The following is a 115343-nucleotide window of genomic DNA, read 5'->3' as shown; positions in this document are numbered from 1 at the left end:
GCGGAGGAGCACGCTACGCCCGGCACCCCGTGCGATGGCGCCCGGTGGTGCGGAATGGTCGTACGCTCGAAGCGCGACGAGATCGCGGACGGCTGCCGAGGGCCGTCGAGGAGGAGGCGGCATGCACCTGGTCGAGGACAGCACCGAGACGGACATCACGCGGGTCTTCCAGGACCGGATCACCTCCGGCGTCGCCCCGGGATCGTACGTCGCCGTGTTCGACCGCGAGCGGGTCCGGTTCGAGCACGGGTTCGGCGGAGTCACCGTGGGCGGTCCGGTGCCCGACGCCGACACGCTGTTCCGCATCGCCTCCTGCACGAAGAGCTTCACCGCGGCCGTGCTCCTCATCCTCCGCGATGCCGGCCGCCTCGAACTGGACGCGCCAGTGGACGGGTTCGTGCCGGAGTTCGCGCCTGTGCTCCCTGACGGGATCGCCGTCCGGCCGACCGTGCGGATGCTCCTGACGATGTCGGGTGGGCTCGGAACGGACGATCCGTGGGGTGACCGCCAGGAGTCGATCAGCGTGGACGAGTTCCGGCGGCTGCTCGTGCGCGGCGTCCGATGCGTCACGACACCCGGGACGGCGTTCTCCTACTCGAACCTCGGCTACGCGTTGCTCGGGCAGGTCATCGAGCGTGTGACCGGTGGCTCCTACATCGATGCGGTGACCTCGCTCCTGCTGGAGCCGCTCGGGCTCGGCGCCGTGTTCGAGCGACCCGAGGGCGACGGTGCGCTCACGGCGACCGGTCATCGTGTCCGCCGGGAACGGGCCGCCGACGAGGACGGTCGATTCGTCGAGGTCCCGTTCTCCGGCCCCGGGGTCTTCTCCTCGATCGGCGGGCTCTTCGCCTCGGCTTCCACCCTGATCGGATGGGTGCGCTGGCTCGACGGCGCCTGGACCGGGGACGAGACCGGACCGCTGTCGAGCGCCAGCCGCCGCGAGATGCAGCAGCTGCACCGGCTGGCTCCGTCGCGGCCCACCCTCGACGGCGTGCCGCCGAGACTCGCGCTCGGCTACGGCTTCGGCCTCTTCGTCGAGGAGGACGCCGACCTCGGGACGCTCGTCTCGCACTCGGGCGGCTACCCCGGCTACAGCGCCCACATGCGGTGGCACCCGACATCCGGGTTCGGCGTCGTCGCCTTCGAGAACGCCGGCTACGCGGCCGTGGCGAAGCCCGCCGAACAGGCCCTGCGGCTGGCGATCGCCGGCGCGCAGGCCACCGGTGAGCTGCCGGAACCGGCGATCCGCCCCTGGCCGGAGACCCTTGTGGCGTCGATGACCGCGACCGGGCTGCTGTCGCATTGGGACGACCGCGTCGCCGCGTCGCTGTTCGCCGAGAACGTCGCCCTCGACCGGCCACTGGAGGAGCGACGCGAGGCGGTCGACGCCGCTGTCACCGCCGTCGGTGGCATCGCCGAGGTGGCTTCGGGGCGCGCGACGCCGATCTGCGATTCGCCGGACCACCTGGTCTGGTTCGTCGAGGGGACGGAGGGCCGCCTCCGCCTGGAGGTCCGGATGACACCCGTGCTTCCGCTCCGGGTCCAGACCTTCACGGTGACGGTCGACGACCAGCGGGAGTGAACGCCGAACGCCGGCAGCTGAGGCTCAGCTACCGGCGTTCAGGTGGAACGGTGTGGCTCGGTTCAGCCGATCGAGTCGTCGTCGCCGTTGCCGTTGCGGTTCGTCGGGGAGATGTCCTCCGTCGACTCGACGTACTCGTAGTCGGTCGTCGTCGGGCCGTCGTGGTCGCCGGTGTTCGTCGCTTCGCCGACGGGACGGTAGATGAGCTGGCCTTCGCCGTAGGGTAGGACGAGCTCGCCGTCCTGACCGTCTTCGAGCGGGATGATCTCGCTGTCGAGCGGGCCGCCGGTGAGTTTCGCAAGAGTCTGTGACATGTCGCCAGCCTAGCCCCGACGACTGTCAGAGTGCTGCGATGGTCCAGGACACCCGGTGTGGTGTATTGGGAGCCAGGACGACGAGGTCGGTCCCGGTCGAGAAGGCGTCGGGTGGGCAGGTCATCGGTTCGACGGCGAGCCCCAGTCGGTTCAGCTCCGCGACGGGCTGATCGGCCGTGTGCACCTGGACCCAGGGCAGACCGTCACCCCAGTGCATGGCGACGCCGCTGCCGGATGGCGTCGCCACGCGCACCGTGACCCGGCCGTCGACGTCGCGATCGAGCGCCGTGTACGCGTGGTCGACGAAGGTGTCGCCGATGGCCCGGGGTGACCGGAAGTCGAAGTGCTCCGTCGCCTCCGTGTCGACCGGCTCCAGCGAGACCGGGATGAGCCGGTCCGGCGTGACGGTGAGCACCTCGGCAGCGGGCAGTTCGAGCGTCCAGTCGTCGACACGGCCCTCACCCGCGACGAGGTACGGGTGCGGTCCCGTGCCGTAGGGCGCGTCGACGTCGCCGAGGTTCAGCGCCTCGACGTCGGTGCGGAGTCCGTCGTCGTCGAGCGTGTAGGTCGCGGTGACCTGGACGCGGAACGGATAGCCCTCCTGCGCCTCGATGACCACGCGGAACGCCGCCGACGCCGTGCTCGACGACACGAGGTCCCACTCCGACCAGGCGGCGAGTCCGTGGAGGGCGTGACCGCGAGCGGGTTCCGTGAGTGCGAGCTGGTGGTCGACGCCGGCGAAGGTGTATCGGCCGTCGACGACGCGGTTGGGCCACGGGGCGAGCATGGCGCCGCGGAACGCCGGACGGACCTCCTCGGCGTCGAACGGGACCACGAGGTCTCGGCCGTCGTGCCGCAGGAACCGCAATGAGGCACCGACCGAGGCGATCGACGCGGTGTACGCACCGTGCTCGAGATCGACACGACGTCCCGAGATCGGACGTCGGTCGACGGAGGCGGACGGGGACACGGCGCTGGTGGATTCGGTCACGGCCCCATTCTGTCGCATCGACGCCGACCGACCCGGCCGACTGGCGGTGCGGGTCGGGCGGTGGGACGCGGCTCAGTCGAGGGAGCGGCCGCGCATGTCCGAGAGGAACAGTGCGGCGACCGCGGCGACGACGAAGAAGGCGGCGAACACGGAGAAGAGCAGGGCCTGTCCTGCGAGGAGGAGCACCGGGACCGACAGCGGGGCGATGATCGAGGCGATGCGGCCGATGCCGGCGGCCCATCCCGCCCCCGTCGCACGGAGCGCTGTCGGATACAGCTCCGGGGTGGTCGCGTACAAGGCGCCCCAGGCGCCGAGGTTGCAGAAGGACAAGCACATCCCGAACACGATGATCGTCGGTTCGGTCGTCGCCGTGCCGAACAGGACCGCCGACACCGCGGAGCCCGCGAGGAAGGTCGCGAGGGTCTGCTTCCGGCCCCAGGCCTCGATCAACCATGCCGAGACGGCGTAGCCCGGGATCTGGGCGAGGGTGATGATCAGGGTGAAACCGAAGGACCGGACGAGGGAGAACCCGGAGGCGACGAGGATCGTCGGGATCCAGATGAACGCACCGTAGTAGGAGAAGTTGACGCAGAACCACACGATCCAGAGCGAACCGGTGTCGCGGCGGTGCGTGGGTACCCACAGCCCACGGAGGCGCTCGCCGGCGGAGAGACCGGCGCTCACGGGGGTGTCGGTGGTGGTGTCGACGGCTGGCTCCGGGTGGGCGACGCCCGCCGAGGCCTCGAACTCGCGGACGACGGTTTCCGCCTCGCGGTGGCGCCCACGCGACTCGAGGAAGCGCACCGACTCCGGCAGTCGCGTCCGCACGATGGCCGCGTAGACCGCGGGCAACGCGCCGATGGCGAGCGCCCAGCGCCACCCGTCGTCGCTCGTCGGCACGACCAGATAGCCGATGAGGGCGGCGGCGATCCACCCGATCGCCCAGAACGCCTCCAGGAACACGATGATCCGCCCGCGGATCCGTGGCGGGGCGAACTCACTCATGAGGGTCGAGGCGACGGGCAGCTCGGCGCCGAGTCCGAGGCCGACGACGAATCGCAGCACGATGAGCACGCCGAGTCCCCAGGCGAGGGCCGACGCGCCCGTCGCGATGCCGAACACGAGCAGGGTGATCGCGAAGACGTGGCGCCGTCCGACCCGGTCGGCGAGCAAGCCCCCGAGCGTCGCACCGATGGCCATGCCGAGGAACCCGGCTGAGGCGATCCAGGAGAGCTCCGTGTTCCCGAGCTGCCACTGCACGGCGAGCTGGGCGAGCACGAAGGACACGAGTCCCACGTCCATGGCGTCGAGGGCCCAGCCGACGCCGGAACCGACGAGCAGTCGCCCGTGTGCCTTGGTGAACGGGAGCGCGTCGAGGCGCTCGCTGCGGGTGCGGGGTGTGGTGGGGGCGGTGGACACGTCACCATTCTGGTGCAGGATGTGCCCACCGGCGCCGGTCCGTCGCAGATAGGCTGACGGCATCGAACTGCAGGCGTGCGGCCGGGCAGTTCACCCGCTCCGCCCGCCGTTCCGTCGAAAGGCCACTCCCGTGACCGATGCACCGCCTCCCGACCCGCAGCAGCCTGACGCCCGCCCGCCGCACTGGCCGACGGGTCAGCAGCCGCAGCACCCCTCCGGCCAGCAGCCGCAGGCGCCGTACGGGCAGGGACCGCAGCAGCAGAACCCGTACGGTCAGCAGCAGCCGCAGGCGCCGTACGGACAGGGACCGCAGCAGCAGAACCCGCACGGACAGCAGCAGCCGCCGTACGGACAGGGACCGCAGCAGCAGAACCCGTACCAGCAGAACCCGTATGGCGGGCAGCGGAACCTCTCCGGCGGACAGCCATACCAGCCGCAGCAGCCGTATCAGCCGCAGCAGAACCCGTACCAGCAGCAGCCGCCGCAAGGCCCTCCCGGGTACGGCCAGCAACCGCCGCCTCCCGGTGCCCCGAAGCGTAAGCGGACGGGGCTCATCATCGCCCTGGCCGTCGGTGTCCCGCTCGTGTTGGCGGCGATCATCACCGTCGTCGCCCTCGTGCTCACGCAGGGGGGCGCACCGGTCGCGGACCCGAGCCCCACCCGCTCGGCCACCCCGACGAAGACCGCTTCTCCGACGCCCACGGAGACGGACTCGACGCCGGAGCCGACGAAGACCTACGTCTCCATCCCGCCCGACCTCGACTTCGCGGCCGGGCAGGACGTCCCCACCGAATGGACGGCCTACCTGACGAACGACCTGGACTCGTCCTGGGCGGCGATCGGTCCGGACCGGAACGGCGTCGAGATCTACCGGAACGCGGCGACCTCCTGCGACGTCGGACTCGGCAACATCGCGTTGACGCCTGACGAGATCGCGGTCGGAGACGACGAGAAGTCGAGCGACGCCTACATGGCGAAGTACGTCGGGGCCGACTACGTCAAAGCGGACGGCACGACGGAACAACTGAACTACAACAGCGGTGGAGGCCTCATCGAGTTCCGGGTCCTGTCATGGACCCAGCCCTCGGGGGAGCGCACGTACTGGGGCGTCCGGTCGCTCACGAAAATGGGGATCCTCGTCGTCTTCACCTTCACCTGCCGCGATCAGGCGTCGCTCGACCTGCTCGCGAACGACGTCGTGAACCTCATCTCCGTGGAGCTGCTGCCGAAGCGCTGACCGGTCCCGTCGTCAGAACGCGCGGAGGACCGCCTGCGCGACCGTGAAGATCGCGAGGCCGGCGAGCGCGCCGACGATGGTGCCGTTCAAGCGGATGAACTGCAGGTCGCGTCCCACGAGCAGCTCGATCTTCTGGGTCGTCTCCCGGGCGTCCCAACGCTCGACGGTCTCGGTGATGATGCTCGCGATGTCGTGCCGGTAGCGGGTGACGACGTAGGACAGGGCGTCCGCGACGCGGGTGTCGACGCGGGTGGAGAACGCCCGGTCGGTCGACAGTCGCCGGCCGAAGTCCGCGATGGTGCCGGCGATCCGCACGCGGAGGTCGCTGTCGGGGGCGTCGAGTGCCTCGAGGAACGCGTTCTTCGCGGCCGCCCAGGTCTTACCGGCGACCTCCCGGACACGAGGACTGTCGATGACCTCGTGCTTGGCGTTCTCGAAGCGGGTGATGGTCGCGTCGTCGTGCTGCAGTTGCTCCGCGAGCTCGCCGAGGTAGCCGTCGAGGGCATGACGGAGCTGGTGGTCGGGGTCCGCGCGGACGGCCTGGACGAAGGACACGGCCTCCCGGTAGAGCTTGTCGTCCACCAGCCGGTCGACGAAGGACGGCACCCAGGTCGGCAGACGGCTCGAGACCAGGCGTTCGAACGCCTTCGGATTCGTGCTCAGCCATTCACCCGTGCGGTCGAGGAGGAGGTCGACCGCGTCGTGGTGCGCGCCGACGCCGACGATGTGCTCGACCCAACGGCCGATGTTCGGGGCCCACTGCGGGTCGATGAGGTGTTTGGACGCCAACGCCTCGATGACTTCGCGGACGTCGTCGTCGGACAGCGTCTCCAGCAGACCCCGCACCGCGATGGACCCCTCGGCGGTGACCCGCTCGGCGTTCGCGGGCTCGGACAACCATCCGCCGAGCTTCTCCGAGACGGAGACGGACGCGAGCTTCTGCCGCACGACCTCCTCGGAGAGGAAGTTGGTCTCCACGAACTCGCCGAGGCTGACGCCGATCTCGTCCTTGCGCTTCGGGATGATCGCCGTGTGGGGGATCGGGATGCCGAGCGGGTGCCGGAAGAGGGCGGTGACGGCGAACCAGTCCGCGAGCGCCCCGACCATGCCGCCTTCCGCAGCGGCCCTGACGTACGCCAACCACGGGTAGCGTCCCTCGAGTGCGAACGCGACGGCGAAGATGACCGCCATGACGAGGAGCAGTCCGGTGGCGAGGCGCTTCATCGAGCGCAGGGCTCGCGCGCGGTCCGCGTCGGCAGCGGTGAGTTCGAGTGTGGGGGAGCTCGTCATCCGCCCATCCTAGGCTCGTCGCCCGTGTCCTCCGGTCCGATGGAGCAGGAGGACACCGTACCCCCTGGTGGTACCCTGAGCCGGTGATCGAAGACATCAAGAAGCGGGCCCTGCACCGGACGAAGATCCTCGAGGGCCAGATGCGTGGCCTCGAGAAGATGATCGAGAACGAGGACTACTGCATGGACATCATCACGCAGTCGCTCGCCATCCAGAAGTCGCTGGGGTCCCTCAACAAGCTGCTCGTCGAGAACCACCTGCTGACGCACGTCACGCAGATGTTCGAGGAGGGCGGGGACAGCAAGGACGCCGCGGTCGGCGAGCTCCTGCGGATCTTCGAGCTCAGCAACAACCGCGGCTGAGCCGGGCCGTCAGGCCGGCCCGAGCCGTCGCAAGGGCCCGAGCAGAGCCGTCACGCGGGCCCGAGCCAGGCGTTCGCGACCGTTGCGTGGGCGGACTCGTCGTCGGAGGGATGGAACATCCCGGCGAGGACGTCGCGATACAGCCGGCCCAATTCGCTCGCGGCGAAGTAGCTGCCGCCGCCGGCAACCCGGATCGCCTGATCGACGACCTCGCGGGCGGTCTCCGTCGCGCGGACCTTGAGCCCGACGAGTTTCGGGAACCAGAGCGCGCCATGGTCGACCCCGTCGTCGAGGTCACGGGCGATGCCGGCGAGCTGTGGCAGCATGCCGTCGTACGCGATGGCGGCCGCCGCGATCCGACGGCGGATGTCGGGGTCGGCCGCGTAGCTCGCGCCACCGGCCTTCTTCGACGTCTTCCGGTGGGCGGTCTCGACCGCCAGTCGGAGGGCGCGCTCACCGATGCCCGTGTACACGGCGGCGATGAGGGTCTCGAAGCAGGCGAAGATCCCGAAGACGATGGGGTCCGGGTTGGGCCCCGGGTCGAGGCGTCGGACGATGTGCTCCGCCGTCGACTCGGCCCCCTGGAGCAAGGTCGTCCTGCTCTGGCTGGCGCGCATCCCGACGGTGTCCCAGTCGTCGAGGATCTCGAACCCGCCGCGCGAGCGCTCGATGAAGCCGTAGACCACCTTCGGACCGTCGGGCGAGGTCGTGTCGAGCCCGGTCGTCCCCAGCCAGGTCCACGCGGGTGAGAGCGAGGTGAAGATCTTCCGGCCGTGGAACCGATAGGAACCGTCAGGGCCCGGACGGGCTTCGGTGTCGGATCCGAAGAGCACGAGGTCGTTGCCAGCCTCGCTCACCCCGAACGCGTAGAGCTCGTCCCCAGCCGCTCCCTCGAGGACGAAGCGGAGCGAGTCGTCTCCTCGGGCGTGGAGCAGTCGGGCGACACCCGTCCACACGAGGTGCATGTTGATCGCGAGGGCGGTCGCCGGGGCGGCGGTGGCGAGCCGGGATTGGAGCAGCGTGACCTCGCTCAGGCCGAGGCCGAGGCCGCCGAACTCCTCGGGGACGAACGCCCGGAGGTAGCCGCACGCTCGCAGCTCGGCGAGGTCCTCGTCGAAGAAGGAGTTCTCGCGGTCCGCCACGGCGGCACGTTCGCGAATGCGCTCGACGAGCCGGTCACTGAGGATCGAGGCGGGGTCGAACGATCGATCGGACGGGTGGTGCTGCGCTTGAGCGGTCACCGGTCCATTGTCGCATCGGGCCCGGCCGAGGTGGCAGGTGTCTGCGAGCGGCGAGCAGCGCGCCGGCGGCCCGACCTGACGAGGAGGACCACGACCGCGGCGACGACCGCGAGGGGGAGCAGCCACGGCACCAGGACGCCGACCACGACGACGAGCCCCGCGGCGGCGGCGGCGAGCGCGTTCCACCCGGCGACCACGCCGCCCCAGAAGTCGGTGGGCACACCCGGCGCGACCGAGCCGGGGCCCACGAAGCTCACGAACACGGAGGAGAAGTCGACCTGATCGGCGAGGGCATCACGCTGGGCGACGAGCCCGTCCAGTTCCGCCTGCCGCTGGGACAGGCTGGTCTCGGCGGCGAGGAGGTCCGCCGTCGTGGTAGACGCCGCCATGAGTCCGAGCAGTCGGTCGACCGAGGCCTGGAGGGCGGTGACCCGCGCGTCGAGGTCGGCGGCCTGTACCGTGACGTCCACCGCGGACACGGAGAGGTTGTTCACCGTGCCGAGCGCCTGCAGTTGCTCGAGCACCTCGTCGAAGTCGTCGGCGGGGATGCGGACCGTCAGAGTCGCCTGCGCGGCCTGGTCGGAGGTGCCCGGAGTCTCGTCGCGGCTGTCGACGCGCCCGCCCGCCTCGGTGACGATCCGGGTGGCGTCCGTCGCGGTGCTGATCGGGTCGTCGGCGGTGACGGTGAGCGAACCGGTCGTGACCACCTGCTGTTGCGTGAGGTCGGGGGAGACGGCGCCGTCGACGCCGACCTGCGCGTCGCCGGCGACCTGGCCGGGCGCGGGCATCGCGGCTCGCGAGTCGCTGCCGGCCTCGGTGCTCGACCCGGCCGAGCAGCCCGAGAGGACGAGCCCGACGAGGACGGCGGAGACGAACACGGTGGTGGTGCGGGTCACTGCGGAGCGCGTCATGGCATCACCCTAGGGAGCCACCGCACCGCGGAGGTGCAGGGACCCTGGGAAGCGGGTCACGATCAGGTCTCGCGACGCGCATCACCCGAGGGAGCCGCTGCACCGCGGAGGTGCAGGGGCCGTGGGAAGCGGGTCGCGATCAGGTCTCGCGACGCGACCGCTGTTCGAGTTGCAGCTCGGCCCAATCGCCGATGGCCTTCGTGGTCTCCGCCGGGCGGTCCCGGTGCACGTTGTGACCGGCGCCCTGGACGATCGTCAGGCTGACCTGGCGGTTGGCGAGGACCTCGGCGGCGAGCGCGCCGCGGAAGATGCTGTACACCTCCGGGTCGGAGGCGATCACGAAGGTCGGGTTGCGCAGAGCGGCCGCTGCGTGGCGGACGTCCCACGGATGGTTCTGTTCGCTCGTCTGCTCGATCGCCCATCGGCTCGCCTCGGACACCGCCTGGACCTTGATCTCCACGTCGAGCGGGTGCCACTCGGGGTTCTTCGCGCGGACGGATGCGATCGTGTTGTCGGCGAAGGCGGCCTCCTGGCTGGCCCGGATAATCTCGGCGTCGTGGTCGTCGAGCGCGATGGCGGGGTCGAGCAGCACGACCGCCGCCGCCCATCGGGGATCGGCTGCGGCGGCGACCGCGGTGGCGGCGCCTCCGAGCGAGTGTCCGACGACGAGGTCCCACGCGGCGTGCCCGACGCCGGGCGCGGGGGTCGGCCTGGTGGCCAGCAGATCGGCGGCGTAGGCCTCGACCCGGTAGTCCAACGCACGAGGGGCGACGCCGTGGCCGCGGAGGTCGACCGCCTCCACGAGCCAACCGCGATCGGCCAGGGCGGCACAGATGCGCCAGGTGCTCGGACCGTTGCTGCCGAGTCCGTGGACCACGAGCGCCCGAGCCGGCGCGTCGTGGCGACCCCAGCGGTGACGCGGGAGCTCCACGGGCGTGATCGTGCGGGCGGCGAGGCTGGAAGCGGTGTCGACGACGGGCTCGGTCATGGGTTCAGCCTACGGTCTCGCGTCAGTCGAGCCGGTCCGGGTCGGTGCCGGTGCGCTCGCCGTTCTCGAGCGCCGAGATGGCGGCCAGGTCGTCGGCGTCGAGGGTGAAGTCGAACACCGCGAAGTTCTCCGTGATCCGCGCCGGTGTGGCCGACTTGGGGATGACGATGTTGCCGAGCTGCAGGTGCCAGCGCAGCACCACCTGCGCGACCGTGCGCCCGTGCTTCTGTGCGATGGCCCCGAGGTCGGAGGTGGCGTCGGACCCGTCCACGGCGGGCGTGAAGAAGCGGCCGCGGGCGAGTGGCGACCATGCCTCCGTCGCGATGCCGTGTGCCGCGTTGACGGCGCGCAACTCCCGCTGGGGGAGGAACGGGTGGAGTTCGATCTGGTTGACGGCCGGGGTGACCTCCGCCGACTCCAGGAGTCGTTCGAGATGGCTGCGGTGGAAGTTCGAGACGCCGATGGAGCGCGTACGTCCCTCGGCCCGCAACCGCTCGAGCGCGCGCCAGGTCTCGCGGTAGCGGTCCTGCCCCGGGGCCGGCCAGTGGATGAGGTACAGGTCGACGTGGTCGAGGCCGAGGAGGTCCAGGCTCGTGTCGAACGCGCGCAGCGTCTCCTCGTAGCCCTGATCGGTGTTCCAGACCTTCGTCGTGACGAAGAGCTCGTCGCGGGGGATGTCCGACTCGCGGATCGCGACGCCGGTGCCGCGCTCGTTGCCGTACAGCGAGGCGGTGTCGATGTGGCGGTACCCGACCTCCAGCGCCGTCCGCACGATCTCGGTGCTGGCGAGGTCCGGGACCTTGTAGACGCCGAAGCCGAGCTGGGGGATCGTGTGCCCGTCGTTGAGGAGGACGGTCGGGGTGCTGTCTGCCATGGCACCAGTATCCTCGACAGGGCCACCGTCATCGTCGAAAGGGAGCCCATGCCGCAACTCATGATCGTCACCGGGAGCGTCCGTCCCGAGCGGGTGGGCGGTGCCGTCGCCGACTGGGTCGCGGGCGTGGCCGAGGCGGACGAGCGGTTCACCGTCGACGCGGTCGATCTCCGCGAGCTGGCGTTGCCGTTCATGGACGAGCCCGCGCACCCGCGGAAGCGCGCCTACGTCCACCCGCACACGATCGCCTGGAGCGAGCGGGTCGACCGGACGGACGCCTTCGTGTTCGTGACGCCCGAGTACAACTACAGCTACGCGCCCGCCCTCAAGAACGCGCTCGACTACCTCATGCACGAGTGGGCGCGGAAGCCGGTCGGGATCGTCAGCTACGGCGGGCTGTCGGGCGGAACCCGCGGCGTCGTCGCGCTTCGACCTGTCCTGCAGGCACTCGGCCTCGTCAGTACCGGTGCGAACGTGGAGATCCCGTACGTCTCACGGCAGATCGCCGACGGGGTGTTCACGCCCAACGACCGCCAGACGACCATGCTCCCGATGCTGCTGGGCGAACTGGCCGCACTCGACGGGGCCCTCGCGCCGCTGCGCGCCGCCGACTGAAGCGGGGCGGCTCAGGACGGGTGGGTGTTGATCGGCTCGGTGTCGGGGATCGGGCTCGCATCGCGGCCGCGAAGGTCGGGGTGCCACCGGTGACCGATCCACGGGATGACGAAGCCGAACAGCGCGAACACGCCGGCCACCCAGAACGCGCCGACCGCTCCGGAGCCGTCGATGAGGAAGCCGGCCGCCGCCGACCCCATCGCGGCACCGATGAGCTGACCGGTGCCGACCCAGCCGTAGGCCTCGGCCGTGTCGCTGAACTTCACGCTCGCCGAGACGATGGCGAACAGCACGGCGAGGGCCGGCGCGATGCCGATGCCGGCGACGAAGAGGGTGACCGACAGCCACCAGGCGTTGAGGAAGAGGCTCGCGACGGCGAGTCCGGCGAAGACGATGAAGATGCGGCGTGCCAGCGCGTAGGGACCGATGGGGGTGTGTCCGAGGGCGAGGCCGCCGGCCAACGAGCCGACCGAGAAGATCGCGAGCACGATGCCCGCTTCGAGGCCGTCGTGCCCGAAGGTCGCGACGACGCCCGCCTCGACGGCCGAACAGGCGCCGATGAGGAGGAAGCCGACGACGGTGGCGAGGAGGACCGGCGGGCGCTTGAGCACCTGCCCGAGCTTGCGACGGCTCCTCGGGATGCGGACGCGCCCGACCTCCGGTGAGGAGATGAACCACAGGCAGCCGACGACCATGATCACCGCCGCCAGGGCGATGCCCCAGACCGTGCCGACCTGGGTGGACACGAAGGTGGTCACGACGGGCCCGAGCACCCAGATGATCTCTTGGGCCGAGGCGTCGAGGGAGAACAACGGGGTGAGCTGCTGGGAGGTGACGAGCTTCGGGTAGATGGTGCGGACCGCGGGCTGGACGGGCGGCGTGCTCAGCCCGGCGACGAATCCGACCGCCATGTACGCGGGGACGGTCATGGTGACGAGGGCGATGGTCGTGACGGAGACGGCACAGACCGCGAGGGTGAGGAGGAGCACCTTGCGGATGCCCCAGACGCCCATCCACCGACTCGTGAGGGGGCCGGCGATCGCCTGCCCGATGCTCGTCGCGGCGAGGACGAGCCCGGCGGCCCCGTAGGACCCGGTGACCTGCTCGATGTGGAGCAGGAAGGCCAGCGAGAGCATCCCGAACGGGAAGCGTGCGGTGAGCTGCGCCGCGATGATCCGGGCGACGCCGGGGGTACGAAGAAGGTCACGGTAGCTGCTCACAAGGACACCAGTCTAGGGACCGGTTCCGACACGCGCGACACGCCCGCGACACGCCCAAACCGACAACGGATGTCGGAGGTGCGGAGGAGAATCTGACCTGTGGATAGATATCCCTCAGACGGGGGAGAAAAGGCCGTCAATCCGGGATTTTCGGGTCGCCCACGAGCGTTGTACCCAGTGGAGAACCGGTGGATAACTCGCCCGAAACGGTGGAGAACCCGGTGGAAAACTACAGGGCTGTAACTACTAGCCCTTGTGGTCGACCTGAAGACCGCCATCTATATGTAGTATTGGAACCCCGGCGCAGGACGCCGTGGGAATCACCAGATTTTGAGGGGAAGGCACGAAGAGCTATGGCAATCACGGTCTACACGAAGCCCAGTTGCGTGCAGTGCACCGCGACGTACCGCGCACTCGACAACAAGGGCATCGAGTACAACATCCTCGACCTCTCGGTCGACGAGAACGCGCTCGAGCAGGTCAAGGCCCTCGGCTACCTGCAGGCACCGGTCGTCATCACCGAGGAAGACCACTGGTCGGGCTTCCGTCCCGACAAGATCGAAGAGCTCGCCGCACGTCTGGCTTGAGCCCACGGTCGCAGGCGTCATCATGAGCCGGCTCCAGCAGCACCGCACCATCCGACCGTCCGGACGTCGACGAGGAGGCCACCCGTGCAACCACGGCTGATCTACTTCTCCAGCATTTCCGGCAACACGCATCGCTTCATGCAGAAGCTCGACCTGCCCTCGTTGCAGATCCCGCTGTATGCGAAAGACGAAGCCGTGCACGCCACGGCACCCTACGTCCTCGTGACCCCCACCTACGGCGGGGGCAACGGCGACGGAGCGGTGCCCAAACAGGTGATCCGGTTCCTCAACGTCGAGGCCAACCGCTCCCTGATCCGCGGGGTCATCGCCGCCGGCAACACGAACTTCGGCGAGGCCTATGGCCTCGCCGGCGACGTGATCGCCAGCAAATGCAAGGTCCCGCACCTGTACCGCTTCGAACTCTTCGGAACCCAGGACGATGTCACCACCGTCCACAATGGATTGGAATCATTTTGGCAGCAGCGCCAGTTTCAGTGATCGACGCACCGTCGACGAGCCAGATGGACTACCACTCGCTCAACGCGATGCTCAACCTCTACGGCCCGAACGGCGAGATCCAGTTCGACAAGGACCGTGAGGCCGCGCGGGAGTACTTCCTCCAGCACGTCAACCAGAACACCGTCTTCTTCCACTCGCTGAAGGAACGGCTCGACTACCTCGTCGAGAAGGAGTACTACGAGCAGGCAGTGCTCGACAAGTACTCGTTCGACTTCATCCAGGAGCTCAACGACCTGGCCTACTCGAAGAAGTTCCGCTTCCAGACCTTCCTCGGCGCGTTCAAGTACTACACCTCGTACACGCTGAAGACCTTCGACGGCAAGCGCTACCTCGAGCGGTTCGAGGACCGCGTCGTCATGACCGCCCTCGGTCTCGCCGACGGCGACCAGCAGCTCGCGGTCGCGCTCGTCGAGGAGATCATCGCGGGTCGGTTCCAGCCGGCGACGCCCACCTTCCTCAACTCGGGCAAGGCCCAGCGAGGCGAGCTCGTCTCCTGCTTCCTCCTCCGCATCGAGGACAACATGGAGTCGATCGCCCGTGGCATCAACTCCGCGCTCCAGCTCTCGAAGCGTGGCGGTGGCGTGGCGCTCTCGCTGTCGAACATCCGTGAGTCCGGTGCACCGATCAAGCAGATCGAGAACCAGTCGAGCGGCATCATCCCCGTGATGAAGCTCCTCGAGGACTCCTTCAGCTACGCCAACCAGCTCGGCGCGCGTCAGGGCGCCGGCGCGGTGTACCTCAACGCACACCACCCCGACATCCTGCGATTCCTCGACACCAAGCGTGAGAACGCCGACGAGAAGATCCGGATCAAGACGCTGTCCCTCGGCGTCGTCGTCCCCGACATCACCTTCGACCTCGCGAAGAAGGGCGAGGACATGTACCTGTTCTCCCCGTACGACGTCGAGCGCGTCTACGGTGTACCGTTCGGCGACATCTCGGTGAGCGAGAAGTACCACGAGATGGTCGACGACTCCCGCATCAAGAAGACGAAGATCAACGCCCGCGAGTTCTTCCAGACCATCGCGGAGATCCAGTTCGAGTCCGGCTACCCGTACATCGTGTTCGAAGACACGGTGAACAAGGCGAACCCCATCAAGGGCCGCATCAACATGTCGAACCTCTGCTCGGAGATCCTCCAGGTCAACACGCCGACCACCTACAACGAGGACCTCTCGTACAAGGAGATCGGCAAGGACATCTCCTGCAACCTCGGCTCGCTGAACATCGCGCTCACGATGGACTCGCCCGACTTCGGTCGCACGGTCGAGACCGCCATCCGCGGCCTCACCTCCGTGTCCGACCAGAGCCACATCTCCTCGGTGCGTTCGATCGAGGACGGCAACGACAAGTCGCACGCCATCGGCCTCGGCCAGATGAACCTCCACGGCTACCTCGCCCGCGAGCGCGTGCACTACGGCAGCCCCGAGGGCATCGACTTCACGAACATCTACTTCTACACGGTGGTGTTCCACGCGCTGCGAGCCTCGAACCTCATCGCCAAGGAGCGCGGGGAGACCTTCGACGGTTTCGCCGACTCGCAGTACGCGTCGGGTGAGTTCTTCGACAAGTACATCGACCAGGTCTGGGAGCCTGAGACGGCTCGTGGCCGCGAGCTCTTCGAGCAGGCCGGCGTGCAGATCCCGACGCAGGCGGACTGGACGGCCCTCAAGGCGTCCATCCAGGAGTACGGCATCTACAACCAGAACCTCCAGGCCGTCCCGCCGACCGGTTCGATCTCCTACATCAACAACTCCACGTCGTCGATCCACCCGATCGCGTCGAAGATCGAGATCCGCAAGGAAGGCAAGCTCGGTCGCGTGTACTACCCGGCTCCGTTCATGACGAACGACAACCTGGAGTACTACGAGGACGCCTACGAGATCGGTGCCGAGAAGATCATCGACACGTACGCCGCCGCGACGCAGCACGTCGACCAGGGGCTGTCGTTGACGCTGTTCTTCAAGGACACCGCCACCACGCGCGACATCAACAAGGCGCAGATCTACGCGTGGAAGAAGGGCATCAAGACCATCTACTACATCCGTCTCCGCCAGCTCGCGCTCGAGGGCACGGAAGTCGACGGCTGCGTCAGCTGCATGCTCTAGCAAAAGAAATGTGGTCGGGCGCGCCAACGCCCGACCACAGAAGCCCCTGGTGAAGAGGGGCGGTTCCAATAGAGATTGGACCACCACTCTACACGCGAAGTTTCGCCAAGCGTGCGGAACCCAGCCAGGGCATGACTCCATTGGAGTAATGAAATGGCAAGGCAAGTAAACCGAAGCACGAACACCGGTCAATTCGTGTCCAACGCAACTGCTGCCCGGTGGCCGCAGTACACCGCGCGAGACACGGTTGGGCCAGGAACCGGAAATGCAGTCGTGGTCACACGAGATGCTGTGACGGGACAGTTTGTGCCTAGGTCTGCGGGCGAGAGCGATCCGAAGGGGACTTGGAACCAGCGGATCTAGTCGCTCGGGAGGGGTGGGGTCGCTCGGGTGAGCGCCCCACCACTCCGTCCCGGCAACCATGCAAGCATCAGTAGGAAGACACCAATTCATGTCAGAGAAGCTCAAGCTCGTCGACCGGGTACAGGCGATCAACTGGAACAAGATCGAGGACGAGAAGGACGTCGAGGTCTGGAACCGCCTCGTCAACAACTTCTGGCTGCCCGAGAAGATCCCGCTGTCGAACGATGTCCAGTCGTGGAACACCCTGACGCCGCAGGAGCAGCAGCTCACCATGCGCGTGTTCACGGGCCTCACGCTCCTCGACACGATCCAGGGCACCGTCGGCGCCGTCGCCCTCATCCCCGATGCGATCACCCCGCACGAGGAGGCCGTCTACACGAACATCGCGTTCATGGAGTCGGTGCACGCGAAGAGCTACTCCTCGATCTTCTCCACGCTCAGCAGCACGAAGGAGATCGACGAGGCGTTCCGCTGGTCGGTCGAGAACCCGAACCTGCAGAAGAAGGCGTCCATCGTCCTCGACCGCTACCACGGTGACGACCCGCTGAAGCGGAAGGCCGCCTCGACCCTCCTCGAGTCCTTCCTCTTCTACTCGGGCTTCTACCTGCCCATGCACTGGTCGAGCCGCGCGAAGCTCACCAACACGGCCGACATGATCCGCCTGATCATCCGCGATGAGGCCGTGCACGGGTACTACATCGGCTACAAGTTCCAGAAGGGACTCGAGAAGCTCACGCAGGCCGAGCGCGACGACGTCAAGGACTACACGTTCTCGCTGCTCTACGAGCTCTACGACAACGAGGTGCAGTACACGCAGGACCTCTACGACGAGGTCGGTCTCACCGAGGACGTCAAGAAGTTCCTGCACTACAACGCCAACAAGGCGCTCATGAACCTCGGCTACGAGGCCATGTTCCCGAAGACGGTCACGGACGTGAACCCGGCGATCCTGTCGGCGCTCTCCCCGAACGCCGACGAGAACCACGACTTCTTCTCGGGCTCCGGCTCCTCCTACGTGATCGGCAAGGCCGTGGTCACGGAAGACGAGGACTGGGACTTCTAGTCGCCGCGCAGTCGCTGCGCTGAACGCCTGAGGGCCGGATGGAATCCACGATTCCATCCGGCCCTCAGGCGTCCAGCGTGTAGCGGCGCCAGCCGCCGAGGCCACCGAAGCCGGCCAGGAAGAAGTAGAAGAACGCCGTCGCGCCCTGGACGACCGGGAGGAAGAGCGCCGCGATCGCGGTGACCACGATCGTGAGGATGACGACGAGTGAGACGAGACTCACGACACCGTTGCGTCCGGCGCTCGGCGTCTCGACGGATTCGGCGACGAGCAGCTCGTCCATGGTCGCTTCGGTCGTCAGCATCGTTCTCCCTGTGGCTCTGGTGTCCTCGACCCTACCTGGCGATCCGCCGTGCGCCGCTGACTCGCCCGAGGATGTTCGAATCCGACGCGGAAACGCGCAGATTCGGGCGACTCAGCGACGGCTGGTGGTCAGCGGCGGGTGGACCAGAGGGCCCAGGCGATGAGCACGGGCTGGAAGAAGAGCCGGGTGAACCGGCGGCTGTCGGTGTCGAGACCGAAGGCGTCGCGGCGGTTGAGCCACTGGGAGAGGTTGCCCGGGAAGATCGCGGTGAAGAACGCCGCAGCGAGGTTGCCGACGGCTGTCCGCTTCACGCCTGAGGCGAGTGCCGCACCAAGGGCGATCTCGACGACGCCCGAGGCGAGCACGGTGGTGTCCTCGTCGATCGGGACCCATTCCGGTACCTGCGCCTGGAAGTCCTTCCGAGCGAAGGTCAGGTGGCTGATGCCGGCGAACACGAGTGCGCCTCCGAGCAGCAGACGTGCGGCGGTGCGGGCTTTCGATCCAGCCATGAGGGTCCTCTCGACGATGGTGATGTCACCACGCTATCCGGAGATCGGTGGACCGACGGCGGGTTGGAGTGCACAGATGTTCAGCAGCAGGCCGCTCAGCCGTCGATCTGCGAGTTCGCGTCGAGACGGTGCCAGGTGCGGTTGTGGTAGACGAGCGGTGCGCCGTCGAAGCTGGGGCTGAACGTCGGGGCGGCGGGAGCGGGCGCCTCGGCGGCAGGCTCGGCCCGGACCGGCTCCTCGGCCGCTTGCAGCTGCGAGACGCTCGACTCCAGCGCGTGCACCGCGATGACCGTCGAGGTGCCCGCCTCCATGCGGTTGACGATGCGTCCGCGGATCCAGACGCCGTTGCCCGTGAAGTACGGCTCGCCCGTGGGCAGGCGGTCCCAGATGGAGGTGTCGGCGAAACGGTCGATCCCACTCGTCGCGCAGAGCTTCGCGATGTGCAGTTGCTCGGAACCCAGGAGGTGGACGACGACGGTGTCGGACGCGGTGATGGTCGGCGCGCTCGAGGACAGCGACGACACGGAGAAGACGAGGAGCGGCGGTTCTGCACTGACGGAGAAGACCGAGGTGGCGGTGAGTCCCACCGGCCCGCTGCCGTCGTCCGCGGTGATGACCGAGACGCCGGCCGGGTGCTGACGGAACGCCGCTTTGAAGTCGTCGGGGGACAGGGAGGCGAAACCGGGGGCGACCTCGCCACCATCGACGGGGGACGGCAAGGCGGTCACGGAGGCGGCTGCCGGGTGGACTGAGCTCACGGGGGATCCTTCGAACGGCTGTGGACGACTGCTGCAACGCCGATTCGGTGGACGCTGCACAGGCTACGTTTCGCTCATCCGGCCGGAGCTGCAACTCTGTTACCCGGTGTGACGGTGACCGAGCGGTCGGGCGTGGGTCGCGTCGACCTCGCGTGCGTACGCTGGACGCATGCCCATCCTCATCGCCCCGGACGACCTCGCCGCTCTGATCGCCTCCGAGACGCCGGTGCGCGTCCTGGACGTGCGGTGGCGACTCGACGCACCGGACGGACGGCCCGCCTACCTCGAGGGGCACGTGCCCGGCGCGGTATACGTCGACCTCGACCACGAGCTGGCCGACCACGTGCCGACCGGAGAACCGGCCGTCCGAGGCCGTCACCCCCTGCCCGATCGCGAGGCGCTCCAGGCGTCCGCGCGATCGTGGGGCGTCGACGACGGCGACGTGGTCGTGGTCTACGACGATCTCAAGAGCCTGTCGGCGGCACGAGCCTGGTGGGTGCTGCGGAACGCCGGCATCGCGGACGTCCGCATCCTCGACGGCGCGTTCCGGGCGTGGACGGACGCCGGACTGCCCGTGGAGCGCGGCGAGGTCGTCCCGGAACCCGGGACGGTCACGTTGACGACGGGTGTCCTGCCGACCATCGACATCGACACCGCCGCGACGTGGGCGGGCGAGGGACGGGTGCTGCTCGACGCGCGTGCGGGCGAACGGTACCGGGGCGAGGTCGAACCGATCGACCCTCGGGCCGGTCACATCCCCGGAGCGCTCAGCACACCGACGACCGCCAACGTCGGCGCAGACGGCCGATTCCTGTCGCCTGAGACCCTCCGCGAGCAGTTCCTCGCCGCGGGCGTGCCTGAGGACGCGACGGTCGCGACCTACTGCGGCAGCGGGGTGACCGCGGCGCACAACGCGGTCGCACTCACCCTGGCCGGCTTCGAACCGGTGCTGTACCCGGGATCGTGGAGCGAGTGGGCGAACCACCCGGAGCGTCCGGTGGCGACGGGTCCCGGAGCCTGAGCCGTCGTTTCGGGTGGTGCGTGCGTCCGGTCATCGAGCTTGTCGAGATGCGCCCTTCGACAGGCTCAGGGACCGGGGTCCATCCTCAAGGACCGGGGATCGCTAGCCCGCGAGGACCTTCTGCAGGCGCTGCAACGACACCGACTCGGCCGTGCCTAGCTGCTGGGCGAACAGGCTGATCCGGAGCTCCTCGAGCATCCACCGGGCCTTCACGAGGTGCTCCGGAGCCTCGGCGGGCAGCGGGATCGTGCCGCCGGCGGCCTCGAACCGCGCCAACGCCGTCTGCGCCTCCGTCATCCACACGCGGTCGCGGTTCGGGTTGTCCGTCAGTCGCTCGGCGCGGTAACGGATGCCGGCGAGGTAGCGGGGCAGATGTTCGAGCCGTGCGGAGCCCGTCCGGGAGACGAAGCCCGGGAAGACCAGTCCGTCGAGCTGGCCCCGCATGTCGGTGAGGGCCGCGAGCAGCGTCATGCTCGTCGCCGCCTTCATGGCCTTCTCCGTGTCGCGCGCGGCCTGCAGGATGCGGGCGACGATGGCGACCGTCTGGAACATCCGGTCCATGACCGAGGCGGACACGCGGTCGCGCAGCGTCTCGTACTGCAGTCGGGAGAACACCTGTCCGTCGGGCACCACACGGAACAGGACGTCGTCGATGCAGGCGGCGAGGCAGTCCTCGAACAACGCCGGCGTCGACCGGTAGGGGCTCGTCGCGAGCGCGAGCTTCTCGTTGGCCTTGAGGTGCTGCTGCACATACGCCGTCGGGGACGGGATCGCGAGCAGGAGGAGGCGGCGCACCCCCGCGGGCATGGCGCGGGCCTGGTCGGCCTCCGTGCTCATGATCCGGATCGACACGCTCGTGCCGTCGTCGACGATCGCGGGGTAGCCGCGGATCACGCCGTCCTCCTGGCGGATGTCGATGAAGCGGGGGAGGTCGTCGAAGTCCCACCTGGTGAACCCGGAGCGCTCAATGGCGTTGGGCACTCTGGCGGCCGCGACCTTGGCGACGCTCGCCCGCGTGCGCTGCTTGAGGCGCTGCTGCAGCTCGACGAGGTCCTTGCCGCTGGCGAGCGTCCGGCCGCGCTCATCGATGACCCGGAAGGTCACGAGCAGGTGCTCGGGGACGCGTTCCATCTCGAAGTCCGAGGCGGTGATGTCCATGTAGGAGAGCCGCTTGATCGCGTTCGCGAGACGGGTGGCGAACGAGTCCTCGGCGGCGGGACTGCCGGGGGCGACCGCCGGGACGTCGGCGGGGAGCTCGGCGAGCAGCTTCGCCGCCCAGTCGGCCGCAGGCACGATGTTCCGACGCAGGGCCTTCGGGAGCGCTTTGATCATCGCCGTGATGAGGTCCCGACGGAGACCGGGGACCTGCCAGTCGAAACCGGCGGGCGAGAGCCGGTCGAGCAGGGCGAGCGGGACGATGACCGTCACGCCGTCGTCGTCGCTTCCGGGCTCGAAACGATAGCTGAGCTTCAACCGCTGGTCGGCCTGCACCCACTCGGCGGGGAAGCGGTCCTCATCCACCGCCGGGGCGTCCTCGGGGAGGAGATCCTCCTGGCGCATCGTGAGCAGCTCGGGCTGGTCGACGCGCGTCTTGCGCCACCAGGACTCGAAGCCCCGCGTCGTCGAGATCTCGGCAGGGACGCGGGCGTCGTAGAAGTCGAAGACGGCTTCGTCGTCGAAGAGGATGTCGCGGCGTCGCGTCCGCTCCTCGAGCTCACTCAGCTCCTTGCGCAGTCGTCGGTTCGCGCGGTGGAAGTCGAACAGTTTGTCGCGACCGATGTCGTGGGTCCACTCGCCGTCGACGAGCGCGTGCCGCAGGAACAGTTCGCGGGCCTGCTCCTGGTCGATGCGACCGAACTGCACCCGGCGGCGCGGCACGATCGGCACGCCGAAGAGGGTCACCTTCTCGAAGGCGACGGCGGAGCCCTGGTTCTTCTCCCAGTGCGGCTCGCTGTACGAGCGCTTGCAGAGGTCGCCGGCGATCGGTTCCGCCCACGCCGGGTCGATCGAGGCGTTGGTGCGGGCGAACAGCCGACTCGTCTCCACGAGTTCCGCACTCATCACGGCGTTCGGCTGCTTCTTCGCGAGCGCGGACCCGGGGAAGAGGACGAAGCGCGTCTGGCGGGCGCCGATGTAGTCGCCCTTCTTCGCGGTCTTCGTCGCGGGTGGAGCGTTCCGGCCCTTCACGACCGGAGCGACGGTCTGGTCCTTCAGCCCGATGTGGGAGAGGAGCCCCGCGAGGAGCGACTTGTGGATGCCGTCGGGGTTCACCGCCGGCTCGTTGATCGTCAGGCCGAGGGGCTTCGCGAGCTGGCGCAGCTGGCGGTAGACGTCGTGCCACTCGCGGACGCGGAGATAGTTGAGGAACTCGTTCTTGCAGAGCCGGCGGAACGCGCTCGACGACAGCTCGTCCTGTTTCTCCTCGAGGTAGTTCCAGAGGTTCAGGAGGGCGAGGAAGTCGCTCGTGGGGTCGACGAACCGGCGGTGCAGTTCGTCCGCCTTCTGCCGGTGCTCGAGCGGTCGTTCGCGTGGGTCCTGGATGGTGAGCGCCGCGACGATCGCGAGCACCTCCCGCGACACCCCGTGCCGCTTCGACTCCACGACCATGCGCGCGAACCGCGGATCGATCGGCAGGCGGCTGAGGTCGCGCCCCACCCGCGTGAGGCGTGGACCGCCGCCGCGAGGTGAGCCGTCGGCGAAGGTGCGCGTCTCGATCGCGCCGAGTTCGGACAGCAGGTCGACGCCGTCCTTGATGCCGCGGGCGTCCGGTGGTTGGAGGAAGGGGAAGGCGGCGATGTCGCCGAGGCCGAGGGAGATCATCTGGAGGATCACCGCGGCGAGGTTCGTGCGGAGGATCTCCGGTTCGGTGAACTCCGGGCGCTTCGCGAAGTCGTCCTCCGAGTAGAGCCGGATGGCGATGCCGTCGCTCGTGCGGCCGGAGCGACCCGAACGCTGGTTCGCCGACGCCTGCGAGATCGCCTCGATGGGGAGCCGCTGCACCTTGGATCGCACGCTGTAGCGCGAGATGCGGGCGGTTCCGGCGTCGATCACGTACTTGATGCCGGGCACCGTGAGGCTCGTCTCGGCCACGTTCGTCGCGAGGATGATGCGCCGGCGGAGGCCTGCCACGGTCGACGGCTGGAACACGCGGTGCTGGTCGGCGGAGGAGAGCCGGCCGTAGAGCGGCAGCACCTCGGTGCCGGGCAGGTTGCGCCCGCGGATGGCGTCGGCGGCGTCGCGGATCTCCGTCTCACCGGACAGGAAGACGAGGACGTCGCCCATCGACTCCCGCGCCAGCTCGTCGAGGGCCGCATTGATGCCTTCGAGGTAGTCGCGGTCGGCGGCCTCGGACTCGGGGGCGTCCTCATCGTCGTCCGTGGGCTCGTCGGCCACGAGCGGCCGGTAGCGGATCTCGACCGGGTACGTGCGGCCGGAGACCTCGACGATGGGCGCTCCGTCGAAGTGCTTCGAGAAGCTCTCCGGGTCGATCGTCGCGGACGTGATGATGACCTTGAGGTCGGGGCGCTGGGGGAGGAGCTGCTTGAGGTAGCCGAGCAGGAAGTCGATGTTGAGGCTGCGCTCGTGCGCCTCGTCGATGATGATCGTGTCGTACTTGCGCAGCATCCGGTCGCGGTGGATCTCGTTCAGCAGGATGCCGTCGGTCATCAGCTTGATCTTCGTCGCCTTCGACGCCTGATCGGTGAAGCGGACCTGGTAGCCGACGATGCCACCGAGCTCCTGGCCGAGCTCCTCCGAGATGCGTTCGGCGATCGTGCGCGCGGCCAGTCGTCGGGGCTGCGTGTGCCCGATGGATTCGCGACCGAGCTCGAGGCAGATCTTCGGCAGCTGGGTGGTCTTGCCGGAACCCGTCGCCCCGGCGACGATGACGACCTGGTGCTCGCTGATGGCACGCGCGATGTCCGCGCGGGCGGCACTGACCGGCAGCTCGGGCGGGTAGGAGATTCGGAGGTCGGACATCAGCCCTCCATCGTATCGGGCTGCACGCGTTGTGCTGCCGCTCCGGGCATCCTGATCCGCGAACCCGTCCCCGGTCCCTGAGCCACCTCCGCCGGTCCCTGAGCCACCTCCGCCGGTCCCTGAGCCAATTCCCCCGGTCCCTGAGTCGCCTTCCCCGGTCCCTGAGCCTGTCGAGGGCATACGACGAACCTCACGAATCCGGCGCTGTTCCCCCGGTCCCTGAGCCTGTCGAAGGGCACACGAGGACACTTCCACAAACGCCTCGACTCGGCATCTGGAATGTCAGTGGCCCATGATGGACTTGTCCCATGACCGAGACCACCCTCACCGCGACCCGTGTCGGCGACGAGTACGCCGCGCAGCTCGCGGAGTTCTCGGACGAGTACGCAGAGATCCATCGGCTGCGGGCGGCCCTCGACGCGCGTGAGGCCCGGCTCCTGGCCCGCTCCGCCGCCTACGCGGACGCCTTCGCCGACGCCACGGTCCCGGCGATCTTCCCGCCGGCGGAGCGCCAGGCGCTCTCACGCCGCTCGACGTGTGCGGCGCTCGCGATGGCGACCCGCACGCCCGAGCGGACCGTGCAGCGTGCGACGAACGACGCGGAACGCCTCGTGAACGAAGCGCCGGCCGTGCTCGAATCACTCGAGGCAGGCCGCATCTCGGCGCGGCACGCGCAGACGATCATCGACCAACTCGGCGACGTCCCGACTGCCGGGCGGGCTGTGTTCCTGGAGGCGGTATTGCCGGCCGCGGAGCAGCTGACCAATGCGAACCTCCGCAGGCGCGCCCGCGTCCTGCGCGAGGGTCTTCACCCCGAGTCCATCACCGCCCGCGCAACCCGCTCGGAAGCAGACCGCCGGGTCGAGTTCGAACCCGCAGCCGACGGCATGGCGTGGGTGCACTCGTTCACCACCGCACCCATCGCGCAGGGCATCTCCGAGCGAGTCGAAGCGGCCGCCGCAGAGTCACGCCAGGCCGGCGACTCCCGCACCTGCGGACAGCTCCAGGCGGACGCCCTTGCAGCACTCGCACTGACCGGTGTCACGCCGGAAGACGTCATGTCGAGCCCGGTGGTCCCGCACCCGATCGAGGTGCAGGAGCACATCACGCCGACCGTGCAGATCACGGTCCCAGCGCTGACCATGGCCGGCGTCTCGACGCCCCGGCCACGCTCGACGGATACGGGCCGATCGACCCCGAGACCGCCGCGCGCATCGCGGTGAACGCGCCGAGCTTCACCCGGATCCTCGTCCAACCCGAGACCGGCGCGGTGCTCTCCGTCGGGCGGAATCAGTACCGCATTCCGGCCGATCTGCAACGGGCAGTTCGCCTGCGGGACGGCACCTGTCGGGCACCTGGCTGCGGCAGACGCGCCAGGGCCTGCGATCTCGACCATTCGGTCGCGTGGGAGGACGGAGGGACGACGGATGTCGGGAATCTCGCTTGTCTGTGTCGACATCACCACCGGATGAAGCACCTGCCGGGGTGGAACCTCGACCACGTACCGGGTGGCGTCCTCGAGTGGACGACACCCGACGGGAAGCAGCATCGGACCGAACCCGATCCCGCGCCCTTCTGACCAGTTTTGGTCCCTGAGCCTGTCGAAGGGGGTGGGTCCTCGTGGGCACTTCGACAGGCTCAGTGACCGGGAGGGGTGTGCCCGGGACGATGAGGCGTCCTCGTGGGCACTTCGACAAGCTCAGTGACCGGGAGGGGTGTGCCCGGGACGATGAGGCGTCCTCGTGGGCACTTCGACAGGCTCAGTGACCGGGAGAGGTGCGCCGGAGGTGATCCGGTCCCTGAGCTTGTCGAAGGGTCGGCGGGAGAGGGGCGGCCGGATGAACCCGGTCCCTGAGCCTGTCGAAGGGCAGTTGGGCTGTGGCACCTCGGCGTGAAGCGGGCATCCCTGCGCGCTGTATCGCAAACAGGGTTGCTTCGCAGAGTGGTTTGCGTTACAAAGTAGGTATGACTTCACCGATGGAACCCACCGACGGCTCGGACGCGCTCGACCCGGCCGCCATGCTCGCTCTGCAGGAGCGACAGGCGAGCCGTGTCGATGACATCTTCACGAGGCCCACCATCGCGATCGTGTACATCTGGGGTGTCGCGTGGACCGTCGGGTTCCTCGCGCTCTGGTCCGCGAGCGACGAGAACCCTTGGTTCACCACGCCGCCGACAGTCGCCGGATGGCTCTTCGGGATCCTGATGGTTGGCGGCATCGTCTCGTCGTCGATCATCGGCTCCCGTGTGTCGCGCGGGATCCAGGGTGCCCAGCAGGTGCAAGGGACCATGTACGGCATCGCCTGGGCGATCGGCTGCACGGCCGCAGCGGTGTTCGGCGGTGCGCTCTTCTCGGCCGGAATGGCGCCGGAACTCTCCGCGATCTTCTACCCGGCGATCTACAGCCTCGTGGTCGGACTGCTCTACCTCGCGGGCGGCGCGGTCTGGCGCGACCGGGTGATGTACGGCATGGGCATCTGGATCATCGTGGTCGGCATGGCCGCACCGTTCTTCGGCTCGCCGGGCAACGCACTCATCATGGCGATCGCCGGCGGAGGCGGGTTCCTCGTGTACGCGACCTTCCTCGAGGCGACCCGCCGTCGGCGTGCCCACCGATCGGCGGCGTGACCGATGGACGAACTCGACCCCCTCATCCACGCTCAAGCCCGCCTGCGCATCATGTCGACGCTCGCGGCGATCGACGCGGACAGCAGCATGTCGTTCCCCCGCCTGCAGGAGATGCTCGACATGACCGCTGGGAACCTGTCCACACACCTGCGGAAACTCGAGGACGGCGCCTACGTCCTCGTCACGAAGACCCACCGGGGACGCACTCCGGTCACCTACCTGGAACTCACCACGCTCGGGCGCCGCGCGTTCGAGGACTACATGACCGGGCTCCGAGCGATGCTCGGCGGCGCGTCGGGAACGGGGACATCATGACGATCACACCACTGGCCACCCTCAAGGGCGTGACACGACGCTACGGCGACGTGACCGCGCTGGACGACGTCGACCTCCGGATCGAGCCGGGCTCGCTCGTCGGGCTCCTCGGCCCCAACGGCGCCGGCAAGTCCACCGTGCTGTCCCTGCTGCAGGGCATCCGACGTCCGACGACCGGCACGGTGACCCTCTTCGGCGGCGATCCCGCCCAAGCGGTCAACCGCACGCGGCTCGGATCGACACCGCAGGAGACGGCACTGCCGCCCACGCTCCGGGTGGGAGAGGTCGTCGACTTCGTCGGACGGCACTTCGCGGACCGCGTGCCGACGGCCGCCCTGGCGGAGCAGTTCGGTTTCGGCGACCTCCTCCGACGCCAGACGGGCTCGCTCTCGGGCGGCCAGCAGCGCCGACTCGCTGTCGCACTCGCCTTCGTCGGCAGACCGCGTCTCGTGCTCCTCGACGAGCCGACGACGGGCCTCGACGTCGACGCCCGTCGGACCCTCTGGGACGCGATCCGCCGGCAACACGAGCTCGGGGCGACGATCGTCCTCACCAGTCACTACCTCGAGGAGATCGAAGCGCTCGCCGAGCGCGTCGTGGTGCTGGGCGGCGGACGGGTCGTCACCGATGCCCCACTGCGCGACGTGCTCGGGCTCGTCGGTATCCACCGGGTGCGGCTCCGGACCACCGACCCCGGAGCGGTGGAGCGGCTCGCCGGGGTCGTCCAGGCGAGTCGTGACGGGGACGCCGTCGAACTGGACGTCCGTGACGCCGACGCGTTCGTGCGCGATCTCGTCCGGTCCGGGGCCCCGTTCACCGATCTCGCCGTGCGCGGAGCGACCCTCGAGGAGGCGTTCCTGACCCTCACCGCGGATGCCCGGGCGGACGTCGAACGGAGCGCCGCCTGATGGCCACCACACTCCAGCTCACCGCCCTGCACGCGCGGTACTCCCTGCTCGAGACCGTACGCGTCCCGATCGCGCTGATCGGCTCGCTCGTCTTCCCCGCGCTCTCGCTGCTGTTCTTCGTCGTCCCGCAGGCGCAGGTCGCCGGCGATCCGGTCATCGCGACCCAGGCCGTCATCTCCCTCATCGTCTTCGCGGTGCTCGCCAACTCCCTGTTCGGCTTCGGCCTGACCATCGCCCAGGCGAGGGAGCAGGCGTGGGATCCGTACCTCCGCACGCTTCCGGTGACGGGTGTCGCCCGGGTCCTCTCGCACCTGTGCTCGGTCGGCCTCCTCGGGTTCGCGGCCGTCATACCGGTCGTCGTGCTCGGTGCGCTCCTGACCGCAGCCACCACGACTCCGATGGGATTGCTCGGCGGCATCGTGGCGCTCCTGGTGGGTGCCCTGCCGTTCATGCTCCTGGGCACCGCGATCGGGTACGCCCTCCCGAGCAAGGCCGCGATCGCCGTGGTGCAGGTGGTCATGTTCTCGCTGGCCTTCGCCGGCGGACTGTTCATCCCACCGTTCCTCTTCGCCCCGTGGCTCGACCGGCTGTCGATGTTCCTCCCGAGCCGTCAGACCCGGGAGCTCGTCGTCTGGGCGGTCCAGGGTGGCGAGTTGCCGTGGTGGTCGTGGGTCGGCGTCCTGGCCTGGACCCTCGTCCTGACCGTCGTGGTCCTCGCTCTCTACCGCCGCGACGAGGGCCGTCGCTACCGCTGAGGTCGACGGACACCTCGCCGAGCACCGGCCGTTTCCGTGTTCTGTCACACGTCGACACACACCGTGCACCGGCCGCCAGGCGCTCGTACGCTGACGTCCATCCCGGCCGGTCCACGGCCCCTCGACGAGCGGATGGAGCGACCCGTGTCCAGCAGCACAGACCAGACGAACGCCGCCAACCGATCGACGGGCGCGCACTGATGGGAGCGCCCGTCGTGTTCGGCATCGGCCCGATCTCGGTCGACGACCTCGTGGCCGTGTCCCGCGACGACGCCATCGTCGTCCTCGACACCCCGGCGCTCGACCGCATCGGCGCCGGCCGGGCCATCGTCGACCGGCAGACGACGCCGGTCGGAGTCGGTGCGCCGGGTCCTCGGTCCCCGGGTCCACGGATCCCTGGGACCGCCGGGGGACGAGCGGCTCCGCGCACCGTGACGCTCGATGCCTCGGCTCTGGAGGAGCGCGTCGTCCATGACCGCCGTGGCGGCATCGGACTGCCGCTCTCGGTGGACCGCGCTCGGGCGGTCGTCGCCGCCCGGCTCGCCGGATGGACCCGTGGCGCCTCCGGGATCCGCCTCGAGACCGCCGTGTTCGTCGCGGAGCTCCTCAACCGTGGGGTGACCCCGGTGATCCCGTCCATCGGCTCCCTCGGCGACGGCGACGAGACCCACCTGGCGTCCGTCGCGACGCTCGTGATCGGACAGGGGGAGGCGGTCCTCGCGGGTGAGCGGCTCTCCGCCCAGGTCGCCCTGTCGCGGGTCGGGCTCGCACCGCTCGACCTCGCTGTGCACGAGGGCTTGGCGTTCGTCCACCACAACGCCTACTCCCTCGGCGTCGGTGCGCTCGCACTCCACCGGCTCGGCGCGCTCAGTCGGCTGGCGGACACCACGAGCGCACTCTCGTCGCGGGTCGCTGCGCGGTCCGGGCTCGGCGGGCGAGGACCGGCGTTCGACGCGAGGGTCCTCGCCGGCAGCCCGTCGGCGGGTACCCGGGCAAGCGGCGAGCGGATCTCCGAGTTGTTGGCGACGCCGGTCGGCCCGACAGGTGCGCGCGGCGGACGGGACCTGGACGGACTGCGGCTCCGGGCGACCCCGCAGATCAACGGTGCGCTCGCCGACGAGGTCACGGCGGCCGTCCAGCTCGTGGAAGCGACGCTCGGAACGGCCTCGGAGGATCCACTCGTCGATCAGGCGTCGGGTGTCCTGCGGACCGGCGGGCTGCTGCATGGCGCCCGGCTCGCCCGCGCTTTCGACGGGCTGCGCGCGGCCATCGCGCACACCGCCGCTGCCGCCGAGCGACGGCTCGGACGCATCGACGGAGGCGGGGCCGGACTCCGGGGGACCGGGCACGGTCTCCTACCGGGTCGGCTCGGTCAGTCGGCAGCGGACCTCGTCGCCGAACTGCGCGTGCTCGCAACCCCGGTCGTCGCCGCGGGCGTGCCGGACGAGGGCTCGGACGACCCGGCCTCCTTCGCCGGGACCTCGCTGCGACTGCTGGAACGCTCGACCGCCCTCCTCGCGGACGTGCTGGCGGTCGAGGCGGTCGTCGCGGCGGACGCGCTCGGCCCGGAGGAGCACGACGAGTGGTCGGTCGGGCTCTCCGTCGCTCACGCCGGCCTCCGGTCGGCGATCGAGCAGGAGCTGCACGGTCAGCAGCTCGTCACGGCGGCGCTCGCCGCATTGGGCGTCGACCGATCCTGAGCGACGGCGGCCGGCCGGTGGTCGTGCGCGGGCGCACCCACGTCGCCGCATGCCATGTATTTCGCCACGTGTCGAGGGGGTGGGCGATGTCAGTGCCCTCCGGTAGGTTCGGACCACCGACCGAGAGACGTTCAGCGAGCCACCGACCGCGGCGGCGACGACCCTTGGAAGACGACCTGTCACGAACAGCCGTGCAGAGAAGAGGCATCGGTCCAGCATGATCTCCTTCGAACACGTCTCCAAGCGCTTCGACGACGGCACCCTCGCGGTCGACGACTTCTCCCTCACGATCCCGTCGCGGTCCACCACGGTCTTCGTCGGGTCCTCCGGCTGCGGTAAGACCACGCTCCTGCGGATGATCAACCGCATGGTCGATCCGAGCGAGGGACGCATCGTCATCGACGACGAGGTCGTCTCCGCCGTCGACCCCGTCCGTCTCCGTCGCCGCATCGGCTACGTCATGCAGAACTCCGGTCTCCTCCCGCACCGCACCGTGATCGACAATGTGGCCACGGTGCCCATGCTCACCGGCGTCAACAAGAAGCAGGCCCGGGCGGACGCCCTCACCCTCCTCGACACCGTCGGACTCGACCGCGCGCTCGCCGACCGGTACCCGAGTCAGCTCTCCGGCGGCCAGCAGCAGCGCGTCGGCGTCGCACGAGGCCTCGCGATCGACCCGAACATCCTGCTGATGGACGAGCCGTTCGGCGCCGTCGACCCCCTCGTGCGTGCCGAGCTCCAGCGGGAGCTGCTCCGACTGCAGCGCGACATCGCGAAGACGATCGTGTTCGTCACCCACGACATCGACGAGGCCTTCCTCCTCGGCGACCAGGTCGTCATCCTGCAGAAGGGCGGCCACATCGCCCAGGTCGGCACGCCGGCCGAGATCGTCGCCAACCCTGCCGATGACTTCGTCGCCCAGTTCATCGGCGCCGATCGCGGCCAGCGGACCCTGCACGTCGAGCGCGTCGACGGACGCGACGTCGTCGTCGACGAGTCGGGCCGCCCCGCCGGTGTCCTCGGAGCCGGGCCTGGCGCAGGCGACCGCCCGGGCCTCGACGTCCGGAAGGACGGCGCATCCACATGAGCTGGGTCATCGCGAACTGGGACATGATCTGGGACCTCACCCTCACCCATGTCCAGCTGAGCCTGCCCCCGATCATCCTGGGGTTCCTCATCTCCCTACCCCTCGGCTGGCTGGCACACCGGTACCGGTGGTCGCGTGGCGTGCTGCTCACACTGAGCGGCATCCTCTACGCGATCCCGTCCCTGCCGCTGTTCGTCCTCATGCCGTCCCTCATCGGCACGAAGATCCTCGATCCGGCGAACGTCGTGATCGCGCTCACCATCTACGCCGTGGCCCTGCTCGTCCGCACGGTCGCCGACGCGCTCGACGCCGTCGACGCCGGGGTCCGGCAGTCGGCACAGGCCGTGGGGTTCTCCACCGGCCAGCGGTTCTGGCGGGTCGAGTTCCCGCTGGCGGGTCCGCTCATGCTCGCCGGCATCCGGGTGGTCTCCGCGAGCACGATCAGCCTGCTGAGCGTCGGCGCCCTCATCGGCGTGACGAACCTCGGCTACCTCTTCACCGACGGCTACAACCGGCAGTTCCCGATCGAGATCCTGACCGGCATCGTCGGGACGGTCGTGATCGCGATCGTGTTCGACGTCCTGCTGGTGCTCCTCGGCCGGCTCCTGATGCCGTGGACGCGGATCAGCTCGAAGGGTGCGATCCGTCGTCGTCGTGCGGCCACCGAAGCCCGTGAGCTGGCGACCGCCGGGGGAGGAGCCGCATGATCAACTTCCTCGCCGCCTTCGCCTGGATCTTCGACCCCGCGCACTGGGAGGGCCCCGGCGGCATCCCGGTGCGGGTCCTCCAGCACCTGGCCGTGACCGGCCTGACCGTCCTCATCGCCTGCGTCATCGCGATCCCACTGGGGCTCCTCATCGGGCACACCGGGAAGGGGCGGGAGGTCGCGGTCGCAATCACCGGCGCGCTGCGGGCGTTGCCGACCCTCGGTCTGCTCTCACTCCTCGCGCTCATCACGCTCGGGTGGGGCTTCTCCAGCACGAGTCTCGTCCCCGCGATCACGGCCCTCGTCGTGCTCGCCGTCCCGCCCGTCCTGGCCGGCGCGTACGGCGGGGTCGAGTCGATCGACCGCCAGACCATCGACGCCGCGCGTGCCGTCGGGATGAATGAGTGGCAGATCCTCGGCAAGGTGGAGATCCCGCTCGCCCTCCCGCTCATGATCGGCGGCGTCCGCTCGGCGGTCCTGCAGACGATCGCGACCGCCACCGTCGTCGCGTTCCTCACCAACGGCCCCGGCCTCGGTCGCTACATCCTCGACGGCCTCCCGGTGCGGGACTACGCGCAGATGCTCGCCGGTTCGATCATCATCATCGTGCTCGCCCTCCTCCTCGAGGGCGTCTTCTCCCTGCTGCAGCGCGCCGTCGTGCCGCGCGGCGTCCAGGCGACCCACACGCGGGTCGACGAGACCAGGGGTCACGCCACCGGCGGCGACCGGTCCACCGCACCAGACCCCGTCGTCGCAGAAGCGGAGGCGAACATGCAGACCGCGGCATACCGCAACAACTGACGCGTTCCACCATCCCGGGCGACAGCACCGCCCGGCTCCCAGACCCACAACGGCACCACCGTTCTCGCCCATCACAGATAGGAAACACCATGTTCACAGTTCGACAGGGTCGACGCCTCGCCGTCGGCATCGCCGCGACCGCCGTCGCGGCCCTCGCACTCAGCGCCTGCTCCGCAGGCGACCCGACCGCCGGGGAGACCGCGGCATCCGACACGATCACGGTCGGCTCCGCCGGATTCCCCGAGTCGGAGATCATCGCCCAGATCTACATCCAGGCGCTCGAGGCCAACGACATCAAGACGGCCGAGTCCCTCAACATCGGCGCGCGCGACGTCTACATCGCAGCGCTCGAAGACGGCTCGATCGACCTCGTCCCCGACTACAGCGGCAACCTGCTGCAGTTCTTCGACGACTCCGCCACGGCCACGTCGAGCGACGAGGTCTACTCCGCCCTCCAGGAGGCCACGCCGAAGGGCTACGAGGTCCTCGACCAGTCCAAGGCGGAGGACAAGGACTCCTACAACGTCACGAAGGAGTTCAGCGAGGCGAACAACGTCACGAGCCTCGCCGACCTCGCGGCCCTCACCATCCCGCTGGCCATCGGCGGCGCACCCGAGTTGGCTGAGCGCCCGTACGGCCCGAAGGGCCTGACCGAGGTGTACGGCGTCCCCGCCGACAAGCTCACCTTCGTCCCGATCAGCGACGGCGGCGGCGCACAGACCACCGCGGCCCTGCTCGACGGCACGGTCCAGCTCGCCGACATCTACACCACGACCCCGTCGATCACCGAGAACGACTTCGTCACGCTCGAGGACCCGGAGAACCTGATCCTCCCGCAGAACGTCCTGCCGCTGATCAACTCGGCCAAGGCCAGCGACAAGGTCAAGGAGGTCTTGAACGCCGTGTCCGCGGAGCTGACCACCGAGGACCTCATCGAGCTCAACGCCCGCAACCAGGGCGACGAGAAGGCCGCTCCGAAGACCCTCGCGGCCGACTGGCTGAAGGACAAGAAGCTCTTCAGCTGAGCAGCAGCCACACGTCGATGGCGTCGTCCGGTTCTCCGGGCGGCGCCATCTCGCTGTTCGCGGGGAGCGCATCCGGCTGCAGCCGGATGTCCAGGGGGTCTCCGACACCTGAGGAGTTGGTAGCGTCAGGGTATGAGTTCCGAGACCCCCGCAGAGTTCATCGCGTCCTGGACCGCCTGGCACACCGCTCGCGAGCGTTCCGTCCGAGCACCCCACGGTATCGCCGCCCTCCGGTTCACCCACTGGCTGACCGAGGAGGCGACCGCTCTCGAGGGCGCGCCAGGCACCTGGCGTGCGGACGCGACCGGCATCGTCGGTGAGCGGCTCACGGGCACCGGACTGACCACGCCGAGTGGCGCGCAGATCATGACCGACCGCGTCGAGCTGGTCCACGGCGACGAACTGCACTTCGGCGACGCGCTGCTCCGAGGCATGGAGCGCGACGGCGTCTACGCACTCCGCGTGCTCGACCCGGAGGCGCCGACGCGGACCTCGCTCGCGGGCATCAGCGCGTTCGCCCCCGACGTCGCCTGGATCCGGCCGGCGCGGTTCGTGCCGTCCCCGGACGTCACGGTCGAGACCGAGTCGATCGACGGCCACGTCACGACCGAGACCCCCGTCGGCCGGGTCGAGTTCGAGCTCGGCGACGAAGCGGTCTCGCTGACGGTCACGGGCGGCCCGAACGGACTCTGGGCGGTCTTCTCCGACGGCACGAGTGGCGACGAGAGCTACCGGTTCCGGTTCATCAGCATGCCGGCCCCGACCGCGGACGGCCACGTCCTCGTCGACTTCAACCGTGCCTACCTGCCGCCGTGCGCGTTCAGCGACCACTACGTGTGCCCGCTGCCTGCGCCGAACAACCGGCTCCGCACCCGGATCACGGCGGGCGAGCGACTGCCGCTCGGCCAGTAGGTCCCGGGCAACGGATCCCGCATGACGAACCGGCTCGCCGAGGCGATGAGCCCGTACCTCCGCTCGCACGCCGAGCAGCCGGTCGACTGGTACCCCTGGGGGCCGGAGGCCTTCGCCGAAGCGGCCCGTCGTGACGTCCCCCTGCTCGTCTCGATCGGCTACTCGACGTGTCACTGGTGTCACGTCATGGCACGCGAGTCGTTCTCGGACGAGCACATCGCCGAGCTCCTCCGACGCGATTTCGTGGCGGTGAAGGTCGACCGCGAGGAGCATCCCGACGTCGACGCCAGTTACCTCGCCGCCGCCGGCGCGTTCACCCGTGACCTGGGCTGGCCGCTGAACGTGTTCGTGACGCCGCGCGGACACGTCTTCCACGCGGGGACCTACTCGCCTCCCGTGCCGCTCCGCGGGCATCCCTCGTTCCCGCAGGTGCTCGAGGCCGTCCGTGTCGCGTGGACCGAGCGACGGGAGCAGGTCGTCGCGAGCGCCGACGGACTCGCGCGGGCGATCGCCGAGACGATGTCGTCCACGGATGACGCCCCACTGCCGGAGCCCGGCGTCCTCGACGCGGCGATCGTGGCGGTCGAGGCGCTCGAGGACCGGGAGCTCGGCGGCTTCGGCACGGCTCCGAAGTTCCCGATGGCCCCGCTGTTCGACTTCCTGCTGACGCCGCGCGAGGGGGAGGTCGCCCGCCGCGGTGTCGACCTCGCGCAACGCACCCTCAGGACGATGGGGGCCTCGGCGCTCCGGGATCCGGTCGAAGGCGGGTTCTTCCGGTACGCGGTCAACCGGGACTGGACCGAGCCGCACTACGAACGCATGCTGACGGACAACGCGCTCCTCCTCACCGCGTACACGCGGGCTTGGACCGAGCGCCCGAGCTCGTGGGCGGCCAGTGTCGCCGCCGGGATCGCCGAGTTCCTCATCGGCACGCTGCAGCAGCCGAGCGGCGGTTTCGGGTCGGCGCAGGACTCCGAGAGCGTCGTCGACGGCGTCGGATCGGAGGGTGGCTACTACCGACGCGATGTGGACGGCCGGGCGATGCTGACCCCGCCGGCCGTTGACCGCAAGGTGCTCACCGGTTGGAACGGGCTCGCGATCGGCGCGCTGGCGGAGGCCTCGACGGTCTTCGACCGCCCCGAGTGGCTCGAATCAGCGAGGTGGGCGGCGGACGCGGTGGTCGAGAACCACCTCGGCTCGGACGGCACGCTCGCCCGGGCCTCGCTCGACGAACGGCGGGCGGGTGCGGCGGCGGCCCTCGAGGACTACGGGATGCTCGCGGAGGCGCTCCTGCGCCTCGGCCTCGCGACGGGCGAGGTCCGCTACGCGGAGGTCGCCCGCGACCTCGTCGACCGGTGCTTGCCGGACGAGACCGTGACTGACGAGACCGTGACTGACGAGACCGTGACCGACGCCTCCTCCGCCGCGGTGGCCGGCTTCATCCTGCCGGGCGGCGGCGACCCGGTGCTGTCGGCCCAGGGCATGCGGATCGACGGCGACCCGTCGGAGGGCGCGTATCCCTCGGGGATATCGTCGCTCGGACGCGCGTCGCTGCTGCTGTTCCAGCTGACGGCCGACGGCCGGTTCCGGGACGCCGCCGAGGGCGCGGTCCGGTTCGCCGCGTCGGCTGCGCTGTCGGCACCGACCGCGTTCGGCGCGAGTCTGGCCCTGGCGGCATCGCTCACCGGGCCGGCGTCGCAACTCATCGTCGTCGGGCCGGATCGGGTGGACCCGGACGAGGACGAAGATCGCGCGACGGCGGATCGGGCGATGCGCGACGCGGTCAGGACGCGCCGGGACGACGTCGTGGCGGTGGTCTCCGAGCGGCAGGCGGTGGCCTGGGCGACGAGCGGGTTCGACGTCTTCGCCGAACGGACCAGTCGGGACGGCCGGTTGACCGCCTACCACTGCCGGGACTTCGTCTGCCGCCTCCCGGTGACGGACGCGGCGCAGCTCGACGCCCGCTGAACCAGCCCACCGACCGACCCGTCACGTCGACGGGTCAGGCTCCGAACGTGCCGTCCGGTCCACCGAAGCGCAGCTCGCGGGCTTCGGAGCGCCAGCGTCCGAGTCCACCGTCGAGGAGCGCGACGCGCTCGTATCCGGCTCCGGTCAGCGCCGCACGAAGGCGCTCGGCGGAGCGCCCGTCCAGCTGGTCGTACAGCACGATCGTGTGCTGCTCCGTGACGCCGATGGCGGCCGCACCGCGTCGGATCTCGTCCGCTGAGGATGCTCCGAGCCCCTGGCGCGCGTCCAGCAGCTCGACGAACACAGCACCGGGTACGTGCCCGTCGAAGAGGTACAGGTCGTAGCCGCTCGCCAGCCGCACCGGGCCGCCGTCCAGCGCAGGCAGCTCGACGACACTCGCGTCGAGGACGATGAGGCTCTCGCTGCCGAGATGGTCCGCGAGCCACTGGGTGGAGACGAGCGGGTCCACCAGGAACGGCGCGTGCGTGGAGGTCATGCGCCCACCGTAGGAGGCCGCAGCCCGGATGACCACGGTGGTCGGCAACACGCGGTCACACGACGCCGCGGTTCAGCACTCGATGACGTTGACCGCGAGACCGCCCTCGCTCGTCTCCTTGTACTTCGTCGACATGTCGACACCGGTCTGGCGCATGGTCTCGATCACGGTGTCGAGCGACACCAGGTGCGTCCCGTCGCCGTGCAGCGACAGACGTGCGGCGCTGACGGCAGTCGAGGAGGCGATCGCGTTGCGTTCGATGCACGGGACCTGGACGAGCCCGCCCACCGGGTCGCACGTGAGGCCGAGGTGGTGCTCCATCGCGATCTCCGCGGCGTTCTCGACCTGACGCGGTGTGCCGCCGAGGACGGCGCACAGGGCACCGGCGGCCATGGCGCAGGCCGAGCCGACCTCGGCCTGGCAGCCGCCCTCGGCCCCGGAGATGGACGCGTTCGCCTTAAAGAGCGAGCCGATGGCGGTCGCCGTGAGCAGGTACCGACGGATCCCGTAGAGCGAGGCGCCCGGCACGAACCGCAGGTAGTAGCTCCCGACCGCCGGGATGATCCCCGCGGCCCCGTTCGTGGGTGCGGTCACGACCCGCCCGCCGGAGGCGTTCTGCTCGTTGACCGCCAGGGCGAATGCATGCAGCCATTCCGTGGGGAGCTCGCGCCCGCTCTCGGCCTCGGCCACGTCGAGGCGCTCACGGACGGCACGTGCCCGGCGCTTGACGCCGAGACCGCCCGGGAGGGTGCCGGTGTCGGCGAGCCCGGCGGTCACGCACTCGTGCATGGCCGTCCAGATGGCGTCGAGGCCGGCGTCGACCTCGACCGCGGACCGTAGGGCCTCTTCGTTGCGTCTCGCGATCGCGTCGATCGGGAGCCCTGTCTCGTCGCAGAGCCCGATGAGCGTCTCAGCGGTCCGGAACGGCATCGGTACGGGTGTCGACGGCAGCACCGTGCTCGGGTCGTCGCCGTCACGACGGATGAAGCCGCCGCCGACCGAGTAGTACGTCTCGGAGCGCACGGGGAGGTCGCTCCGCTGATCCCAGGCGTGGAGTGTCATGGCGTTCGGGTGGCCCGGCAGCCTCGTCCTGGGCACGAACGAGATGTCGTCCTTCGAGAACGCGATGGCACGCGTCCCGGCGAGGGTGAGCGGAGCGCCGTCGAGGTGGTCGCTCCAGGCCCGGCGGACCTCGGCTGGATCGCACCCTTCCGGGGTGAGTCCCTGGAGGCCCGCGACGACGGCGTCGGGGGTGCCGTGACCGATGCCGGTCGCGCCGAGCGATCCGTACAACGAACATGTGACGCGGTCGACCCGGTCGAGCAGTCCGTCGTCCGCGAGCCCGGTGGCGAACGCCAGGGCCGCCCGCATCGGTCCGACCGTGTGCGAGCTGGACGGCCCGATCCCGATGGAGAAGAGGTCGAACGCGGACACGTATGCGGTCACTGGACGACCCCCTTCGGTGCGACTGGCTCCTCTCACTCTAAGCGTCTTCGGCGCCGGGTGCGGTGTCAGCGGCCGTCAGCGGGTGTCAGCGGCAGGTGAGCGATCCGTGAGCGCCCCCGCCCACACTGTTGTCCGGGTCGCCCACCGGCGGCCCACACCTGATTTCGAAAGGCATCCGCATGAGCATCAGCTCCGACTGGGCGATCGAAGCCCACGGCCTCGTGAAGACCTTCGGCGACAACCGGGCGGTCGACGGCGTCGACCTCTCGGTCCGCACCGGCACCGTCTACGGCGTCCTCGGCCCGAACGGCGCCGGCAAGACCACCACCATCAGCATGCTGGCGACGCTCCTGCGTCCCGACGCCGGCACCGCCACCGTCTTCGGACACGACATCCAGCGGGAGTCGCAGGTCGTGCGCCAGCTCATCGGCGTGACCGCGCAGTTCGCGTCCGTCGACGAGAACCTCTCGGCCACCGAGAACCTCGTCATCTTCTCCCGACTGCTCGGACTCGGCCGCGCGGAGGCGAAGCGCAAGAGCGCCGAACTCCTCGAGGAGTTCGGCCTGAGCGACGCGGCGTCGCGACCCCTGAAGAAGTTCTCGGGCGGTATGCGTCGCCGTCTCGACCTCGCGGCGAGCCTCATCGCCCAGCCGCCCCTCATCTTCCTCGACGAGCCGACCACAGGCCTCGACCCGCGGACCCGTGCGCAGATGTGGGACACGATCCGCCGCCTCGTCGCGACGGGCTCGACCGTCCTCCTGACCACCCAGTACCTCGACGAGGCGGACCAGCTCGCCGACCGGATCGCCGTCATCGACCGCGGTCTCGTGGTCGCCGAAGGCACCTCCGACGAGCTGAAGGCCTCCGTCGGCGAGTCGTCGCTGCAGCTGCGGCTCGCGGACCCCGCCGACCTGGAGGATGCACGTCGGGTCATCTCGAGCGTCCTCGGCGTCGACACCGTCGTCTCGCCGGAGGCCACCCGCATCACGGCCCCGATGCGCGACCCCGACGCCGTGACCGACCTCTTCATCACGCTCCGGGAAGCCGGGATCCGGCTCGCGGAGATGAGTGTCCAGAAGCCGACCCTCGACGAGGTCTTCCTCACCCTCACCGGCCACGGTGTCGAGGCGGACGACGCCGGCGCCACATCCGACACCGATTCCCTCGACACCGCAGAGCAGGTCCACGCATGAGCACGATCACCATCACCCCGGCCGCAGACCGGTCCCTCCGGAACCACGTCAGCCTCTCGCAGACGGTCCGCAACTCTTTCACCATGGCGTACCGCGGACTGCTCAAGATCAAGCGCACGCCCGAACAGCTGATCGACGTGACGGTCCAGCCGATCATCTTCACCCTGATGTTCACGTACATCTTCGGCGGCGCGATCGCCGGCGACGTCGCGAGCTATCTGCCGATCATCATCCCGGGCATCCTGGTCCAGACCGTCATCACGACCTCGGTCGTGACCGGCATCCAGCTCCGCGAGGACATGGACAAGGGCGTGTTCGACCGCTTCAAGTCGATGCCCATCGCCCGCATCGCACCGCTGGCCGGCGCCCTCCTCGCCGACACGGTGCGCTACACGATCGCCACGACGCTCACCTTCGCGATGGGCTTCGTCATGGGGTACCGACCGGAGGGCGGTATCGGCTTCGTGGCCCTCGCCGGCCTCCTCGTGATCGTCTGCGCCTGGGCCATCAGCTGGATCTTCGCGTTCTTCGGGGTCATCGCCCGGAGCGCGAGCAGCGTGCAGGGCATCTCGTTCCTCGTCCTGTTCCCGCTCACGTTCCTCTCGAACGCCTTCGTGAACCCGGAGACGATGCTGAGCTTCCTCCAGGGCTTCGTGGACGTGAACCCCGTCTCGCACCTCGTGACCGCGGTACGCGATCTCGCGAACACAGGTGTCTTCGGCGGTGACGCCTGGCTGGCGCTCCTCGGTGCCGCCGTCATCGTCGCGGTCTTCGCACCGCTCACCGTGCGGGCGTACATGCGCCGCGCCTGACGACGAGACGACCGCAGCGACCGATCAGCGCGCCGCCAGGGCAGGACTGCCGAGCAGTTCGAACGCCCTGGCGGCGCTCTCGTGCGCCTGCAGAGGGAGGGTCAGCTCGGCGAGGCGGTCGCGCTCGGTCGCCGTGAGACGCGCCGCCGCTGCTGCCTCGTGTGGTGTGCGGACGAGCGACGGGATGTCCTGACGGGAGGCGAGTGTACTGGCGAGCGCGACGAGCTCGGCGCCGATCAACCGCACCTCGTCGTCGTCCGAGCGGACGTACCAGGCGCCGAGGGCGATGATCGTGGAACCCAGCACGGGCCGGTCGAACCGGTTCGGGAGGAGGCGTCCCAGCGCGATGGTGCGGGTGCGGACCCGTCGCACGAGACGCTGGACCTCGGTGGTGCCCGGGACGCCGTCCAGCACGGCGGCGGCGATCGCGGCGGAACCGACGAGGGTGAACCACGGCGATCGTCTCGACTCACCCGGAGCGAACGCCGCGAGCGCCTTCCCGTAGAGCTCGGCTCCCCGTGCGGCGTCGCCCTGTGCCCGCGCGATCTCGGCGAGACCGGCCCAGCCGATCGACCGCCGTTCGGGGAGCGGGGGGAACGCGGAGAACGAGACGTCGTCCGAGAGGAACCGGTCGAGCACGGTGGTGGCGGCGGCGTGGTCACCGCGGGCGATGTCGCCGATCGCGATCAGCCACTCGAGTTGACGGAGGTCCGCCTCCGCACCGATCGCGGTCAGCCCCTCGGCAGCTCGGGCCGCCCAGACGAGCGCCTCCTCCGGCTCGTCGTTCTGGCTGTGCAGTTGGGCGAGCATGTGTGCACTCATGGCCGCACCCCAGACGTCCCCGAGCGTGAGCGAGAGGTCGTTCGCACGCAGGGCGGCCGCTTCGGCGGCGCGGGGGTCGCCGTCGTTCTCCGCCGCCTGGGCCGACATGAGGTTCCCGAGGTTCGCGACGTGCGGGTCGGTCGACCGGGAGTACTCGCGGAGGAGGGCCTCCGCGCGTTCGGGGCGACCCGCGACCAGCAACAGGCTGACCATCGCGCGCATCCGTGGGGCCTGTGTCGTCCGCGCCCGTTCGAGTCGGCGGAGGACGCCGATCGCCCGCGCGGACGTCCGGGGATCGGTGGCGAGGAAGGTCACGGTGATGATGGCGACGGCGATGGCCGGGGTGTCGGTCGACACCGACTCCGGGTCCTGGTGGCGGAGCACGTCGAGGACGGCCGTTCCGAAGACCAGGACCTCCTGATGCGCGCTGCGGATCGTCCAGAAGAGGGCGAGTCCTGCGAAGACCGGGGCGACGACATCGGCGCGATTGTCGGCGACGGCCCCGCGGAGCACGTCCACCAGGGTGTCCTGTTCGAGGGCGAGGCGCGCGAACGCCGCCACCTGTCGCGGTCCCTGCATGGCGGGGAGGAGCGTCTCGGCGAGTGCGACCGCCCAGGTCCGAGTGCGGTCGAGTACGAGGTCGTCCTCGTGCGCCTCGGCGGACTTGATCGCGCCGAACTCACGGACCGTCTCGAGCATCCGGAATCGGACGGTCCCGGTTGCCGGGTCGTCCTGCACGGTGAGCAACGACTGGCCGACGAGCGCGTCGAGCGCCTCCACGACCTCGACCTCGGGGGCGAGCGCTGCAACCGCCTCCAGATCGAAGCCGTCGGGGAACCTGGACATGCGACGGAGGACGACACGTTCGTGCTCGCCCAGGAGGTTCCAACTCCAGTCGATGACGGCGAGCAGGGTGCGGTGGCGCTCAGGAGCGCTGCGATCACCGGCGGTCAGCAGGGTGAAGCGGTTCCCGAGTCGCCGCTCCACCTCCTCGACCGACATGGATCTGGTGCGCGCCGCCGCGAGTTCGATCGCCAGCGGCAGGCCGTCGAGTCTCGCGCAGAGACGTGCCGCGACGTCGAGAGGCACATGGAGTCCCGGGCGGGCGGCGCGGGCACGCTCGACGAACAGCCGCACCGCCGGGCCCGCGTGTTCGAGGTCGGTGCCGTCCACGGCAGCGTCCAGCGGGTCGAGTTGGTAGACGTGCTCGGCGGCGATCGACAACGGGCTCCGACTCGTCGCGAGGACGCGGAGGTCGCCGGCCCAGGCCAGCGCATCGGCGATCCAGCGTGCCGCCGCATCCACGAGGTGCTCGCAATTGTCCATCACGAGCAGCGTCGGCCGCTCCGAGAGTCGGTCGATGATGCGCTCGTGCAGCTCGACCGGTTGCACCATGATCGCTTCACTCAGCCGACGCGGGGTCGGGGCCTCGCGGATGTCGAGTGCGGTCGCGACCGCGAGCGGAAAATCGTCCGGGTCCCGCACGCTCGCCAGTTCCACCACGACGACGCCGGGCGTGGTCGTGGTGGCACGCCGGGCGACCTCCTGGGCGAGTCGGGTCTTCCCGAGGCCACCGGGGCCGAGGATCGTGGTCAGGCGGACCTCGGACACGAGCGTGCCGATCGCGTCGAGGTCGGTGTCGCGACCGAGGAGCTCGTTCGGCGCCGTCCGGAGTCCGAGCACCATGCTGGAGACGCGGGCGGTCGCTGGTGTGGACGCCGGCGCAGACGGCTCGACGGCGTCCTGCAGGAGCGCCGCGTGTGCCGCGACCAGCGCCGACGTCGGGTCGGCGCCGAGTTCGTCCCGGAGACGATGACGGTGGTCGGCGAAGAGCTGCATCGCGTCGGAGCGACGTCCGCTCTGCGCGTAGGCGTTGAAGAGCATCAGCTGGGTGGCGTCATCGAGTGGGTCGGCGGCGACGAGCGCCTCGAGATCGGTGATGACGGCCGCGCCGTCGCCGAGCTCGAGGCGGCTCTGGGCACGCACCCGGCGCAGGTCGTCGCGGAGCCGCGCCGCGCGGAGCGCCAGCTCGTCGCCGATCAGGCCGTCCAGTTCAGCGCCGGGATCACCGGTCCAGAGGAGGAGCGCGTCCCGGGCGAGCGTGCCCGCGGTGTGCGGGTCGGCGGCGCGGATGGCCGTCGACGCCGCATCGGCCGCCTGCGCGGCGACGTGGAGGTCGACCAGGGACTGGTCGATCGACAGTCGATACCCGGCGGCCGAGGAGTCGATGAGGTCCGGCGCCGACACGGCGCGCACCCGTGAGACCAGGGTCTGCAGCGCGGCTTTGGCACCTGCGGGCGGTGCGTCGTCCCACAGCTCGTCGATGAGGGCGGCCGTCGACACGGCGCGCCCGTCCGCGAGCACCAGGATGGTCACCAGCGCTTTGGCGAGCCGGCCGCCGGGTTCGACGAGCCGACCGGTGCGTCCCTCGACGAGCACCGGCCCCAGGACGGTCACTCGGAGGTTCGACGCAGGCACGTCACGAGTGTATCCACGGCTCGTTACTTGGACCGGCCCGGTCACTGAGCCGTCCCCGGTCACTGAGCCTGTCGAAGTGCGACCTGCCGACGAGTTCAGGGAACCGAGGCGTCAGCGCAGGGTCTTGCGGGCGGTGATCTGGCCGGTGTCGAAGCCGAGCAGATGGAGTCCACCGTGGAACCGGGCGTGCTCCACCTTGATGCAGCGGTCCATCACGACGTTCAGACCCTTCGACTCGCCGTACTCGGCCGCCTCCTGGTTCCAGATGCCGAGCTGCACCCAGACGGTCGGTGCTCCGATGGCGACGACCTCGTCGATGACCTGGGGGATGTCGCTCGCCTTGCGGAAGACGTCGACGATGTCGGGTACCTCCGGCAGGGAGGCGAGGTCGGGGTAGGCGGGCTGACCGAGGATCTCCGTGGCGTTCGGGTTCACGAAGTAGATCGTGAAGTCGCTCGACTGCTGCAGGTAGGTGCCCACGAAGTAGGAGGAACGCGCCGGGTTCGGTGAGGCGCCGACGATCGCGACGGACTTCGCCTCGCGGAGGAGCTTCAGGCGAGCCTTCGCGTCGGGGCCCGCCCACGTGCGCTGCGAACGCAGCAGCTTTGCGAGCGGCGAATCGGCGGGCAGCGAGCAGGTGAGGCCGTTGGTGAGCCGGACCGTCTCGGTCGCGTCCTGGTCGGTCACGGTCGCGTCCACGCCGGTCACGGTCGCGTCCACGCCGGTCACGGTCGCGTCCACGCCGGTCACTGAGCTTGTCGAAGTGCTCATGCCACTACTCCTTCACCGCTGCGGCGAGCGCCTGGTCGAGGTCGTAGATGATGTCGTCAGGGTCCTCGATGCCGACGCTCAGCCGGACGATGCCCGGCAGCACACCGGCGTCGACGAGCTGCTGGTCGGAGAGCTGCGCGTGCGTCGTCGATGCGGGGTGGATGATGAGCGTCTTCGCGTCGCCGATGTTCGCCAGGTGGCTCGCGAGGTCGACGGATTCGATGAGCTTCTGGCCGACCTGACGGCCACCCTTCACCTCGAAGCTGAAGACCGAGCCCGGTCCCTTCGGCAGGTACTTGTTCGCGCGCTCGTGGTGCGGGTGAGCCGGGAGCCCGGCCCAGTTGACGGCGGCGATGCGCGGGTCGGCGTCGAGCCACTCGGCGACGATCCGCGCGTTGTCGACGTGGGCCTGGATCCGGAACGGCAGCGTCTCGACACCCTGGGCGAGGAGGAAGGCCGAGTGCGGTGCGAGCGCCGGACCGATGTCGCGGAGTTGCTCGGCGCGCAGCCGGGTGAGGAAGGCGTACTCGCCGAAGTTGCCCGACCACTGCAGGCCGCCGTAGCTCGGGACGGGCTGACCGAACAGTGGGAACTTGTCGGTGTTCCAGTCGAAGCGCCCGCTTTCGACGACGACGCCACCGAGGGTCGTGCCGTGGCCGCCGAGGAACTTGGTGGCCGAGTGCGTGACGATGTCGGCGCCCCACTCGATCGGGCGGTTGAGGTAGGGCGTCGCGATGGTCGAGTCGATGATGAGCGGAATGCCGTGTGCGTGCGCGACGTCGGCGAGGCCCTCGATGTCGGCGATCTCGCCCGAGGGGTTCGCGACCGTCTCGGCGAAGACGAGCTTCGTGTTCTCCTGGATGGCGGCGGCGTAGTCGGCGGCGTCGGAGGACTGCACGAAGGTGGTCTCGATCCCGAACCGGCGGAGGGTGACGTCGAGCTGCGTGATCGAGCCGCCGTAGAGGTTGGCCGAGGCGACGATGTGGTCGCCCTGCCCCGCCAGCGAGGCGAAGGTGATGTACTGCGCGGCGAGGCCGGAGGCGGTCGCGACGGCTCCGAGGCCACCCTCGAGGCTGGCGATGCGCTCCTCGAAGCTCGCGACCGTCGGGTTGGCGAGGCGCGAGTAGATGTTCCCGTACTTCTGCAGGGCGAAGCGCGCGGCGGCGTCGGCGGTGTCGTCGAAGACGAAGGCGCTCGACTGGTAGATGGGCAGCGCCCGTGCGCCGGTCACCTGGTCGGGGATGTTGCCCGCGTGGATCGCACGCGTGCGGAAGCCATACTCACGATCTGCCATGCGTTCACGCTACCGGAGCACCGTCGAGCGCTTCACCGTGCTGCAACATTGCGTCGCATTCGACCGCACTGCACAGGGCCTGCCCAGGGCGTCGGCGTATCGTGTGGAGCACAGCCCTGATCGGGCTGCCGGACGAGGGCGCAGTACCCGGAACGCGACAAGACTGACCACTTGGGAGTGATCGTCATGTCATGGATCGTACTCGTCGCCTCCGGCGTCCTGGAAGCCGTCTGGGCGACCGCGCTCGGCAAGTCCGAGGGCTTCACGAAGCTCTGGCCGACCGTGACGTTCGCGGGGGCGCTCGTGCTCAGCATGGCCGGCCTCGCCTGGGCCATGCGCGACATCCCGGTGGGCACCGCCTACGCGGTCTGGGTCGGGATCGGCGCAGCGCTCACCGTCGGGTACGCCATGACCTTCGGCGGCGAGCAGCTGTCGGTCGTCAAGGTGCTGCTCATCCTCGGGCTCATCGGCTGCGTCATCGGCCTGAAGATCGTGGGCGGCGAGCACTAGCCGCGCTGCCCAGGCACGCACGCCTGCGTGCCTCAGGCCAGGTGCACCGCTCCGAGCGCGAGCACCGCGATGAGGAGCCAGGAGACGAGCCCGACGACGAGCGCGCGCCACCCGGTGGTGACGAGCGTGCGGACGCGGATCGCGGCACCGAGCGCGAAGAGCGCCATCGCCAGCAGTGCGGTCTGCACGCCGTCGGCGACGTCGAGGACGAGCTCGGGCACCGGGAGCAGGGTGCGGACGAGGACCGCGGCGATGAAGCCCGCGACGAACAGCGGGACGATCGGCGGTCGGGTTGCGGTCGCGGTTCCGTCGGCATCGACCTGCGCACCGGCGCCGGCCGACACCGTCAGGAGTCGGCGGCGCTCGATCGTCGCGGCGGCGGCGACCATGGGGGCGAGGAGCACGACCCGGGTCAGCTTGACGACGACGGCGATCGCGAGTGCGCTCGTGCCGGCGATCTGGGCGGTCGCGACGACCTGACCCACGTCGTGCACGCTCGCCCCCACCCAGTGACCGAACTGCTCGTCGCTGAGCCCGAGGGGGCCACGGAGCGCCGGGAGGACGAAGATCGCGAGGGTCCCGCACAGGGTGACGAGCGCGACGGGCGTCGCCTGCTCCTCGTCCTTCGCCTTCACGACGCCGCTCATCGCGCCGATGGCGGAGGCGCCGCAGATGGAGAAGCCCGTGGCGATGAGGAGCGGTTCGGGGCCCGCGAGCCCCAGTCTTCGGCCGAGCCAGAGGGTGACGAAGAAGGTGACGACGACGATCGCGACCGTGGTGGCGAGCGTGACCCACCCCAGGCCGGCGATGTCGACGAGGCTCAGCTTCAGCCCCAGCAGGACGACACCGATCCGCATGAACCGTTTCGCGCTCATCCCGAGTCCCGGCTTCAGGACGCCCGCCGCGAGCCGCTGGAACGGCGGGAGCTGGCCCGCCACCATGCCGAGCAGGACGCTCGCGGTCAGCAGCGGGACGACCGGCAGGAGGGTGTGGAGGCCCAGGGCGGCGAGCGCCGCTGCACCGGCGACGAGCACCCCGGGGAGCGCCTTCATCACCGACCTCCCGTCACACCCATGACGGCAACCAGGCGTGCAGGTGCCAGAACCAGTAGGGCACGGTGATGGCGGTCCAGAGCGGATACCAGAAGATGCTCAACAGCGTCGTGATGGTCACGAACACCCCGATGACGCCGACGCCGGCGAATCGGCGTTCCTCCGGGTCGTCGCGGGACCCGAGGATCTTCCCGATCGCGAAGACGAGCGCCAGGATGAGGTACGGCTCGAAGACGATCGTGTAGAACTGGAACACCGTCCGGTTCAGGTAGAGCAGCCAGGGCAGGTACCCGGCTGCGACGCCCAGGACGATGAGCCCGACCTGCCACTCGCGGTAGCGGACGAGCCGGTAGACGCAGTACCCGAGCGCGACGGCGGCGCCCCACCAGATGAGCGGGTTGCCGATCGAGGTGATCGCGGAGGAGCAGGCGTCCCACGCGCAGCCGTCGGTCCCGGTGGCGGGGGACTGGTAGTACATGCTCGTCGGCCGGATCATGAGCAGCCAGCCGAGCGGGTTCGCGGCGTAGGGGTGCGGGGTGCTGAGGCCGACGTGGAAGCTGTAGGCGCTCTGGTGGTAGTGGAGGAGACTCTGGAACCAGTGGGGGACCCACGCGAAGGTGCCGGTCCAGGCGTTGCCCACTGCATCGGCCCACTGGCGGTCGTACCCGCCGGACGTCCTGATCCAGCCGGTCCAGCTGGCGAGGTACACGACGGCGGACACGGGGACGAGGGTCACGAAGGACACGGGGCCCTGCTTGAGGACCGCTGCGCTCGCCCACAGGCTGAGGCCCAGTCGGCGGCGGAGCAGCAGATCCGTGACGATCACGTACACGCCGAACGCGGCGAGGAAGTACAGTCCGTTCCACTTCACCGCGGTGGCCGCACCGAACGCGACCCCTGCGGCGAGCAGCCACGGCCGCCACCAGAGGACGGGACCCCAGGCCGGATCGGCGCCCCTCGCCCGGGCTGACGCGACCTTCGCCGCCAGGCGTGACGCGTGCCACGACCGGTCCAACAGGATCGCGCCGAATCCCGCCAGTACGAAGAACATGACGAAGTTGTCGAGCAGCGAGACCCGGGCCATGACGATCGCGTGGCCGTCGATCGCGAACAGGAACCCGGCCAGGACGGCGAGGATCGACGAGGTGAACAACCGCTTGGCGATGAGCGTGACGAGCAGGACCGCGAGCGTTCCGGCGATCACGGTGGAGATGCGCCACCCGGTGCTGTCGTCGATGCCGAACACGGCGATGCCGAGCGCGATCAGCCACTTGCCGAGCGGTGGGTGCACGACGTAGGAGGGGTTCGTGCTCGGGCTGCCCGCGTCGCCGTTCGCGAAGCCCTCGTCGGCCCCGTCCGGCCAGGTGCTCTCGTAGCCGTTCAGCCACAGCGACCACGAGTCCTTCACGTAGAAGGTCTCGTCGAAGACGAGCGAGTGCGGGTGACCGAGGTTCCAGAACCGCAGCACGAACGCGAGGAGTGTCACGGCGGCCGGACCGCCCCAGATCCAGAGCTTCCGGCGGCGCTCGGTGCGGAGCATCCGCTCCCACCAGCGGTCGAGGCGGGATCCCGTCACAGGGGCTTCCAGAAGATCGACCGACACCGTCTCATCTAACCACCCCGACCGGATGGGAGACTGGTCCGGTGATCATCCTCGGAGCGACCCCCATCGGCAACCTCGGCGATGCGTCGCCACGACTCCGGGAAGCGCTGGCAGCGGCGGAGGTCATCGTCGCCGAGGACACCCGGACGGCCATCCACTTACTGCGCGCCCTCGGTGTCGAATCGCGGCCGAGGCTCATCGCCATGCACGACCACAACGAGCGCGAACGCGCGGCCGAGATCGTCGAACTGGCCCGTGAGACCGACGTCCTCGTGCTCAGCGACGCCGGCATGCCGACCGTGTCCGACCCCGGCTTCCACCTCGTCGACGCGGCGGCGGCCGCAGACGTCCAGGTCACCGCGATCCCCGGGCCGTCTGCGGTCGTGACGGCGCTCGCCGTGTCCGGCCTCGCGACCGACCGCTTCACCTTCGAGGGGTTCCTCCCGCGGAAGCCGGGCGACCGGCGCAGCAGCCTCCGAGCGCTGGCGACCGAGCTGCGGACGATGGTGTTCTTCGAATCGCCCAACCGACTCGCCTCCTCCCTCGAGGACATCGCCGCCGTGCTCGGCGCCGACCGTCGCGTGGCGGTGTGCCGGGAGCTCACCAAGCTGTTCGAGGAGGTCAAGCGGGGAACGGCCGCTGAACTGGCCGAGTGGGCGTCCGGGGGTGTGAAGGGCGAGATCTGCATCGTCATCGCCGGTGCGGAGGCCGTCGAGGCCGATCCGGCCACCGCGCTCGAGCAGGTGCTCGCGCTCGTGGCCTCGGGCACGCGCCTGAAGGACGCCTCCAACGAGGTCGCCGAGGCCACCGGTCTCTCGAAGCGCGACCTGTACCAGGCGGCCCTCGCAGCCCGGCCCCCGAAGGCGTCGCCGGACGCGCAGGTGCGTCCCGCGCCGTAACAGGCACGGTGGCGACGCCCGCTCGTCCTAGGATTGACCCCATGGCCGACGGCACCTCGTTCTACATCACCACGCCCATCTTCTACGTCAACGATGCCCCGCACATCGGGCACGCCTACACGGAGGTGGCCGCGGACGTCCTCGCGCGCTGGCACCGTCAGGCCGGCGACCGCACCTGGTTCCTGACCGGGACCGACGAGCACGGCCAGAAGATCCTGCGCACGGCGACCGCGAACGGCGTGACGCCGAAGGAGTGGGCCGACAAGCTCGTCAGCGAGTCCTGGTACCCGCTGCTCGACACGATCGACATCTCGAACGACGACTTCATCCGCACGACGGACGAACGGCACGAGCAGAACGTCCAGCTCTTCCTTCAGCGCCTGTACGACGCCGGCTTCATCTACACCGGTGAGTTCGAGGGGTACTACTGCGTCGGCTGTGAGGAGTACAAGCAGGAGAGCGACCTCGTGCAGGGCACCGGCGAGTACGTCGGGCAGCTCGTGTGCGCGATCCACTCGAAGCCGGTCGAACTACTCCAGGAGAGCAACTACTTCTTCCGCATGAGTGACTTCGCCGAGCGCCTGCTGGCCCTCTACGAGGAGCGACCGGAGTTCGTGCAGCCGGAGTCGGCGCGCAACGAGGTCATCCAGTTCGTGCGCCAGGGGCTCAAGGACCTGTCCATCTCCCGCTCGACCTTCGACTGGGGCATCAAGGTCCCGTGGGACGAGAGCCACGTCGTCTACGTGTGGTTCGACGCCCTGCTCAACTACATCACCGCCGCCGGGTACGGCTCCGACGAGGAGGCGTTCGCCGAGCGCTGGCCCGCCACGCAGATCGTCGGCAAGGACATCCTGCGGTTCCATGCGGTCATCTGGCCGGCCATGCTCATGGCCGCCGGGCTCGAGGTCCCGAAGCGGGTCTTCGGTCACGGTTGGCTGCTCGTCGGCGGCGAGAAGATGTCGAAGTCGAAGCTCACCGGTATCGCACCGAGTGAGATCACCGACACCTTCGGCTCCGACGCGTTCCGCTACTACTTCATGCGCGCCATCGCCTTCGGGCAGGACGGTTCGTTCAGCTGGGAGGACCTCTCCGCGCGGTACCAGGCGGAGCTCGCGAACGGCTTCGGCAACCTCGCGTCGCGCGTGCTCGCGATGGTGACGCGGTACTTCGACGGCGTCGTGCCGGCGAGCGGCCCTGCCGAGCCGGCCGACGTGGCCATCCAGGAGACGGTCGCCCGCGCTGCAACCGACGCCGACGCCGCGATCGAGCGCCTCGCCATCCAGGACGCGCTCGCGGCCATCTGGCGGATCGTCGACGAGCTGAACGGCTACATCACCGAGCAGGAGCCGTGGGCACTCGCGAAGGACGAGGCCAAGCGGGAGCGGCTCGGCACCGTGCTCGCCACGGCGGTCGAGGGCCTGCGCGCCCTGTCGGTCTTGCTCCACCCCTTCGTCCCGAAGGCGACCACCAAGCTGTGGTCCGCCCTCGGCGCTGAAGCCGCCCTCGGCGAGCTCGGCGCACAGCGCATCGGCGACGTCGGCACCTGGGGGCAGCTGCCCGCCGGCACCTCGGTGGCAGGGCTCGAGCCCCTGTTCCCGCGGATCGAGGCCGTCGCCGAATGAGCGGGGGCGTCGCGCCGGATCCGGCCGTCACACCGCACCTGCGGCAGCGCGAAGCGGGGGAGCGGAAGCAGCTGAGCTATCCCGAGGCACCTGAGGCGCTGCCGGTCGCGGTCTACGACAACCACACGCACCTCGAACACGCCGACGGCGACGCCCCGCTGACCCCGTCCGAGCACTTGGACCGTGCAGCCTCCGTCGGGGTCCGCGGCATCGTGCAGGTCGGCACCGACGTGGAGACCTCGCGTTGGTCGGCGGCGATCGCCGCTCGTGACCCCCGTGTGCTCGCGGCGGTCGCGATCCACCCCAACGACGCGCCGGACCTCGACCGCGCGGGCACCCTGGACGAGGCGCTGGCCGAGATCGACCGTCTGGCGGCGGAGCCTCGCGTCCGCGCCGTCGGAGAGACCGGCCTCGACTTCTTCCGCACCGAGGAGGACGGCCGAGCGGCGCAGTTCGCATCGTTCGAAGCGCACATCGCGATCGCGAAACGTCACGGTGTCGCACTGCAGATCCACGATCGCGACGCCCACGACGAGGTCGTCGAGACGCTCCTGCGGGTGGGCGCTCCGGAACGCACCGTCTTCCACTGCTTCTCGGGCGGCCCGGAGCTCGCCGAGCTGTGCGCCGAGCACGGCTGGTACGCCTCCTTCGCCGGGACGGTGACGTTCAAGAACGCCGCACCGCTGCGTGAGGCGCTCGCGATCATGCCCCGCGAGCTGATCATGGTCGAGACCGACGCGCCCTACCTCACGCCCGCCCCGTTCCGCGGTCGGCCGAACGCGCCGTACCTCCTCCCGTACACGGTGCGCGGCATGGCCGAGCACCTGGGCGAGGACGTCGCCGCGTTCGCGGCGCAGCTCGCGACGAACACCGAGCGCGTCTACGGCTCCTGGGCCGACTGAGCGACTGAGCCCGTCACCGAGCCTCGCGCCCGTCGCCCGACGAGGACCGGCTCCGCGATCAGGGATACTGGAGGGATGACCGCCTCCGTCGCCCTGCTCGGCCCCGCCGAGATCCGAGATCTCGCCACCCTGCTGGACGTGACGCCGACGAAGAAGCTCGGTCAGAACTTCGTCATCGACGCGAACACCGTCCGCAAGATCGTGTCGGTCGCACACGTCGCTCCGGGCGACGTCGTCGTCGAGATCGGCCCTGGACTCGGCTCGTTGACGCTCGGCCTGCTCGAGGCCGACGCGAGCGTCGTCGCCGTCGAGATCGATGGTCGGCTCGCCAAGCAGCTGCCGCTCACCGTGGGGGAGATGGCACCGGGCATGATCGACCGGTTGTCGGTCGTCCACGAGGACGCGATGCGTATCGAGGAACTCCCCGCGCAGCCCAACCGACTCGTCGCCAACCTGCCGTACAACATCTCCGTGCCCGTCCTCCTGCACTTCCTGGAGCACTTCACCTCGCTGACGGCCGGTGTCGTCATGGTGCAGGCCGAGGTTGGCTACCGACTCGCCGCCGGCCCGGGGAGCAAGGTCTACGGCGCCCCGAGCGCGAAGGCCGCCTGGTACGGCGCGTGGCGTATCGCCGGCCAGGTGAGCCGCCAGGTGTTCTGGCCCATCCCGAACGTCGACTCCGTGCTCGTCGGATTCGAGCGGCGCAGCGACGTCATCGGCACCGAGGAGGAGCGCATCAAGACCTTCGCGCTCATCGACGCGGCGTTCCAGCAGCGTCGCAAGATGCTCCGACAGGCTCTCGGGAGTGTCCTCGGCAGCTCCCAGGCCGCGACGGAGCAGATGGAGGCCGCCGGGGTGAAGCCGACGGCGCGCGGCGAGGAGCTCACGGTCCACGACTTCCTGTCGATCGTGCGTGCGGGACGATAACGTTGGCGCATGACCGCTGATGCTCGATTCCCGCTGAACGTCCCCGACATCCACCGCCCGTACGCCGCGGCGGACGACCGCTACGCGCGGAACGACTACCGCCAGGTCGGCACCTCGGGGCTCTTCCTCCCGCCGATCTCGCTCGGCCTCTGGTACAACTTCGGCGACAACCGGCCGTTCGACGGGCAGCGCGCGCTCCTGCGCCACGCGTTCGACCACGGCATCACCCACTTCGACCTCGCGAACAACTACGGCCCGCCCTACGGCTCCGCCGAGACGAACTTCGGTCGCATGATGCGCGAGGACTTCGGTCCGTACCGCAACGAGCTCATCATCTCCTCGAAGGCCGGCTACGACTTCTGGCCAGGCCCGTACGGCAACTTCGGTTCGAAGAAGTACCTGACCGCGAGCCTCGACGAGTCGCTCGAGCGGATGGGTCTCGACTACGTCGACATCTTCTACTCGCACCGGGTCGACGAGGTCACGCCCATCGAGGAGACCGTGGGCGCGCTCGACGCGATCGTGCGCTCCGGCAAGGCCCTGTACGTCGGCATCTCCTCGTACTCGGCCGAGCGGACGGCCGCCGCACACGCCGTCGCTCGCGAGCTCGGCACGCCGCTCGTGATCCACCAGCCGTCGTACTCGATCCTCAACCGCTGGGTCGAGGACGGCCTCACCGAGGTGCTGACCGAGACCGGCCTCGGCGCGATCGCCTTCGTGCCGCTCGCGCAGGGCCTGCTCACCGACAAGTACCTCGGCGACGGCCCGGCCGAGCGTGCGACGAACCGTCCGTCCCTGCCCGACCGGCAGGTGAGCGAGGAGATGGCGACCCGCCTCCGGTCCCTCAACGACATCGCCGTGGAGCGCGGGCAGACCCTTGCGCAGATGTCGCTCGCCTGGGTCCTGAATAACCCCGCGATCACCTCCGCCCTCATCGGCGCCTCCCGCCCCGAGCAGCTCGACGAGAACCTGGCGGCGCTCGACGGCCCCGCGTTCACGACCGAGGAGCTCGAGGAGATCGACCGACTCGCGGAGGGCGCCGACGTCAACATCTGGGCGGACTCCTCCGACAAGTGACGCGGTCCGAGGCGCCTGCTCGATCGACTAACTTGGAACAATGACCACCGAGGCCATCCTCAAGCACGTCCACGTGCGAGCACCGGGGAAGATCAACGTCTTCCTCAAAGTCGGCGAAGTGATGGACGACGGCTACCACGACGTCGCGACCGCGTACCAGGCGATCTCGCTGTACGAGGACGTGCACGCGTACCCGGCCGACGACTTCAGTGTGTCGTTCTCCGGCTCGGTGGACGTGTCGGGTGTGCCGACCGACACGAGCAACCTCGCCATCCGTGCCGCGAAGGCCCTCGCGAGACGGACCGGGTACCGCGGCGGTGTCCGGCTCGAGATCGAGAAGCACGTGCCGGTCGCCGGCGGGATGGGCGGCGGCTCAGCCGACGCCGCGGCCACGCTGCTCGCCTGTGACGCCCTCTGGGGGACCGAACGCAGCCGCGACGACCTCCTGGCGCTGGCGGCACGCCTCGGCGCCGACGTGCCCTTCGCCCTGCTCGGCGGCACCGCTGTCGGCACCGGCCGCGGCGACCAACTGAGCAGCGCGTTGGCCAAGGGGCAGTTCGAGTGGGTGCTCGCCCTCGCCGACTTCGGGATGTCGACCCCGAAGGTCTACCAGGAGCTCGACGCCCACCGTGCGCGGCACATCCTCGACATCTCGCCGTCCGGTCGGCAGCCGACGGTCGACGCCGCGGTGCTCCAGGCGTTGCGGGCGGGCGACGCCCACCTCCTCGGCGAGGTCCTCTACAACGACCTGCAGGCCGCCGCGCTGCAGCTGCGCCCGGTGCTGGGCGAGGTGCTCGAGTTCGGCGATTCCCAGGGAGCCCTCGGCAGCCTCGTCTCCGGCTCCGGGCCGACGATCGCCTTCCTGGCGGCCGACACCGACGACGCCGTCGAACTGCAGGTGACGCTCGCCTCGTCCGGGCTGAAGGTCATCCGTGCCCACGGACCGGTCCACGGCGCCCGCATCGTCTCGCAGAGCTGAGACGCGGCCCGCACGACACGAAGCAGCCCCGGTCGGAGATCCGACCGGGGCTGCTGTACGAGGTGGCGCGGTTCAGGCCGCGACGCCGCGCACGCGGAGCGAGTTCTCGATGATCGTGAGCCCCTCCATACCGGGGAGCTTGGCGATGTGCCCGTCGATGCGGCGCACCTCGGCCAGGCCGTCCTCGTCGCCGAAGAGGTGGCCCATGACGTGCGTGACCTCGGAGTCGGGCATGACGCCGGAACCGACGGGCCCCCACACCTTGCGGAGCAGGAAGCGGGTGAGTCGACGTGCGCTCTTCGACGACTCCAGGCGCGCCTTGGCCTGGCTCGCGTAGAACGCCACGTGACGCGTCTCCTGCTTCGCGATCCGCTTGAGGAGCACCGAGAGCACCGGGTGTCGCTCCAACTGCGCGAGGCGGGTGTACGCGGCGGTCGCGGACCACTCGTTCGCCGCGCCCCAGCTCATGTGCACCGCGATGAAGTCGGTGCCCACGAGGTTGCCGAGGATCGACTGCTTGATGGGGTCGAGGCGGTCCTTCCAGCCGAGCTTCAGGCGCGTCGCCTTGAGCTCGTCGAAGTCGACCGTGATGTCGTGGGCGGCGAGGACGGCGGCGAGCGCCTCCCCGTGCCAGAACTCCTCACGGTTCCACATCGTCATGAACGCGCCGACCTCGTCGTCCTCGTGGGACGGCGTCATGAGCATGTCGCGCAGATAGCAGACCGTGTGGTACTCGATGTCGCACATATAGCGCAGGCTGCGCAGGGTGGAAGCGGGGAGCGGGTTCGTCTTGAACTCGTCGAAGTCGAGGTCGCTCCAGTTCACCGAGACACTCGTCTCGGTGAACTTGTCGATGTCAAACGCCATGTGCGGTGGGGCGGTCGGGGATCGTGTCCTCGGCCGTCCGCTCTCCTCTCGGCTGTGCGGGGCGCGGTGCGCGGGTCAGTTCGTCTTCGGAGCGGACGCCTCCGGTGGTTCGTGCCCATTCTCGCACCGTCCACCGGCCGACCTGCGCCAGCTTGTACAGGGTGTGGTCGGGGTTGACGGCGACCGGGTTCCCGACCAGCTGCAGCCAGGCGGCGTCCGCATGGGAGTCGCCGTAGCCGTAGGAGTGCGCGAGGTCCATGCCGTGCTGCTCGGCGTACTGCGTGAGCCAGGCGCCGCGCGCTTCGTCGACGAGCGGCGGGCTGTCGAGGTAGCCCGTGAGGCGTCCGTTCTCGGCGTGCATCGCCCCGGCCACGACCTCGTCGAAGAACGGCTCGAGCGGAGCCGTCATGAGGTCGATGGTGCCCGTGACGAGGATCGTCCGGTGACCGGCCGCCCGGTGCGCGGCGATCTGTTCGAGCGCCTGGGGGAGGAGGCGGGACCGGACGGCCTTGCCGAAGCCGCCCCGGACGATCTTCTCGAGCTGCGCCACGTCGACGCCCTCGTAGCGGCGCATGAACGTGCGGATGAACTCACCGCGGTCGCGGAGTTCAGCACCGATGTACCCCGGCATGGAGGCGCCGAGCGTGGCGATCTCGATGGGCCAGCGCGACCGTGAGGTCGCGGCGAGCCGCAGCCAGAGGTACTGCTCGATGAGGTTCCAGGCGAGCACCGTGCCCTCGAGGTCGAACACCGCGAGGACGTCGTCGCGCACGGGCAGGATCTTCTGCTGCTTCGCGGCGCCCGCCTTGCGGTTGGCGAAGGCGCGGGTCAGGGTCGTGACGGCGGGGAAGTGGATGCGCTGGAAGTAGTCGTCCCAGTCGATCGTCGTGACGTCGAACCCGCGGTCCGTCTGCTGCTCGGGCGTCAGTGAGGCGTGCAGGGCACGGGTGCGCTGGTCGTCGAACACGATCTCGCTCTGCACGTAGGAGCGGTAGAGCCCGGTGAAGTCGCGGAGCGAGCCGAGGTCACTCGACGCCTTGCGGATCCGGTCCTGCCACCCGCGGGTGGTCGCGTTCGCCGGCAGGTGGGAGACGACTCGGCCGGCCGCCGTCGTCGCCTTCTGCCGCCGGTCGATGGAGCGCTCGATCGCGCGCCCGCCGGGGAAGTTCCAGGTCGGCACGCTGATGTCGCCGGCGTCGGCCGGGATCGGGTGCTCCGTGAAGTAGCTGTGCACGTTCGCGTACATCTTGTGGAACGGCAGCGGGTTGCTGGCGCCGGAGCTCACGTGGAAGTAGCGAGCCGCAGCCGGCTCCGGCGGGGTCTGTGCCGCGGCGAGGATCGCGTTGACGACGAAGTCGACGGGGATGATGTCGAGCACGCTGTCGGGGAGGCCCGGGAAGTCGGGCAGCTGTCCGCGGCCGTAGGCGATGATCAGCGGGTCGGCGACCTTGTAGCCGTCGATCCAGCCGGGGAAGGGGTGCGCGAGCGCGCTCTCGATGATCGAGGGACGCACGACGGAGAGCCGGTTGCCCTCGCCGGCCCAGCGCTCTTCGGCGACCCGCTCGGCCATCGCCTTCGTGAAGGTGTAGACGTCGGTCCAGCCGAGGCTCTCGGCGCGTGCACGGCCGTGGGCGACGAGTCGGGCGTCGACCCAGGCGATGCGTGCAGCCTCGGCGGCGTTCGAGACGGCCTGGGGGCCGGCCTTGCCGTGCTCGCGACGGGCGGTCTGCATGAGCTTGCGCAGGACCTCCGGACGACGGGACGACTCCTCGGTGCGGACGCGTGCCGAGCGGGCTGCCTCGGCCTCGACGCGCCAGTCGACGTCGTGCGCGAGGCTGCGTTCCGGCTGGATGCCCTTCCGCGTGCCGCCGACGTAGGCGGTGGAGACGTGGACGACGTGCGGGGTCGCGCCGCTCTTCGCGAGCGCCGCGTACAGGGTGGTGGCGCCGCCGACGTTCGTGGCGAAGGCCTCGTCGATCGGCGGGTCGAAGGAGACGGTCGACGCGCTGTGGATGACGACGTCGAGGTCGGCCGGCAGTGCCATCTCGTCGAGGCCACCCTCGATCACGCTGACGCGTTCGGCCACGATCGCCGCAGCGGCTTCGGCGCCGACGCGTTCGCGCCAGGCCTTGAACACCGGCTTGCGGAGCAGGGTCTGGAGACGGTCGCTCCCGCGGACCGACCCCTTCTTCCGGATGAGCAGGCTGACGCGCGTGGTCGGGTGATCGGCGAGCAGGCGCTCGAGCACCGCCTGGCCGAGGAAGCCGGTGCCACCGGTGACGAGGACGTGCGCGCCGTCGAGGGCATCCGGGGCGATGGTGGGTTGTTCGGTGGCGGGCTGCTGAGCCTCCGGCTGCTGAGCCTCCGGCTCCTGGGCGTCGGGCTGTTCGGCGTCTGGGGTGGGGGTGTCGGTCATCGGTTCTCCTCGAGGCTGCCGCGGCGCCCGCGGCGGGCAAGTCTGGCGGCGAGATGGAGGCCCGACTGACCGGGCAGCGCGTCGATCGACGCGTCGATGCCGAGGACGGCGGGGTCGCTCCAGGTGGCGGTACTGCGGAACACGAGCGCGGCGAACCGCGCCGTCTGTCGGGGGCCGTTCGCATCGGAGCCGGTGGGCCACACGGCGTTCCGGATGCGGCGACGCGTGATGCCCTGTGCACGGGGCGACGCGGCGAGGCGGTCACTCGCCTGAGCGGTGAAGAACTCGAGGTGCCTGGCCTTCGTCTCGAGGATCTCGTCGACGAGGCGGTCGAGCACGGGGTGCGGCTCGCGCTCGCGCACCGCGCGGTACGCCGCGTGGGTGATGAGGTCGTCGATCGTCCCGATCGTCATGTGCCAGGCGATGATGTCCTCGCCGAGCACGTTCGCGACGAGGGCCTGGCCGATGGGCGCGAAGCGGTCGCGCACGCCGTGGACGGTGCGGCGGAGACCCGTCGAACGCGTCTTGTCGCGCGGGGTCCCGTTCGCCTTGAGCAGGGTGTCGAGGGTGTCGGTGATCCAGTACTTCTCGTACGCCCAGGTGATCAGGAACGCGGTGACCCTGGCGTCCTTGTGGGTGGGGGTGACGAGCACCCCGCGGAGGTACTGCATCGTCGCGCGCTCGATGTCCGACAGGGCGCGGAGCAGAGCGACCGTCTCAGCACTCAGCGGCGTCTCGGAGAAGGCAGCGGCGTCGATCTCCTTGCGGCGACTGCCGACGGCGGACTTCGCGTAGTCGCGGACGCTGAACCCGTGGGCAGGCCGCAGCATGGCGCTCTCCTGCTCCGCGTCCTCGAGGGCCGCGGGTGCTGTTCCGCGCGGCGAATCCCGGTTCACCATGGCGTCTCCGTTCCGTGACGATCCGACCTCATCACTGTAGCTTGCAACGATACGCAACGCGTAGCGTATTCTGATCCCCATGGCTACAGCTCTCGTCACCGGTGGGACGTCCGGCATCGGTGCCGCGTTCGCCACGGCGCTCGCCGGACGGGGCTTCGACCTGGTGCTCGTCGCCCGTGACGTCGGGCGGCTCGAGCAATCGGCCGAGCGACTGCGCGCGACCGGTCGCACCGTCGAGGTGATCAGTGCCGACCTCTCGGACCGCGCCGACGTCGCGAGACTCGCCGCGCGGATCGAGGATCAGGGGTCACCGATCGAGGTGGTCGTGAACAACGCCGGGTTCGGCGTGCACGCCCGCCTCACCGACCCCGACACGAGCGAGCTCGACAACGCGATCGAGGTCATGTGCCGGAGCGTCACCACCCTCTCGGGCGCCGCGGCCCGCGCCATGCGGGAACGCGGACGCGGCACCATCATCAACGTCTCGAGCACGGCGGGGTACATCACCACCGGCGGTTACTCCGCGGTGAAGTCGTTCGTCACCACCTACACCGAGGCGCTCGCGGTCGAGCTCGCCGGCTCGGGTGTCCGCGTCACGGCGCTCTGCCCCGGATGGGTCCGCACCGAGTTCCACGATCGCGCCGGCATCAGCACCCGCTCGATCCCGTCAGGTCTGTGGATCGATGTGGACCGGCTCGTCGCCGACGCCCTCCGCGACGCCGGGAGAGGGGTCGTCGTCTCCATCCCGAGCTTCCGCTTCAAGGCCCTCATGGCCCTCGTCAAGTTCGCGCCCCGTGCGTCCATCCGGTGGATCTCCGGCCGGATGTCCTCGAGCCGTCGAGCCGCCAACGCCGCCCAGTCAGGAGCCCGCCGATGACCGCAGAGCCGCGGTTCACCTCCTCCCTCCACGCCAACGCGCGGTTCGTCGCCCAGCGTCTGCTGTTGAAGCCGCTCGTCTGGTCGCTGACCCGCGTGACGGTGACGGGTCGCGAGCGCCTGTCGGGCGTCACCGGGCCGTACATCGTCGTCGCCAACCACCAGTCGCACCTCGACGCACCGCTCGTCGTCGGGGCGATGCCGCGTCGACTGTCGCGCTATCTCGCCGCCGGTGTCGCCGCCGACTACTTCTTCGACGTCCCCGCCCGCCGCATCTTCGCCGCCCTTTTCTTCAACGCGTTCCCGGTCGACCGCTCGGGCGACCGCAAGCGTGCAGGCGTGTCACGGGAGCTGCTCGAGAGCGGCGTCCCGATCCTCATCTTCCCCGAGGGCGGCCGATCGCGGACGGGTGAGCTCGGCCGGTTCAAGCCCGGTGCCGCGGCACTCGCCACCCGCCAGGGCATCCCCTGCCTCCCGGTGGCCGTCCTCGGCACCCACTCCGCCATGCCGAAGGGTCGCAACTGGCCCGTCCCCGGACGACCGCCGGTGCGCGTCGTCTTCGGGCAACCGATCCACCCGCAGCCGAACGAGACGCCCGTCCAGCTCATGGACCGCGTCGTCGCCGAGATCGTCGCGCTGCGCGCCTCGGTCGAGCCGGGAACACACGTTTCGATCGACACACCACGAAAGGAAGCCGGATGACGTCTGTGGAGCACATGAAGTGGTGGGGCTGGGGAGTCGAAGGGGTCGCCTTCGAGCACAGCAACAAGCCGGACTTCGCGCCGTTCGTGAAGCAAGCCGTCGGTCTCGACCTCCGGAAGCCTGCGCAGGCGCACCTCAGCTTCGACGAGCTCACCGTCCCCGCATCGCGCGCGTCCGAGGAGTTCATCGCCGAGCTCTCGACGCTCGTCGGTCAGGGTCACGTGACCACGGACGACCAGGAACGCGTCGTCCACACCTACGGCAAGAGCATCCGCGACCTGCTCCGGATCCGCGCGAACGACCTGCCCCGCACGCCCGACCTCGTGGTGTACCCGGCTGACGAGGCCGAGGTCGCTTCGGTCGTCGCTGCAGCCGTCGACGCAGACGCCGTCATCATCCCGTTCGGCGGTGGCACCAACATCGCCGGCTCGCTCGACCCGCAGCCGACGGAGGAGCGGGTCATCATCTCGCTCGACCTCGGCCGGCTCGACCGCGTCCTGTCGATCGACGAGGGCTCCGGTCTCGCCACCATCCAGGCCGGTGCGCAGGGCCCCTCGATCGAGGAGCAGCTCGGCGCCAAGGGCTGGACGATGGGCCACTTCCCCGACAGCTTCACGCACTCCACGCTCGGCGGATGGGTCGCGACCCGCTCCTCGGGCATGCAGTCCGACAAGTACGGCGACATCGCCGACATCACCAAGGGCCTGCGGATGGTGCGCCCGAACGGCATCGTGGCGATCCGCCCCGTCCCGAGCGCGTCGACCGGCCCGAGCGTCCGCGAGATGATCATCGGCAGCGAGGGTCGACTCGGCATCATCACCGAGGTCACCGTGCAGGTCCACCGGACGCCCGCCGTCCGCGAGGTCCTCGGCTACTTCTTCCCCACCTGGGAGGCCGGGCTCGCGGCGATGCACGAGATCGCGGAGAGCGACGCCAGCCCCTCGGTCACCCGGGTGTCGAACGCCCGGGAGAGCGGCTTCTCGCTCGCGACCCGGAAGGCCAGCACCGGCGTCTCGGCGCAGGTCACCAAGGGCCTCATGAAGGTGCTCACGGCCAGGGGCTGGGACCTCGAGCAGCTGTGCCTCTCCTTCATCGGCTACGAGGGCAGCGCGTCCCACGTGCGGTACGAGAAGGGCCTCGTCGGCTCGATCGTCCGGAAGCACGGCGGCATCGGCGTCGGCAAGGGCCCCGGCGCCCTCTACGACCAGAAGAAGTTCGACACCCCGTACCTGCGCGACTTCCTCCTCGACCGCGGAGCCGCGGCGGACGTCTCGGAGACCGCGGCGCCCTGGTCGCGCCTGCAGGAGGTCTACGACGCCGCGAACGACGCCGCCAACGCCGCGTACGACAAGCTCGGGGTGCACGGGTGGATCATGTGCCACCTCTCCCACTCGTACCACTCCGGCGCGTGCCTCTACTTCACCTTCGCGTTCATCACCGGCGACGACCCGATCGGCGAGTACGAGCAGGTCAAGTCGGCGATCCAGCAGTCCTTCGTCGACCACGGTGGCACCCTCTCGCACCACCACGCGGTCGGCGTCGAGCACTCGCCGTGGATGGAGCAGGACATCTCGACCGAGGGCGTCGCGATCATGCGCGGCCTCTTCGACAGTGCTGACCCCGGCTCGAACTTCAACCCCGGCAAGATCCTCGCGGACTGAGCCGTTCCTCCGGTCCCTGAGCCGTTCCTCCGGTCCCTGAGCCGTTTCCGGTCCCTGAGCCTGTCGAAGGGCGGGCTCAGGGCCGGAGCCGACCCGATCGCGCCGCCGTCACCGGTAGTCGGACGATGAGCGCGCCGGGGTCGACGGTCAGCCGGGCCGCCGAGACCAGGCCGATCCCGTCGCCGTCCGCTTGGAACTCGGCTGGCGGTGACACCGTCACGTCGATCCGTCGTACCCGCAGGTAGCGGAGCGCCCCGCCGGCGGAACCAGCCGTCTCGACGGCACTCGGCTGCACGCGGCGGCCCCGTGTCCGTCTTCCCTTGGAGAACCGGGCGACGGGGTTGTTCGCGCGGTGCAGCCAGCGCGTCACCCGGACCCCGTCCCACCCCTCGAGGGACCGCACCATCAGGACGTCGAGCACACCGTCGTCGAGGAGTGCGTCGGGGAGGACGTCGAGGCCCGCCGAGACGGTGCCGCAGTTCCCGACGAACATCGTGTGCGTCCGTCCGCTCCGGATCGATCCGCCGTCCTCCTTCCAGGAGACGCGGGGCCGGTCGCGGCGGAACAGCCCGCGGATGATCGGGACGACGTAGGCGATCCAGCCGAAGCGGCGCTTCAGGACGGGGTCGGCGTAGGCCACCATGTCCGCGTCGACGCCGAAGCCGGACATGACGAGGAACGGGGTGCTGCGCCGGACGCCGTCGGGGTTCCGGTACTCGATGACGCCGACGTCCACGCTCCGGTCCTCCCCGGTGAACGCGGCCCGCACGGCGGTGGCCGTGTCGATCGGGATACCGGCGTTCCGGGCGAAGAGGTTCGCGGTGCCGACGGGGACGACGGCGAACGGCGTCCGGGTGTGACGCATCGCCCCGGCCACCTCGCGGACCGTCCCGTCACCGCCGGCGGCGATCACGAGCGACGCGCCGCCTCCGAGCGCCTCGGCGACCTGGTCGACCGCGGTCGACCGCTCGCGGGTCGGGATCCAGCTCGTCGGGCCCCAGCCGGCGTCCGTGGCCGCGGCGTCGACGAGCCTCGTCACGCGCTCGAGCTGGATGCGCGTCGGGTTGTAGATCACCGCAGCGTGCGGCGGGGTGCTGCCTCGCGTCATGCGGCCAGTGCCGGCCAGAGGACGGACAGGACCTGGTCCGCCCAGTCGTCGTCCATGTCGGCGCCGCGGACGAGCTGTCCGAGGACCGCACCGAGGAGCAGGGTCGCGACGAGGCGGCCGTCGAGTCCTGGCTTCAGATCGCCGGTGGAGATCCGTTCGTCGACCAGGTTGGACAGCGCGCGCGCCCGGTTCCTCGTGAGGTCGCGGAGCAGCGTCGAGAACTCGGGGTCGTCCTGGAGCAGGATCGACGCGATCGTGCCCCGGCCCACCACGTCCTCGATCATCGCCCGGGCTTCGTGGAGCAGCCAGGTGAAGGTGTCGTAGGTGGAGAGGTTCTCGGGGATCTCGACCGGGGTCTCCATGGCGCGCGCGACGGCTGCCGTGAGCAGCTCGGAGCGGTTGCGGTACCGCCGGTAGATCGTCGTCTTCGCCACGCCGGTGGTCTCCGCGACCGCCTCGATGTTGACGGCGACCGAGCCGCGCGAGCGCATGAGGTCGAGGGCTGCGTCGAGGATGCGGTCGCTCATCTGCTGAGCGCGGGAGACGCGTCGGGAGACGGGCACCGACCAACCTCCTCCGCGCGACGCCGGAGTCCGGTCGGATCGGTCCATTGCGCTACGCCCACCGTAGCGCAACGGGATGGGTGCGCATAGGAAGGGCCCCGGTGACGGTCTGGTCGTCAGTCCCAGCGAGGGTCGTCGGGGTCGGGGGAGTCCTCGCCGTCGGCATCGGTCATGACCGTCGCCCCGTCTATCCAGGCCGCCAGCGCGTCACCGTGCAGCTGCACGGGCGCGGGTGCGCCGAACAGCTGCGGGTGCGTCACGGCCGCGAGCGGTGCGTCGCTCGCGAAGACGACGACGTTGCCGAGCGGCCCCTCGTCGTCGACCGGGTCGAAGTCGAGGACGACGGCGACATGCGCGAACACCGTTCGCAGGGTCGCCGCCTGGCGTCTCGAGTAGTCGAAGGGGCTGCCGTCGAGGAGGTTCACCGCGATCACGCCGTCGTCCGCGGACCGCGCTGCCACGCGGCGGTAGAACTCGAGGCTCGCGACCCGACGGTGGATCACCGCGGCGTCCCAGAGGTCGACGACGGTCACCTTCGCGTCCCGCCATGCCGTGACGTCCGCAGGGGTGGTGGCGGCTTCGTCGACCGGCTCGTCCGCGACGGCCCTGGCGTCACCGAAGCGGACCTCGACCCGGTGGCCGTCCGGGAGCGGAAGCGCGTCCAGCATCCCGGCGTACAGCTCCGGCTCGAACTCCACGACGAGCTGCGGCGATCCCGGACGCGTCGCCTGGACATAGCGGGGGAGCGTCAACGCCCCGGCTCCGAGGTGGACGACAAAGAGCTCCTCGCCCGCCGGCGCCTCGGCGTCGATCACGCGCGCGATGTGCCGGATGTAGGGGTACTCGAGCAAGCGGGGATCCGCGAGGGAGACCACCGACTGCGGGATGTCGTCGACGCTGAGCTCGTAGCGCAGCGTCCGCTTGTCGAGGAGGGTGATCCGGGCGTCGCGACGGCCGAACGGGAGCCGGCGGGAACGGGAGAACAGAGGCACCCGTGCAGCCTACGGTGCACGGGCGGTGGTCGACGCCCGGGCCCGGTATCGTTGACCGGATATGGCACACCTTCTCGGCGCTGAAGCGCTCCACCTCGAGTACCCGACCAAGGTCGTCTTCGACGGCATCACGATCGGGGTGAACGAGGGCGACCGCATCGGTATCGTCGGCCGCAACGGCGACGGCAAGTCCACGCTCCTCGGCCTCCTCGCCGGCCGCAAGGAGCCCGACTCCGGCCGCGTGACGGTGCGCAACGGCGTCACGGTCGGCGTACTCGACCAGTCCGACACCCTCGACCACGACAAGACCGTCGGCCAGACCATCGTCGGCGGCTTCGACGAGCACGAGTGGGCGGGCGACCCGAAGGTCCGCGACGTCATCTCCGGCCTCGCCTCCGACATCGCCTGGGACGCCCTCGTCGCCGACCTCAGCGGTGGTCAGCGCCGCCGGGTCGCGCTCGCCGCCCTGCTCGTGGGCGACCACGACATCCTCTTCCTCGACGAGCCGACGAACCACCTCGACGTGGAGGGCATCACCTGGCTCGCGCAGCACCTCAACCGTCGCTGGTCGAAGAACTCCGGCGGCCTGCTCGTCGTGACCCACGACCGGTGGTTCCTCGACGCCATCTGCACGGCCACGTGGGAGGTGCACGACCGCATCGTCGAACCCTTCGAGGGTGGGTACGCGGCGTACGTCCTGCAGCGCGTCGAGCGCGACCGCTCCGCCGCGGTCTCCGAGGCCAAGCGCCAGAACCTCATGAAGAAGGAGCTCGCCTGGCTGCGCCGTGGCGCTCCCGCCCGCACGGCCAAGCCGAAGTTCCGCATCGAGGCCGCGAACGCGCTCATCGCCGACGAGCCGCCCGTGCGCAACACGGTCGAGCTGGCCGGCATGGCGACCGCCCGCCTGGGCAAGGACGTCGTCGACATCCTCGACGTCACCGTGTCCTACGGCGACCGGACGGTCATCAAGGATGTCGAGTGGCGCATCGCCCCGGGCGAGCGCACCGGCATCCTCGGCGTGAACGGCGCCGGCAAGTCCACCCTCCTCGGGCTCGTCACGGGCGAGGTCGAAGCGACCGAGGGTCGTGTCAAGCGCGGCAAGACCGTGCAGGTCGCGACACTCACGCAGCAGCTCGACGAGCTCGCCGAGTACGAGCAGGACCGCGTGAGCGACGTCATCGGGCGCAAGCGCACGAGCTACGTCGCCGGCGGCAAGGAGATGACGCCGGGACAGCTGCTCGAGCGCCTCGGCTTCACGAGCGCGCAGCTGTCGACGCCGGTGAAGGACCTCTCGGGTGGCCAGCGCCGCCGCCTGCAGCTTCTGCTCATCCTCCTCGACGAGCCCAACGTCCTCGTCCTCGACGAACCGACCAACGACCTCGACACCGACATGCTCGCCGCCATGGAGGACCTCCTCGACTCGTGGCCGGGCACCCTGCTCGTCGTCTCGCACGACCGGTACTTCCTCGAGCGCGTGACCGACCAGCAATACGCGATCATGGACGGCCACTTCCGGCACCTGCCCGGCGGTATCGACCAGTACCTGGAGCTCAACGCCGGGACGGCCGGCAGCCGCTCGCAGGAGCACGACCGCCCGACGGCCTCCGGCGGTGGCCCGACCAAGAAGACGCCGAAGCTGAGCGGTGCGGAGCTCCGGAACGCGCAGCAGGAGATCAAGGCGATCGACCGCAAGCTCCACAAGCTCAACGGCCAGATCGAGCAGGCGCACGAGAAGGTCGCGGTCCACGACCAGAACGACTTCGCCGGGATCACCGCGCTCGGCGCGAAGATCCAGGCCATGTACGGCGAGATCGCCGACCTCGAGGTCCGCTGGCTGGAGCTCTCCGAGCTCGTCGAGTAGTCCACTCGCGGCGGCCGGACCACCTCGATCGTCGCTCTGTTCCGAAGTGTTACGCACCGGTTCGTCATCCCTGCTAGGCCGACGTACCGTCGAATCAGCGTCCACCGGCGCGCACCACCCGAAAGAGGAATCACAGCAATGACCTTCTCGAAGAAGCTTCTGGCCGGACTGGCCATCATCCCCGCCATCGCGCTCCTCGCCGGATGCGCCGGCGGCTCAGGCGCAGGCGCCGCCGCTGAAGACAAGGGCACCGAGGCGAACCCCGTCAAGATCGGCGTCGTCGGCGCGAGCGACCCCTACTGGGAGACGTACAAGGAGGCCGCCGAGAAGGAGGGCATCTTCGTCGACATCGTCGACTTCGGCGAGTACACGCAGCCGAACCCGGCGCTCACCGAGGGCGAGATCGACCTCAACCAGTTCCAGCACATCGTCTACCTCGCGCAGTACAACGAGGCCTCGGGTGAGGACCTCACGCCGATCGGCTCGACGGCGATCTACCCCCTCGGCCTCTACTCGACCAAGGTCGACAGCGTCAAGGACATCAAGAAGGGCGACACGATCGCCATCCCGAACGACGAGAGCAACCAGGCTCGTGCGCTCCTCGTCCTGCAGTCCGCAGGCCTGCTGGAGCTGAAGGACGGCGGCAACATCTTCTCGACGCCGGACGACATCATCGCCGACAAGTCGAAGGTCACCGTCACCTCGCTCGAGGCATCGCTGACGCCGACCTCGCTGCCTGACGTCACCGGCGCGATCATCAACAACGACTTCATCAACGACTCCGGTCTCAAAGCGTCCGACGCGATCGCCGAGGACGACCCGTCCGACCCGAACGCGCTGCCGTACGTCAACATCTTCGCCGCGAAGTCCGCCGACGCCGACAACGAGACGTACGCGAAGCTCGTGAAGATCTACCAGGACACGAAGTCCGTCGTCGACGGCGTCGTGGAGAACTCCGGCGGTACCGCGGTTCCGCTGAAGACCCCGGTCAAGGACCTCGTGAAGTCACTCGAGACCGTCCAGAAGGACATCAAGGCCAAGGGCTGATCCAACGTTCAGAGCGTTCCTGTGGGAGGCTGTCACCCGCTCCCGCAGGAACGCTTCGTCGTTTCACCGCCTCCTGATCACCCGACACACCGAGGACACCCCCATGCCACTCGTCAGCCTCCGAGACGTCGCGAAGCGATACCCGTCTCCGCAGAAGGGCGCCGCACCGATCGCCGCGATCGACGGCGTCGACCTCGACATCGAGGCCGGTGACGTCTTCGGGATCATCGGCTACTCGGGAGCCGGCAAGTCGACGCTCGTCCGCCTCATCAACGCGCTCGAGCCCGCGACGTCGGGGAGCATCGTCGTCGACGGCACCGAGGTGACGACGCTCTCGGAGCGCGGTCTCCGCGACCTCCGTCTCGGCATCGGGATGATCTTCCAGCAGTTCAACCTCTTCAACTCCAAGTCGGTGCGGAAGAACATCGCGTACCCGCTCGAGGTCGCCGGACGTCCCCGCGCGGAGATCCGCACCCGGGTCGACGAGCTGCTGAAGTTCGTCGGGCTGTCCGACAAGGCCGACAACTACCCCGACCAGCTCTCCGGCGGCCAGAAGCAGCGCGTCGGCATCGCTCGCGCGCTCGCGACCTCGCCCCGGATCCTGCTCGCGGACGAGGCGACGAGCGCCCTCGACCCCGAGACCACGCAGGAGGTCCTGGCACTGCTCAAGCAGGTGAACCGCGACCTCGGCGTGACCATCGTCGTGATCACCCACGAGATGGAGGTGATCCAGTCGCTCGCGACGAAGGTCGCCGTCATGGAGCGTGGCAAGGTCATCGAGCAGGGCGACGTCTTCGAGGTGTTCTCCGACCCGCAGCACGCCGCGTCCAAGCGCTTCGTGTCGACGGTCATCAAGGGCGTCCCGTCGCCGGCCGAGCTGGCGGTGCTCAAGGAACGACACGTCGGGCGCATCGTCACCCTGTCCTTCCGCGACGGCGACGCGTCGCAGGCGGGCGTCTTCCTCACGCTCGCGCAGGCGGGCGTCGACTTCGAGCTCGTCTACGGCGGGATCAACGACATCCAGGGTCGCGCGTTCGGCCACCTGACCCTCGCCCTCCGCGGCGACGACCAGACGATCGACGGGGCGCTGACCGCCATCGGATCCCAGGCAACCGTGACGGAGGTGCGCTGACATGGATGCACTGATCGATCTGCTCCCGAAGCTCGGCGACGCGACCGTCGAGACCCTCTACCTCGTCTCCTTCAGCCTGCTCTTCGGTGGGATCGCTGGACTCGTCGTCGGCACCGGCCTCTACGTGACGCGGCCCGGCAACCTGTACTCGCACCCGGTGCTCTACGGTGTGCTCAACGTGATCGTGAACATCTTCCGGCCGATCCCGTTCATCATCTTCCTGGCCGCCGCCCAGCCGCTCTCACGACTCGTGATCGGCACCGGCATCGGTGCGAACGCGTTCATCTTCATCATCTCCCTGGCGGCGACCTTCGGCATCAGCCGGATCGTCGAGCAGAACCTGCTGACGGTGTCGCCCGGCGTCATCGAGGCCTCGCGTGCCGCGGGTGCGAGCCGGCTCCGGACGTTGCTGAGCATCGTCCTCCCGGAGGCGCTCGGTCCGCTGATCCTCGGCTACACCTTCGTGTTCGTGGTCATCGTCGACATGTCGGCGGTCGCGGGCTTCATCGGCGGCGGTGGGCTCGGTGCCTTCGCGATCCAGTACGGCTTCCGGCAGTTCGAGCCGGTCGTCACGTGGGCCGCGGTGATCATCATCATCCTGCTCGTGCAGCTCATCCAGTTCTTCGGTAACTGGCTGGCCCGGAAGATCCTCCGCCGCTGATCGGTCCCTGAGCCACCCCACCCGGTCCCTGAGCCACCCCACCCGGTCCCTGAGCCACCCCACCCGGTCCCTGAGCCACCCCACCCGGTCCCTGAGCTTGTCGAAGGGCGAACTTCGACAGGCTCAGTGACCGGGCGTGTTCCGCTAGTCGAAGTCGAGGCTGAGCTTCCGCAGCAGGACGGTCAGTCGGGCCTGTTCGGTCGAGCTCAGGCCGTCTAGCAGGTCCGCCTCGGCGTCGACGAGGCGTGTGATGGCCGCGTCGACCGTGTTGAGTCCCGCGTTCGTCATCTGCACGAGGATGCCGCGGCCGTCGTTGGGGTCGCCCTGGCGTTCGACGAGTCCGCGCTCGACCAGGCGGTCGATGCGGTTCGTCATCGTGCCGCTCGAGACGAGCGTCTGGAGCAGCAGGGCCTTCGGACTCAGCCGGTAGGGGGAGCCGGCGCGCCGGAGTGCGGCGAGGACGTCGAACTCCCACGGCTCGAGGTTCGACCGGGTGAAGGCCGCCCGACGCGCCCGGTCGAGGTGGCGTGACAGCCGGGCGACACGGGAGAGGATCTGGAGGGGCGAGAAGTCGAGGTCCGGGCGCTCGCGGTTCCAGGCGTCGACGATCCGGTCGACCTCATCGGTGCTAGCTGGCATCCCACCATTATCGAGGCACGCGGGCGTCGGGGCTCGATCGGCCGCCGCGAGCTGATTCCGAGGCGGCACATCCATGGCAGAATTGACCACGCTCCGCCGTCAGGCTGAGTGGTCCGCCATAGTGTAACGGCAGCACGGCAGCCTTTGGAGCTGTTCGGTCCAGGTTCGAATCCTGGTGGCGGAGCGACCGATCACCGACCGGGCGAGTGCCCGGACCGAGGGGGAGCACACGTGACCGACGACCGTCTGGCCATCATCATCCTGGCTGCTGGCCAGGGAACCCGCATGAAGTCGGCGCTGCCGAAACTCCTGCACCCGCTCGGCGGCGTGCCGATCGTCGGCCACGTGCTGGCGACCGCCCGCTCGCTCGACGCCGGGCACGTCATCGCCGTGGTCCGCCACGAGCGCGACCGCCTCGTCGAGGCCATCGAGTCGGAGCTCCCGGGTGCGACCATCGTCGACCAGGACGAGGTGCCCGGCACCGGTCGCGCGGTGGAGCAGGCGCTCCTGGCGCTGCCCGACGACTTCGACGGCGACGTCCTCGTGGTCAACGGCGACGTCCCGTTGCTGAACGCCGCCACGCTCACCACGCTCATCGAACGCCATCGCAACCACGACGTCGCGGCGACGATCCTCTCGGCCATGCCCGACGACGCGACCGGCTACGGACGCATCATCCGCACCGAGGCCGGGGCACTCGACTACATCGTCGAGCAGAAGGACGCCACCGACGCCGAGCGGGCCGTCAACGAGATCAACGCCGGGGTCTACCTCTTCGGCGTGAGCCAGCTCCGCGACGCGCTCGCCGAGGTCACCACCGACAACGCCCAGGGGGAGAAGTACCTCACGGACGTCATCGGCCTCCTGCGACGCGCGGGCTCCGAGGTCTCTGCGCTCCCCGTGAGCGACTCCTGGCTGGTCGAGGGCATCAACGACCGCGCCCAGTTGAGCGCCGCCGCGGCCAAACTGAACGCCCTCCTCGTGCGCGCCTGGCAGCTCGCCGGCGTGACCGTCCAGGACCCGGCCACGACGTGGATCGACATCAAGGCGCGGCTGCACGCCGACGTCACCCTGCTTCCCGGGACGCAGATCCTCGGCGCGACGGTCGTCGAGTCCGGTGCGACGATCGGTCCGGACACCACGCTCATCGACACCGAGGTCGGCGCGGGTGCGCGCGTCCGCCGCACGGACGCGACGCTGTCGGTCATCGGTGCCGGTGCCGAGGTCGGGCCGTTCGCCTACCTGCGCCCAGGCACGGTGCTCGGCGAGCGCGGCAAGATCGGCACCTTCGTGGAGACGAAGAACGCACAGATCGGTGAGGGCAGCAAGGTCCCGCACCTCAGCTACATCGGCGACACCGAGATCGGCGTCGAGTCGAACGTTGGTGCCGGAACGATCACCTCGAACTACGACGGTGTGCACAAGCACCGCACGACCATCGGATCGCACGTCCGCACCGGCGCGCACAACACGCTCGTCGCCCCGGTCAGCGTCGGCGACGGCGCCTACTCCGGTGCCGGCACCGTCATCCGCAAGGACGTCCCGGCAGGGGCGCTGGCGTTGACGGTCGCGCAGCAGCGCAACGTCGAGGGCTGGGTCGAGCAGAAGCGCCCGGGTACGGCGGCTGCGACGGCTGCCGGCGCTGCCTCGGCGGCACCGCCCGTGGATGCCGTGTCGGACGACACGGCTGCGGCTGGTAACGTCGACTCGTGAGTGAGGCCGGAGGATTCCGGCAGAAGGCAGGGTCTGTGTCAGGCATCACGGCGGACAACAAGAAGCAGCTGGTTCTCGTCTCCGGACGAGCCCACCCGGAACTCGCCGAGGCGATCGCGGCGGAGCTCGACTCCGAGCTCCTCCCCACCGATGCCAGGACCTTCGCCAACGGCGAGATCTATGCCCGGTACGACGAGAGCATCCGCGGCACCGACGTCTTCGTCATCCAATCGCACACCGCTCCGATCAACGAGTGGCTCATGGAGCAGCTCATCATGGTCGACGCGGCCAAGCGGGCGAGCGCCAAGCGCATCACCGTGGTCGCCCCGTTCTACCCCTACGCCCGCCAGGACAAGAAGGGTCGCGGACGCGAGCCGATCTCCGCCCGCCTCGTCGCCGACCTCTTCAAGGCCGCCGGTGCCGACCGCATCATGTCGGTCGACCTCCACGCCGCGCAGATCCAGGGCTTCTTCGACGGTCCCGTCGATCACCTCTTCGCGATGCCGGTCCTCCTCGAGCACTTCCGCGCGAAGCTCGACGCGTCGACGCTGACGGTCGTCTCGCCCGACATGGGCCGCGTCCGTGTGGCCGACATCTGGAGCGACAAGCTCGGTGCGCCGCTCGCCATCATCCACAAGCGCCGCGACCCGCTGGTCCCCAACCAGGTCAGCGTCCACGAGATCGTCGGCCAGGTCGAGGGCCGGGTCTGCCTGCTCGTCGACGACCTGATCGACACCGGACGCACGATCGTGAAGGCGGCCGAGGCGCTCAAGAACGCCGGCGCCATCGGCGTCGTCGTCGCGGCCACCCACGCGGTGTTCTCCGACCCGGCGGTCGAGCTCCTGCAGAGCGACGCTATCGACTCCGTCGTCGTCACCGACACGCTGCCGGTCGACGAGGCCAAGCGTTTCGACAAGCTGACCGTCCTCTCGATCGCGCCGCTCATCGCCCGCGCGATCCACGAGGTCTTCGACGACGGCTCCGTGACGAGCATGTTCGACGGCGCCGCGTAATCCCNGCGTCTGCAGGCCGTGGGCTAGTGGCTCGAGCCCGCCTGCTCGACCTCGCTGCGGTCGCCCGACCAGAGGGTGTGGAACGTGCCGTCGAGGTCGACGCGCTTGTAGGTGTGCGCGCCGAAGAAGTCACGCTGGCCCTGGACGAGCGCTGCGGGCAGACGCTCGGCGCGGAGGCCGTCGTAGTACGACAGCGACGACGAGAACGCCGGTGAGGGGATGCCGGCCTGAGCGGCTGCGACGACCACGCGGCGCCAGCTGTCCTGCGCCTCAGCGACGGCGTCGCTGAAGTAGGGTGCCGTCACGAGGGCGACCAGCTCGGGGTTCTCCTCGTAGGCCTCGGTGATGCGGTTGAGGAACTGTGCACGGATGATGCAGCCGCCGCGCCAGATCTTCGCGATCTCGCCCTTCTTGATGTCCCAGCCGTATTGCTCGGCACCGGCGACGATCTCGTCGAAGCCCTGCGAGTAGGCGATGATCTTCGACGCGTAGAGCGCCTGGCGCACGTCCTCGACGAACTGGTCGGGGTCGGCGACGGTCCACTCCTCGGACGGGCCCGCGAGCTCGCGGGCCGCTGCGCGCTGCGCCGGCTTCGACGACAGCGAACGGGCGAACACGGCCTCCGCGATGCCCGACACCGGGATGCCGAGGTCGAGTGCCGTCTGCACGGTCCACGCGCCGGTGCCCTTGGCGCCGGCCTGGTCGAGGATGACGTCGACGAGCGGCTGCCCCGTCTTCGCGTCGACCTGCTTGAGGACCTCGGCGGTGATCTCGATCAGGTAGCTCTCGAGCGTGCCGCGGTTCCACTCGGCGAAGATCTCCGCGATCTCGGCCGGCGACTTGCCGGTGCCGCGACGGATGAGGTCGTAGGCCTCGGCGATGAGCTGCATGTCCGCGTACTCGATGCCGTTGTGGATCATCTTGACGAAGTGGCCGGCGCCGTCGGTGCCGACGTGGGTGACGCAGGGTTCGCCTTCGGCGATCGCAGCGATCGACTTGAGGATGGGGCCGAGGGTCTCCCACGCTTCGGCGGAGCCGCCCGGCATGATCGACGGTCCCTTGAGGGCGCCCTCCTCGCCGCCGGAGATACCGGCGCCGACGAAGTTGATGCCGGTCTCGCGGACGGCCTTCTCGCGGCGGATGGTGTCGGTGAAGAGTGCGTTGCCGCCGTCGACGATGATGTCGCCGGGCTCGAAGACCTCGGCGAGCTGCTGGATGACGGCGTCGGTGCCCTTACCCGCCTGCACCATGATGATCGCGGTACGTGGCTTCGAGAGCGACGCGGCGAACTCCTCGATGGTCTTCGACGCGACGAAGCCGGCCTCAGGGTGCTCGCTCACGAGCAGGTCGGTGCGTTCGGGGGAGCGGTTGTACACGGCGACCGTGTTGCCCTCGCGGCTCGCCAGGTTGCGTGCGAGGTTGCTGCCCATGACGGCCAGACCGACGACGCCGATGTTGGCGCGAGCTTCGGCGGTGTTCACCATGTGGTTCTCCTTCAGAGTGGGTGATGCGGGAAGCGTTCCGAGTGCTCAGGAGTCGACGGGGCGGCTGCAGGACAGCGGCGACACCCTCGTCGATCCGGGCACGGCCCGTCCTGCAACCGTAGCAAAGGGAGGTGTCGCTCCACCTCTCAATGACCCCGCGTGCAGGTGAGGTCCGAGCGGACCGTGCGGAGGTGTCCGGTATCGTGCTGTGCGGGTCGGGCGAGCCGGCCGCCCGGCCATCGGCCGGAGACCACAGGGGGTTCCGTGTGAATGCACCGCTCGTCGTCGTCATGGGCGTGTCCGGGTCCGGGAAGAGCACGACCGGAGTGCTGATCGCCGACCGGCTCGGGGTGCCCTTCGTCGACGCCGACGCCCTGCACCCCCTCGAGAACGTGCGGAAGATGGCCGCCGGAACGCCGCTCGAGGACCCCGACCGCTGGCCCTGGCTGGCCCTCGTGGGCAAAGCCCTCGCCGACGCCTCGGACACGGGCCTCGTGATGGCCTGCTCCGCACTCCGACGGGCCTACCGGGAGGCGATCCTCGCGGAGGCGCCCGGGGTGCGGTTCGTGCTCCTGCACGGCTCGCGCGAGGTGCTCGGACGCCGGATGGAGGGCAGGAGCGGTCACTTCATGCCGCCGTCGCTCCTCGACTCGCAGTTCGCACTCCTCGAAGACCTGGACGCCGACGAACCGGGCTTCGTGGTGGACGTCGACGCCACCGTCGACGAGATCGTGGACGAGGCGGTCGCGGGCCTCAGTGCGGTGCGATAGACTCTCCCACTGAACTTCGGCGAGGGAAGCGGCCCGTGGCAGCTTCCGTGATCGACGCGGTGGTCTGGCTTCCGGCTTTTCCTCACGCAGATACGCGTTCGAGTTGACTCATCCATTCCGCCGCGCATCGTCGCGGCACGACCAACCGGGTGCAAGACCCGTGAGGAGAACATCATGTCCGATGACCTGAAGGTCACCGCGGAACTCCGCGAATCGTTCGGCAAGGGCGCAGCCCGCAAGCTCCGTGCCCTCGGCAAGATCCCGGCCGTGCTCTACGGCCACGGCACCGAGCCCGTGCACGTCTCGCTGCCCGGCCACCAGATGCTGCTCATCCTCCGCAAGTCCAACGCGGTGCTCGAGCTCGACATCGCCGGCAAGGGCCAGCTCGCGCTGGTCAAGGACGTCCAGAAGGACCCCGTGCGCCAGATCATCGAGCACCTCGACCTCATCGTGGTCAAGAAGGGCGAGAAGGTCCAGGTCGACATCCCCGTGACCATCGAGGGCGAGTCCGCCGCCGGCACCATCCTCAACCAGGACGCCACCACGGTGAGCCTCGAGGTCGAGGCGACCCACATCCCCGAGCGCGTCACCGTCAGCGTCGAGGGCCTCGAAGAGGGCGCCCAGATCCTGGCCGGCGACCTCGAGCTCCCGAAGGGCGCTTCGCTCATCACCGAGGCCGACGTCCTCATCGTCGCGATCACCGTCCCGGCCGCTCCGGCGGACGAGGAGACGGAGGCCGCTGAGGCCGCCGCCGAGGAGACCGCAGCCGAGGCCGCGGAGTAGTCACCACTCCAGCAGACGAACCTGTCGCCCGCCCGCCCCGATAGTCTCGGTGCATGGCAGGCGGCAGGTTCGCTCGGTTTCTGGCCGGTCTCACCGGTCGAGCCGAGGCGTTCGATCAGGAAGGCAGCATGGCTGCAGACACGTGGCTCATCGTCGGGCTCGGGAACCCGGGCGAGCAGTATGCCCGCAACCGGCACAACGTCGGGCAGATGGTCCTCGACGAGCTCGCGAAGCGCATCGGCGGAACCTTCAAAACCCACAAGGGCAACGCGCGCGTGGCCGAGGGGCGGCTCGTGCCGGGCGGCCCGAAGCTCATCCTCGGCAAGCCCAACAGCTACATGAACCTCTCCGGCGGCCCCACCGCAGCGCTCGCCCAGTTCTTCTCCGTCGATCCCGACCACGTCATCGCCGTCCACGACGAGCTCGACATCCCGTTCGACTCGATCAAGCTCAAGCAGGGCGGCGGGCACGGTGGGCACAACGGCATCCGCGACATCGCCTCAGCGCTGAAGACCCCAGAGTTCCTGCGCGTCCGCGTCGGTATCGGGAGGCCGCCGGGTCGTCAGGACGCCGCTGACTTCGTCCTCAAGGACTTCGCGGGAACCGAGCGGGAGCAGCTTCCCCTGCTGGTCTCCGACGCGGCCGATGCGGTCGAGCTCCTCGTGAACGAGGGCCTGCTGGCTGCACAGACCCGCTTCCACGGCGCCTGACGCCCGCTCAGCCGCGCGGTGAGCGGACGCGTCGGCCCTGGCGCGTGCCAGCGCCGACGAGCACCGCGCCCACCAGGAGCAGTCCGCTGATGAGCAGTGCAGTGGAGAGCGGGACCTCGGCTCCCGTCCGGACCAACGGCGCCTGCGGTTCGAGCGGTGCGACCCTCCACACGATGCCGAGCGAGGTGTGCAGCGCCCCAGTCGAGACACGGGGTGCGTCCGGGAGTGGCAGGCGACCGGTGTCGGCGCGGTCCGATGCGCGCGAGTACCCGGTCAGGACCGCCTCGAACGCGTGGACGAACGAGCCGTCGTCGAGCGCGGTCGGTGTCAGGACGAGCGGCTCGCTGCTGGTGCAGACCGTCGAGGCACCAGGCTCGATGAACTCGCTGCTGCAGGTGAGGCGGGTGTCCGGCGTCTCCGCGAGGGTGACGTCGCCCAGCGCGTTCTCGCCGGTGTTGGTGACCGTCGCGATGACACGCAAGCGGTCACCGGGGTCGGCCGCGACGGTCTCGCCCCCGACGGTCTCGCCCCCGACCGGAACCCACGATCCGTCGGCACCCTGGATCTCGAGGCGGACGGTGCCCTCCACGGCCAGCGCGGGGACGATCACGCGGTAAGTGGTCTCGTCCGTGCTGCTGAGCCCCGCGGCGGTCTGCTCCACGCGCACGACCGCCTCGCCGGACTCGACGACCTCGGTGCTCGCGCAACTCCACCGGCCGACCGGGTCCACGGTGGTCTCACACCGGGTGTGGCCCTCCCCGTCGCGCACGGTGATGTCGGCGCCCGGCTCGCCCGTTCCGGCGAAGATCGGTCGTGAGGACTCGACGAGGGCGCCCGATGCCGGGCTCTCGATCGCGACCCGGTCGATGGCGGTCAGGGCGGGCTGTGAGCCGAGGTCGAGCCCACGGACGGCGTCTCCCGCCACGGTGACGGTCAGCGCGCCGCGAGCGACCGGTGTCGCGTCGACCTCGATCGTGCAGGACTCCTCGCCCGCCGCGAGGTCGCCGGTGAACGCGATGTCGGCCCCGGACGCCGGAGCGGTCACCTCCGCCGAGCAGCTCGTGGTCACTCGCGGATCGGTGGCGACCGCGAGTCCACCGGGCAAGGCCGTCTGCACGGACCAACCGGCCTTCGCGGCGAGTTCCGGGGTGTTGCGCACGACGAAGCGGAGACGCATCGTGTCCCCGACGAAGGCGGTGTCCTGCGACAGCCCGACGTCGAGGGTCGGGGTCACGTCGATGATGCTCAGATCGTCGAAGGCGTGATCGTTGCCCGATCCGCCGCCGTGTTCGTTGCGCATCACGACACCGATCGAATCATCCTCGATGAGGATGGAGGAGTCGGGCGCGAAGTGGCCGGCACGAGCCGAGACGCCGCCGTGGCTGAACGATTCGGCACGGTCGTCCGTGCACGGATCGATCGCCTGCTTGGACACCGGGTGTTCGACGCCGTCGGAGGTTCGCAGCGCCAGCTGCAGTGCGGTCGGCACCGCTGCGAAGCAGTTCAGGGACGCGACGTTCACGGAGGCGGTCAGGAAGCGGCCGGTGCCGGTAGCCAGTGGGATCGGCGTGGTCGTCTCCAGTTCGACCGCGCCGTCTGGACCGTTCGTCTGGGTATAGGCCGCAACGGCGGAGTTGGTCCCGGGATCGGTGCCGTTGAGGACGCCCAGCACTCCGGCGAGGACACGGACGTTCGCCATGGCGCTCGCGGCGTCGAGGCAGTCACCGGGCTCGGCGCCCGTCATTGAGGCGGACATGATGAAGCCGTTGCATGCCGCTCGATCCGTCCAGAAGTCGTCGGCGTCGAACCGGAGGTCCGAACGGCCCAGGTAATCGCGGACCGACATGGGCGTGCCGGTGTCGGGTGCGCGTTCGAAGTCCTCGTGGAAGACCGCACCGCTTGGAGTGCCTGCTGCGTCAGTCGGTGGCTCGAAGGCCGTCGCTCCTGCCGGTGCCGGTTGGATCATCGAGAGGGTCCAACCGACCGCCAGGACGAGGGTCGCGGTCAGGATCGGACGGAGTGGGCTGGTCGAAACGCGCATGCAGCATCCCAAGAGATCATCGGATGGGGGGAGGCCGCCAGCGTAGCAGTACTGGTCTACTGGGATATCAGACGATCGAGGGGTGGGTGTCGACGGCGCGGAAGCCGACGGCTCAGGCTCGCATGTACCGCGAGATCAGCAGCTCGTCCGAGCGCAGGAGGTGCTGCAACCGCATCGGTCGCGGTGCTTCGGACGCGGGACCCGCGGAGACCCGGACACTCTCCCCGCCGACGAGCGACGGACTGATCGTCAGACAGAGTTCGTCGACGGCGTCAGCGGCGATGAACGAGCCGAAGAGTGCCGGACCACCCTCGCACAGGATCTGCCGCAGGCCGCGGTCGGACAGCGCCTGGACGACACGCGCCGGTTCGACGTGTTCGTCGCCGCACGCCACCACGTCGGCGACCGCCTCGAGCGCCGCGCGCTTCGCGGGGTCGGCGCGGTCGGTCGTCACGACGAGCGGCCGGACCGGCGCCTGGGTGAAGACCTCCGAGCGGAGATCGAGGTCGAGCGAGCCCGACACGATCGCGAACACCGGGTGCAGGGGGAGGTCGTGGTCGTCGCGCCACGTCGCGGCGTCGACGTCGAGCCGCATGGCACCGTAGCCCTCGTCGCGTACGGTCCCGGCACCGACGAGCACGACGTCGGAGAGTCGACGCAGGATGTCGAACACGGTCTTGTCGGCCGGGCCGCCGAGGCCGCCGGAGACGCCGTCGACGGTCGCTCCACCGTCCAGGCTCGTCACGAAGTTCACGCGGACGGTCGTGGCGGAGCGGTCCTCGACGGTGTAGGCCGCCACGAGCTCGTCGACCGACAGCGGTCGGTCCTGCGCGGGGACCAGGCTCGTGATGCTGGGGGTGCTCATGTGACTCCTCGGGGGTTCCGGATCAGACGTTGTGGACGGGCGCCACCGGTGCGCGGAAGCCGAGGATCGCCTCGGTCATCCGCACGGCCGCGATCGACTCGGGCACGGCGTGCATCCGCACGATGCGGGCGCCGAGGAGGATGCACGCCGCAGCGGACACCAGTGACCCCTCGAGACGTTCCGACTTCGGGCGGTCGAGGGACTCGCCGATGAAGTCCTTGTTGGAGACCGCGGCGAGCGTCGGCAGCCCGAGCGCGGCGATCTCGTCGAACCGTCGGGTGAGTTCGAGCGTCTGCACGGTGTTCTTGTTGAGGTCGTGCCCGGGGTCCACGATGAGCCGTGACTCGGGGACGCCGTGCGAGAGCGCGAGGTCGACGCGGGCCGCCAGGAAGGCGGCGACCTCACCGGCGACGTCGTCGTAATGGGGGCGGGGATGCGGCTGCCTCGGCCTGGCCAGACTGTGCGTGATGACGAGGGTGGCCTCGCTCGCGGCGACGACGTCCGCGAGCGCCGGGTCGTGGATCCCCGTCGTGTCGTTGATGACGGAGGCGCCCGCCGCGATGCAGGCCGCCGCCACCTCGGGGCGGAAGGTGTCGACGGAGATGACGACGTCGCTCCGTGCGGCGAGCGCCTCCACGACGGGGAGCACACGGTCGATCTCCTCGGCGGTGGGGATCTCCGGCCCGGGGGCGAACTTGGCTCCGCCGATGTCGACCCAGTCGGCGCCCTGTTCTGCGGCGGTCACGGCGGCGTCGACGGCTCGGTCCAGTGAGAACGTCGCGCCCTGGTCGAAGAAGGAGTCCGGGGTGCGGTTGATGATCGCCATGACCGCGACCTGCTTCGAGAAGTCGAACGTCCGCGCTCCGATCCGGCGGATCGGTTGGCGGATCGGGGGGAGCGGGAAGCCGCCGGTCCGTTCGGGGTGTCGGTCTGACCGGGGCTCCGTGCTCGTCATGGGTCAATCATGACGCGTCCGGCGCGAGAGGATGCCGCGTGACGCGTCGTCCGCAGCCGATTGACAGCGGTGGCCGGTGGGCGATGGGGTCATGGGTGTCGGTGGCTCGGCGTAGGCTGTCCCGGTGACGCTTCAGGGTTTGACTCACGCGCTTCGGCGCGCCGCAACGATCGACGATGCCCTCGCGTACGCGGGCAAGAGCGCGGACTTCTCCGTGATCGACGGGCTGCGTGCACCGCTCCTCGCGGCGCTCATGGACGAGCGCGGTCGGCAGGGTGCCGCCCAGGCGGCCCTCGTCGTCACCGCGACCGGCCGCGACTCCGAGCGGCTCCGCTCCGCGCTCAGCGACCTCATGCCAGAGGCCGAGATCGTCGAGTTCCCGGCCTGGGAGACCCTGCCACACGAGCGCCTCAGCCCGAGCGCCGAGATCGTCGGCCGACGCCTGGAGGCGCTGCGGCGGCTCGGCGCCTGGACGGGGGAGCGGCCGTTCCTCCTCGTCGCGTCGGTGCGCGCCGCGCTGCAGCCCGTGGCCGACAACCTCACCGAGACCGCTCCGATCGAGCTCGTCCAGGGCGGTCGCGGACACGACCTCGCCGCGATCGCGCTGCGACTCGTCGAACTCGCGTACACCCGGGTCGACATGGTGTCGCGGCGTGGTGAGTTCGCGTTGCGCGGTGGCATCCTCGACGTCTTCCCGCCGGTCGCCGACCACCCGTACCGGGTCGAGTTCTTCGGCGACGAGGTCGACGGCATCCGGGCGTTCTCGGTCGCCGACCAGCGTTCGCTGCCCGAGCCGGTCGACGCGATCCGACTGCCGCCGTCCCGTGAGCTGCTCCTCAGCCCGGCCGTCCGGCAGCGCGCCGCGGAGATGCAGCACGAGTTTCCGAGCCTCACCGGGATCCTCGAGAAGATCGCGGAGGGCATCGCGGTGGAGGGCATGGAGTCGCTCTCCCCGGCCCTCGTCGACCGCCTCGTCCCGATCACCCATTACCTGCCGGATGGAGCGGCCATCGCCGTCGTCTCGCCGGAGCGCGTCGTCACGAGGTCGATCAGCCTCGCCGAGACGAACCGCGAGTTCCTCGCCGCCGCATGGAGCGCCGCGACCGTCGGTGCGAACGCGCCGATCGACCTCGCCTCCGGCGACTTCATCTCGCTGGGCGCCCTGAAGGAGTCCGTCACCTTCAGCGCTCCTGGCCAGCCGGCGCCCGACCACCCGTGGTGGACGTTCAGCGGCTTCCGCGCCGGCCCCGACGTCGAGACGCTCCCGGAGCACCTCGAACTCGACGAGCTCCTCACCGTCACGGTCGACGGCGACACCGTGCCGAGCTTCCACGGCAACGTCGAGGGCGCCATCGAACACGTCGCCGACCGCATCCGCGAGGGGTGGACGGTCATCGTCGCCGCCCGCGGGGTCGGTCTCGTCGAGCGTGCGGCGGACGTCCTCGCCGAGCACGAGATCGCGGCCCGCATGGTCGACGAGCTGCCGGCCGACCCGGAGCCCGGGGTCGCCTATCTGCTGCAGGCCGACGTCGAGGGCGGCTTCGAGCTGGAGACGTCGAAGCTCATGCTGCTCGGCGAGACCGAGTTCTACGGACGCACCGCCGGGTACGACTCGCGCCTGGTCAAGAAGCTCGCCACCCGACGCAAGAACGTCGTCGACCCGATGCAGCTCCGGTCCGGCGACTTCGTCGTGCACCAGACCCACGGCATCGGCAAGTTCGTCGAGATGACCCAGCGCGAGGTCTCGAGCGGTGGACGCAACCCGGTGAAGAGCACCCGCGAGTACCTCGTGCTCGAGTACGCACCGTCCAAGCGCGGCTACCCGGGCGACAAGCTGCTCGTTCCCACGGACCAGCTCGACCTCCTCACCCGCTACGTGGGCGGCGAGGCTCCGCAGCTCAGCAAGATGGGCGGCAGCGACTGGTCGCAGGCGAAGAGCAAGGCGCGCAAGGCCGTCCGCGACATCGCCGTCGAGCTGGTCAAGCTCTACTCGGCGCGCATGGCGTCGAAGGGGCACGCCTTCGGCCCAGACACCCCGTGGCAGCGCGAGCTCGAGGAGGCGTTCCCGTTCGCGGAGACCCCCGACCAGCTGCAGACCATCGACGAGGTCAAGGCCGACATGGAGCGCGAGATCCCGATGGACCGCCTCCTCTCCGGCGACGTGGGGTTCGGGAAGACCGAGGTCGCCGTCCGTGCCGCGTTCAAGGCCGTCCAGGACGGCAAGCAGGTCGCGATGCTCGTGCCGACCACCCTGCTCGTCAAGCAGCACTTCGAGACCTTCCAGGAGCGGTTCGCCGGGTTCCCCGTGCACCTGCGGCCGCTCAGCCGGTTCCAGTCCGACAAGGAGGCGCGGGAGGCGCTCGCCGGACTCGCCGACGGCACGGTCGACGTCATCATCGGGACGCACCGTCTGCTGACCGACAAGGTGCACTTCAAGGACCTCGGCCTCGTCATCATCGATGAGGAGCAGCGGTTCGGTGTCGAGCACAAGGACGCCCTCAAGAAGCTGAAGACGAACGTCGACATCCTGGCCATGAGCGCGACCCCGATCCCGCGCACGCTCGAGATGGCGGTCACCGGCATCCGGGAGATGTCCACGCTGGCGACGCCACCGGAGGACCGCCACCCGATCCTGTCCTTCGTCGGTCCGTACAACGGCAAGCAGGTCGGTGCGGCGATCCGGCGCGAGCTCCTGCGCGAGGGCCAGATCTTCTTCGTGCACAACCGGGTCTCGTCCATCAGCCGCGTCGCGGCGGACCTCGCGGAGCTCGTCCCCGAGGCGCGCATCGCCATCGCCCACGGGCAGCTCGGCGAGGCCGCGCTCGAACAGGTCGTGGTCGACTTCTGGGAGCGCCGTTTCGACGTCCTCGTCTGCACCACGATCATCGAGACCGGCCTCGACATCTCGAACGCCAACACGATCATCATCGACCGCGCCGACAAGTACGGCCTGAGCCAGCTGCACCAGCTGCGGGGTCGTGTCGGTCGCGGTCGCGAGCGCGCCTACGCGTACTTCCTCTACGACGAGCACAAGCCGCTCTCCGAGACCGCCCACGACCGACTCTCGACCATCGCGGCGAACAACGAGCTCGGCAGTGGCATGCAGGTCGCCTTGAAGGACCTCGAGATCCGTGGCGCCGGCAACATGCTCGGCGGCGAGCAGGCCGGCCACATCGCGGGCGTCGGCTTCGACCTCTATCTCCGCATGATCGGCGAGGCCGTGTCCACCTTCCGTGGCGACGTCGCCGAAGGGCAGACCGAGCTCCGGCTCGAACTGCCCGTCGACGCACATATCCCCGAGGAGTACGTCGACAGCGAGCGGCTGCGGCTGGAGGCCTACCAGAAGCTGTCGGCCGCGTCCGGACCTGCGGCCAAGGACGGCCAGATCGACCTCGTGATCGACGAACTCACCGACCGCTACGGCGAGCCGCCGGCACAGGTGAGCACGCTCATCGCCGTGTCGCGGCTCCGTCAGCGGGCGCAGCGCTCGGGACTCAGCGACCTCATCGCCGTCGGACCGAACCTGCGGGTCACGCCCGCCGACCTCCCCGACTCCATCCAGACGCGCCTGCGACGCATGTATCCCGGCGCGAAGTACCTGGCCCAGACGAACACCGTCATCGTGCCGTTGCCGCGCGTCGGCGACGAACCGCTGGCCGACACCGACCTCATCGCCTGGGTGCAGCAGTTCCTGAACGCGATCTACCCGCTGCCGGAGGGCTCGACGTCGTCCTAGCGGGCAGTAGGAGATGGGTCCGCGGGACGACAGCGTCGGTACCCGCGGCCGATCCGACGGTCGTCGTCCATCCCTAGCGTGGAGGGATGAAGAAGTTCCTCCGCATCGTCCTCACCGGGATCGCAGCGCTCGTCGCGCTCGTGCTCGCCGGGCTCCTCACGACCACCATCGTCAACACCGCCGCATCGGCCTCTGAGGCCACGCGCATCGAGGAGTACGGGCAGCGGGTCGAGGTCGACGGCAAACGCATGAACGTGTCGATCACGGGGGAGGGTGATCAGACGATCGTCCTCCTGCCCGGCTTCGGCACCGGTTCGCCCGTGCTCGACTTCTCGCCGCTCGTCGGGGAGCTCTCGTCGTCGTACCGGGTGGTCGTGGTCGAGCCCTTCGGATACGGGCTGAGCGACCAGACCGACGTGCCGCGAACGACCGAGAACATCGTCTCCGAGATCCACGAGGCGGTCGCCGGGCTCGGCATCGACCGGTACGTGTTGATGGGGCACTCCATCGCGGGAATCTATGCGCTGGACTACGTCGAGCGGTTCCGCGGCGAGGTGACGGCGTTCGTCGGCATCGACAGCAGCGTGCCCGATCAGCCGGGCACGGATGCCGCGCTGCCGGTCGACGCCCTGCGTGCGGCGAAGGCACTCGGCATCACCCGGCTCGTCACGGCGCTGTCGGGCGACCCGTACCCGGATCCGCCGTACGACCAGCACACGCGTGAGCAGCTCGGGATGATCTCGCTGCGCAACACCTCGAGTGCGACGTCCTCGGACGAGATGTCGCGCATCGCGGCGAACTTCCGAGCGGCGAAGGGGAAGACCTTCCCGGCAGACCTCCCGGTGCTGCTCTTCGCCCAGCGGGACAACCCGACGGTGGAGGGGTGGCTGCCGCTCCATGAGGAGCAGGCTGCGAGCGTCGACCGAGGAGAGGTCGTGCCGCTCGACGCCGACCACTACTTGCACCACACGAAGTCCCGCGAGATCGCGGCGGACGTCGACCGCTTCGTCACGGCTCCAGGCGTCGGGTAGCCGGTCGCCGGGCCCGGCCGTCGGCCTGCGGACGGACGTATGCTGGTGCCCACGATCCCGTCGAGTCGGAGGAACCCATGGCGACCAGCATCCGGACGAAGCAGGAGCCGAAGGTGGTCGTGGCCGACGCCGTGGCCCGGCTCCGACAGACCTTCGACCGCGGCACCACGAAGCCCGTCGCCTGGCGGCTCCGCCAACTCCGTGCGTTGAAGCAACTGCTCCTCGAACGCGGCGGCGAGCTCGAGCGGGCGCTGGCGACCGACCTGGGCAAGAGCGGCACCGAGGCGCAGATCACCGAGATCGGCCTCCTCGTCGGCGAGATCGATCACACGCTGAAGCACCTGAAGCGCTGGGTGCGGCCCCGACGCGTCGCGGTGCCGCTCACCCTCGCCCCGGCGTCGGCATCGGTCGTGGCGGAGCCCGTCGGCGTCGTCCTCGTCATCGGCCCGTGGAACTATCCGGTCCAGCTCTGCATCGGTCCCGTCATCGGGGCGCTCGCCGCGGGTGACGCCGTCCTGCTGAAGCCGAGCGAGCTCGCCCCCGCCACGAGCGCCGCACTCGCGCGCCTCCTCCCGGAGTACCTCGACGACCGTGCCGTCGCGGTGGTCGAGGGCGATGCGGAGGTCGCCACCGCCCTCCTCGCCGAGCGGTTCGACCACATCTTCTACACGGGTGGAGCCGCCGTGGGCAAGGTCGTCGCCCGGGCCGCGGCGGAACATCTGACCCCGATCACCCTGGAACTCGGCGGGAAGTCGCCGGTGTACGTCGACGACACCGTTGACCTCGCGGACGCGGCCCGCCGGATCGTCTGGGGCAAGCTCATGAACGCCGGCCAGACCTGTGTCGCCCCCGACTACCTGCTCGCGACGCGCTCGGTCGCCGATCGGCTCGTCCCGTACCTGCGCGACGCGATCGCGGCGCTCTACGGCCCTAACCCCGCCGACAGTGCCGACTACGGCCGCATCATCTCCGACAAGCACTTCGCCCGGGTCAGCGGTCTGCTCGACGGTCTCGAACCGGCCCTGGGCGGAGGGGCCGACGCCTCGGAGCGGTACATCGCCCCGACGGTCGTGAACGGCGTCGACGCTTCGGCGTCGATCATGCAGGAGGAGATCTTCGGTCCGATCCTGCCGATCCTCCACGTGTCCGGGCTCGAACAGGCCATCGCGCACATCCGGGCAGGGGAGAAGCCGCTCGCGCTCTACGTCTTCAGCGACGATCGCGCCACGCGGAAGCGGTTCACGCGCGACACCTCCTCGGGCGCATTGGCATTCGGCGTGCCGGCCGCGCACCTCCTCGTGCCGGGTCTGCCGTTCGGCGGTGTCGGGGCGAGCGGGATGGGCGCGTATCACGGCCGCCATTCCTTCGACACGTTCAGTCACGCGAAAGCGGTGTTCTCCAAGCCGCTGTCCCCGGACACGCTGTCGCTCGTCTACCCGCCCTTCACCGAAGCGCGCGACCGGATCGCGCGACTGATCTCGAGGACCGGCAGCACCGACGACCGCCGCCCGTGGGGAGCCCGTCGGTGAGCGGCGAGCCCGTCGGCGACACCTCCACTGAGCGCCTCGTCGACGCCATGCGACAGATCCGCGACCGCTGCGTCTGGACGCAGGGCATCGACCACGACATGCTCGTGCCGTACCTCATCGAGGAGAGCTACGAGCTCGTCGAAGCGGTCGAGGCCGGGACGCGCGACGAGCTCGTCGAGGAACTCGGCGACGTGCTGTGGCAGGTCGTCTTCCATGCGGAGATCGCTTCCCGTGACGCCGATGCGCCGTTCGACTTCGACGACGTCGCCGAGGCCGTCACCCGCAAGATGGTCCACCGTCATCCACACGTCTTCGGCGACGAGGCGGCTCCGACCCCGGAGGACGTCGTGCGCGTCTGGAACGCCGCGAAGGCCGAGGAGAAGGCGAAGCGCAGCAGCGCGCTCGAGGGGATCCCGCAGGGGATGCCGTCGCTCGCCCTCGCCGACAAGGTGCTGGGCAGGGCCGTGCCGTTCGGAGTGGGGCCGACGGTCGACGCCGATGTCATGGACGACGAGGACGCGCTGGGGGAGCAGCTCCTCGCCGTCGTGGCAGCAGCACGGGCGAACGGGCTCGACGCGGAACGGGCGCTCCGGGGTGCCGTCCGTCGGTTGACCGCGCGAGTGCAGGACGCCGAGCGTCCGGTGGCGTCTCCGACCGACGACTGAGCGAGGGGTCGCCGGGCGCCTGCTCACGGTGCCGGTTCCCCGACATGCCAGAATTGAGGCATGGCAGCTCCAGTGAACCCGCCGCGCGGCATGCGCGATTTCCTCCCCGCCGACAAGGCCCGTCGGGAGCACTCGCTGGGCACCATCCGTCGCGTCTTCACTGCACACGGCTTCGACGAGATCGAGACGCCCGTGGTGGAGGAGTACGACCGGCTGCACTCCGGCCTCGGCGGCGACAACGAGAAGATGGCGTTCAACATCCTCCGGCGCAAGCTCACCCCGGAGGCCATCGTGGCCGCAGCCGACAACCAGACCGAACTCACCGACCTCGGCCTCCGCTTCGACCTCACCGTGCCGCTCGCCCGGTTCTACGCGACGCACCGGGCTGAGCTCCCGCCGGTGTTCCGCTCGATCCAGATCGCTCCGGTCTGGCGCGGAGAACGTCCGCAGCAGGGCCGGTACCGCCAGTTCGTGCAGTGCGACATCGACGTCATCGGAGAGTCGTCGAACCTCGCCGAGACCGAGCTCATCATCGCGACCCTCGCGGCTCTCGCCGAGCTCGGCATCACCGGCTGCAGCGTGCGGATCAACGACCGCCGACTCCTCATCGGCATGCTCGAGTCGCTGGGCTTCCCCGCCGACGAGCACGCGCAGGTGCTCATCACGATCGACAAGCTCGACAAGATCGGTCAGCAGGGCGTGGTCGCCGAACTGCGCGACCGTGGCGTCGACGCCACCGCCGTCGATGCACTCGAGGCCTTCTTCTCCCGTCCGCAGACGATGGAGTTCAACACCTTCGGCGAGCGGGCGATCCGGAAGGCGCTGCCGCTCGGAGCGGACGACGCCGTCGTCGCGGAGCTCGACGCACTCGGGAAGGCCGTCGCCGCGGCCACCTCCCTCCAGGGTCAGCCGGCCGACCCCTTCGCGAACCCGCTCGTGTTCGACCCCTTCCTGGTGCGGGGCATGGGGTATTACACGGGCGCCATCTTCGAGATCGCGCACCCCGATCTCGGGTACTCGCTCGGCGGCGGCGGTCGGTACGACGGCATGATCGGGCGCTTCCTCGGCCAGGACGTGCCAGCGGTCGGCTTCTCGATCGGCTTCGAGCGTATCGTCGACCTCATCGAGCTCCCCGCAGGTGCGGCCGCGGAAGCCGTCGTGCTCGTGCACGACCGCAACGTGCCTCCCGTGACGCTGGTGGCGTTGAAGGCCAAGCTCGTCGCCCAGGGGCGTCGGGTGCGCCTCGAAGCCCGCGTGAAGAACCTCAAGGCCCTCCTCGACCGCGTGTCGGCAGCCGGCTTCGGAGCCTTCGCGTTCGTCTCGGCCGACTCGACCCTCGAGTCGCTCGAGTTCAAAGCGCTCGACTGACGATTCCCGCACCCGCTTCCCGCTCCTCGGCGCGCTTCCGAGCCGCTGCCCAGCTCGTCGGTGCAGGATGGAGCATTCGGCCGGATCCCCTCCCTCGAGCGATCCGTCTGCTCTGCCCCCGATCGAAGAACTGGTTCCCCCGATGAGCGTCATGGCCCCTGCAGCGCGCCCGCAGCGCGCCCCGGAGTCGACCGGCTCCCCGCGCCGCCGGGTGAGCCTCGTGCGGCGCCGGGCGACCACGCTCGCGTTGGCCGTCGGTGTCCCGCTCGCCCTGCTGACGGCCGCCCACGCCCTCGTCCCCGACATCCTCGGCCTCGGACTCGTCTGGGACAACGCCCTGCCGTGGACGTGGGTCGTGCTGCCGGTGCTCTTCCTCGTCCTCCTCGTCGCCCGCACGCCGGGTGCCGTCATCGGTCTCCTCGCGCCGACGCTCGTCTGGGCCTTCCTGTTCGGCCCCGGCGTCGTCCCCATGGGTGACGCACGTTCGGCGGTCCCGGCCGAGGTCTCCCTCACGGTCGCCAGCCAGAACCTCGGGCCGGAGGGCGATCCCGCGGTCATCGCAGCTTCCCTCCAGGCCAGTGGGGCGGATCTCATCGCGCTCCAGGAGATCGAGGACCACGACCGCGAACCGCTCGCCGCGACGCTCGACGAGCAGTACCCGTACTCCGTGCTCACGGGGACGGTGGGTCTCTGGAGCCGCTATCCGATCGCCGACTCGGTCGGGCTGAAGCTCGGCCTCGACTGGTACCGGGCGATCAACGCCGTCGTCGACACCCCGTCCGGAGCCGTGAGCGTCTACGTGATCCACGCCGACTCCGCGCGTCCGGGTGCGCACGCCGAACGGGACGTGATGCTCGCGGAGTTGGCCGACACCGTCGCGGCGAACACCCGCGATCGGATCGTCGTCATGGGCGACTTCAACGCCTCCGCCTCCGACCGGGCGCTCGCCGCACTCCAGAGCGAGGTGTCGGAGCCCAATCAGAGTGAGGGCGGCTTCGGACTCACCTGGCCGGCCGGGACACCGCTCATGCGACTCGACCACGTCTTCGTCCGCGGCATGACCGCGACCCACAACGCCGTCGGCGACGCCGAGGGCAGCGACCACCACGGCATCGTGTCGAGCTTCCGGCTCGACCGCTGACCGCGCGCCTCGGGCGACGATCCGCGGCTCTGCGCCCGTTCAGCCGATGTCACTAGACTGAGCGCGGGCGGCCGTCGTACCCGTCCCACGTCCCAATCCCCACAAGGAGAACATCAGTGGCACTCATCGAGGCAGTAGGCGCTCGCGAAATTCTCGACTCCCGAGGCAACCCGACCGTCGAGGTCGAGGTGCTCCTGGAAGACGGCACGGTCAGCCGTGCAGCAGTCCCGTCCGGCGCATCGACCGGTGCGTTCGAAGCGTACGAGCTGCGTGACGGCGATGCCGCGCGTTACCTCGGCAAGGGTGTCGAGAAGGCGGTCGACGCCGTCCTCGACGAGATCGGCCCGGCACTCGAGGGCATCGAGGCGGACGACCAGCGCCTCGTCGACCACACCATGATCGAGCTCGACGGCACCGAGAACAAGAGCCGCCTGGGCGCGAACGCGATCCTCGGTGCGAGCCTCGCGGTCGCCCGTGCCGCTGCGGACTCCGCAGACCTGTCGCTCTACCGCTACGTCGGCGGCGCCAACGCCCACGTCCTCCCGGTCCCGATGATGAACATCATCAACGGTGGCTCGCACGCCGACACCGGCGTCGACATCCAGGAGTTCATGATCCTCCCGATCGGCGCTCCGAGCTTCCGTGAGGCGCTCCGCTGGGGCACCGAGACATACCACACGCTCAAGGGCCTGCTGAAGTCGAAGGGCTTCGCGACCGGCCTCGGCGACGAGGGTGGCTTCGCCCCCGACTTCGAGCACAACCGTGCGGCCCTCGACTTCATCGTCGAGGCCATCGAGAAGGCCGGCTTCACGGTCGGCACCGACATCGCGCTCGGCCTCGACGTCGCCTCCAGCGAGTTCTACAAGGAGGGCGCGTACCAGTTCGAGGGCAAGGCGCTCAACAGCACCGAGATGACCGCGTACTACGCCGACCTCGTCGCGAACTACCCGCTCATCACCATCGAGGACCCGCTGGCCGAGGACGACTGGGCAGGCTACGCCCACCTCACCCCCGAGCTGGGCTCCAAGGTCCAGATCGTCGGCGACGACCTGTTCGTCACGAACCCGAAGCGTCTCGCCGACGGCATCGCCAAGGGTGCGGCGAACTCGCTGCTCGTCAAGGTCAACCAGATCGGGACGCTCACCGAGACGCTCGACGCGGTCTCCCTCGCGCAGCGCTCCGGCTACACGACGATCCTGTCGCACCGCTCCGGCGAGACCGAGGACACCACGATCGCCGACCTCGCGGTCGCCACGAACGCGGGCCAGATCAAGACCGGTGCGCCTGCGCGCAGCGAGCGGGTCGCGAAGTACAATCAGTTGCTGAGGATCGAAGAGGAGCTGGGCCAGGCAGCCGTCTACGCCGGCCGCAGCGCCTTCCCCCGGTTCACCGCCTAAGCATCGTCACCTGAAGGCTCTCAGGGGTGCCGATCGGCACCCCTGAGAGCCTTCGTCGTGTGCGGGAGGCGCCTGTGAAGAAGCCATCGATGCCGGCCGGCGGCGAGTCGAAGCCCACGCCGTCCGGCAGCGGAGCAGCGTCCTCCTCGTCCTCCGGCTCGTCGAAGCAGCGACCGGCGTCGAAGCCCCGGTCGAGCTCCGCGGATGCCTCCGCCAAGCGCGCCTCCTCGTCGTCCAAGCGCCCGACGGGAGCCACCGCGAAGCCCGCACGCTCCGCAGGCACAGCCCCGCGGTCGACGACGAAGGCCTCGCGATCCGCGTCGGCCGGTTCCTCGGCACCGCGCTCGCGGACCGGCTCGACACGGACCGCCCCGGCACGCCAGTCGGACGCCGGCGGCTGGTTGCGGAGTCTGCGACTGTCCGGGTTCAGCGTCCTGCTCCTCGGGATCCTCGTGCTCGGGGTCGTCGTCCTCGCGCCGAACCTCAAGACCTTCCTCGAGCAGCGGCAGCAGATCGCCGCGCTGGAGGCCGGTGTCGCCGACACTCAGAAGCAGGTGGACGCACAGCAGGCCGAACGCGAGCGCTGGAACGACCAGAGCTACGTCATGACGCAGGCGCGCGACCGCCTGTTCTACGCCCTGCCCGGCGAGGTCAGCTACATCATCATCAACGACGTCGACCCGGCCTCGCTGCCCACCACCGAGACACCCGTGAGCGACACGCTCGTCGACTCGCAATCCGACTGGCTCGACGGCCTGCTGTCCTCGCTCGTCGCCACCGGCTACTCGCCGGCCCCGGCCGCGACCGAGACCCCTGCTCCCACGCAGACGACGCCTCCCGCCGGCGGCTGACGTCCGGACGCAGTGGCGAACCCGGCGATAATGGAACCATGAGCACCCCTCCCTTCGGCCCCGTCTCCGAGCGCGACGTCGAGATCGTGTCGGCGCAACTGGGACGCCCGGCCCGAAACGTCGTCGGCATCGCGGCGCGCTGTGTCTGCGGCGCCCCGACCGTCGTCTCGACCGCTCCTCGCCTGGCCGACGGCACGCCGTTCCCCACGTTCTACTACCTGACCCACCCGGCCGCCACGGCCGCGGTCTCCTCGCTCGAGGCGACCCAGGTGATGAACGAGTACAACGAGCTCCTGGCCGAGGACGAAGCGGTCCGTGCCGACTACGCCACCGCACACACGGCCTACCTCGCCGACCGCACCTCCATCGCCGAGGTCGCCGAGATCGACGGGATCTCCGCCGGCGGCATGCCGGTGCGGGTCAAGTGCCTCCACGCGCTCGTCGGCCACGCCCTTGCGGCTGGTCCGGGCGTCAACCCCATCGGCGACCTCGCGCTCGACCGCGCGAGCTGGAGCCCCGAGGTGTGCGCATGCGCGGACGGCCAGGCGGGGCAGGGATAGGCCCCGCACGCGACGGGGGTCGCCTGTGGGGGAGTGACGGACCGCGACGCGGAGACCGTCGTCGTCCGCGCGGTCTCCGAGGTGCGCTGTCGGCGCTGTCTACGGTGCTCCTGACGCTCCTGCTCGTGGGGACGCAGGCGCTCCCGGCGTCGGCGGACACGGTGCGCGACATGCAGTACTGGCTCGGCGACTACGGCTTCACGACGGCGTGGGAGACGACGAAAGGCGCCGGTGTCACCGTCGCCGTGATCGACACCGGCATCGCGAGCGGGCCGGCGGAGTTGACCGGTGCGGTCGCGGGTGGCGTCGACGTCTCCGGGCTCGGGAGTCCCGACGGCCGGACACCGGTTGGCTCCGAGGGGAGCGAGCACGGGACGCTGGTCGCCTCGATGATCGCCGGACGTGGTCGCACGGGCGGTGCCGGGGTCATCGGTGTGGCGCCAGAGGCGCGCCTGCTCTCCGTCTCGGTCGGGTTCGGCTCCGACGGGTCGGCCGTCGTCCCCTGGGACGATCAGATCGCGACCGCCGTCCGGTGGGCGGTGGACAACGGCGCCGACGTCATCAACATGTCGCTGACGCGCAACAGCCTCGACTGGCCGACGAGCTGGGACGACGCCTTCCTCTACGCCTTCTCGCACGACGTCGTCGTGGTGGCTGCAGCGGGTAACCGGGGGAGCGGGACGGTCGAGGTCGGTGCTCCGGCGACGATCCCGGGTGTGCTGACCGTCGCCGGTGTGGACCGCGCGGGGTCGGCGAGCTTCGACGCCTCGAGCCAGGGCATCACGATCGCCGTCGCTGCGCCGAGCGAGCAACTCGTCGGGGTGACGCCCGCCGGGTCCTACGTGCAGTGGCAGGGGACGAGCGGGGCGGCGCCGATCGTCTCCGGACTCGTGGCCCTCGTCCGCTCCGCCTGGCCGGAGCTCAGCGCCGCGGACGCCATCAAGCGCGTGACGGCAACGGCGAAGCAGGTGGGAGACTCCGCGCAGAGCCCCATCTACGGTGCAGGACTCATCGACGCCGCGAAGGCGGTCAGCGGTTCCGTCGGTCCGGCGGCGACCTCGCCGGAGCAGCAGCTGTCCGACTGGATCACGCTCTACCGACGGGCACCGCAGGTCCCCGATCCCGATCCGGGTGCCGAGCAGCCGTCGCCGACACCGGAGCCGGTACCCCCGGCGATCCCGGAGAACGAGGCCGTCGAGGTGCGCGCCAACCCGTTCCTCCCGACGCCGAGCACTCTGCTCTACGGGTCGCTGCCACTGGCGCTCCTCCTCGGAACTGGTAGCCTGGTCACGCTCGGTGTCATAGGCGCTACCAGGCATTTCAAGCGGGTGCTGCAGAAGTAGTACTCTGTTCCGATATTCTCAGACACTCATCTGAACCAATCGTCTTGACGTAGGAGATCGTTCGCCGTGCCCAAAATTCTGATCGTCGGTGGTGGTTACGCCGGGTTCTACACCGCATGGAAGCTCGAGAAGCAGCTTCGTCGTGGTGAGGCCGAAGTCACCATGGTCGACCCGCTGCCCTACATGACCTACCAGCCCTTCCTGCCGGAGGTCGCCGCCGGTTCCATCGAGCCGCGTCACGCGGTCGTCTCGCCGCGTCGCCACCTGAAGCACACCAACGTGATCACCGCCAAGGTCACGGGCATCAACCACGCCGAGAAGAAGGCGACCATCACGCCTGAGATCGGTGAGCCCTGGGAGGTCGACTACGACATCATCGTCGTCACCGCCGGAGCCGTCTCCCGCACCTTCCCGATCCCCGGTGTCGCCGACACCGCGATCGGTCTCAAGACCATCGAAGAGGCCGTCGCGATCCGCGACCGCGTGCTCTCCAACTTCGACAAGGCCGCGAACCTGCCGGCCGGTCCCGAGCGCGACCGCCTCCTGACCTTCACGGTCGTCGGTGGCGGCTTCGCCGGTATCGAGGTCTTCGCCGAGCTGCGTTCGTTCGCGAGCTCGCTGCTGAAGTTCTACCCGCAGCTCTCCTTCGAGGACACGCACTTCCACCTCATCGAGGCCATGGGTCGCATCATGCCCGAGGTCAAGATCGAGACGAGCCACTGGGTCCTCAAGAACCTGGCCGAGCGCGGCGCACTCGTGCACCTCGACACCCAGCTGCAGTCGGCTGTCGACGGCAAGATCGAGCTCTCGACCGGTGAGTCGTTCGAGTCCGACCTCATCGTCTGGACCGCCGGTGTCATGGCGAACCCGGGCGTCGTCCGCGGTGGCGACCTCCCCGTCGAAGAGCGCGGTCGCATCAAGACCCGCGCCGACCTCCGCGTCGGTACCGACGACGACATCGTCGAGGGTGCTTGGGCGGCCGGCGACGTCTCCGCCGTTCCCGACCTCAGCGGTGGTGGCGTCGGTGGCTTCTGCGTGCCGAACGCTCAGCACGCCGTCCGTCAGGGCAAGCTGCTCGCGAAGAACATCACCGCGGTCCTCCGTGGCGAGGAGCCGAAGAACTACTTCCACAAGAACATGGGTGCGGTCGCCGGTCTCGGCATCGGCGTCGGTGTCTTCCAGTCCGGCAACCTCGCGATCAAGGGCCTCCCGGCCTGGTTCGCGCACCGTGGGTACCACGGGCTGGCCATGCCGAGCTTCGAGCGCAAGTTCCGCGTGTTCGGTGGCTGGTGGAACAACTTCTGGCTGGGACGCGACATCGTCTCCCTGTCGGCCGTGCAGAACCCGCGTGAGGCCTTCGAGACCTTCGCGTCGCGCCCGAAGCCCCCGGCAGACGCTGCGGCCCCCGCAGCAGCTCCGGCGGCTCCCGCAGCGGCTGAGAAGCCCGCTCGCAAGGCTCCCGTGAAGCGCAAGCCGAAGGCCGCCCCGGCCGAGGCCGCAGCGCCCGCCGCCGAGGCACCTGCTGCCGCGGCTCCTGCTGCTGCTGGCGCCCCGACCGGTGCCGACGACGAGCAGGCCTACGCGACGCCCGCTGAGGAAGTCAGCGCGAACAAGTAGTCCGGTCCGGAGCCCAGCTCCGTTCCTCGAGAGGCGCATGTCATCCGGTCCGCCGGGGCATGCGCCTCTCGGCGTTCGACGCCTCGATACGATGAGGTGCACGCCCCCGTAGCCCAATTGGCAGAGGCAGGCGACTTAAAATCGCCGCAGTGTGGGTTCGAACCCCACCGGGGGTACGACGCCGTACCGGCACCCGCATGGAAGGATGGACGCATGGCTACCCGCACGATCACGACGCTCGTCGACGACCTCGACGGTTCCGACATCCCTCGCGGGCTGGGGGAGACGGTCCGGTTCGGCATCGACGGCGAGAACTACGAGATCGACCTGACCGACGACAACGCGGCGGCACTGCGCGAGACCCTGGCGTCATACGTCGAGGCCGCACGACCCGTCATCGCATCGGCATCGCTCCGCCGCCTGCACTGAGCTGACGCCCGCACGGCGGTCGTACCCCTCTGCACGTTTGCCCCGATCCTGCAAGGGTCCCTGCCGGGCTTGGGGGCGCGACTAGCGTGCTCAGCATGAGTACTCCGAGCGACCACGACCACGCCCTGAACGACGACGAGCAGACGAGCAAAGACCGCACGTACAGCCCCTCCAGCGAGGCGGAGACGGCGGCCAAGCAGGACGACGGGCAGCCCGTCGTCCGTGATCCCGACATCGCCTCCGGCATGATCAACGTCGCCCCCGGGACCGGTGGTCCGGACGACACCGGCGACGTCGACGTCGACCCGGGTGAGCTCCACATCCCTCGCGATCCCGACAGCGCGCACTGAGACAACGATGCCTCGGGCGTTGACCCCTGGACGGGGTGCACAAAACGCACGACGCGAACGCGACACGGCGGTGTTGCGTCACGCAAGGTGCCTCCCGTCCGCTACCTTCGAGGTGGGGGCGTCACCCGTGAGCCGGTCCCGGAAGCCGCAAGCTTCTTGGTCGACCGGTTGCTAGACGCCTCAAGTGAGGGCGAGGTATTCGGGTTACCTCGCCCTCACGCTTGCCCGCCGCATCTTCCGGCCCGGCCGTACGTCCTCGACGGTAGGCTGAAACGATGCAGGAGATCACCCCAACCGAACTGAGCAAGCTCGAGCAGGCCGTCATCATCGACGTCCGCGAAGCCGACGAGGTCGCCGTCGCCAGCGTGCCCGGTGCCCGGCACCTGCCGATGTCGTCCTTCCTCGACCACCTCGACGAGGTGCCCCGCGAAGAGACCGTGTACGTGATGTGTCACTCCGGCGGTCGCAGTGCCCGCGTCACGGGATACCTCGAACAGCAGGGCTATGACGCCGTGAACGTCACCGGGGGCATCTCCGAGTGGGCCGCCAGCGGCCTGCCGGTCGAGCGTCCCGCCGACGCCGGCTGAGTCGTCCCCGACGAGCGGATCGCGATGGTCGCGAGCCGTGCCGTGCCGTGCGGTGCGGGCGATCGGATCAGCGCCGCTTGCGTCTCGCGATCTCGTCCGCGAGCTGCTGCACCAGGGCGGGGTCCGCGTCGCGCGCGAGGGCGACGTAGTGGTCCATGACGTCCGGGCGGTAGCGCACGGGCAAGGTCTGTCCGGGGGCGAGCCGGGTGAGCTCCGCGATCGTGAAGTTCTCGTCGGCGATCCCGCGGAACGAGCGGCCGTCGGCGGTCTCCACGTCGAGCATCAGGACCAGGCGCGGATTGTTGTTGACCTCCCGCCAATCGACGAGGACACCGAGCGCCAGCGTCCCCGTCCGCAGTTCGGCGTTCCGCTTGCGAGAATCTAAGCTGAGGACCGGATTCGGGGCGACGCCGGGGAACGCGGCCCCGACGCCCAGTGCTTCCCGACACAGGTCAGGCCTGAGCTGCGCCATGAGATCGTCGAGCTTCCTCTTCGAACCGAACATCCCGAACCCTCCCGCACCTCGGCACCGGGTTCTCGACCCGGTGTGTGGCCTTCACCGAGATTGTAGGCCAGGGCCGTTCGCGACCGCCGTCGCCGGAGGAGTCTGGCCTAGCGCGCGTCGATGAGCGGCCGGAGGTGACGGTTCCAGGCCCACGTCCCAGCTCCGACCGCCGCGAAGGCGAGCGACCCCAGCAGGAGCCCGACGAGCGTGTCACCCGCACCCGGAACCGTCGCCGTCGGGCCCAGGAGTCCGAACAGCAGTGTGAATCCCACGAACGCGCTGCCGAGCCACACCGGCCTCGACCAGGCGAGGATGGCGCGTCCACCGAGCGGCCCGAGGGGGAGGAGTGCGATCGACGCGGATCCGATCCCCGCGATCGCGGTCAGGTTCACGGCCTCGACGAGCATCGCGCCCACGCCGCCGCTCGGCTCACCGGCCAGCGCCGACACGAGCCAGGCGACCGAACCGAGCCCGGCGGCCGCAGCGATCCGGGCCAGCGCGAGGCGACCCGCGATGCGTGGCGTGATGGCATCGGAATCGGTCTCCGTCGAGGATGTCGAGCCGGCTTCATGCGTTTCGGGTCTCCGTGTGGGTCGGAGTTCGGTCAGTAGCGCGAAGAGCAGAGCCGGCTGCACGGCCAGGAGGCGTGAGAGCGCGGTGACGACACCGACCGCCACCAGTCCGCCGACACGGACGCTGACGCGCATCGAGCCCAGCCTGGCTCGGCGGGCGACGACGAGCTGCGCGAGGAGGCCCACGACGTTGATCGCGACGACGGCGATGAGTGAGGCGAACCACAGCCGGAGGTACGCCGGCTGACCGGTCACTGGGTGCGCGAACATGAGGATGCCTGCCGCGAGCACGGCGGTGACGACGGCCATCGCCGTGCGATTCGGGAGCGGGACCGACGGGACCCGCTCGAACTCGTCCCTCGGTCGGTTGCGCCCGGTCACCGCTGCACGACGACGGTCGGCGATCGTGGCGCGCCAGGGGGCGATGGAGGTAGCGAGGAGTCGGGCCGGGATCGCGATGAGCGCCACCGCCGCGAGGGCGAGGAGTGCGGCGAGCCACCAGACCGGCTGGCCGCGGCCGTCGATGGTGGAGGCGAGGGTTTGCGTGAACGGCGTCGTCCCCGACCAGAGTCCGCCACCACCGGTGGGTGGAGCGGCGCCTGGTGCCGGTTCGCCGCTCGGCGACGGGGTCGGCTGCTGCGTCCCCGGAGCGGGTGTCCCCGGCGCGGGCGCGGGCTCGGTGCCGTCGGACGGCGATGGTGAGGCGGACGGTGCCGGCGTGGCGGGCGCGGCCGATGCGTCGCCGAACGTCAGGGTGATCGCCGTACTCGCCCCGCTCGTGTTGCCCGCGGCATCCTGTTGGATCGCGAGGACGACGTGCGCGCCCGCCGGTACGCCCCCGCCCGAGCAACTCCACCCGCCACCGGTGACGACCGCCGTGCAGACCGACGTCGAGTCGGCGAAGACGGTGACGGTCGCGCCCTCCTCGCCGGTGCCGGCGTAGCTTGCCGCCGAGGTCGGCATCGCCTGTCCGGCCGACGGTGAGGACATGACAGGCGGGGCCGGAGCGTCGCGGTCGATGGTGAGCACGACCGGGGCGGACGCGTCGGAGCGCTGATTGCCGCTGAACGAAGCCTGCTGCGTCGCCGTTACGGAGACGTCGCCGGCCGGCAGCGGCTCGCCCAGCACGCAGAACCAGCTTCCGGAGCTGTCCGCCGCGAAACTGCAGGTGGCACCGGAGTCGGCGCGGACCGTCACCGTCGCTCCGGGGTGGGCGGTGCCGCGGACGCCGCCGTTGCTCGGCGTCCCCTCGGTGATGGTGGGCGGGCCGAGCGCGGACACGGAGATCTGCGCGGAGAGCGTCTCCGGGCCGCCGACCTCGACGGCGGTGATGAGCAGTCCGCCGCCGTCGGGCAGGTCGATCGAGCAGGACCACTCGGTGCTGTCGTCCTGCGGCAGGATGCAGACCGGCTCGAGACCGTCGCCGACCTGCAGCTGGACCCCCGTGCCGGCGTCTTTCGTCCCGGTGACCGTGGTGCTGCCGCTGCCGATGAAGGAACCGGAATCGGGGCTCGTGATGGTCGGCCCCTCGAGCGGCGGTGGTGTCGGCGTCGCAGCGCTCTCGCTCGGGGTGGGGAGCGGTTCGGGCGTCGCCGATGCAGGGCCCGCGACGGTCGTCGTCCAGAGTCCGGCCGAGAGGAAGACGGCGAGGAGGATCGCGACGCGTCCGATCGAGCGATTCGATCGGACTCCTGTTCCTGCGCGCGCGTGTGCCCCGGTCACCGTCTCCATTCCCCCAAGATCACCGCGGGAAGTCAACCTCCCGCGCCAGATCGGGTCACATTCTCGGCCGATCCGCACTGAAAAGACGTCGCGACAGGTGCGCTCGGGCCGGCGGTCCGCCATACTTGCGCGACTGGGTCATCCGTCCCAGTCGAGTCGACCGCGATGGAGCGGCACGACCCGCAGGCGCCCCGGGAAGGGTTGCGATGCCGAGGATCTCCGTTGTCGACCGACGAGCCGAGCTGATCAGCGCCGCCCTCCGTGTCGTCGCAGCCGAGGGCGTCGCCGCCGCCACGACCAGGGCCATCGTGGCCGAGGCCGGGATGTCGCTCGCCAGCTTCCACTACGCCTTCTCCTCCCGCGACGAGCTCCTCGCCGAACTGGTCGCACACGTCGTCGAGCATGAACGCGTCGTCCTCGACGTCGGCGAGCTGCTGACGGACGAGGAGGCCAGTCAGGAGCATCCGCCCACTCTCGAGGCCGTCGTCCGTGCCGGCCTCGAACGCTACGTCGACCTCCTCCGCGCCGATCCGGCTCGGGAGGCGGCGATGCAGGAGCTCAGCGCCTACGCGATGCGGACGCCGGGCCTCGAGCACCTCGCGCTCGAGCAGTACCGACGGTACGAGGAGCTCGCGCGTGAGGCGCTCGCGCTCGCCGCCAGGATCAGCGGCAGCACCTGGACGCAGCCCGTCGACGAGATCGCGCGGACCGTCATCGCCTTCACGGACGGCCTGACACTCGGCTGGCTGGTGCGACGCGACGATGCCGAAGCCCGGCGACTCGTCGGGACGGTGGCGCACCTCGTCGCAACCCTCGCCGAACCGGGATCGAGATGAGCGGCCTCGGCACCGCGGCAGTCGACCACCCGGCCGACCGACGGGTCACCGGGCGCTGGGTCGCCGCCTTCGCGGTCGCCTGGCTGGGCGTCTGGATGGCCCAGCTCGCCCCGCTGCAGCTCCTTCTGCCCGCGCAGATCGACGCGACGCTCGCTCCCGAGCACTGGGTGGACAGCGTCGTCGCCTTCGGTGTCGTCGCCGGGGCGGCCGGACTCTGCTCCATCGTCGTGTATCCGCTGACGGGCGCCCTGTCCGACCGCACACGGTCGCGGTTCGGGAGACGCCGCCCGTGGATCGCAGCTGGTGCGCTCGTCTTCGCCCTGGGGCTCGTCCTCCTCGGACTCCAGACCGGCATCGTCGGCATCGGCGTCTGCTGGTGCCTCGCCATCATCGGCTTCTGCATCCTCGGAGCGGCGCTCACCGCGACCATCTCCGATCAGGTGCCCGTGGGGCAGCGCGGCTTCGTCTCGGGGTGGATCTCCGCTCCGCAGGCCGTCGGGGTCATCCTCGGCATCGCCCTCCTGCTCCTGCTCGGCACCCAGATGGTCGTGGGGTACCTGGCGCTCGCCGTCCTCCTCATCGTGCTCGTCGTGCCGTTCCTGCGGCTACCCGATCCACTCCCGACGGGTGATCGACCCGTGCCACTCACCGCGCACGAGCTCCTGGAGAGCCTCTGGATCTCACCGCGACGCCATCCCGACTTCGCCTGGACCATGCTCAGCCGCGTCCTCGTGAACCTCGGCAACGCCTTCAGCACCTCGCTGCTGTTCTACTTCCTGCTCTTCGGGCTCGGGGACGCCGACGCCGAGACCGACCTCCTGCTGGTCACGGTCGTCTACACGGTGTTCGTCGTCGGGTCCTCGATCCTGCTCGGCCGACTGTCCGACCGCATCGGCCGACGACGAGTCTTCGTCGTCGCGGCCTCAGCCTCACAGGCGCTCGCCGCACTCCTGCTCGCGATCTGGCCCTCGCTGCCGATGGGGTTCGTGTCGGCGGCGCTCATCGGGCTCGGCTACGGCTGTTTCATGTCGGTCGACCAGGCGCTCGCAACGCAGGTCCTGCCGGACCCGGCGTCGCACGGCAAGGACCTCGGCATCATGAACATCGCCCAGGCGGTGCCGCAGGCGGTCGCTCCGCTCATCGGCGCCTTCCTCGTCGCCTGGCTCGGCGGATTCGCCGGCCTCTACCTCGTCTCCGCGGCCTGCGCCGTCGCAGGGGCGGTCGCCGTCACCCGAGTACGAGGAGTGCGCTGATGAGCATCGAACTGACCGCAGGCGGCCGGGTGTCCGACCCGATGCCCTGGCTCGACCCGAGACGGTACTGGGGCGGTATCGAGCGGGCCGTGTCGGACGTCGACTCGCCCGTCGCCGTCCTGCAGCTCGGAGCCCTCCGCCACAACACGCACGACATGCTCCGACGGGCCGCGGGGAAACCGATCCGCGTCGCCAGCAAATCCATCCGTGTCCGAGCGGTGATCGACGCGCTCCTCAGACAACCCGGATACGCCGGCGTGCTGGCCTACTCCCTGTCCGAGGCGCTCTGGTTGTCCGAGACGGTGGACGACATCGTGGTCGGCTACCCGACGGCGGAGCGGGGTGCCATCGCGCGGCTGGCAGCCGACGAACGGGCGGCCTCGCGGATCACCCTGATGATCGACTCCCTCGACCACCTCGACCTCGTCGACGCGGTGACACCTCCGGAGCGACGTGCACGCATCCGCGTGTGCATCGAGCTCGACGCCTCGTTCCGCGCGCCCGCCCTCGGCCACGTCGGTGTCCGCCGCTCGCCCCTGCGCACGCCGGACGAGGTCCGGGCTCTCGCGGAGGCGGTCGTCGCCCGACCCGGTTTCAGCCTGGTCGGGATCATGGCCTACGAGGCGCAGATCGCCGGGCAGGGGGACGACCTCGCGGGTCGACCGGCGTGGTCGGCTGCGCTCCGCGCGATCCAGCGGCGCTCGTGGGCCGAACTCCGGGAACGTCGTGCCGCCGTGGTCGCGGAGGTGCGAGCGGTCGCGGAGCTGGAGTTCGTCAACGGCGGCGGGACGGGATCCCTGGAGCTCACCGCGTCCGACGACTCGGTGACCGAGATCGCCGCCGGGAGTGGCGTCTTCGGCGGACACCTCTTCGACCACTACCGGGCGTTCACCCCGGCACCGGCCGCGGCATTCGGTCTGTCGGTCGTCCGGAAGCCGTCGCCGGAGCTCGCGACGATCCTCGGCGGCGGATGGGTCGCCTCCGGTCCGCCAGGGCTCGACCGCCTCCCGCTCATCGCGTGGCCGGAGGGCCTCGAGATGCTCCCGCGGGAGATGGCCGGCGAGGTGCAGACGCCGGTCTCCGGGGCTGCGGCTGCGTCGCTCCGGCTCGGTGACCGCGTCTGGTTGCGGCACACGAAGTCCGGGGAGCTCAGCGAACGGGTGGACGCCTTCCACGTGGTCGGGGACGACGGGGTGGAAGCCGTCCTACCGACGTACCGCGGCGAAGGGCAGGGGTTCGTCTGATGGGGAAGACGACATCGTGGACGAACTGGGCGCGGACCGAGCGGGCATGGCCCGTGCGGGTCGAGCGGCCCGACTCGGTCGGCGCGGTGCAGCGCCTCGTGCGTGCTGCAGCGGGGGCGGGCCTTCCGATCAAGGCGGTCGGAGCCGGACACAGCTTCACCGGGATCGCCGTCGCGCCCGGTGTGCTGCTCGAGCTCGACGCCCTGAGCGGTCTGGTCCGGGTCGATCGGGAACGCAACCGCGTGACCCTCCGCGCCGGTACGCGCCTCCATGACATCCCGCGCCTCCTCGAACCGTACGGTCTCGCCATGCCGAACCTCGGCGACATCGACCGGCAGTCCGTGGCCGGCGCGATCTCCACTGGCACACACGGGACCGGGATGGCGTTCGGCGGCATCGCGACGCAGGTCGTCGGGGTGACGATGGTGACGGCGGAGGGCGAGCTGCTGACGTCGGACGCCCAGCAGGAACCAGGGCTCCTCCCGGCGCTGGCGCTCGGGCTCGGAGCGCTCGGGATCCTCGTCGAGGTCACGCTGCAGTGCGTCCCGGCGTTCGTACTGCACGCGGTGGAACGGCCTGAGTCGCTCGACGAGCTGCTGCCAGCGCTGCTCGACCGGGCCGCCGCCGTCGACCACTTCGAGTTCTACTGGTTCCCGCACACCGCGACCGCCCTGACCAAGACGAACCACCGGCTGCCGGGTGACGCGCCCACCAGGCCACTCCGCCCGGTCGCGAAGTGGGTCGACGACACGCTCCTCGCCAACGGGGTCTACCGGGTCCTCTGCAACACGGGCGTCGTCGCGCCGGCCACCGTCCCGCGCGTGAACCGGCTCGCGGACCGCCTCGTCGGCGACCGTGAGTTCACCGATCGGTCGACGCGCGTGTTCACCACGAGCCGCACGGTGCGGTTCGTGGAGATGGAGTACGCGGTGCCGCTCGAGCACCTCCCGACCGCGTTCGCCCGGATCCGCGCACTCATCGAGGAGCGGGGGTGGCGGATCTCCTTCCCCATCGAGGTCCGGGTCGCGGCGGCCGACGAGCTGTGGCTCTCCACGGCATCAGGTCGTGCGACCGGATACGTCGCCGTGCACCGCTTCTTCCGTGAGGACCCGGGGGAGTACTTCCGCGCCGTCGAGGCGATCATGATCGAGTTGGGCGGTCGGCCCCACTGGGGCAAACTGCACGGCCGTGACGCGTCGTCCCTGCGCGGCGTCTATCCTCGCTTCGACGAGTTCGTCCGCCTCCGCGACCGCCTCGACCCCGGCCGCCTGTTCGGCAACCGGTACCTCGCCCGCGTCCTCGGCGAGTGACGGCCCGCCGGGTGTCCGGTGCGTCCGCGCTGCACGCCTGCTGCGTGCTTCCTCCGAACTCCCCAAGGGCACCGGTGGGTCGCAGGTAGAATGAGCAGACCCGCTCTCCATCGACTCACAAGGAGCCCATCCTCATGGAATGGCTGATCCCAGTCCTCATCGTCGTCGCCCTGGTCGTCATCGTCGGCATCTACTTCTGGGTGACGTACAACTCGCTCGTGACGCTGAACGTGCGGGTCGAGGAAGCATGGAGCGACATCACCGTCCAGCTGAAGCGACGCGCCGACCTCATCCCGAACCTCATCGAGGCGGTCAAGGGGTACGCGGCGCACGAGAAGGCCGTGTTCGAGAACGTGACGAAGGCTCGTGCCGAGACGCTCACCGCGCAGGGGCCGGCGGCCGTGAGTGAGGCCGAGACCCACATGCAGCAGGCGCTGAAGAGCATCTTCGCCGTCGCGGAGGCCTACCCGCAGCTGCAGGCGAGCCAGAACTTCCTCCAGCTCCAGTCCGAGATCGTCGACACCGAGGACAAGATCCAGGCCTCGCGCCGCTTCTACAACGGCGGTGTCCGGGAGCTGAACACCAAGGTCAAGGTGTTCCCGAACAACCTGTTCGCCAAGGGCCTCGGCTTCTCGGAGCACGACTTCTTCGAGGTCACCGACAACGCGGCGATCGCCGAACCGCCGCGCGTCCAGTTCTGACGTGCGGTAGCGCAGTCCCATGTACCGCGCCATCGCCAGGAACAAGCTCAACACGGTCCTGATCTTCGTCGTCTTCCTGGTCATCATCGGCGGCCTCGGTTGGCTCGCGGGGTATCTCTACCAGAACCTGACGATCACGATCGTGGTGCTCGTCGTGGCCGTCGTGTACGCGGTGATCCAGTACTTCTTCGCCGGGCGGCAGGCCATCGCGATGACCGGTGCGCAGCGCATCGAGCTGGCCGACAACCCGAGGCTGTACCGCATCGTCGAGAACCTCGCGATCACCACCGGGACGCCGATGCCCGAGGTGTACCTCATCGTCGACCCGGCGCCCAACGCCTTCGCGACGGGTCGCGACCCCCAGCACGCGATGGTGGCCGCGACGACCGGCCTCCTCGAGATCCTCAACGACGCCGAGCTGGAGGGGGTCATGGCCCACGAACTCGGTCACGTCCGCAACTACGACATCCGCGTGTCCATGGTCGTCTTCGGGCTCGTCGTCGCGATCGGGTTCCTCTCCGACATGCTCCTCCGGATGACGATCTGGGGTGGCGGCAACCGGAACAACAACAACGGCGGCAACCCCGTCATGCTCATCATCGGCATCGTGGCGATGCTCGTGGCACCGCTGCTCGCGACGCTCGTCCAGCTGTCCATCTCACGGCAGCGTGAGTACCTCGCCGACGCGACGGGCGCCCTCACGACCCGTCACCCGGAAGCGCTCGCGAGCGCGCTGGGGAAGCTCGCCGCCTACGGTCGACCGATGGCGAAGCAGAACTCGTCCATGGCGCACCTCTGGATCTCCGACCCGTTGAAGCCCGGCGCGGTGGCCCGCTTGTTCAGCACCCACCCGCCGCTTGTCGAACGGATCAAGCGCCTGAGCACCATCGGCGGCGGCTTCTAGGCGAGGGCCTCCCGGCCCCGGATACACGAATGGGGCGGCACCCGGAGGTGCCGCCCCATTCGGCGTTCAGGCGAGAACCGTTACTCGGTCTGCTCGTCGGAGTCGAACGTCACCGTGACCTTGTCGTCGGCGTCGATCGTGATCTTGCCGGGGAAGTTCAGGTACGTGTCCCACACCTGCTGACCCGCCACGGCGCTGCCGTACCAGGAGGCGTCGAACGAGCCGTCGATCCGGCCGTCCGAGGTGTAGAAGTACGAACCGCTCTCATCGACCTCGACGGTCGGGGGAGAGGTGAGCGTCCAGGTCACCGGGCCGACACTCGTGAACTGCTTCTGCTGCCAGTCAGGCATGACGCCACAGGTGGTGTCGAGCGTGGTGGCGTCGAGGCACTTCTCGATCATCGCGACGACCTGCTTCGTGACCTCGGTCGTGAGCGCCTCGGTGGCGGTCACGTCGATGTCGATGAAGGCCGAACCCTCGCCGGCGCTGTACGAGCTCAGCGTGATGGTCTGGGCATCGCCCTGCAGGAACTTGCTCTCCGGCGGTGCGACCGTGTAGATGGCCGGGTAGGCGAACAGGCTCTCGTCGGACGCGCCGTCGAAGTTGACGCCGTTGACGCTGAACGCCGTGCCACCGAGACCGGTGTAGACGTTGATGCTGCCGACGAGGGAGCTGGCGAGCTTCCACTGGTCGAAGAACAGGAACTGCTTGCCTTCGCTCTCGAGCGTGACCGAGTCCTCGTACTTCTTGCCACCGAGTTCGTACGTGACCTGCACGCGTGCCTCGCCGTTGCGGTTGTAGACGCGGCCGACCTCAGGGTTCTTGATGCGCTCGTCGGCGCCCTTCAGGACCTCGTTGGTGAGCAGTGCGGTCGGCTTGACGGCGGCCGGAGCCTCGGTGTCGGCGTCCGCATCCGGATCGGCCGACGCGGACGGGTCCGGGGTGGCCTCGGGCTCTGCGGACTCGTCGTCGGTGCTGCCGACGATCGAGGGGTCCGGTGCGACGAGGCTCGTCGCGAGCTTCGCGTCGCCGGCGGCGATGGCCTTGAGGTATTCCTCGACCTTCGCCTGCGGGCCGAACGCCGTGGTGTTCAGCACGCTGATGGTGATGGCGGCGGCGGCGATGAGCACGAGTGCACCACCGGCGATCGACGACCACAGGATGATCCGCTTCTTCTGCTTCGGGTCCATCGGCTGCTTCGGAGCGCCGGTCGCGTACGGGTTCTGCGCCGTCGCGTACTGGCCGTTGGGCTGCTGGCCCTGCTGGCCCTGCTGGTACGGGTTCTGGGCGCCGGGCTGCTGACCGGTCTGCTGACCGTAGGGAGCCGGGGGCGCCTGGTTCGGCGTCTGCTGCTGCCCGGACTGGTACGGGTTCTGCTGACCCTGCTGACCCTGCTGACCCTGCTGACCCTGCTGGTACGGGTTCGGCGTCTGCTGCTGGCCCTGCTGGTACGGGTTCGGCGTCTGCTGCTGGCCGGACTGGTACGGGTTGGGCTGCTGCTGACCCTGCTGGTACGAGGGCTGCTGGTCGCCCTGGGACGGCTGGTTGTGCTGCTCGCCCGGGTTCGGTCGGCCTGGTTGCTGTGGTGTGGTGTCGTCGTTGCTCATGGGCGGGTTCCCCTCGTTTCGGACCATGAAGGTGCTCATCAACTTAGCAGTCGGTGTGCATCCCCTGAGAGTGATTGCGCCTCCTGAGCATGGGGAGTAGTACCCATCTCCGGCGCGCGCGAGCCGGGGACGAGCCGGGTGCCGACCGCATGCGCGAGGGGCGCCGCCAGCGTCCCGCGGTCGACGACGACCACCGCGTCGAGTCCCTGCCAGCGGGCCGTCTGTTCGAGGAGCTCCGCGAGGCGTCCTGCGATCGCGTCGTCGGCGACGGGATGAAGCCCTCTGGCGACGGCATCCTGGTGTCCACGCTCGAACCAGGCGGACTGGACCCGCAGGACCCCGGCCTGGCGGTCGCTCTTCAGATCGACGCGCGCGACGATCTCGCCGTCGATGAGAACCGGTAGCACGTAGTAGCCGTAGACGCGCTTGGGCTCCGGCGTGTAGATCTCGATCCGGTAGTGGAGTCCGAACATGCGGAGGGCGCGTTCGCGGAACCAGACGACAGGGTCGAACGGGCTGAGCAGCGCGGCCCCCTCGATCCGTCGCGGACGTCGGGCGTCGCGGTGCAGCCACGCCTCCTGCGGCCCACCGCGTCGGTCCCAGCCGGCCACGGTCACGGGTTCGAGGACACCCTCGTCCACGAGGTCATCGACCGCTCGACGGACGGCGGTCTGCGGCTTGATCCGGAAGTAGTCGGCCAGGTCGGCGACGGTCGCGACGCCCTGCGCTGCCGCTGCCTGCTCGACGAGCGCACGGATCGCGTCGGGCCGGGCGACGTCGAGGTCGAGGAGGTGCTGCGGCAGCACGTGCTCGGCCAGCGCGTACCGGCGTTCGAACCGGTCGCGACCGGCCGTGACCACCTCGCCGTAGAGGAACAGGACCTCCAACGCCCGTTTCACATCGGACCATCCCCACCACGGTCCGCGTCGGACGTTCGCATCGTGCTCGATCTCGCTCGCCTTCAGCGGCCCCTCGACGCGCAGGAGCGCTCGGACCCAGTCCAACATCTCCGTGTTCTGGCTCGCCCAGGTGGTCTCGTCGCCGGCATGCTTCGCGCGGTGCGCGTCCATCCGCCACCGGAACAACGGCCACGAGTCGCGGGGGATGAAGGCCGCCTCATGCGCCCAGTACTCGAGGTAGGGCGCGTGGGCTCCGAGGGTGAGCCGATCGAGCAGCGTCTTGTCGTACCCGCCGAGCCTTGAGAACAGCGGCAGGTAGTGACTGCGCTCGAACACGTTGACGGAGTCGATCTGCAGGAGACCCAAGCGATCGATCGTCGAGCGCAGGGTGCGGGTACCCGCCGGAGTCGTGCGCTGCGGGGCGCCGAACCCTTGCGCACCGAGCGCGATCCGTCGGGCGAGGGCGGGGGAGAGGGAAGCGGACACGGCCCGACGCTAGCACCGGCGTCGGACACCCGCCGTGCACTGGCGGAAGCGCCGCCACCCGACCGGCGTCCGCATGCGCTCACCGGCATGTGCCAGCCATACACTTGAGCAATGGCGGACGACACTCCGAAGACCTGGTGGGGACGCTTCCTTCCCGAAGCGGCCTCGCCCGTGCGCGAACCGGACCTGAGCGGGTCGAGCAGCGTCCCGCGCGGCATGCGCGTGGCCGCAGCGTGGTCCTGGCGGATCCTGCTGGTGGCCGCGGTCGTCGCGCTGCTCGTCTTCCTCGTCGTGCAGCTCCGCCTCATCGTGATCCCGCTGCTCATCGCCGTCCTCGTCTCCGCGCTGCTGAAGCCCGTCGTCGACGTCCTGGTGCGGCACCGCTGGCCGAAGGGTCTCGCCATCGCGCTCGCGATGGTCGGCACGCTCTCCGTGGTGAGCGGACTGATCTTCCTCGCGATCTCGCAGATCACCTCGCAGTTCGCCTCCGTGCAGGCCCGCACCATGACCGCCTACGGCGACTTCAAGGCCTTCCTGCTCGCCAGTCCGTTGCACGTGACCGAGACACAGCTCAACGACTTCATCGCCCAGGCGTTCGACTCGCTCCAGCAGGACAGCCAGGTCCTGCTCTCGGGCGCCCTGTCGATCGGTTCGACGCTCGGCCATGTCGCGACGGGCGTCTTCCTGACGCTCTTCTGTCTGCTGTTCATGCTCATCGACGGTCGGACGATCTGGCGTTGGACGGTGCGCGTCTTCCCGCAGGGGGCACGCCCCGCGGTCGACAGCGCCGGTCGCGCAGGCTGGCGGACGCTCGGCAACTACGTCCGCACGCAGATCCTCGTGGCCTCGATCGACGCGGTCGGTATCGGACTCGGCGCGTTCTTCCTCGGCGTCCCGCTCGCGATCCCGGTGGCCGTGCTCGTCTTCCTCGGCTCGTTCGTGCCGATCGTCGGCGCCGTGGTGACCGGCGCCGTGGCCGTCTTCCTCGCGCTCGTCTACAACGGTCCCGTCATCGCGCTGCTCATGCTCGGCGTCGTGCTCCTCGTCCAACAGCTCGAGGGCCACGTCCTGCAGCCGCTCATCATGGGTACGGCCGTCAAGGTCCATCCGCTCGCCGTCGTCCTCGCCGTCGCGGGCGGCACGCTCGTCGCCGGCATCCCCGGCGCCCTGTTCGCGGTGCCCGTGGTGGCCGTGATCAACGTGATGGTCCACACCATCGCCAGCGGCACCTGGCGGACCGGCGGCAGTGCTCCGCCGGAGCCGGACGCCGACGGCGCCATCTGGCAGACCGTCCCGAGCCCCAGGCGAATCCGTCCGGGCTCCCGCTCGTCCCACGAGCCGCAGGATCGCCCAGGCGATCAGGAGCCCCAGCACCCCAGCGAAGACCTCCGAGAGACCTCGTCCCCAGAAAGTCCAGGACCCCGCACACCATGACCGATTCAACGACCACCACACCCGTGTTCCCCGGCCCGTCGCTCGCCGCGTTCGAGCGGGCCAGGGACACCCTCGTCGGCACCGTCCAGCGCACGCCGATGGAGAGCTCCCGCTACCTCGCCGACGTCCTCGGCGTGCCCGTGCACCTCAAGTGCGAGAACCTCCAGCGCACCGGCTCCTACAAGATCCGCGGCGCGTACAACCGCATGTCCAGCCTGACCCCTGAGGAGCGCGCGCGCGGCGTCGTCGCCGCCTCAGCGGGCAACCACGCGCAGGGCGTCGCCTTCGCCGCCCGTGAGCTCGGCATCACCGCGACCATCTTCATGCCGGTCGGCGTCCCGCTCCCGAAGCTCGCCGCCACGCGCGATTACGGTGCGCACGTCATCCTGCGCGGCCACACGGTGGCGGAACCGCTGATCGCCGCCGCCGAGTTCGCCGCGGAGACCGGTGCCATCCTCATCCCGCCGTTCGACCACCCGGACGTCATCACCGGGCAGGGCACGCTCGGGCTCGAGATCCTCGAGGAGGTCCCCGACGTCGAGACGGTCATCGTGCCGATCGGCGGCGGCGGGCTCATCTCGGGTGTCGCGGGTGTCATGAAGCAGCGCGCGGCCCTCGAAGGCCGCACCATCCGCGTGATCGGCGTCCAGGCAGCGAACGCGGCCGCGTACCCGGCGTCGCTGGAAGCCGGAACCCCGACGACCATCACCGTGCAGCCGACCATCGCCGACGGCATCGCCGTGGCCCGTCCCGGTGAGCTCAACTTCGAGATGATCAGCGCCCTCGTCGACGAGGTCGTCACCGTCAGCGAAGACGACCTCGCCCGGGCGATCGTCGTCCTCCTCGAGCGCGCCAAGCTCGTCGTCGAACCTGCCGGAGCCGCCGGTGTCGCGGCGATCCTGGCCGGGAAGATCGAACCGACCGGCACGACGGTCACCATCCTCTCCGGCGGCAACATCGACCCGCTCCTGCTCCAGCGGGTCGTCAGCCACGGCCTCGCGGCGTCGGACCGCTACCTGACGCTGCGCATCCCGCTGCCCGACCGACCGGGGCAGCTCGCACGGACGGCGGAGCTCGTCGCGCAGGCCAACGCGAACGTCATCGAGGTGCTGCACACCCGACACGGCCACGGCTTGCAGATCAGCGACGTCGAACTCGAGCTCAGCATCGAGACGCGCGGGCCCGACCACCGCGACCTCGTCGTGCAGACGCTCCGCGAGGCGGGGTACGACCCGCAGATCGTCGACGACTGATCCGACCGACGGAACACAGCAGGGCCCCGCCGTATCGGCGGGGCCCTGCTGCGTCTGGTCGGTCGCGAAGGCGCGACGTACTGGATCAGGAACCGGTGTAGGTCTCCACCGCGCTGATCGACACGGTGATCTCCTTGCCGTTCGGCGCCTCGTAGGTGGTCTTCTCGCCGATCTTCAGACCGAGGATGGCGGCGCCGAGCGGGCTGCCCTCGCTGTAGACGTCGAGGTCGGTGTTGCCGGCGATCTCGCGGCTGCCGAGGAGGAACCGCTCCTCGCCGCCCGCGACGACGGCCGTGATGACGGTGCCGGACTCCACGACACCACTGGACTGCGGTGCCTCGCTCACCTTGGCGTCGCGCAGCATCTGCGTGAGCGTCCGGATGCGGGCCTCCTGCTTGCCCTGCTCGTCCTTCGCGGCGTGGTAGCCGCCGTTCTCCTTGAGGTCGCCCTCTTCGCGAGCCGCTTCGATGCGCTTGGCGATCTCCTCGCGGCCCGTCGTGCTGAGGTGCTCGAGTTCCGCCTGCAGCCGGTCGAAGGCCTGCTGGGTGAGGAACGTCTCCTGGATCTGCTCGGACACGATGGAACTCCTTTGCATGGTGGGTCCGCACACGACGGCCGAAACGCCCGTCATATGCCAGACGCCCCGGCGGAATGCCGGGGCGTATGAAGTACTGCCTTCGAGTATCGCACGATCGGCGCGCGAGTGCGGTGCACGCGCCGACGCCGTCGCGGGTCAGGAGCGGCGCTCGACCACCCAACAGGTGTCGACGACGCCGGTGTTGCTGAGCTCCGTGGTGCGGACGCTCTCCGTGAAGGTGCGGGTGCGCTGCTCGGACGGCGGCAGCTCGACGACCTTCCATCCGACGACCGCGAACTGCTCGTTGAGCGCCTGGACCGAGCAGGCCATGGGGGTGTCCTGCGGACCGGTGACCTCGAAGGACACGCTGACCATCGTGTCGTCGACGATCTCGTGCGCCGTGTTGCGCGACTCGATGCTCGGCCGACTGCCGTCGAGACCGGCCCACACGACCCACGCGATGAAGACGACGGCGAACGCGGCGGCGGCCAGCCAGATCAGGCGGCGGTCGCGGGCACGGTTGCCAGGGGTGCGTCCGTATCGCGCCGCGATGGCGTCCTGAGGGCCGGCATCCTGCAGGGGAGAGGTCACGTCACGGGCTCCGGTTCGAACGGTTAAGCTGGACCAGGAGTGCGAGACGCCTCGAGGTCGACACCTCAAGCGTATTGCCTCTTCCTGGATGCGGAGTCCCGACCGCGTCGTCACGTCACGAGTCGCGAAGCGGTCCCCTCGCGCAGACCAGCCGGAAGGCGGAGCACCATGACCATGAGACTGCTCGCCGTGCACGCGCACCCCGACGACGAGTCGAGCAAGGGCGCGGCGACCCTCGCGCACTACCGGAGCCTCGGCGCCGAGGTCATGGTCGTCAGCTGCACCGGTGGTGAACGCGGCGACCTCCAGAACCCCGGACTCGCCGACGTCGCGATGATCGAGCGCGACCTCCCCGGCTACCGTCGCCTCGAGATGGCCGCGGCGCAGGAGATCCTCGACATCGAGCACCGGTGGCTCGGCTATCAGGACAGCGGGATGGCCCGCGATGACGGCACGGTCCCACCCGCGAGCTTCGCCGACATCCCCCTCGAGGTCTCGTCCGGTGTGCTCGTGCGCATCGTCCGCTCCTTCCGGCCGCAGGTCATCATCACCTACGACGAGAACGGGGGCTACCCGCACCCCGACCACATCCGGTGCCACGAGGTGAGCGTCGCGGCGTTCGAAGCGGCGGCAGATCCCACGCGCTATCCCGAAGCGGGCGAGCCCTGGCGGGTCGACAAGCTGTACTACGACCGCTCGTTCAGCCCCGCCCGGCTCGAGGCCGTGTACGCCTACCTGTTGGAGCACCACCCCGACGACCCAGCGGTCGAGCGACTGGCCGAGATGCGCGAGTGGATGGCCGGCCGGCCCGATCTCGCGACGACGCACGTGCGCGTCGGCGACTTCTTCGAGGCGCGCGACGCCGCGCTCCGGGCGCACGGCAGCCAGGTGCCGCCAGACTCACCGTTCTTCTTCTGGCCCAACGACGTCCTCCGTGCCGCATGGCCGTTCGAGGACTACCAACTGGTCACGTCGCACGTCGCGTCGACCACCCCAGAGTCGGAGCTGTTCGACGGCATCGACACCAGCGAAGGAACCGCATGATGCACCACCTGTTCACCGAGGTCCTGTTGGCGGTCACGCCGTCGCCGTCGCCCTCGCCGGCGTTCGACGAGAACCAGGTGACGCCGGGACCGTGGGGCTTC

At 69.7% G+C, this 115343-nt stretch carries 103 protein-coding genes, 2 tRNA genes, 1 pseudogene and 1 riboswitch (1 of these 107 only partly in view); of the genes and pseudogenes, 69 read left to right on the top strand and 37 right to left on the bottom strand.

Features of this window, described 5'->3' with window-relative positions; genetic code table 11:
- Positions 1-121 precede the first annotated feature (121 nt).
- Positions 122-1582, top strand: a complete 1461-nt coding sequence (locus tag IFU11_RS04685) for a serine hydrolase domain-containing protein (RefSeq protein ID WP_192018276.1) — start codon at positions 122-124, stop codon at positions 1580-1582.
- 62 nt (positions 1583-1644) lie between these two features.
- On the opposite strand, the gene IFU11_RS04680 is transcribed toward IFU11_RS04685, so the two are convergent.
- The 3 genes from IFU11_RS04680 to IFU11_RS04670 all read right to left on the bottom strand — a co-directional run bounded on the left by IFU11_RS04680 (position 1645) and on the right by IFU11_RS04670 (position 4306).
- The gene (locus tag IFU11_RS04680) at positions 1645-1896 is read right to left on the bottom strand and encodes a response regulator (protein WP_079001938.1); all 252 of its coding nucleotides are present in this window, start codon (positions 1894-1896) and stop codon (positions 1645-1647) included.
- Between the two features lie 25 nt (positions 1897-1921).
- Complete coding sequence (locus IFU11_RS04675) at positions 1922-2887, bottom strand: aldose 1-epimerase family protein (RefSeq protein WP_371742719.1); 966 nt, start codon at positions 2885-2887, stop codon at positions 1922-1924.
- 72 nt (positions 2888-2959) lie between these two features.
- Positions 2960-4306 (bottom strand): MFS transporter, encoded by a 1347-nt coding sequence (locus tag IFU11_RS04670; protein WP_241160848.1) that lies wholly within the window; start codon positions 4304-4306, stop codon positions 2960-2962.
- Positions 4307-4436: 130 nt separating this feature from the next.
- Here IFU11_RS04670 and IFU11_RS04665 point away from each other — a divergent pair, with 130 nt between their 5' ends.
- Positions 4437-5543: a hypothetical protein gene (locus IFU11_RS04665; RefSeq protein WP_192018274.1), complete on the top strand. Its 1107-nt coding sequence runs from the start codon at positions 4437-4439 to the stop codon at positions 5541-5543.
- 12 nt (positions 5544-5555) lie between these two features.
- Here IFU11_RS04665 and IFU11_RS04660 read toward each other — a convergent pair whose 3' ends face one another.
- Positions 5556-6833, bottom strand: coding sequence for a DUF445 domain-containing protein (locus IFU11_RS04660; protein ID WP_079705408.1), 1278 nt, complete (start codon positions 6831-6833; stop codon positions 5556-5558).
- Between the two features lie 83 nt (positions 6834-6916).
- Here IFU11_RS04660 and IFU11_RS04655 point away from each other — a divergent pair, with 83 nt between their 5' ends.
- Positions 6917-7195, top strand: a complete 279-nt coding sequence (locus IFU11_RS04655; RefSeq protein WP_064296530.1) for a metal-sensitive transcriptional regulator — start codon at positions 6917-6919, stop codon at positions 7193-7195.
- 50 nt (positions 7196-7245) lie between these two features.
- Here the strand turns inward: IFU11_RS04655 and IFU11_RS04650 are convergent, their stop codons facing one another.
- The 4 genes from IFU11_RS04650 to IFU11_RS04635 form a co-directional block, all read right to left on the bottom strand.
- The gene (locus tag IFU11_RS04650; RefSeq protein ID WP_192018273.1) at positions 7246-8436 is read right to left on the bottom strand and encodes an acyl-CoA dehydrogenase family protein; all 1191 of its coding nucleotides are present in this window, start codon (positions 8434-8436) and stop codon (positions 7246-7248) included.
- Complete coding sequence (locus IFU11_RS20160; RefSeq protein ID WP_192018272.1) at positions 8433-9347, bottom strand: DUF4349 domain-containing protein; 915 nt, start codon at positions 9345-9347, stop codon at positions 8433-8435. The genes IFU11_RS04650 and IFU11_RS20160 overlap by 4 nt, the downstream gene beginning before the upstream one ends.
- A gap of 139 nt (positions 9348-9486) precedes the next feature.
- Positions 9487-10335 carry an alpha/beta fold hydrolase gene (locus tag IFU11_RS04640; protein ID WP_192018271.1) on the bottom strand — a complete coding sequence of 283 codons (849 nt, stop codon included), beginning with the start codon at positions 10333-10335 and terminating at the stop codon, positions 9487-9489.
- 22 nt (positions 10336-10357) lie between these two features.
- Complete coding sequence (locus tag IFU11_RS04635; RefSeq protein ID WP_192018270.1) at positions 10358-11209, bottom strand: aldo/keto reductase; 852 nt, start codon at positions 11207-11209, stop codon at positions 10358-10360.
- 48 nt (positions 11210-11257) lie between these two features.
- Between IFU11_RS04635 and IFU11_RS04630 the strand changes: the two genes are divergently transcribed.
- Positions 11258-11824, top strand: a complete 567-nt coding sequence (locus tag IFU11_RS04630; protein ID WP_159878112.1) for an NADPH-dependent FMN reductase — start codon at positions 11258-11260, stop codon at positions 11822-11824.
- Between the two features lie 11 nt (positions 11825-11835).
- Here the strand turns inward: IFU11_RS04630 and IFU11_RS04625 are convergent, their stop codons facing one another.
- Positions 11836-13044, bottom strand: coding sequence for an MFS transporter (locus tag IFU11_RS04625; protein ID WP_086474343.1), 1209 nt, complete (start codon positions 13042-13044; stop codon positions 11836-11838).
- A 353-nt stretch (positions 13045-13397) separates the two neighbouring features.
- Between IFU11_RS04625 and nrdH the strand changes: the two genes are divergently transcribed.
- The 4 genes from nrdH (at position 13398) to nrdF (ending at position 17684) form a co-directional block, all read left to right on the top strand.
- The gene (nrdH, locus tag IFU11_RS04620) at positions 13398-13631 is read left to right on the top strand and encodes a glutaredoxin-like protein NrdH (protein WP_056007615.1); all 234 of its coding nucleotides are present in this window, start codon (positions 13398-13400) and stop codon (positions 13629-13631) included.
- 84 nt (positions 13632-13715) lie between these two features.
- Positions 13716-14129, top strand: coding sequence for a class Ib ribonucleoside-diphosphate reductase assembly flavoprotein NrdI (gene nrdI, locus IFU11_RS04615; RefSeq protein WP_064296523.1), 414 nt, complete (start codon positions 13716-13718; stop codon positions 14127-14129).
- 23 nt (positions 14130-14152) lie between these two features.
- A complete protein-coding gene (nrdE, locus tag IFU11_RS04610) occupies positions 14153-16258 on the top strand; it encodes a class 1b ribonucleoside-diphosphate reductase subunit alpha (protein ID WP_079706251.1) in 2106 nt (701 codons plus the stop codon).
- 451 nt (positions 16259-16709) lie between these two features.
- Complete coding sequence (gene nrdF, locus IFU11_RS04605) at positions 16710-17684, top strand: class 1b ribonucleoside-diphosphate reductase subunit beta (RefSeq protein WP_056007612.1); 975 nt, start codon at positions 16710-16712, stop codon at positions 17682-17684.
- Between the two features lie 64 nt (positions 17685-17748).
- On the opposite strand, the gene IFU11_RS04600 is transcribed toward nrdF, so the two are convergent.
- The 3 genes from IFU11_RS04600 to IFU11_RS04590 form a co-directional block, all read right to left on the bottom strand.
- On the bottom strand, positions 17749-17988 hold the full coding sequence (locus IFU11_RS04600; RefSeq protein ID WP_192018269.1) for a hypothetical protein: 240 nt from the start codon (positions 17986-17988) through the stop codon (positions 17749-17751).
- 128 nt (positions 17989-18116) lie between these two features.
- Positions 18117-18497 (bottom strand): DoxX family protein, encoded by a 381-nt coding sequence (locus IFU11_RS04595; protein ID WP_079705419.1) that lies wholly within the window; start codon positions 18495-18497, stop codon positions 18117-18119.
- 95 nt (positions 18498-18592) lie between these two features.
- Positions 18593-19216 (bottom strand): flavin reductase family protein, encoded by a 624-nt coding sequence (locus tag IFU11_RS04590; protein WP_199862174.1) that lies wholly within the window; start codon positions 19214-19216, stop codon positions 18593-18595.
- A gap of 208 nt (positions 19217-19424) precedes the next feature.
- On the opposite strand from IFU11_RS04590, the gene IFU11_RS04585 reads away from it, so the two are divergent.
- Entirely contained in the window at positions 19425-20276 is an 852-nt protein-coding gene (locus IFU11_RS04585) for a sulfurtransferase (protein WP_192018268.1), read from the top strand.
- A gap of 102 nt (positions 20277-20378) precedes the next feature.
- On the opposite strand, the gene hrpA is transcribed toward IFU11_RS04585, so the two are convergent.
- Positions 20379-24254 carry an ATP-dependent RNA helicase HrpA gene (hrpA, locus tag IFU11_RS04580; protein WP_192018267.1) on the bottom strand — a complete coding sequence of 1292 codons (3876 nt, stop codon included), beginning with the start codon at positions 24252-24254 and terminating at the stop codon, positions 20379-20381.
- 308 nt (positions 24255-24562) lie between these two features.
- Here hrpA and IFU11_RS04575 point away from each other — a divergent pair, with 308 nt between their 5' ends.
- The 13 genes and pseudogenes from IFU11_RS04575 to IFU11_RS04515 all read left to right on the top strand — a co-directional run bounded on the left by IFU11_RS04575 (position 24563) and on the right by IFU11_RS04515 (position 37059).
- Positions 24563-25477, top strand: coding sequence for a DUF222 domain-containing protein (locus IFU11_RS04575; RefSeq protein WP_192018266.1), 915 nt, complete (start codon positions 24563-24565; stop codon positions 25475-25477).
- Positions 25474-25719, top strand: a pseudogene (locus tag IFU11_RS20705) (HNH endonuclease signature motif containing protein); the annotation flags it as partial. The gene IFU11_RS04575 and the pseudogene IFU11_RS20705, both read left to right, overlap by 4 nt.
- 500 nt (positions 25720-26219) lie before the next feature.
- Positions 26220-26882 (top strand): hypothetical protein, encoded by a 663-nt coding sequence (locus IFU11_RS04565; RefSeq protein ID WP_192018264.1) that lies wholly within the window; start codon positions 26220-26222, stop codon positions 26880-26882.
- 3 nt (positions 26883-26885) lie between these two features.
- A complete protein-coding gene (locus IFU11_RS04560; protein WP_064296516.1) occupies positions 26886-27197 on the top strand; it encodes a transcriptional regulator in 312 nt (103 codons plus the stop codon).
- Positions 27194-28105: an ABC transporter ATP-binding protein gene (locus IFU11_RS04555; RefSeq protein WP_192018263.1), complete on the top strand. Its 912-nt coding sequence runs from the start codon at positions 27194-27196 to the stop codon at positions 28103-28105. The genes IFU11_RS04560 and IFU11_RS04555 overlap by 4 nt, the downstream gene beginning before the upstream one ends.
- Complete coding sequence (locus tag IFU11_RS04550; protein WP_192018262.1) at positions 28105-28860, top strand: ABC transporter permease; 756 nt, start codon at positions 28105-28107, stop codon at positions 28858-28860. Before IFU11_RS04555 ends, IFU11_RS04550 begins: the two co-directional genes overlap by 1 nt.
- Before the next feature lie 200 nt (positions 28861-29060).
- Positions 29061-30560 carry an aromatic amino acid lyase gene (locus tag IFU11_RS04545; protein ID WP_192018261.1) on the top strand — a complete coding sequence of 500 codons (1500 nt, stop codon included), beginning with the start codon at positions 29061-29063 and terminating at the stop codon, positions 30558-30560.
- A gap of 217 nt (positions 30561-30777) precedes the next feature.
- Complete coding sequence (locus tag IFU11_RS04540) at positions 30778-31647, top strand: ABC transporter ATP-binding protein (protein WP_137242033.1); 870 nt, start codon at positions 30778-30780, stop codon at positions 31645-31647.
- Positions 31644-32354, top strand: a complete 711-nt coding sequence (locus tag IFU11_RS04535; protein WP_079705429.1) for an ABC transporter permease — start codon at positions 31644-31646, stop codon at positions 32352-32354. Before IFU11_RS04540 ends, IFU11_RS04535 begins: the two co-directional genes overlap by 4 nt.
- Positions 32351-33154 (top strand): ABC transporter permease, encoded by an 804-nt coding sequence (locus tag IFU11_RS04530; protein ID WP_192018260.1) that lies wholly within the window; start codon positions 32351-32353, stop codon positions 33152-33154. Before IFU11_RS04535 ends, IFU11_RS04530 begins: the two co-directional genes overlap by 4 nt.
- A gap of 89 nt (positions 33155-33243) precedes the next feature.
- Entirely contained in the window at positions 33244-34179 is a 936-nt protein-coding gene (locus IFU11_RS04525; RefSeq protein ID WP_079705431.1) for an ABC transporter substrate-binding protein, read from the top strand.
- 132 nt (positions 34180-34311) lie between these two features.
- On the top strand, positions 34312-35091 hold the full coding sequence (locus IFU11_RS04520; protein WP_079705432.1) for a DUF1684 domain-containing protein: 780 nt from the start codon (positions 34312-34314) through the stop codon (positions 35089-35091).
- Positions 35092-35112: 21 nt separating this feature from the next.
- Entirely contained in the window at positions 35113-37059 is a 1947-nt protein-coding gene (locus tag IFU11_RS04515) for a thioredoxin domain-containing protein (protein ID WP_192018259.1), read from the top strand.
- A gap of 34 nt (positions 37060-37093) precedes the next feature.
- Here the strand turns inward: IFU11_RS04515 and IFU11_RS04510 are convergent, their stop codons facing one another.
- The gene (locus IFU11_RS04510; RefSeq protein ID WP_192018258.1) at positions 37094-37555 is read right to left on the bottom strand and encodes a rhodanese-like domain-containing protein; all 462 of its coding nucleotides are present in this window, start codon (positions 37553-37555) and stop codon (positions 37094-37096) included.
- Positions 37556-37627: 72 nt separating this feature from the next.
- On the bottom strand, positions 37628-39001 hold the full coding sequence (locus IFU11_RS04505; protein ID WP_192018257.1) for an L-serine ammonia-lyase: 1374 nt from the start codon (positions 38999-39001) through the stop codon (positions 37628-37630).
- 179 nt (positions 39002-39180) lie between these two features.
- Here IFU11_RS04505 and IFU11_RS04500 point away from each other — a divergent pair, with 179 nt between their 5' ends.
- Positions 39181-40194: an ATP-binding cassette domain-containing protein gene (locus IFU11_RS04500; protein WP_192018256.1), complete on the top strand. Its 1014-nt coding sequence runs from the start codon at positions 39181-39183 to the stop codon at positions 40192-40194.
- On the top strand, positions 40191-41006 hold the full coding sequence (locus IFU11_RS04495; protein ID WP_192018255.1) for an ABC transporter permease: 816 nt from the start codon (positions 40191-40193) through the stop codon (positions 41004-41006). The genes IFU11_RS04500 and IFU11_RS04495 overlap by 4 nt, the downstream gene beginning before the upstream one ends.
- 24 nt (positions 41007-41030) lie before the next feature.
- On the opposite strand, the gene IFU11_RS04490 is transcribed toward IFU11_RS04495, so the two are convergent.
- The 3 genes from IFU11_RS04490 to IFU11_RS04480 all read right to left on the bottom strand — a co-directional run bounded on the left by IFU11_RS04490 (position 41031) and on the right by IFU11_RS04480 (position 46371).
- Positions 41031-44306 (bottom strand): BTAD domain-containing putative transcriptional regulator, encoded by a 3276-nt coding sequence (locus IFU11_RS04490; protein ID WP_192018254.1) that lies wholly within the window; start codon positions 44304-44306, stop codon positions 41031-41033.
- Between the two features lie 111 nt (positions 44307-44417).
- Entirely contained in the window at positions 44418-44909 is a 492-nt protein-coding gene (locus IFU11_RS04485; protein ID WP_370282230.1) for a CoA-binding protein, read from the bottom strand.
- A 172-nt stretch (positions 44910-45081) separates the two neighbouring features.
- Positions 45082-46371 (bottom strand): O-acetylhomoserine aminocarboxypropyltransferase/cysteine synthase family protein, encoded by a 1290-nt coding sequence (locus IFU11_RS04480; RefSeq protein WP_079705440.1) that lies wholly within the window; start codon positions 46369-46371, stop codon positions 45082-45084.
- A 108-nt stretch (positions 46372-46479) separates the two neighbouring features.
- A riboswitch (guanidine-III (ykkC-III) riboswitch) is annotated at positions 46480-46543 on the top strand.
- A 14-nt stretch (positions 46544-46557) separates the two neighbouring features.
- Between IFU11_RS04480 and IFU11_RS04475 the strand changes: the two genes are divergently transcribed.
- The gene (locus IFU11_RS04475; protein ID WP_192018252.1) at positions 46558-46881 is read left to right on the top strand and encodes a DMT family transporter; all 324 of its coding nucleotides are present in this window, start codon (positions 46558-46560) and stop codon (positions 46879-46881) included.
- 32 nt (positions 46882-46913) lie between these two features.
- Here the strand turns inward: IFU11_RS04475 and IFU11_RS04470 are convergent, their stop codons facing one another.
- Positions 46914-47933, bottom strand: a complete 1020-nt coding sequence (locus IFU11_RS04470) for a YeiH family protein (protein ID WP_192018251.1) — start codon at positions 47931-47933, stop codon at positions 46914-46916.
- A 13-nt stretch (positions 47934-47946) separates the two neighbouring features.
- Positions 47947-49509 (bottom strand): dolichyl-phosphate-mannose--protein mannosyltransferase, encoded by a 1563-nt coding sequence (locus tag IFU11_RS04465; protein ID WP_371742718.1) that lies wholly within the window; start codon positions 49507-49509, stop codon positions 47947-47949.
- A gap of 68 nt (positions 49510-49577) precedes the next feature.
- Between IFU11_RS04465 and rsmI the strand changes: the two genes are divergently transcribed.
- The 6 genes from rsmI to IFU11_RS04435 all read left to right on the top strand — a co-directional run bounded on the left by rsmI (position 49578) and on the right by IFU11_RS04435 (position 55942).
- Complete coding sequence (rsmI, locus tag IFU11_RS04460; RefSeq protein WP_192018250.1) at positions 49578-50435, top strand: 16S rRNA (cytidine(1402)-2'-O)-methyltransferase; 858 nt, start codon at positions 49578-49580, stop codon at positions 50433-50435.
- A 41-nt stretch (positions 50436-50476) separates the two neighbouring features.
- Positions 50477-52057 (top strand): methionine--tRNA ligase, encoded by a 1581-nt coding sequence (gene metG / locus IFU11_RS04455; protein WP_192018249.1) that lies wholly within the window; start codon positions 50477-50479, stop codon positions 52055-52057.
- Complete coding sequence (locus IFU11_RS04450; protein ID WP_192018248.1) at positions 52054-52959, top strand: TatD family hydrolase; 906 nt, start codon at positions 52054-52056, stop codon at positions 52957-52959. Before metG ends, IFU11_RS04450 begins: the two co-directional genes overlap by 4 nt.
- Before the next feature lie 75 nt (positions 52960-53034).
- Entirely contained in the window at positions 53035-53886 is an 852-nt protein-coding gene (gene rsmA, locus IFU11_RS04445) for a 16S rRNA (adenine(1518)-N(6)/adenine(1519)-N(6))-dimethyltransferase RsmA (protein ID WP_079705445.1), read from the top strand.
- Between the two features lie 9 nt (positions 53887-53895).
- Positions 53896-54963 carry an L-glyceraldehyde 3-phosphate reductase gene (gene mgrA / locus IFU11_RS04440; protein WP_064296494.1) on the top strand — a complete coding sequence of 356 codons (1068 nt, stop codon included), beginning with the start codon at positions 53896-53898 and terminating at the stop codon, positions 54961-54963.
- Between the two features lie 40 nt (positions 54964-55003).
- Positions 55004-55942 (top strand): 4-(cytidine 5'-diphospho)-2-C-methyl-D-erythritol kinase, encoded by a 939-nt coding sequence (locus IFU11_RS04435; RefSeq protein ID WP_192018247.1) that lies wholly within the window; start codon positions 55004-55006, stop codon positions 55940-55942.
- A gap of 72 nt (positions 55943-56014) precedes the next feature.
- Here IFU11_RS04435 and IFU11_RS04430 read toward each other — a convergent pair whose 3' ends face one another.
- Genes IFU11_RS04430 through IFU11_RS04420 form a run of 3 tightly spaced genes read right to left on the bottom strand, consistent with a single transcriptional unit; the run spans position 56015 to position 60124 of the window.
- Positions 56015-56809, bottom strand: coding sequence for a hypothetical protein (locus tag IFU11_RS04430; RefSeq protein WP_079705450.1), 795 nt, complete (start codon positions 56807-56809; stop codon positions 56015-56017).
- Positions 56799-59225 carry an SDR family oxidoreductase gene (locus IFU11_RS04425; RefSeq protein ID WP_192018246.1) on the bottom strand — a complete coding sequence of 809 codons (2427 nt, stop codon included), beginning with the start codon at positions 59223-59225 and terminating at the stop codon, positions 56799-56801. The genes IFU11_RS04430 and IFU11_RS04425 overlap by 11 nt, the downstream gene beginning before the upstream one ends.
- Complete coding sequence (locus IFU11_RS04420; RefSeq protein ID WP_244631627.1) at positions 59222-60124, bottom strand: hypothetical protein; 903 nt, start codon at positions 60122-60124, stop codon at positions 59222-59224. The genes IFU11_RS04425 and IFU11_RS04420 overlap by 4 nt, the downstream gene beginning before the upstream one ends.
- Before the next feature lie 79 nt (positions 60125-60203).
- Here IFU11_RS04420 and IFU11_RS04415 point away from each other — a divergent pair, with 79 nt between their 5' ends.
- The 3 genes from IFU11_RS04415 to IFU11_RS04405 are packed head-to-tail and all read left to right on the top strand — an operon-like array spanning position 60204 to position 63363.
- A complete protein-coding gene (locus IFU11_RS04415) occupies positions 60204-61001 on the top strand; it encodes an SDR family NAD(P)-dependent oxidoreductase (protein ID WP_192018245.1) in 798 nt (265 codons plus the stop codon).
- The gene (locus IFU11_RS04410) at positions 60998-61702 is read left to right on the top strand and encodes a lysophospholipid acyltransferase family protein (protein ID WP_138946648.1); all 705 of its coding nucleotides are present in this window, start codon (positions 60998-61000) and stop codon (positions 61700-61702) included. Before IFU11_RS04415 ends, IFU11_RS04410 begins: the two co-directional genes overlap by 4 nt.
- The gene (locus tag IFU11_RS04405; protein ID WP_192018244.1) at positions 61699-63363 is read left to right on the top strand and encodes an FAD-binding oxidoreductase; all 1665 of its coding nucleotides are present in this window, start codon (positions 61699-61701) and stop codon (positions 63361-63363) included. Before IFU11_RS04410 ends, IFU11_RS04405 begins: the two co-directional genes overlap by 4 nt.
- A 76-nt stretch (positions 63364-63439) precedes the next feature.
- On the opposite strand, the gene IFU11_RS04400 is transcribed toward IFU11_RS04405, so the two are convergent.
- The 3 genes from IFU11_RS04400 to IFU11_RS04390 all read right to left on the bottom strand — a co-directional run bounded on the left by IFU11_RS04400 (position 63440) and on the right by IFU11_RS04390 (position 66026).
- Positions 63440-64471, bottom strand: coding sequence for a diacylglycerol/lipid kinase family protein (locus tag IFU11_RS04400; RefSeq protein WP_192018243.1), 1032 nt, complete (start codon positions 64469-64471; stop codon positions 63440-63442).
- Complete coding sequence (locus IFU11_RS04395) at positions 64468-65034, bottom strand: TetR/AcrR family transcriptional regulator (RefSeq protein WP_161578540.1); 567 nt, start codon at positions 65032-65034, stop codon at positions 64468-64470. Before IFU11_RS04395 ends, IFU11_RS04400 begins: the two co-directional genes overlap by 4 nt.
- A 116-nt stretch (positions 65035-65150) precedes the next feature.
- The gene (locus IFU11_RS04390; protein WP_192018242.1) at positions 65151-66026 is read right to left on the bottom strand and encodes a spermidine synthase; all 876 of its coding nucleotides are present in this window, start codon (positions 66024-66026) and stop codon (positions 65151-65153) included.
- A 61-nt stretch (positions 66027-66087) separates the two neighbouring features.
- Between IFU11_RS04390 and IFU11_RS04385 the strand changes: the two genes are divergently transcribed.
- The 4 genes from IFU11_RS04385 (at position 66088) to IFU11_RS04370 (ending at position 70727) form a co-directional block, all read left to right on the top strand.
- A complete protein-coding gene (locus tag IFU11_RS04385; RefSeq protein ID WP_079705459.1) occupies positions 66088-67887 on the top strand; it encodes an ABC-F family ATP-binding cassette domain-containing protein in 1800 nt (599 codons plus the stop codon).
- A 138-nt stretch (positions 67888-68025) separates the two neighbouring features.
- Positions 68026-68934: a MetQ/NlpA family ABC transporter substrate-binding protein gene (locus tag IFU11_RS04380; protein WP_192018241.1), complete on the top strand. Its 909-nt coding sequence runs from the start codon at positions 68026-68028 to the stop codon at positions 68932-68934.
- A gap of 103 nt (positions 68935-69037) precedes the next feature.
- Positions 69038-70066 carry a methionine ABC transporter ATP-binding protein gene (locus IFU11_RS04375; RefSeq protein ID WP_079705461.1) on the top strand — a complete coding sequence of 343 codons (1029 nt, stop codon included), beginning with the start codon at positions 69038-69040 and terminating at the stop codon, positions 70064-70066.
- A gap of 1 nt (position 70067) precedes the next feature.
- Complete coding sequence (locus IFU11_RS04370) at positions 70068-70727, top strand: methionine ABC transporter permease (RefSeq protein WP_064296483.1); 660 nt, start codon at positions 70068-70070, stop codon at positions 70725-70727.
- Between the two features lie 144 nt (positions 70728-70871).
- Here the strand turns inward: IFU11_RS04370 and IFU11_RS04365 are convergent, their stop codons facing one another.
- The gene (locus IFU11_RS04365; protein ID WP_064296482.1) at positions 70872-71366 is read right to left on the bottom strand and encodes a MarR family winged helix-turn-helix transcriptional regulator; all 495 of its coding nucleotides are present in this window, start codon (positions 71364-71366) and stop codon (positions 70872-70874) included.
- Between the two features lie 112 nt (positions 71367-71478).
- On the opposite strand from IFU11_RS04365, the gene IFU11_RS04360 reads away from it, so the two are divergent.
- From IFU11_RS04360 to IFU11_RS04350, 3 genes are all read left to right on the top strand, one after another.
- Positions 71479-71550, top strand: a tRNA-Gln gene (locus IFU11_RS04360).
- Between the two features lie 47 nt (positions 71551-71597).
- Positions 71598-73079: a bifunctional UDP-N-acetylglucosamine diphosphorylase/glucosamine-1-phosphate N-acetyltransferase GlmU gene (gene glmU, locus IFU11_RS04355; RefSeq protein ID WP_192018240.1), complete on the top strand. Its 1482-nt coding sequence runs from the start codon at positions 71598-71600 to the stop codon at positions 73077-73079.
- Between the two features lie 35 nt (positions 73080-73114).
- Positions 73115-74092 carry a ribose-phosphate diphosphokinase gene (locus tag IFU11_RS04350; RefSeq protein ID WP_079705464.1) on the top strand — a complete coding sequence of 326 codons (978 nt, stop codon included), beginning with the start codon at positions 73115-73117 and terminating at the stop codon, positions 74090-74092.
- Positions 74093-74115: 23 nt separating this feature from the next.
- Here IFU11_RS04350 and gndA read toward each other — a convergent pair whose 3' ends face one another.
- Positions 74116-75576, bottom strand: coding sequence for an NADP-dependent phosphogluconate dehydrogenase (gene gndA, locus IFU11_RS04345; protein ID WP_192018239.1), 1461 nt, complete (start codon positions 75574-75576; stop codon positions 74116-74118).
- Positions 75577-75842: 266 nt separating this feature from the next.
- On the opposite strand from gndA, the gene IFU11_RS04340 reads away from it, so the two are divergent.
- From IFU11_RS04340 to pth, 3 genes are all read left to right on the top strand, one after another.
- A complete protein-coding gene (locus IFU11_RS04340) occupies positions 75843-76346 on the top strand; it encodes a gluconokinase (RefSeq protein ID WP_229938709.1) in 504 nt (167 codons plus the stop codon).
- 174 nt (positions 76347-76520) lie between these two features.
- Positions 76521-77129 carry a 50S ribosomal protein L25/general stress protein Ctc gene (locus IFU11_RS04335; RefSeq protein WP_079705465.1) on the top strand — a complete coding sequence of 203 codons (609 nt, stop codon included), beginning with the start codon at positions 76521-76523 and terminating at the stop codon, positions 77127-77129.
- Positions 77130-77257: 128 nt separating this feature from the next.
- A complete protein-coding gene (pth, locus tag IFU11_RS04330) occupies positions 77258-77839 on the top strand; it encodes an aminoacyl-tRNA hydrolase (protein WP_192018238.1) in 582 nt (193 codons plus the stop codon).
- Positions 77840-77846: 7 nt separating this feature from the next.
- Here pth and IFU11_RS04325 read toward each other — a convergent pair whose 3' ends face one another.
- The 3 genes from IFU11_RS04325 to folP all read right to left on the bottom strand — a co-directional run bounded on the left by IFU11_RS04325 (position 77847) and on the right by folP (position 81700).
- Complete coding sequence (locus IFU11_RS04325) at positions 77847-79880, bottom strand: DUF7933 domain-containing protein (RefSeq protein ID WP_192018237.1); 2034 nt, start codon at positions 79878-79880, stop codon at positions 77847-77849.
- Positions 79881-79992: 112 nt separating this feature from the next.
- The gene (locus tag IFU11_RS04320; RefSeq protein ID WP_192018236.1) at positions 79993-80745 is read right to left on the bottom strand and encodes a pyrimidine reductase family protein; all 753 of its coding nucleotides are present in this window, start codon (positions 80743-80745) and stop codon (positions 79993-79995) included.
- Between the two features lie 22 nt (positions 80746-80767).
- On the bottom strand, positions 80768-81700 hold the full coding sequence (gene folP, locus IFU11_RS04315; protein WP_137242007.1) for a dihydropteroate synthase: 933 nt from the start codon (positions 81698-81700) through the stop codon (positions 80768-80770).
- A gap of 124 nt (positions 81701-81824) precedes the next feature.
- On the opposite strand from folP, the gene mfd reads away from it, so the two are divergent.
- The 15 genes from mfd (at position 81825) to IFU11_RS04240 (ending at position 98304) form a co-directional block, all read left to right on the top strand.
- The gene (gene mfd / locus IFU11_RS04310; RefSeq protein ID WP_079705469.1) at positions 81825-85436 is read left to right on the top strand and encodes a transcription-repair coupling factor; all 3612 of its coding nucleotides are present in this window, start codon (positions 81825-81827) and stop codon (positions 85434-85436) included.
- 86 nt (positions 85437-85522) lie between these two features.
- Complete coding sequence (locus IFU11_RS04305) at positions 85523-86467, top strand: alpha/beta fold hydrolase (protein WP_192018235.1); 945 nt, start codon at positions 85523-85525, stop codon at positions 86465-86467.
- Between the two features lie 77 nt (positions 86468-86544).
- Positions 86545-87996, top strand: a complete 1452-nt coding sequence (locus IFU11_RS04300) for an aldehyde dehydrogenase family protein (protein WP_192018234.1) — start codon at positions 86545-86547, stop codon at positions 87994-87996.
- Positions 87993-88661 (top strand): MazG family protein, encoded by a 669-nt coding sequence (locus IFU11_RS04295; protein WP_371742717.1) that lies wholly within the window; start codon positions 87993-87995, stop codon positions 88659-88661. Before IFU11_RS04300 ends, IFU11_RS04295 begins: the two co-directional genes overlap by 4 nt.
- 60 nt (positions 88662-88721) lie before the next feature.
- Entirely contained in the window at positions 88722-90029 is a 1308-nt protein-coding gene (hisS, locus tag IFU11_RS04290) for a histidine--tRNA ligase (RefSeq protein WP_192018233.1), read from the top strand.
- Between the two features lie 151 nt (positions 90030-90180).
- Positions 90181-91170 (top strand): endonuclease/exonuclease/phosphatase family protein, encoded by a 990-nt coding sequence (locus IFU11_RS04285; protein WP_192018232.1) that lies wholly within the window; start codon positions 90181-90183, stop codon positions 91168-91170.
- A 116-nt stretch (positions 91171-91286) separates the two neighbouring features.
- Positions 91287-92567, top strand: coding sequence for a phosphopyruvate hydratase (gene eno, locus IFU11_RS04280; RefSeq protein ID WP_085510462.1), 1281 nt, complete (start codon positions 91287-91289; stop codon positions 92565-92567).
- A 74-nt stretch (positions 92568-92641) separates the two neighbouring features.
- Positions 92642-93418, top strand: coding sequence for a septum formation initiator family protein (locus IFU11_RS04275; RefSeq protein ID WP_192018231.1), 777 nt, complete (start codon positions 92642-92644; stop codon positions 93416-93418).
- Between the two features lie 38 nt (positions 93419-93456).
- The gene (locus IFU11_RS04270; protein ID WP_124768964.1) at positions 93457-93978 is read left to right on the top strand and encodes a DUF501 domain-containing protein; all 522 of its coding nucleotides are present in this window, start codon (positions 93457-93459) and stop codon (positions 93976-93978) included.
- Between the two features lie 104 nt (positions 93979-94082).
- On the top strand, positions 94083-95321 hold the full coding sequence (locus tag IFU11_RS04265; protein ID WP_274499630.1) for a S8 family serine peptidase: 1239 nt from the start codon (positions 94083-94085) through the stop codon (positions 95319-95321).
- 66 nt (positions 95322-95387) lie between these two features.
- Positions 95388-96938, top strand: coding sequence for an NAD(P)/FAD-dependent oxidoreductase (locus IFU11_RS04260; protein ID WP_192018229.1), 1551 nt, complete (start codon positions 95388-95390; stop codon positions 96936-96938).
- 102 nt (positions 96939-97040) lie between these two features.
- Positions 97041-97114: transfer RNA gene (locus tag IFU11_RS04255), tRNA-Leu, on the top strand.
- Positions 97115-97151: 37 nt separating this feature from the next.
- Positions 97152-97367: a histone-like nucleoid-structuring protein Lsr2 gene (locus IFU11_RS04250; RefSeq protein WP_064296464.1), complete on the top strand. Its 216-nt coding sequence runs from the start codon at positions 97152-97154 to the stop codon at positions 97365-97367.
- A gap of 95 nt (positions 97368-97462) precedes the next feature.
- Positions 97463-97717 (top strand): hypothetical protein, encoded by a 255-nt coding sequence (locus tag IFU11_RS04245; protein WP_138946673.1) that lies wholly within the window; start codon positions 97463-97465, stop codon positions 97715-97717.
- Between the two features lie 275 nt (positions 97718-97992).
- Positions 97993-98304: a rhodanese-like domain-containing protein gene (locus IFU11_RS04240; protein ID WP_064296463.1), complete on the top strand. Its 312-nt coding sequence runs from the start codon at positions 97993-97995 to the stop codon at positions 98302-98304.
- 67 nt (positions 98305-98371) lie between these two features.
- Here IFU11_RS04240 and IFU11_RS04235 read toward each other — a convergent pair whose 3' ends face one another.
- On the bottom strand, positions 98372-98809 hold the full coding sequence (locus IFU11_RS04235; protein WP_192018228.1) for a hypothetical protein: 438 nt from the start codon (positions 98807-98809) through the stop codon (positions 98372-98374).
- Positions 98810-98916: 107 nt separating this feature from the next.
- Positions 98917-101103 carry a hypothetical protein gene (locus tag IFU11_RS04230; protein ID WP_192018227.1) on the bottom strand — a complete coding sequence of 729 codons (2187 nt, stop codon included), beginning with the start codon at positions 101101-101103 and terminating at the stop codon, positions 98917-98919.
- 206 nt (positions 101104-101309) lie between these two features.
- Between IFU11_RS04230 and IFU11_RS04225 the strand changes: the two genes are divergently transcribed.
- The 6 genes from IFU11_RS04225 to IFU11_RS04200 all read left to right on the top strand — a co-directional run bounded on the left by IFU11_RS04225 (position 101310) and on the right by IFU11_RS04200 (position 107351).
- Positions 101310-101939, top strand: coding sequence for a TetR/AcrR family transcriptional regulator (locus tag IFU11_RS04225; protein ID WP_192018226.1), 630 nt, complete (start codon positions 101310-101312; stop codon positions 101937-101939).
- Positions 101936-103192 (top strand): MFS transporter, encoded by a 1257-nt coding sequence (locus tag IFU11_RS04220; protein ID WP_192018225.1) that lies wholly within the window; start codon positions 101936-101938, stop codon positions 103190-103192. The genes IFU11_RS04225 and IFU11_RS04220 overlap by 4 nt, the downstream gene beginning before the upstream one ends.
- On the top strand, positions 103192-104436 hold the full coding sequence (locus tag IFU11_RS04215) for an alanine racemase (RefSeq protein ID WP_124768974.1): 1245 nt from the start codon (positions 103192-103194) through the stop codon (positions 104434-104436). Before IFU11_RS04220 ends, IFU11_RS04215 begins: the two co-directional genes overlap by 1 nt.
- Positions 104436-105746 carry a D-arabinono-1,4-lactone oxidase gene (locus IFU11_RS04210; RefSeq protein WP_124768975.1) on the top strand — a complete coding sequence of 437 codons (1311 nt, stop codon included), beginning with the start codon at positions 104436-104438 and terminating at the stop codon, positions 105744-105746. Before IFU11_RS04215 ends, IFU11_RS04210 begins: the two co-directional genes overlap by 1 nt.
- 134 nt (positions 105747-105880) lie before the next feature.
- Positions 105881-106447, top strand: coding sequence for a LemA family protein (locus tag IFU11_RS04205; RefSeq protein ID WP_064296457.1), 567 nt, complete (start codon positions 105881-105883; stop codon positions 106445-106447).
- Between the two features lie 19 nt (positions 106448-106466).
- Positions 106467-107351, top strand: a complete 885-nt coding sequence (locus tag IFU11_RS04200; protein ID WP_124768976.1) for a M48 family metalloprotease — start codon at positions 106467-106469, stop codon at positions 107349-107351.
- Positions 107352-107431: 80 nt separating this feature from the next.
- Here IFU11_RS04200 and IFU11_RS04195 read toward each other — a convergent pair whose 3' ends face one another.
- Both IFU11_RS04195 and IFU11_RS04190 read right to left on the bottom strand, forming a co-directional pair.
- Positions 107432-108958: a proline-rich domain-containing protein gene (locus tag IFU11_RS04195; protein WP_192018224.1), complete on the bottom strand. Its 1527-nt coding sequence runs from the start codon at positions 108956-108958 to the stop codon at positions 107432-107434.
- Between the two features lie 38 nt (positions 108959-108996).
- Entirely contained in the window at positions 108997-110343 is a 1347-nt protein-coding gene (locus IFU11_RS04190; RefSeq protein ID WP_192018223.1) for a winged helix-turn-helix domain-containing protein, read from the bottom strand.
- A 111-nt stretch (positions 110344-110454) separates the two neighbouring features.
- Here IFU11_RS04190 and IFU11_RS04185 point away from each other — a divergent pair, with 111 nt between their 5' ends.
- Together IFU11_RS04185 and ilvA are read left to right on the top strand one after the other, a co-directional pair.
- Positions 110455-111777: an AI-2E family transporter gene (locus IFU11_RS04185; protein ID WP_192018222.1), complete on the top strand. Its 1323-nt coding sequence runs from the start codon at positions 110455-110457 to the stop codon at positions 111775-111777.
- A complete protein-coding gene (ilvA, locus tag IFU11_RS04180) occupies positions 111774-113030 on the top strand; it encodes a threonine ammonia-lyase (RefSeq protein WP_079705493.1) in 1257 nt (418 codons plus the stop codon). The genes IFU11_RS04185 and ilvA overlap by 4 nt, the downstream gene beginning before the upstream one ends.
- A gap of 85 nt (positions 113031-113115) precedes the next feature.
- Here ilvA and greA read toward each other — a convergent pair whose 3' ends face one another.
- Together greA and IFU11_RS04170 are read right to left on the bottom strand one after the other, a co-directional pair.
- A complete protein-coding gene (gene greA / locus IFU11_RS04175; protein ID WP_229938696.1) occupies positions 113116-113607 on the bottom strand; it encodes a transcription elongation factor GreA in 492 nt (163 codons plus the stop codon).
- A 156-nt stretch (positions 113608-113763) separates the two neighbouring features.
- Positions 113764-114198, bottom strand: a complete 435-nt coding sequence (locus IFU11_RS04170) for a DUF4307 domain-containing protein (protein WP_159878183.1) — start codon at positions 114196-114198, stop codon at positions 113764-113766.
- Between the two features lie 168 nt (positions 114199-114366).
- Here IFU11_RS04170 and mca point away from each other — a divergent pair, with 168 nt between their 5' ends.
- Both mca and IFU11_RS04160 read left to right on the top strand, forming a co-directional pair.
- Entirely contained in the window at positions 114367-115242 is an 876-nt protein-coding gene (gene mca, locus IFU11_RS04165) for a mycothiol conjugate amidase Mca (protein WP_192018221.1), read from the top strand.
- On the top strand, positions 115239-115343 hold the 5' portion of the coding sequence (locus tag IFU11_RS04160; RefSeq protein WP_079705496.1) for a hypothetical protein. It continues 219 nt past the right edge of the window; 105 of the gene's 324 nt are visible here — the first part of the coding sequence; the start codon lies at positions 115239-115241; its stop codon lies off the right edge, out of view. The genes mca and IFU11_RS04160 overlap by 4 nt, the downstream gene beginning before the upstream one ends.

The sequence above is a fragment of the Plantibacter sp. CFBP 8804 genome, assembly GCF_014841225.1.
Taxonomy (GTDB): domain Bacteria; phylum Actinomycetota; class Actinomycetes; order Actinomycetales; family Microbacteriaceae; genus Plantibacter; species Plantibacter auratus.
Note: the sequence above shows the minus strand (reverse complement) of the source record. Positions and strands in the feature narration are given on the sequence as shown.

Excerpts from the sequence above, each read along its gene's own strand:
- hrpA (WP_192018267.1), bottom strand. The coding sequence starts at position 24,254 with ATGTCCGACCTCCGAATCTCCTACCCGCCCGAGCTGCCGGTCAGTGCC.
- metG (WP_192018249.1), top strand. The coding sequence starts at position 50,477 with ATGGCCGACGGCACCTCGTTCTACATCACCACGCCCATCTTCTACGTC.
- IFU11_RS04595 (WP_079705419.1), bottom strand. The coding sequence starts at position 18,497 with ATGGCTGGATCGAAAGCCCGCACCGCCGCACGTCTGCTGCTCGGAGGC.
- IFU11_RS04475 (WP_192018252.1), top strand. The coding sequence starts at position 46,558 with ATGTCATGGATCGTACTCGTCGCCTCCGGCGTCCTGGAAGCCGTCTGG.
- nrdF (WP_056007612.1), top strand. The coding sequence starts at position 16,710 with ATGTCAGAGAAGCTCAAGCTCGTCGACCGGGTACAGGCGATCAACTGG.
- IFU11_RS04685 (WP_192018276.1), top strand. The coding sequence starts at position 122 with ATGCACCTGGTCGAGGACAGCACCGAGACGGACATCACGCGGGTCTTC.
- IFU11_RS04630 (WP_159878112.1), top strand. The coding sequence starts at position 11,258 with ATGCCGCAACTCATGATCGTCACCGGGAGCGTCCGTCCCGAGCGGGTG.
- IFU11_RS04205 (WP_064296457.1), top strand. The coding sequence starts at position 105,881 with ATGGAATGGCTGATCCCAGTCCTCATCGTCGTCGCCCTGGTCGTCATC.
- IFU11_RS04225 (WP_192018226.1), top strand. The coding sequence starts at position 101,310 with ATGCCGAGGATCTCCGTTGTCGACCGACGAGCCGAGCTGATCAGCGCC.
- IFU11_RS04245 (WP_138946673.1), top strand. The coding sequence starts at position 97,463 with ATGAGTACTCCGAGCGACCACGACCACGCCCTGAACGACGACGAGCAG.
- IFU11_RS04640 (WP_192018271.1), bottom strand. The coding sequence starts at position 10,335 with ATGACCGAGCCCGTCGTCGACACCGCTTCCAGCCTCGCCGCCCGCACG.
- IFU11_RS04335 (WP_079705465.1), top strand. The coding sequence starts at position 76,521 with ATGTCCGATGACCTGAAGGTCACCGCGGAACTCCGCGAATCGTTCGGC.
- IFU11_RS04210 (WP_124768975.1), top strand. The coding sequence starts at position 104,436 with ATGGGGAAGACGACATCGTGGACGAACTGGGCGCGGACCGAGCGGGCA.
- IFU11_RS04635 (WP_192018270.1), bottom strand. The coding sequence starts at position 11,209 with ATGGCAGACAGCACCCCGACCGTCCTCCTCAACGACGGGCACACGATC.
- IFU11_RS04200 (WP_124768976.1), top strand. The coding sequence starts at position 106,467 with ATGTACCGCGCCATCGCCAGGAACAAGCTCAACACGGTCCTGATCTTC.
- IFU11_RS04425 (WP_192018246.1), bottom strand. The coding sequence starts at position 59,225 with ATGACCGACACCCCCACCCCAGACGCCGAACAGCCCGACGCCCAGGAG.
- hisS (WP_192018233.1), top strand. The coding sequence starts at position 88,722 with ATGGCAGCTCCAGTGAACCCGCCGCGCGGCATGCGCGATTTCCTCCCC.
- IFU11_RS04550 (WP_192018262.1), top strand. The coding sequence starts at position 28,105 with ATGGCCACCACACTCCAGCTCACCGCCCTGCACGCGCGGTACTCCCTG.
- IFU11_RS04400 (WP_192018243.1), bottom strand. The coding sequence starts at position 64,471 with ATGACGCGAGGCAGCACCCCGCCGCACGCTGCGGTGATCTACAACCCG.
- pth (WP_192018238.1), top strand. The coding sequence starts at position 77,258 with ATGGCTGCAGACACGTGGCTCATCGTCGGGCTCGGGAACCCGGGCGAG.
- IFU11_RS04240 (WP_064296463.1), top strand. The coding sequence starts at position 97,993 with ATGCAGGAGATCACCCCAACCGAACTGAGCAAGCTCGAGCAGGCCGTC.
- mgrA (WP_064296494.1), top strand. The coding sequence starts at position 53,896 with ATGACCGCTGATGCTCGATTCCCGCTGAACGTCCCCGACATCCACCGC.
- IFU11_RS04510 (WP_192018258.1), bottom strand. The coding sequence starts at position 37,555 with ATGACCTCCACGCACGCGCCGTTCCTGGTGGACCCGCTCGTCTCCACC.
- IFU11_RS04540 (WP_137242033.1), top strand. The coding sequence starts at position 30,778 with ATGATCTCCTTCGAACACGTCTCCAAGCGCTTCGACGACGGCACCCTC.
- IFU11_RS04420 (WP_244631627.1), bottom strand. The coding sequence starts at position 60,124 with ATGGTGAACCGGGATTCGCCGCGCGGAACAGCACCCGCGGCCCTCGAG.
- IFU11_RS04560 (WP_064296516.1), top strand. The coding sequence starts at position 26,886 with ATGGACGAACTCGACCCCCTCATCCACGCTCAAGCCCGCCTGCGCATC.
- IFU11_RS04565 (WP_192018264.1), top strand. The coding sequence starts at position 26,220 with ATGACTTCACCGATGGAACCCACCGACGGCTCGGACGCGCTCGACCCG.
- IFU11_RS04530 (WP_192018260.1), top strand. The coding sequence starts at position 32,351 with ATGATCAACTTCCTCGCCGCCTTCGCCTGGATCTTCGACCCCGCGCAC.
- IFU11_RS04320 (WP_192018236.1), bottom strand. The coding sequence starts at position 80,745 with ATGAGCACCCCCAGCATCACGAGCCTGGTCCCCGCGCAGGACCGACCG.
- IFU11_RS04385 (WP_079705459.1), top strand. The coding sequence starts at position 66,088 with ATGGCACACCTTCTCGGCGCTGAAGCGCTCCACCTCGAGTACCCGACC.
- IFU11_RS04435 (WP_192018247.1), top strand. The coding sequence starts at position 55,004 with ATGACCACCGAGGCCATCCTCAAGCACGTCCACGTGCGAGCACCGGGG.
- IFU11_RS20160 (WP_192018272.1), bottom strand. The coding sequence starts at position 9,347 with ATGACGCGCTCCGCAGTGACCCGCACCACCACCGTGTTCGTCTCCGCC.
- IFU11_RS04375 (WP_079705461.1), top strand. The coding sequence starts at position 69,038 with ATGCCACTCGTCAGCCTCCGAGACGTCGCGAAGCGATACCCGTCTCCG.
- nrdH (WP_056007615.1), top strand. The coding sequence starts at position 13,398 with ATGGCAATCACGGTCTACACGAAGCCCAGTTGCGTGCAGTGCACCGCG.
- IFU11_RS04220 (WP_192018225.1), top strand. The coding sequence starts at position 101,936 with ATGAGCGGCCTCGGCACCGCGGCAGTCGACCACCCGGCCGACCGACGG.
- IFU11_RS04235 (WP_192018228.1), bottom strand. The coding sequence starts at position 98,809 with ATGTTCGGTTCGAAGAGGAAGCTCGACGATCTCATGGCGCAGCTCAGG.
- IFU11_RS04515 (WP_192018259.1), top strand. The coding sequence starts at position 35,113 with ATGACGAACCGGCTCGCCGAGGCGATGAGCCCGTACCTCCGCTCGCAC.
- folP (WP_137242007.1), bottom strand. The coding sequence starts at position 81,700 with ATGACGAGCACGGAGCCCCGGTCAGACCGACACCCCGAACGGACCGGC.
- IFU11_RS04250 (WP_064296464.1), top strand. The coding sequence starts at position 97,152 with ATGGCTACCCGCACGATCACGACGCTCGTCGACGACCTCGACGGTTCC.
- IFU11_RS04325 (WP_192018237.1), bottom strand. The coding sequence starts at position 79,880 with ATGCGCGTTTCGACCAGCCCACTCCGTCCGATCCTGACCGCGACCCTC.
- rsmA (WP_079705445.1), top strand. The coding sequence starts at position 53,035 with ATGACCGCCTCCGTCGCCCTGCTCGGCCCCGCCGAGATCCGAGATCTC.
- IFU11_RS04575 (WP_192018266.1), top strand. The coding sequence starts at position 24,563 with ATGACCGAGACCACCCTCACCGCGACCCGTGTCGGCGACGAGTACGCC.
- IFU11_RS04545 (WP_192018261.1), top strand. The coding sequence starts at position 29,061 with ATGGGAGCGCCCGTCGTGTTCGGCATCGGCCCGATCTCGGTCGACGAC.
- IFU11_RS04535 (WP_079705429.1), top strand. The coding sequence starts at position 31,644 with ATGAGCTGGGTCATCGCGAACTGGGACATGATCTGGGACCTCACCCTC.
- IFU11_RS04305 (WP_192018235.1), top strand. The coding sequence starts at position 85,523 with ATGAAGAAGTTCCTCCGCATCGTCCTCACCGGGATCGCAGCGCTCGTC.
- nrdE (WP_079706251.1), top strand. The coding sequence starts at position 14,153 with ATGGACTACCACTCGCTCAACGCGATGCTCAACCTCTACGGCCCGAAC.
- IFU11_RS04600 (WP_192018269.1), bottom strand. The coding sequence starts at position 17,988 with ATGCTGACGACCGAAGCGACCATGGACGAGCTGCTCGTCGCCGAATCC.
- IFU11_RS04415 (WP_192018245.1), top strand. The coding sequence starts at position 60,204 with ATGGCTACAGCTCTCGTCACCGGTGGGACGTCCGGCATCGGTGCCGCG.
- IFU11_RS04365 (WP_064296482.1), bottom strand. The coding sequence starts at position 71,366 with ATGCCAGCTAGCACCGATGAGGTCGACCGGATCGTCGACGCCTGGAAC.
- IFU11_RS04410 (WP_138946648.1), top strand. The coding sequence starts at position 60,998 with ATGACCGCAGAGCCGCGGTTCACCTCCTCCCTCCACGCCAACGCGCGG.
- IFU11_RS04470 (WP_192018251.1), bottom strand. The coding sequence starts at position 47,933 with ATGAAGGCGCTCCCCGGGGTGCTCGTCGCCGGTGCAGCGGCGCTCGCC.
- gndA (WP_192018239.1), bottom strand. The coding sequence starts at position 75,576 with ATGGTGAACACCGCCGAAGCTCGCGCCAACATCGGCGTCGTCGGTCTG.
- IFU11_RS04270 (WP_124768964.1), top strand. The coding sequence starts at position 93,457 with ATGAGCACCCCTCCCTTCGGCCCCGTCTCCGAGCGCGACGTCGAGATC.
- IFU11_RS04195 (WP_192018224.1), bottom strand. The coding sequence starts at position 108,958 with ATGAGCAACGACGACACCACACCACAGCAACCAGGCCGACCGAACCCG.
- IFU11_RS04370 (WP_064296483.1), top strand. The coding sequence starts at position 70,068 with ATGGATGCACTGATCGATCTGCTCCCGAAGCTCGGCGACGCGACCGTC.
- IFU11_RS04660 (WP_079705408.1), bottom strand. The coding sequence starts at position 6,833 with ATGACGAGCTCCCCCACACTCGAACTCACCGCTGCCGACGCGGACCGC.
- IFU11_RS04450 (WP_192018248.1), top strand. The coding sequence starts at position 52,054 with ATGAGCGGGGGCGTCGCGCCGGATCCGGCCGTCACACCGCACCTGCGG.
- IFU11_RS04680 (WP_079001938.1), bottom strand. The coding sequence starts at position 1,896 with ATGTCACAGACTCTTGCGAAACTCACCGGCGGCCCGCTCGACAGCGAG.
- IFU11_RS04480 (WP_079705440.1), bottom strand. The coding sequence starts at position 46,371 with ATGGCAGATCGTGAGTATGGCTTCCGCACGCGTGCGATCCACGCGGGC.
- IFU11_RS04520 (WP_079705432.1), top strand. The coding sequence starts at position 34,312 with ATGAGTTCCGAGACCCCCGCAGAGTTCATCGCGTCCTGGACCGCCTGG.
- mca (WP_192018221.1), top strand. The coding sequence starts at position 114,367 with ATGACCATGAGACTGCTCGCCGTGCACGCGCACCCCGACGACGAGTCG.
- IFU11_RS04430 (WP_079705450.1), bottom strand. The coding sequence starts at position 56,809 with ATGGCGTTTGACATCGACAAGTTCACCGAGACGAGTGTCTCGGTGAAC.
- IFU11_RS04405 (WP_192018244.1), top strand. The coding sequence starts at position 61,699 with ATGACGTCTGTGGAGCACATGAAGTGGTGGGGCTGGGGAGTCGAAGGG.
- IFU11_RS04525 (WP_079705431.1), top strand. The coding sequence starts at position 33,244 with ATGTTCACAGTTCGACAGGGTCGACGCCTCGCCGTCGGCATCGCCGCG.
- IFU11_RS04285 (WP_192018232.1), top strand. The coding sequence starts at position 90,181 with ATGGCCCCTGCAGCGCGCCCGCAGCGCGCCCCGGAGTCGACCGGCTCC.
- IFU11_RS04585 (WP_192018268.1), top strand. The coding sequence starts at position 19,425 with ATGCCCATCCTCATCGCCCCGGACGACCTCGCCGCTCTGATCGCCTCC.
- IFU11_RS04500 (WP_192018256.1), top strand. The coding sequence starts at position 39,181 with ATGAGCATCAGCTCCGACTGGGCGATCGAAGCCCACGGCCTCGTGAAG.
- IFU11_RS04495 (WP_192018255.1), top strand. The coding sequence starts at position 40,191 with ATGAGCACGATCACCATCACCCCGGCCGCAGACCGGTCCCTCCGGAAC.
- IFU11_RS04380 (WP_192018241.1), top strand. The coding sequence starts at position 68,026 with ATGACCTTCTCGAAGAAGCTTCTGGCCGGACTGGCCATCATCCCCGCC.
- ilvA (WP_079705493.1), top strand. The coding sequence starts at position 111,774 with ATGACCGATTCAACGACCACCACACCCGTGTTCCCCGGCCCGTCGCTC.
- IFU11_RS04555 (WP_192018263.1), top strand. The coding sequence starts at position 27,194 with ATGACGATCACACCACTGGCCACCCTCAAGGGCGTGACACGACGCTAC.
- IFU11_RS04215 (WP_124768974.1), top strand. The coding sequence starts at position 103,192 with ATGAGCATCGAACTGACCGCAGGCGGCCGGGTGTCCGACCCGATGCCC.
- IFU11_RS04300 (WP_192018234.1), top strand. The coding sequence starts at position 86,545 with ATGGCGACCAGCATCCGGACGAAGCAGGAGCCGAAGGTGGTCGTGGCC.
- IFU11_RS04185 (WP_192018222.1), top strand. The coding sequence starts at position 110,455 with ATGGCGGACGACACTCCGAAGACCTGGTGGGGACGCTTCCTTCCCGAA.